The organism is Streptomyces sp. CA-106110, assembly GCF_050936285.1.
GTDB lineage: Bacteria > Actinomycetota > Actinomycetes > Streptomycetales > Streptomycetaceae > Streptomyces.
This window is the reverse complement of sequence record NZ_JBNJNB010000001.1, coordinates 2,967,852-3,082,870: the sequence shown is the minus strand read 5'-3', so window position 1 is coordinate 3,082,870 and position 115,019 is coordinate 2,967,852. Positions and strand designations below refer to the sequence as shown.

At 70.6% G+C, this 115,019-nt stretch carries 94 protein-coding genes, 1 tRNA gene and 6 pseudogenes (2 of these 101 cut by a window edge); 63 read left to right on the top strand and 38 right to left on the bottom strand.

What is annotated here, in order from left to right; genetic code table 11:
- The 6 genes from ACQEXA_RS14130 to ACQEXA_RS14105 form a co-directional block, all read left to right on the top strand.
- Positions 1-1,773, top strand: partial view of a transketolase gene (locus ACQEXA_RS14130; protein ID WP_433130131.1) — the 3' portion only. 75 nt of this gene lie to the left of the window's left edge; the window shows 1,773 of its 1,848 coding nt (coding positions 76-1,848); its start codon lies beyond the left edge, outside the window; it ends in the stop codon at positions 1,771-1,773.
- Positions 1,774-1,786: 13 nt separating this feature from the next.
- Positions 1,787-2,725 (top strand): non-homologous end-joining DNA ligase, encoded by a 939-nt coding sequence (gene ligD, locus ACQEXA_RS14125; RefSeq protein WP_432934560.1) that lies wholly within the window; start codon positions 1,787-1,789, stop codon positions 2,723-2,725.
- 157 nt (positions 2,726-2,882) lie between these two features.
- A complete protein-coding gene (locus ACQEXA_RS14120) occupies positions 2,883-3,230 on the top strand; it encodes a gas vesicle protein (protein WP_432934562.1) in 348 nt (115 codons plus the stop codon).
- Between the two features lie 166 nt (positions 3,231-3,396).
- Positions 3,397-4,197 carry a GvpL/GvpF family gas vesicle protein gene (locus tag ACQEXA_RS14115; protein WP_432934564.1) on the top strand — a complete coding sequence of 267 codons (801 nt, stop codon included), beginning with the start codon at positions 3,397-3,399 and terminating at the stop codon, positions 4,195-4,197.
- Positions 4,194-4,388 (top strand): gas vesicle protein, encoded by a 195-nt coding sequence (locus ACQEXA_RS14110; protein ID WP_359410249.1) that lies wholly within the window; start codon positions 4,194-4,196, stop codon positions 4,386-4,388. Before ACQEXA_RS14115 ends, ACQEXA_RS14110 begins: the two co-directional genes overlap by 4 nt.
- Entirely contained in the window at positions 4,385-4,684 is a 300-nt protein-coding gene (locus ACQEXA_RS14105; RefSeq protein ID WP_432934566.1) for a gas vesicle protein K, read from the top strand. Before ACQEXA_RS14110 ends, ACQEXA_RS14105 begins: the two co-directional genes overlap by 4 nt.
- 16 nt (positions 4,685-4,700) lie before the next feature.
- Here the strand turns inward: ACQEXA_RS14105 and ACQEXA_RS14100 are convergent, their stop codons facing one another.
- The gene (locus ACQEXA_RS14100; protein ID WP_432939679.1) at positions 4,701-5,516 is read right to left on the bottom strand and encodes a methyltransferase domain-containing protein; all 816 of its coding nucleotides are present in this window, start codon (positions 5,514-5,516) and stop codon (positions 4,701-4,703) included.
- 124 nt (positions 5,517-5,640) lie between these two features.
- Positions 5,641-7,134 carry a bifunctional phosphatase PAP2/diacylglycerol kinase family protein gene (locus ACQEXA_RS14095; RefSeq protein ID WP_433130129.1) on the bottom strand — a complete coding sequence of 498 codons (1,494 nt, stop codon included), beginning with the start codon at positions 7,132-7,134 and terminating at the stop codon, positions 5,641-5,643.
- 98 nt (positions 7,135-7,232) lie between these two features.
- On the opposite strand from ACQEXA_RS14095, the gene ACQEXA_RS14090 reads away from it, so the two are divergent.
- Positions 7,233-8,852: an ABC-F family ATP-binding cassette domain-containing protein gene (locus tag ACQEXA_RS14090; RefSeq protein WP_433130127.1), complete on the top strand. Its 1,620-nt coding sequence runs from the start codon at positions 7,233-7,235 to the stop codon at positions 8,850-8,852.
- A gap of 325 nt (positions 8,853-9,177) precedes the next feature.
- Here ACQEXA_RS14090 and ACQEXA_RS14085 read toward each other — a convergent pair whose 3' ends face one another.
- Positions 9,178-10,725, bottom strand: a complete 1,548-nt coding sequence (locus ACQEXA_RS14085; protein ID WP_432934570.1) for a peptidoglycan-binding protein — start codon at positions 10,723-10,725, stop codon at positions 9,178-9,180.
- Between the two features lie 573 nt (positions 10,726-11,298).
- On the opposite strand from ACQEXA_RS14085, the gene ACQEXA_RS14080 reads away from it, so the two are divergent.
- Both ACQEXA_RS14080 and ACQEXA_RS14075 read left to right on the top strand, forming a co-directional pair.
- Positions 11,299-11,697, top strand: coding sequence for a hypothetical protein (locus ACQEXA_RS14080; RefSeq protein ID WP_433130125.1), 399 nt, complete (start codon positions 11,299-11,301; stop codon positions 11,695-11,697).
- Positions 11,685-11,864 (top strand): hypothetical protein, encoded by a 180-nt coding sequence (locus ACQEXA_RS14075; RefSeq protein ID WP_433130123.1) that lies wholly within the window; start codon positions 11,685-11,687, stop codon positions 11,862-11,864. The genes ACQEXA_RS14080 and ACQEXA_RS14075 overlap by 13 nt, the downstream gene beginning before the upstream one ends.
- Positions 11,865-11,967: 103 nt before the next feature.
- Here the strand turns inward: ACQEXA_RS14075 and ACQEXA_RS14070 are convergent, their stop codons facing one another.
- Complete coding sequence (locus ACQEXA_RS14070) at positions 11,968-13,557, bottom strand: hypothetical protein (RefSeq protein ID WP_433130121.1); 1,590 nt, start codon at positions 13,555-13,557, stop codon at positions 11,968-11,970.
- Between the two features lie 254 nt (positions 13,558-13,811).
- Between ACQEXA_RS14070 and ACQEXA_RS14065 the strand changes: the two are divergent.
- Positions 13,812-14,958, top strand: a pseudogene (locus ACQEXA_RS14065) (IS1182 family transposase); the annotation flags it as partial.
- Between the two features lie 565 nt (positions 14,959-15,523).
- Here the strand turns inward: ACQEXA_RS14065 and ACQEXA_RS14060 are convergent.
- Positions 15,524-17,155 (bottom strand): IS200/IS605 family accessory protein TnpB-related protein, encoded by a 1,632-nt coding sequence (locus ACQEXA_RS14060; protein WP_433130119.1) that lies wholly within the window; start codon positions 17,153-17,155, stop codon positions 15,524-15,526.
- Between the two features lie 364 nt (positions 17,156-17,519).
- Here ACQEXA_RS14060 and ACQEXA_RS14055 point away from each other — a divergent pair, with 364 nt between their 5' ends.
- Entirely contained in the window at positions 17,520-18,938 is a 1,419-nt protein-coding gene (locus ACQEXA_RS14055; RefSeq protein WP_433130117.1) for an IS110 family transposase, read from the top strand.
- Positions 18,939-19,506: 568 nt separating this feature from the next.
- On the opposite strand, the gene ACQEXA_RS14050 is transcribed toward ACQEXA_RS14055, so the two are convergent.
- Positions 19,507-20,613 carry a Vms1/Ankzf1 family peptidyl-tRNA hydrolase gene (locus tag ACQEXA_RS14050; RefSeq protein ID WP_433130115.1) on the bottom strand — a complete coding sequence of 369 codons (1,107 nt, stop codon included), beginning with the start codon at positions 20,611-20,613 and terminating at the stop codon, positions 19,507-19,509.
- A gap of 13 nt (positions 20,614-20,626) precedes the next feature.
- Here ACQEXA_RS14050 and ACQEXA_RS14045 point away from each other — a divergent pair, with 13 nt between their 5' ends.
- On the top strand, positions 20,627-20,983 hold the full coding sequence (locus tag ACQEXA_RS14045; RefSeq protein WP_432939681.1) for a DUF6158 family protein: 357 nt from the start codon (positions 20,627-20,629) through the stop codon (positions 20,981-20,983).
- Positions 20,984-21,127: 144 nt separating this feature from the next.
- Here the strand turns inward: ACQEXA_RS14045 and ACQEXA_RS14040 are convergent, their stop codons facing one another.
- The 3 genes from ACQEXA_RS14040 to ACQEXA_RS14030 all read right to left on the bottom strand — a co-directional run bounded on the left by ACQEXA_RS14040 (position 21,128) and on the right by ACQEXA_RS14030 (position 24,279).
- Positions 21,128-21,658, bottom strand: a complete 531-nt coding sequence (locus ACQEXA_RS14040; RefSeq protein WP_432939684.1) for a type 1 glutamine amidotransferase domain-containing protein — start codon at positions 21,656-21,658, stop codon at positions 21,128-21,130.
- A gap of 369 nt (positions 21,659-22,027) precedes the next feature.
- Entirely contained in the window at positions 22,028-22,402 is a 375-nt protein-coding gene (locus tag ACQEXA_RS14035) for a DUF2795 domain-containing protein (protein WP_432939686.1), read from the bottom strand.
- Positions 22,403-22,485: 83 nt separating this feature from the next.
- Entirely contained in the window at positions 22,486-24,279 is a 1,794-nt protein-coding gene (locus tag ACQEXA_RS14030) for a thiamine pyrophosphate-requiring protein (RefSeq protein ID WP_433130113.1), read from the bottom strand.
- 374 nt (positions 24,280-24,653) lie between these two features.
- Here ACQEXA_RS14030 and ACQEXA_RS14025 point away from each other — a divergent pair, with 374 nt between their 5' ends.
- On the top strand, positions 24,654-25,448 hold the full coding sequence (locus ACQEXA_RS14025; protein WP_359409376.1) for an RNA polymerase sigma factor SigF: 795 nt from the start codon (positions 24,654-24,656) through the stop codon (positions 25,446-25,448).
- Between the two features lie 99 nt (positions 25,449-25,547).
- Here the strand turns inward: ACQEXA_RS14025 and ACQEXA_RS14020 are convergent, their stop codons facing one another.
- Positions 25,548-27,422, bottom strand: coding sequence for a hypothetical protein (locus ACQEXA_RS14020; RefSeq protein WP_433130111.1), 1,875 nt, complete (start codon positions 27,420-27,422; stop codon positions 25,548-25,550).
- A gap of 210 nt (positions 27,423-27,632) precedes the next feature.
- Between ACQEXA_RS14020 and ACQEXA_RS14015 the strand changes: the two genes are divergently transcribed.
- Both ACQEXA_RS14015 and ACQEXA_RS14010 read left to right on the top strand, forming a co-directional pair.
- Complete coding sequence (locus tag ACQEXA_RS14015; RefSeq protein WP_433130109.1) at positions 27,633-28,880, top strand: aminotransferase class I/II-fold pyridoxal phosphate-dependent enzyme; 1,248 nt, start codon at positions 27,633-27,635, stop codon at positions 28,878-28,880.
- Positions 28,877-29,965 (top strand): MBL fold metallo-hydrolase, encoded by a 1,089-nt coding sequence (locus ACQEXA_RS14010; protein WP_432934593.1) that lies wholly within the window; start codon positions 28,877-28,879, stop codon positions 29,963-29,965. Before ACQEXA_RS14015 ends, ACQEXA_RS14010 begins: the two co-directional genes overlap by 4 nt.
- Positions 29,966-29,978: 13 nt before the next feature.
- Here the strand turns inward: ACQEXA_RS14010 and ACQEXA_RS14005 are convergent, their stop codons facing one another.
- Together ACQEXA_RS14005 and ACQEXA_RS14000 are read right to left on the bottom strand one after the other, a co-directional pair.
- Positions 29,979-30,605 (bottom strand): DedA family protein, encoded by a 627-nt coding sequence (locus ACQEXA_RS14005; protein WP_432934595.1) that lies wholly within the window; start codon positions 30,603-30,605, stop codon positions 29,979-29,981.
- Positions 30,602-31,375: an MBL fold metallo-hydrolase gene (locus tag ACQEXA_RS14000; RefSeq protein WP_432934597.1), complete on the bottom strand. Its 774-nt coding sequence runs from the start codon at positions 31,373-31,375 to the stop codon at positions 30,602-30,604. Before ACQEXA_RS14000 ends, ACQEXA_RS14005 begins: the two co-directional genes overlap by 4 nt.
- Before the next feature lie 84 nt (positions 31,376-31,459).
- Here ACQEXA_RS14000 and ACQEXA_RS13995 point away from each other — a divergent pair, with 84 nt between their 5' ends.
- From ACQEXA_RS13995 to dnaK, 6 genes are all read left to right on the top strand, one after another.
- Positions 31,460-31,912, top strand: a complete 453-nt coding sequence (locus ACQEXA_RS13995) for a hypothetical protein (RefSeq protein ID WP_433130106.1) — start codon at positions 31,460-31,462, stop codon at positions 31,910-31,912.
- Positions 31,913-32,026: 114 nt separating this feature from the next.
- Positions 32,027-34,108: an alkaline phosphatase family protein gene (locus ACQEXA_RS13990; protein WP_433130104.1), complete on the top strand. Its 2,082-nt coding sequence runs from the start codon at positions 32,027-32,029 to the stop codon at positions 34,106-34,108.
- 133 nt (positions 34,109-34,241) lie between these two features.
- Positions 34,242-35,303: an ATP-binding protein gene (locus ACQEXA_RS13985; RefSeq protein ID WP_359409401.1), complete on the top strand. Its 1,062-nt coding sequence runs from the start codon at positions 34,242-34,244 to the stop codon at positions 35,301-35,303.
- Entirely contained in the window at positions 35,300-37,093 is a 1,794-nt protein-coding gene (locus ACQEXA_RS13980; protein ID WP_433130102.1) for a vWA domain-containing protein, read from the top strand. The genes ACQEXA_RS13985 and ACQEXA_RS13980 overlap by 4 nt, the downstream gene beginning before the upstream one ends.
- A gap of 114 nt (positions 37,094-37,207) precedes the next feature.
- Positions 37,208-37,633: an OsmC family protein gene (locus ACQEXA_RS13975; RefSeq protein WP_359409394.1), complete on the top strand. Its 426-nt coding sequence runs from the start codon at positions 37,208-37,210 to the stop codon at positions 37,631-37,633.
- A 166-nt stretch (positions 37,634-37,799) separates the two neighbouring features.
- The gene (gene dnaK, locus ACQEXA_RS13970; RefSeq protein WP_432934606.1) at positions 37,800-39,692 is read left to right on the top strand and encodes a molecular chaperone DnaK; all 1,893 of its coding nucleotides are present in this window, start codon (positions 37,800-37,802) and stop codon (positions 39,690-39,692) included.
- An 84-nt stretch (positions 39,693-39,776) separates the two neighbouring features.
- Here dnaK and ACQEXA_RS13965 read toward each other — a convergent pair whose 3' ends face one another.
- From ACQEXA_RS13965 to ACQEXA_RS13955, 3 genes are all read right to left on the bottom strand, one after another.
- Positions 39,777-40,580, bottom strand: coding sequence for an SAM-dependent methyltransferase (locus tag ACQEXA_RS13965; RefSeq protein WP_433130100.1), 804 nt, complete (start codon positions 40,578-40,580; stop codon positions 39,777-39,779).
- A gap of 39 nt (positions 40,581-40,619) precedes the next feature.
- Positions 40,620-41,483 (bottom strand): helix-turn-helix domain-containing protein, encoded by an 864-nt coding sequence (locus ACQEXA_RS13960; RefSeq protein ID WP_432934610.1) that lies wholly within the window; start codon positions 41,481-41,483, stop codon positions 40,620-40,622.
- A gap of 92 nt (positions 41,484-41,575) precedes the next feature.
- Entirely contained in the window at positions 41,576-42,403 is an 828-nt protein-coding gene (locus ACQEXA_RS13955) for a helix-turn-helix domain-containing protein (protein WP_433130098.1), read from the bottom strand.
- 27 nt (positions 42,404-42,430) lie between these two features.
- Here ACQEXA_RS13955 and ACQEXA_RS13950 point away from each other — a divergent pair, with 27 nt between their 5' ends.
- The 6 genes from ACQEXA_RS13950 to ACQEXA_RS13925 all read left to right on the top strand — a co-directional run bounded on the left by ACQEXA_RS13950 (position 42,431) and on the right by ACQEXA_RS13925 (position 46,762).
- Complete coding sequence (locus ACQEXA_RS13950) at positions 42,431-43,495, top strand: ADP-ribosylglycohydrolase family protein (RefSeq protein WP_433130096.1); 1,065 nt, start codon at positions 42,431-42,433, stop codon at positions 43,493-43,495.
- 75 nt (positions 43,496-43,570) lie between these two features.
- A complete protein-coding gene (locus tag ACQEXA_RS13945; RefSeq protein WP_432934615.1) occupies positions 43,571-44,146 on the top strand; it encodes an IS607 family transposase in 576 nt (191 codons plus the stop codon).
- Entirely contained in the window at positions 44,143-44,280 is a 138-nt protein-coding gene (locus ACQEXA_RS13940; protein WP_433130094.1) for a helix-turn-helix domain-containing protein, read from the top strand. The genes ACQEXA_RS13945 and ACQEXA_RS13940 overlap by 4 nt, the downstream gene beginning before the upstream one ends.
- Positions 44,281-45,591, top strand: coding sequence for an IS607 family element RNA-guided endonuclease TnpB (gene tnpB, locus ACQEXA_RS13935; RefSeq protein ID WP_433130092.1), 1,311 nt, complete (start codon positions 44,281-44,283; stop codon positions 45,589-45,591). It begins immediately after the preceding gene.
- Positions 45,592-45,702: 111 nt separating this feature from the next.
- A complete protein-coding gene (locus ACQEXA_RS13930) occupies positions 45,703-46,008 on the top strand; it encodes a 4a-hydroxytetrahydrobiopterin dehydratase (protein ID WP_359410744.1) in 306 nt (101 codons plus the stop codon).
- Positions 46,009-46,021: 13 nt separating this feature from the next.
- Positions 46,022-46,762, top strand: coding sequence for a class I SAM-dependent methyltransferase (locus ACQEXA_RS13925; RefSeq protein ID WP_432934621.1), 741 nt, complete (start codon positions 46,022-46,024; stop codon positions 46,760-46,762).
- A gap of 155 nt (positions 46,763-46,917) precedes the next feature.
- Here the strand turns inward: ACQEXA_RS13925 and ACQEXA_RS13920 are convergent, their stop codons facing one another.
- From ACQEXA_RS13920 to ACQEXA_RS13900, 5 genes and pseudogenes are all read right to left on the bottom strand, one after another.
- Positions 46,918-48,057: an ABC transporter substrate-binding protein gene (locus ACQEXA_RS13920; RefSeq protein ID WP_433130090.1), complete on the bottom strand. Its 1,140-nt coding sequence runs from the start codon at positions 48,055-48,057 to the stop codon at positions 46,918-46,920.
- A 412-nt stretch (positions 48,058-48,469) separates the two neighbouring features.
- Positions 48,470-51,274, bottom strand: a complete 2,805-nt coding sequence (locus ACQEXA_RS13915) for a SpoIIE family protein phosphatase (protein ID WP_433130088.1) — start codon at positions 51,272-51,274, stop codon at positions 48,470-48,472.
- A gap of 328 nt (positions 51,275-51,602) precedes the next feature.
- Positions 51,603-51,836: pseudogene (locus ACQEXA_RS13910) on the bottom strand (phytanoyl-CoA dioxygenase); the annotation flags it as partial.
- Positions 51,788-53,014 carry an RNA-guided endonuclease InsQ/TnpB family protein gene (locus ACQEXA_RS13905; RefSeq protein ID WP_433130086.1) on the bottom strand — a complete coding sequence of 409 codons (1,227 nt, stop codon included), beginning with the start codon at positions 53,012-53,014 and terminating at the stop codon, positions 51,788-51,790. The pseudogene ACQEXA_RS13910 and the gene ACQEXA_RS13905, both read right to left, overlap by 49 nt.
- Positions 53,015-53,111: 97 nt before the next feature.
- Positions 53,112-53,255, bottom strand: a pseudogene (locus ACQEXA_RS13900) (phytanoyl-CoA dioxygenase); the annotation flags it as partial.
- 129 nt (positions 53,256-53,384) lie between these two features.
- On the opposite strand from ACQEXA_RS13900, the gene ACQEXA_RS13895 reads away from it, so the two are divergent.
- Complete coding sequence (locus ACQEXA_RS13895) at positions 53,385-54,251, top strand: class I SAM-dependent methyltransferase (RefSeq protein WP_433130084.1); 867 nt, start codon at positions 53,385-53,387, stop codon at positions 54,249-54,251.
- Positions 54,252-54,329: 78 nt separating this feature from the next.
- Here the strand turns inward: ACQEXA_RS13895 and ACQEXA_RS13890 are convergent, their stop codons facing one another.
- From ACQEXA_RS13890 to ACQEXA_RS13875, 4 genes are all read right to left on the bottom strand, one after another.
- Positions 54,330-55,025 (bottom strand): glycoside hydrolase family 75 protein, encoded by a 696-nt coding sequence (locus ACQEXA_RS13890; RefSeq protein ID WP_433130082.1) that lies wholly within the window; start codon positions 55,023-55,025, stop codon positions 54,330-54,332.
- Between the two features lie 524 nt (positions 55,026-55,549).
- On the bottom strand, positions 55,550-56,386 hold the full coding sequence (locus ACQEXA_RS13885) for an aldo/keto reductase (RefSeq protein ID WP_432934632.1): 837 nt from the start codon (positions 56,384-56,386) through the stop codon (positions 55,550-55,552).
- 637 nt (positions 56,387-57,023) lie between these two features.
- Positions 57,024-58,850 (bottom strand): AMP-dependent synthetase/ligase, encoded by a 1,827-nt coding sequence (locus ACQEXA_RS13880; protein ID WP_359402250.1) that lies wholly within the window; start codon positions 58,848-58,850, stop codon positions 57,024-57,026.
- A gap of 280 nt (positions 58,851-59,130) precedes the next feature.
- Positions 59,131-60,615, bottom strand: coding sequence for an MFS transporter (locus ACQEXA_RS13875; protein WP_432934635.1), 1,485 nt, complete (start codon positions 60,613-60,615; stop codon positions 59,131-59,133).
- 117 nt (positions 60,616-60,732) lie between these two features.
- Here ACQEXA_RS13875 and ACQEXA_RS13870 point away from each other — a divergent pair, with 117 nt between their 5' ends.
- From ACQEXA_RS13870 to ACQEXA_RS13850, 5 genes are all read left to right on the top strand, one after another.
- On the top strand, positions 60,733-61,707 hold the full coding sequence (locus tag ACQEXA_RS13870) for an Lrp/AsnC family transcriptional regulator (RefSeq protein ID WP_432934637.1): 975 nt from the start codon (positions 60,733-60,735) through the stop codon (positions 61,705-61,707).
- A 311-nt stretch (positions 61,708-62,018) separates the two neighbouring features.
- Complete coding sequence (locus ACQEXA_RS13865) at positions 62,019-62,537, top strand: toxin-antitoxin system HicB family antitoxin (protein ID WP_432934639.1); 519 nt, start codon at positions 62,019-62,021, stop codon at positions 62,535-62,537.
- Positions 62,538-62,613: 76 nt separating this feature from the next.
- Positions 62,614-63,456 (top strand): DUF4097 family beta strand repeat-containing protein, encoded by an 843-nt coding sequence (locus tag ACQEXA_RS13860; RefSeq protein ID WP_433130080.1) that lies wholly within the window; start codon positions 62,614-62,616, stop codon positions 63,454-63,456.
- Positions 63,457-63,519: 63 nt separating this feature from the next.
- Positions 63,520-64,539, top strand: a complete 1,020-nt coding sequence (locus ACQEXA_RS13855; RefSeq protein WP_433130077.1) for an ATP-binding cassette domain-containing protein — start codon at positions 63,520-63,522, stop codon at positions 64,537-64,539.
- Positions 64,536-65,318, top strand: a complete 783-nt coding sequence (locus tag ACQEXA_RS13850; RefSeq protein ID WP_432934645.1) for an ABC transporter permease — start codon at positions 64,536-64,538, stop codon at positions 65,316-65,318. Before ACQEXA_RS13855 ends, ACQEXA_RS13850 begins: the two co-directional genes overlap by 4 nt.
- Before the next feature lie 9 nt (positions 65,319-65,327).
- Here ACQEXA_RS13850 and ACQEXA_RS13845 read toward each other — a convergent pair.
- Positions 65,328-65,711, bottom strand: a pseudogene (locus tag ACQEXA_RS13845) (NF041680 family putative transposase); the annotation flags it as partial.
- A gap of 301 nt (positions 65,712-66,012) precedes the next feature.
- Between ACQEXA_RS13845 and ACQEXA_RS13840 the strand changes: the two are divergent.
- The gene (locus ACQEXA_RS13840) at positions 66,013-68,205 is read left to right on the top strand and encodes a recombinase family protein (RefSeq protein WP_433134553.1); all 2,193 of its coding nucleotides are present in this window, start codon (positions 66,013-66,015) and stop codon (positions 68,203-68,205) included.
- A 20-nt stretch (positions 68,206-68,225) separates the two neighbouring features.
- On the opposite strand, the pseudogene ACQEXA_RS13835 reads toward ACQEXA_RS13840, so the two are convergent.
- A pseudogene (locus ACQEXA_RS13835) lies at positions 68,226-69,287 on the bottom strand (transposase); the annotation flags it as partial.
- Positions 69,288-69,565: 278 nt separating this feature from the next.
- Positions 69,566-70,120 carry a TetR/AcrR family transcriptional regulator gene (locus ACQEXA_RS13830; RefSeq protein WP_359402268.1) on the bottom strand — a complete coding sequence of 185 codons (555 nt, stop codon included), beginning with the start codon at positions 70,118-70,120 and terminating at the stop codon, positions 69,566-69,568.
- A 446-nt stretch (positions 70,121-70,566) separates the two neighbouring features.
- Between ACQEXA_RS13830 and ACQEXA_RS13825 the strand changes: the two genes are divergently transcribed.
- On the top strand, positions 70,567-71,700 hold the full coding sequence (locus ACQEXA_RS13825) for an ABC transporter permease (protein WP_432934647.1): 1,134 nt from the start codon (positions 70,567-70,569) through the stop codon (positions 71,698-71,700).
- A 25-nt stretch (positions 71,701-71,725) separates the two neighbouring features.
- Here ACQEXA_RS13825 and ACQEXA_RS13820 read toward each other — a convergent pair whose 3' ends face one another.
- Both ACQEXA_RS13820 and ACQEXA_RS13815 read right to left on the bottom strand, forming a co-directional pair.
- A complete protein-coding gene (locus ACQEXA_RS13820; protein ID WP_433130075.1) occupies positions 71,726-72,334 on the bottom strand; it encodes a flavin reductase family protein in 609 nt (202 codons plus the stop codon).
- Positions 72,335-72,399: 65 nt separating this feature from the next.
- The gene (locus ACQEXA_RS13815; protein WP_433130073.1) at positions 72,400-73,263 is read right to left on the bottom strand and encodes a LysR substrate-binding domain-containing protein; all 864 of its coding nucleotides are present in this window, start codon (positions 73,261-73,263) and stop codon (positions 72,400-72,402) included.
- Positions 73,264-73,405: 142 nt separating this feature from the next.
- Here ACQEXA_RS13815 and ACQEXA_RS13810 point away from each other — a divergent pair, with 142 nt between their 5' ends.
- Together ACQEXA_RS13810 and ACQEXA_RS13805 are read left to right on the top strand one after the other, a co-directional pair.
- Positions 73,406-74,446, top strand: coding sequence for a bile acid:sodium symporter family protein (locus tag ACQEXA_RS13810; protein ID WP_432934653.1), 1,041 nt, complete (start codon positions 73,406-73,408; stop codon positions 74,444-74,446).
- A gap of 81 nt (positions 74,447-74,527) precedes the next feature.
- Positions 74,528-75,055 (top strand): isochorismatase family protein, encoded by a 528-nt coding sequence (locus ACQEXA_RS13805; RefSeq protein WP_359402284.1) that lies wholly within the window; start codon positions 74,528-74,530, stop codon positions 75,053-75,055.
- A 3-nt stretch (positions 75,056-75,058) separates the two neighbouring features.
- Here ACQEXA_RS13805 and ACQEXA_RS13800 read toward each other — a convergent pair whose 3' ends face one another.
- Positions 75,059-75,778 carry an SDR family oxidoreductase gene (locus ACQEXA_RS13800; RefSeq protein ID WP_433130071.1) on the bottom strand — a complete coding sequence of 240 codons (720 nt, stop codon included), beginning with the start codon at positions 75,776-75,778 and terminating at the stop codon, positions 75,059-75,061.
- A 145-nt stretch (positions 75,779-75,923) separates the two neighbouring features.
- Here ACQEXA_RS13800 and ACQEXA_RS13795 point away from each other — a divergent pair, with 145 nt between their 5' ends.
- Positions 75,924-76,739 (top strand): LysR family transcriptional regulator, encoded by an 816-nt coding sequence (locus ACQEXA_RS13795; protein ID WP_432934657.1) that lies wholly within the window; start codon positions 75,924-75,926, stop codon positions 76,737-76,739.
- Between the two features lie 70 nt (positions 76,740-76,809).
- Here the strand turns inward: ACQEXA_RS13795 and fdhD are convergent, their stop codons facing one another.
- Complete coding sequence (gene fdhD / locus ACQEXA_RS13790) at positions 76,810-77,658, bottom strand: formate dehydrogenase accessory sulfurtransferase FdhD (protein ID WP_432934659.1); 849 nt, start codon at positions 77,656-77,658, stop codon at positions 76,810-76,812.
- 7 nt (positions 77,659-77,665) lie between these two features.
- Positions 77,666-77,877 (bottom strand): annotated as a pseudogene (locus ACQEXA_RS13785) (2Fe-2S iron-sulfur cluster-binding protein); the annotation flags it as partial.
- Positions 77,878-78,106: 229 nt separating this feature from the next.
- On the opposite strand from ACQEXA_RS13785, the gene ACQEXA_RS13780 reads away from it, so the two are divergent.
- The 20 genes from ACQEXA_RS13780 to ACQEXA_RS13685 all read left to right on the top strand — a co-directional run bounded on the left by ACQEXA_RS13780 (position 78,107) and on the right by ACQEXA_RS13685 (position 101,135).
- Positions 78,107-79,432 (top strand): OFA family MFS transporter, encoded by a 1,326-nt coding sequence (locus ACQEXA_RS13780; RefSeq protein WP_433130069.1) that lies wholly within the window; start codon positions 78,107-78,109, stop codon positions 79,430-79,432.
- Entirely contained in the window at positions 79,407-79,571 is a 165-nt protein-coding gene (locus ACQEXA_RS13775) for an MFS transporter small subunit (protein ID WP_432934661.1), read from the top strand. The genes ACQEXA_RS13780 and ACQEXA_RS13775 overlap by 26 nt, the downstream gene beginning before the upstream one ends.
- Before the next feature lie 159 nt (positions 79,572-79,730).
- Positions 79,731-80,678 (top strand): beta-ketoacyl-ACP synthase III, encoded by a 948-nt coding sequence (locus tag ACQEXA_RS13770; protein ID WP_432934663.1) that lies wholly within the window; start codon positions 79,731-79,733, stop codon positions 80,676-80,678.
- 127 nt (positions 80,679-80,805) lie between these two features.
- Positions 80,806-81,483: a GntR family transcriptional regulator gene (locus ACQEXA_RS13765; protein ID WP_432934665.1), complete on the top strand. Its 678-nt coding sequence runs from the start codon at positions 80,806-80,808 to the stop codon at positions 81,481-81,483.
- 174 nt (positions 81,484-81,657) lie between these two features.
- The gene (locus ACQEXA_RS13760) at positions 81,658-82,839 is read left to right on the top strand and encodes an ROK family protein (protein ID WP_432939689.1); all 1,182 of its coding nucleotides are present in this window, start codon (positions 81,658-81,660) and stop codon (positions 82,837-82,839) included.
- 129 nt (positions 82,840-82,968) lie between these two features.
- A complete protein-coding gene (locus ACQEXA_RS13755; RefSeq protein ID WP_433130067.1) occupies positions 82,969-84,486 on the top strand; it encodes a sugar ABC transporter ATP-binding protein in 1,518 nt (505 codons plus the stop codon).
- Positions 84,483-85,502, top strand: coding sequence for an ABC transporter permease (locus ACQEXA_RS13750; protein WP_432934668.1), 1,020 nt, complete (start codon positions 84,483-84,485; stop codon positions 85,500-85,502). Before ACQEXA_RS13755 ends, ACQEXA_RS13750 begins: the two co-directional genes overlap by 4 nt.
- A 17-nt stretch (positions 85,503-85,519) precedes the next feature.
- Complete coding sequence (locus ACQEXA_RS13745; protein WP_432934670.1) at positions 85,520-86,566, top strand: substrate-binding domain-containing protein; 1,047 nt, start codon at positions 85,520-85,522, stop codon at positions 86,564-86,566.
- Positions 86,567-86,625: 59 nt separating this feature from the next.
- Positions 86,626-87,834, top strand: coding sequence for a Gfo/Idh/MocA family protein (locus tag ACQEXA_RS13740; protein ID WP_432934672.1), 1,209 nt, complete (start codon positions 86,626-86,628; stop codon positions 87,832-87,834).
- Positions 87,835-87,847: 13 nt separating this feature from the next.
- The gene (locus ACQEXA_RS13735; RefSeq protein WP_433130065.1) at positions 87,848-88,846 is read left to right on the top strand and encodes a sugar phosphate isomerase/epimerase family protein; all 999 of its coding nucleotides are present in this window, start codon (positions 87,848-87,850) and stop codon (positions 88,844-88,846) included.
- Between the two features lie 81 nt (positions 88,847-88,927).
- Positions 88,928-91,441: a PQQ-dependent sugar dehydrogenase gene (locus ACQEXA_RS13730; protein WP_433130063.1), complete on the top strand. Its 2,514-nt coding sequence runs from the start codon at positions 88,928-88,930 to the stop codon at positions 91,439-91,441.
- A 12-nt stretch (positions 91,442-91,453) separates the two neighbouring features.
- Positions 91,454-92,788, top strand: a complete 1,335-nt coding sequence (locus ACQEXA_RS13725; protein WP_433130061.1) for a ThuA domain-containing protein — start codon at positions 91,454-91,456, stop codon at positions 92,786-92,788.
- Between the two features lie 85 nt (positions 92,789-92,873).
- A complete protein-coding gene (locus tag ACQEXA_RS13720) occupies positions 92,874-94,022 on the top strand; it encodes an inositol-3-phosphate synthase (RefSeq protein WP_433130059.1) in 1,149 nt (382 codons plus the stop codon).
- The gene (locus ACQEXA_RS13715) at positions 94,019-94,882 is read left to right on the top strand and encodes an SCO3242 family prenyltransferase (RefSeq protein WP_433130057.1); all 864 of its coding nucleotides are present in this window, start codon (positions 94,019-94,021) and stop codon (positions 94,880-94,882) included. Before ACQEXA_RS13720 ends, ACQEXA_RS13715 begins: the two co-directional genes overlap by 4 nt.
- Positions 94,879-95,856, top strand: coding sequence for a sugar phosphate isomerase/epimerase family protein (locus ACQEXA_RS13710; protein ID WP_433130055.1), 978 nt, complete (start codon positions 94,879-94,881; stop codon positions 95,854-95,856). The genes ACQEXA_RS13715 and ACQEXA_RS13710 overlap by 4 nt, the downstream gene beginning before the upstream one ends.
- The gene (locus ACQEXA_RS13705) at positions 95,853-96,533 is read left to right on the top strand and encodes an EboA domain-containing protein (protein WP_433130053.1); all 681 of its coding nucleotides are present in this window, start codon (positions 95,853-95,855) and stop codon (positions 96,531-96,533) included. Before ACQEXA_RS13710 ends, ACQEXA_RS13705 begins: the two co-directional genes overlap by 4 nt.
- Positions 96,533-97,381 (top strand): TatD family hydrolase, encoded by an 849-nt coding sequence (locus ACQEXA_RS13700; protein ID WP_433130051.1) that lies wholly within the window; start codon positions 96,533-96,535, stop codon positions 97,379-97,381. The genes ACQEXA_RS13705 and ACQEXA_RS13700 overlap by 1 nt, the downstream gene beginning before the upstream one ends.
- Before the next feature lie 3 nt (positions 97,382-97,384).
- A complete protein-coding gene (eboE, locus tag ACQEXA_RS13695) occupies positions 97,385-98,557 on the top strand; it encodes a metabolite traffic protein EboE (protein WP_433130048.1) in 1,173 nt (390 codons plus the stop codon).
- A complete protein-coding gene (locus ACQEXA_RS13690; RefSeq protein WP_433130045.1) occupies positions 98,554-99,978 on the top strand; it encodes an alkaline phosphatase family protein in 1,425 nt (474 codons plus the stop codon). Before eboE ends, ACQEXA_RS13690 begins: the two co-directional genes overlap by 4 nt.
- The gene (locus tag ACQEXA_RS13685; protein ID WP_433130043.1) at positions 99,975-101,135 is read left to right on the top strand and encodes a sugar phosphate isomerase/epimerase family protein; all 1,161 of its coding nucleotides are present in this window, start codon (positions 99,975-99,977) and stop codon (positions 101,133-101,135) included. The genes ACQEXA_RS13690 and ACQEXA_RS13685 overlap by 4 nt, the downstream gene beginning before the upstream one ends.
- 67 nt (positions 101,136-101,202) lie before the next feature.
- On the opposite strand, the gene ACQEXA_RS13680 is transcribed toward ACQEXA_RS13685, so the two are convergent.
- From ACQEXA_RS13680 to frc, 4 genes are all read right to left on the bottom strand, one after another.
- Positions 101,203-102,609, bottom strand: coding sequence for an OFA family MFS transporter (locus ACQEXA_RS13680; protein ID WP_432934696.1), 1,407 nt, complete (start codon positions 102,607-102,609; stop codon positions 101,203-101,205).
- Position 102,610: 1 nt separating this feature from the next.
- Positions 102,611-103,999: an OFA family MFS transporter gene (locus tag ACQEXA_RS13675; RefSeq protein WP_432934698.1), complete on the bottom strand. Its 1,389-nt coding sequence runs from the start codon at positions 103,997-103,999 to the stop codon at positions 102,611-102,613.
- 120 nt (positions 104,000-104,119) lie between these two features.
- Positions 104,120-106,315 carry an acetate--CoA ligase family protein gene (locus ACQEXA_RS13670; RefSeq protein WP_433130041.1) on the bottom strand — a complete coding sequence of 732 codons (2,196 nt, stop codon included), beginning with the start codon at positions 106,313-106,315 and terminating at the stop codon, positions 104,120-104,122.
- Positions 106,316-106,319: 4 nt separating this feature from the next.
- The gene (gene frc, locus ACQEXA_RS13665) at positions 106,320-107,549 is read right to left on the bottom strand and encodes a formyl-CoA transferase (RefSeq protein ID WP_359402364.1); all 1,230 of its coding nucleotides are present in this window, start codon (positions 107,547-107,549) and stop codon (positions 106,320-106,322) included.
- A 248-nt stretch (positions 107,550-107,797) separates the two neighbouring features.
- On the opposite strand from frc, the gene sucC reads away from it, so the two are divergent.
- From sucC to ACQEXA_RS13645, 4 genes are all read left to right on the top strand, one after another.
- Positions 107,798-108,928 (top strand): ADP-forming succinate--CoA ligase subunit beta, encoded by a 1,131-nt coding sequence (gene sucC, locus ACQEXA_RS13660; RefSeq protein WP_433130039.1) that lies wholly within the window; start codon positions 107,798-107,800, stop codon positions 108,926-108,928.
- Between the two features lie 11 nt (positions 108,929-108,939).
- Complete coding sequence (sucD, locus tag ACQEXA_RS13655) at positions 108,940-109,839, top strand: succinate--CoA ligase subunit alpha (RefSeq protein ID WP_433130037.1); 900 nt, start codon at positions 108,940-108,942, stop codon at positions 109,837-109,839.
- A 144-nt stretch (positions 109,840-109,983) separates the two neighbouring features.
- On the top strand, positions 109,984-111,525 hold the full coding sequence (locus ACQEXA_RS13650; RefSeq protein ID WP_432934708.1) for an aldehyde dehydrogenase family protein: 1,542 nt from the start codon (positions 109,984-109,986) through the stop codon (positions 111,523-111,525).
- Positions 111,526-111,743: 218 nt separating this feature from the next.
- Positions 111,744-111,828 (top strand) — tRNA-Leu (locus ACQEXA_RS13645).
- A 248-nt stretch (positions 111,829-112,076) separates the two neighbouring features.
- Here ACQEXA_RS13645 and ACQEXA_RS13640 read toward each other — a convergent pair.
- Together ACQEXA_RS13640 and ACQEXA_RS13635 are read right to left on the bottom strand one after the other, a co-directional pair.
- Positions 112,077-113,879 carry a hypothetical protein gene (locus tag ACQEXA_RS13640; protein WP_433130035.1) on the bottom strand — a complete coding sequence of 601 codons (1,803 nt, stop codon included), beginning with the start codon at positions 113,877-113,879 and terminating at the stop codon, positions 112,077-112,079.
- Between the two features lie 95 nt (positions 113,880-113,974).
- Positions 113,975-114,910: a hypothetical protein gene (locus tag ACQEXA_RS13635; RefSeq protein ID WP_433130033.1), complete on the bottom strand. Its 936-nt coding sequence runs from the start codon at positions 114,908-114,910 to the stop codon at positions 113,975-113,977.
- 90 nt (positions 114,911-115,000) lie between these two features.
- On the opposite strand from ACQEXA_RS13635, the gene ACQEXA_RS13630 reads away from it, so the two are divergent.
- Positions 115,001-115,019, top strand: partial view of a helix-turn-helix domain-containing protein gene (locus ACQEXA_RS13630; protein WP_433130031.1) — the beginning only. The gene runs 302 nt beyond the window's last position; the window shows 19 of its 321 coding nt (coding positions 1-19); it begins with the start codon at positions 115,001-115,003; its stop codon lies off the right edge, out of view.

Here is a 115,019-nt window from a genome sequence, read left to right as displayed (position 1 = left end):
TCCGGGCACCCGACCTCTTCGATGTCCGCCGCGGACCTGATGGCCGTCCTGCTGGCGAACCACCTCCACTACGACTTCGAACGCCCCGCGCAACCGGCCAACGACCGGTTCGTCCTGTCCAAGGGCCACGCCTCGCCGCTGCTCTACGCCGCCTACAAGGCCGCGGGAGCGATCAACGAGACCGAGCTGCTCACCTTCCGCAAGCTCGGCAGCCGCCTCGAAGGACACCCCACGCCCCGCCGGCTGCCCTGGGTGGAGACGGCGACCGGCTCGCTCGGCCAGGGCCTGCCCGTCGGCGTCGGCATCGCCCTGGCCGGGAAGCGGCTCGACCGCACCGGATACCGGGTCTGGGTGATGTGCGGGGACAGCGAGCTGGCCGAGGGGTCCGTGTGGGAGGCCGCCGAGCACGCCGGGTACGAGCACCTCGACAACCTGATCACGATCGTCGACGTCAACCGCCTCGGCCAGCGCGGCCCCACCCGCCACGGCCACGACCTCGACGCCTACGCGCGCCGCTTCAAGGCCTTCGACTGGCACACCATCGAGGTCGACGGGCACGACGTGGATGCCGTCGACCGCGCGTACGCCGAGGCCGAGTCCACCACCGGCCAGCCCACCGTGATCCTCGCCCGCACCCTCAAGGGCAAGGGCGTCCCGTCCGTCGAGGGCCGCGAGGGCATGCACGGCAAGCCGCTGCCCGACGCCGACGAGGCGATCGCCGAGCTGGGCGGCGTGCGGCACCTGCGCGTCGAGGTGCAGCAGCCGCCCGCGGCCCGGGTGCTGCACGCCGTGCAGGGCGGCCATCTCGATCTGCCGCGCTACGACGTCGGCGACGAGGTCCCCACCCGTGACGCCTTCGGCCAGGCGCTCGCCGCGCTCGGCCACGCCCGAGGCGACGTCGTCGCCATCGACGGCGAGGTCGGCGACTCCACGCGCGCCGAGTACTTCCACAAGGAGCATCCCGAGCGGTACTTCGAGTGCTACATCGCCGAGCAGCTGATGCTCGGGGTCGCGGTGGGCATGGCGGCGCGCGGCTGGGTGCCGTACGCCTCGACGTTCGCCGCGTTCCTCACCCGCGCCCACGACTTCATTCGCATGGCCTCCATCAGCGGTTCCGGTGTCAACCTGGTCGGGTCGCACGCGGGCTGCTCCATCGGCGAGGACGGAGCCTCGCAGATGGGCCTCGAGGACCTGGCCATGATGCGCTCGGTGTACGGGTCGACCGTGCTGTACCCGTGCGACGCCAACCAGACCGCCAAGCTCGTCGGTTCCATGGCCGGCCTGGAGGGCATCCGCTATCTGCGCACCTCGCGCGGGAAGACACCGGTCATCTACGGCCCGACCGAGGAGTTCCCGGTCGGCGGCAGCAAGGTGCTGCGCACCTCCCCCGAGGACCGGCTCACCGTCGTCGCCGCCGGCGTCACCGTCCACGAGGCGCTGAAGGCCGCCGACCACCTGGCCGAGCAGGACATACCGGTCCGGGTCATCGACCTCTACTCGGTCAAGCCGGTCGACCGGGCCACCCTGCGTGAGGCCGCCGAGCACACCGGCTGCCTGCTCACCGTCGAGGACCACCGCGCGGAGGGCGGCCTCGGCGACGCGGTCCTCGACGCCTTCTCCGACGGGCGCCCGGTGCCCCGTCTGGTGCGCCTCGCCGTCCGTACGATGCCGGGCTCGGCGACCCCCGCCGAGCAGCTCCACGCCGCGGGCATCGACGCCGAGTCCATCGCCGCCGCCGTGCGGCTGCTGGTGGAACACGCCGTCGTGCGGTGACGGAGGGAGCGCCATGACCGGCACGAGCGCCGTGCGGGTGGGCCGTCGTGAGGTGGAGATCCACCGGCCGGACAAGGTGCTGTTCCCGGGCGACGGTGACGGCAAGGAGTACACGAAGGCGGACCTTGTCGCCTACTACCGCGCCGTCGCCCGCTTCATGCTGCCCCATCTGCGCGGCCGCCCCCTGATGCTGGAGCGGCACCCCGACGGTGTCGGCGGACCGCGCTTCATGCAGAAGAACACCCCGGAGCACTACCCGGACTGGATCCACCGCGTCGAGGTGCCCAAGGAGGGCGGCACGGTCTGCCACACCGTGTGCGACGACACGGCCACCCTCGTCTACCTCGCCGACCAGGCCTGTCTGACCCTGCACCGCTGGCTCTCCCGCGTCGGCAGGCCGGAGCGGCCGGACCGGATCGTCTTCGACCTCGACCCCTCCGTGCCCGAAAGGCACGAGGGGACCCGAGGCGACGACTTCGGCCAAGTACGGCGCGCCGCACAGCTGCTGGAGGAACTCCTCGGCGAACTCCGGCTGCCGTCCGGTCTGATGACCACCGGTTCGCGGGGGCTGCACGTCGTCGTGCCGGTCAGCGGCGACCACGACTTCGACGAGGCACGCGAGTTCGCCAAGGACGTGGCCGAGACGCTCGCCGACGCCCACCCCGACCTGCTCACCACGGCCGCCCGCAAGAAGGACCGCGGCGACCGGCTCTACCTGGACGTGCAGCGCAACGCCTACGCGCAGACCGCGGTCGCCCCCTTCAGCGTCCGGGCCCTGCCGGGCGCCCCGGTGGCCATGCCCCTGTCCTGGGACCAACTGGACGACCCGGGGCTGGACGCCCGCCGCTGGACCGTCGCTGACGCGCTGGACCAGGCCCGTACCGAGCCCTGGGACGGGCTGAGGGCGCGCGCGATCGGTCCGGCGCGCAGGCGCCTCGAAGCGCTCCGCTGACGACACCCCGCAGTCGCTCTCTCGCACACGGTGAACAGCTCTTTCCTGCCCCGGTCAGCCGCCGGCCGACCATGCCGGAGCCGTATGGCGTACGGCCGAAAACCAACTTCACAGGTTTGTGCGGAAGACACTGGGCACTCGGCTTAACGAGGTCGCCATGTCAAACACATCAAGCGCATCGAATTCACGGGATTCGCCCAAAAGCTCAGGGGGCGGTTCGGCCAAGGGCCGGCTGCGCCCCACAGAAGTGGTGCACGAGGCACGTGCCCAGTTCGCGGAGCTGACCGGCATGACCCCCGAGTCCGTGTCGTCCTTCGAGCGTACGGAGGACGGCTGGGAACTGCAGATCGAGGTCCTGGAGCTCGCCCGGGTCCCCGACACCATGAGCCTTCTGGCGAGCTACGAGGTGGAGCTCACCGCCGACGGTGAGCTCACCGGATACCGGCGCGTTCGCCGTTACGAGCGCGGGAGGGCCGACGCACATCGGCCTGGCGGTCGCCAGTAGACCGCGGTCCCGCGCACATTCCGACAGACCCGACAGACAAGGAGGACCGGTCGGTATGACCGTTGTCCCGGCACAGCAGACCGGCGGAGGTCGAGGGCGCTCGCACTCGCCGCAGAGAACCGCAGCAGGTCGAGGGCACTCGCACTCGCCGTAGAAAGGAGTCGTCGTGACCGCGCTGCGCTACGTCTACGCGGTCTGCCGCCCCCTCAGCGCCCCTCTCCAGGCCCAGCTGACGGGGGTGGCGGGCGTTCCGGCCCGGCAGCTGGAACACCACGGGCTCATCGCCGTGCTCAGCCAGGTCGCCGAGGAGGACTTCGCCGAGGAGCCGCTCAAGGAGCATCTGGAGGACCTGGAGTGGCTCACCGCCACGGCCCGCGCCCACCAGAACGTCATCGACGCGCTCACCGGCGTGACCACTGCGCTGCCGCTGCGGCTGGGCACCGTGTTCCGTGACGACAGCGGCGTCCGCGTGATGATCGAGGAACGCGAGGAGGACTTCCGGCGGGCTCTGGAGCGGCTGGAGGGGCGCGTCGAATGGGGCGTCAAGGTCTACGTCGAGGAGGAGACGAAGGACGAGACGGGCGAGGCGGCCGATGAGGAGGCGCGGGCGGACGTCCGCCCCGCGGAGCGGGCCGCCTCGGGACGGGACTACCTCCGCCGGCGCCGTATGCAGACCATGGCCCACGAGGAGAAGTGGCAGAAAGCGGAGGAATTCGCGCGCCGGCTCCATGAAAGGCTTTCGGCGCAGGCCGAGGACTCCCGGCTGCACGCTCCTCAGAACCCGACGCTCTCTGGGGCTTCGGGGCGCAATGTACTCAACGCCTCCTATCTGGTGCCCCGGTCCCATTCCGAGGAATTCGTGGAATGGGTGGACCGCACCGAGGACGACACTCCCGGAATCCGGGTGGAACTCACCGGCCCATGGGCTGCCTATTCCTTCACGGGACTTTCGGAAGGTGCGCCGTGACCGCCGTCGAGCACCGGGAGATCGCCCTGGTCGACCTGCTCGACCGGCTGCTCGCGGGCGGGGTCGTGATCACCGGCGACATCACCTTGCGCATCGCGGACGTCGATCTGGTCCGCATCGATCTGAACGCCTTGATCAGCTCTGTCAACGCACAAGTCCCCTCGCCCTGGCCGGAGGCCGAAGCACCATGACCGACAGGACGCCCGGCAAGCGGCGCAACCGGCTGGACCTGGAGCCCGACACCGTGGAGCGTGACCTGGTCAAGCTGGTCCTCACCGTCGTGGAACTGCTCCGCCAGCTGATGGAGCGGCAGGCACTGCGCCGGTTCGACACGGGGGAGCTGACCGAGGACCAGGAGGAACGGATCGGGCTGACGCTGATGCTGCTCGAGGACCGTATGGCCGAACTGCGGCTCCGCTACGGCCTGCGGCCCGAGGACCTGAATCTGGACCTCGGGCCGCTCGGGCCGTTGCTTCCGCGCGACTGATCGCCGACCGTGCGGATCAGGCCTCTTTCCGGCCCAGGATTTCGCCGTGCAGGACCGAGAACCAGCCGTCCTCCCGCCGCCCCCATTCCCGCCAGGCCGCCGCAACGGCCCGCAGTTCCACCGGGGTTGAGTGCCCCCCTTCCACCGCCCGGTCCGCGTACGCCGAGTCGACGGTCCGGTCCGCCCACAGCCCGCTCCACCAGTCACGCTCCTCGGCCGTGGCGAAGGTCCAGGTGCTGGAGGTCGCGGTGACCTCCCGGAGGCCGGCACTCAGCGCCCACGCCTTCAGCCTCCGCCCGGCGTCCGGCTCACCGCCGTTGGACCGAGCGACCCGGCGGTACAGGTCCAGCCAGTCGTCCAGGCCCTCGGAGGCCGGATACCAGGTCATCGCCGCGTAGTCGGCGTCGCGGACGGCGACGAAGCCGCCCGGCCTGGTCACCCGGACCATCTCGCGCAGCGCCTGCACCGGGTCGCCCACGTGCTGGAGCACCTGATGGGCGTGGACCACGCAGAAGGTGTCGTCCGGGTACTCCAGTGCGTGCACGTCGGCGACCGCGAAGTCCACATTGGTCAGCCCGCGCCCGGCGGCCGTGGCCCTGGCCTGCTCCAGAATCCCGGGCGCGCGGTCCACGCCGGTGACCCGGCCGTCGGGGACCAGTTCGGCCAGGTCCGCGGTAATGGTGCCGGGGCCGCAGCCGATGTCCAGGATCCGCATGTGCGGTTTGAGGGAGCCGAGGAGGTACGCCGCCGAGTTGGCGGCGGTCCGCCAGGTGTGCGAGCGCAGCACGGACTCATGGTGGCCGTGCGTGTAGACGGCCGTCTCCTTCGGCATGGGTGTCCCCTCTCGTCGTACGACCCCGGGCCCGGCCGCGGGGCGCTGCACACCACGGTAGGCGCTCATGCCGCATATTGAGACCGGCGTATTGCCATGTGGACACAGCGGAAGGGTCCGGTGGTCAGCGGCGGGGGAGCGGACGGTAGACGGTCAGCGCCTCGGAGAGCTTTTCGAGCGTCACCTCGCCATGGACCTCGGTGACCTCGCCGTCGTACGCGAGCGGGGTGCCCGGAGCCACTCCGTCCAGGCGCAGTCGCCTGACCCGGACGGCCGCGTGTGCCGGGGAGCGGGACAGGGGACCCGCGAAGGCGGCGGCCAGCAGGCGGGCGGCCGGCCCGCGGCCGCCGTGCACGACCCGTACGTCGAGCCGCCCGTCCGCCAGGTCGTGGCGCCGGGCCGGGGCGAGGCCCATGCGGTGGTAGGTGCCGTTGCCGGCGAAGAGCAGCCACAACGGGCGGGTGCGCCCGGAGAGTCGCACGCGCAGCGGATGACGGTCGGCGCGCAGGACGCGCAGGGCGGCGACGACCCCGGCGGGCCAGCCGCCGATCCGGCCGGACCAGTGCTCCCGCTCGCGCACCAGCTCCGGATACACGCCCAGGCTGCACGTGTTCACGAAGCAGCCGCTGGCCGTCTTCGAGGAGAAGCGGCCCACGTCGACCCTGACCGCGTCGCCCCGCTGGAGGGCGCGCACGGTGTCACGTATGTTCTCGATGCCGAGGTCGAGGGCGAAGTGGTTGAGGGTCCCGCCCGGCAGGACCGCCAGCGGGAGGCCGTGCCGCAGGGCGACGTCGGCGGCGGCGTTCACCGTGCCGTCGCCGCCGCACACGCCGAGGACGAGGGCGCGGGCGGCGGCCTTCTCCAACTCGGTGCGGACCTCGGACGGTTCGCACTCCACCGTCTCGGCGCCCGGAAGGGCCTCCTCGAGTGCGCGGACCCGCTCGGCGGTCCCCGAGCCCCGGTTCGCCACGACCACGAGCCCGGTCCCGTCGGGCAGCGCGGGTACGTTCGCATGCCGGTTCCCGGGCGGCGGCACCAGATCGCGGGTCGGCACGAGGCCCCGTACGGCATAGGCGGCACCCACGCCCAGGGCCGCACCCGCGAGGACGTCGCTCGGGAAGTGGACGCCGGTGTAGACGCGGGAGACGGCCACGGCGGCGGCTAGCGGCGCGACCACCGCGCCCCAGCCACGCGACTCCAGGGCGACACCCGCCGCGAAGGCGGCGGCCGAGGCCGAGTGCCCCGAGGGGAACGACGTGGTGATGGGCCGGCGCTTGAGCCTGTGGACGGCGGGCACCGGGTCGAGGACCGGCCGGGGACGGCGGACCGTCCGCTTGCCGATAGTGTTGATGGTGGCGGAGGCCAGCGCCAGCGAGGCGACACCGCGGGTGGCCGCCCTGCGGGCACGGGGCGTCCGGGCGGCGGCCACGGCGGCGGCCGTCGCGAACCACAGGACACCGTGGTTGGCGACCCGGCTGAGCCCGGGAAGCAGCGGGTCGGCCCCCGGCCAGTGCCGGGCGGCGACGGACTCGAACAGGCGGCAGTCGGCGGCGAGCAGACGGTCGCGCAGCGGATGCGGGCCCGGCGGACGCAGGGTGAGGTCGACATCTGGGGTCATGCAAGGCGGCTACCCCGAGATGCCCGAACCCTGCCCGGGCTCCCGCCCCGGCGATAAACGATTGCCCAGGCCGGGTGCGTCTGCCCACAATGCGCCGCATGGGACACCTTGAAGCCGCGCACCTCGAGTACTACCTCCCGGACGGGAGGGCGCTCCTCGGCGATGTGTCCTTCCGGGTCGGCGAAGGCGCGGTCGTCGCGCTCGTCGGACCCAACGGCGCCGGGAAGACGACACTGTTGCGGCTGCTGTCGGGAGAGCTGAAACCGCACGGCGGATCGGTCACCACAAGCGGCGGGCTCGGGGTCATGCGGCAGTTCGTGGGTTCGGTACGAGACGAGACGACCGTACGGGAGCTCCTGGTCTCCGTCGCCCCGCCCCGTATCCGCGAGGCCGCCCGCGCCGTGGACGCCGCCGAGCACGCCGTCATGACGGTCGACGACGAGGCCTCCCAGCTCAAGTACGCACAGGCGCTCGCCGACTGGGCCGAGGCCCGGGGATACGAGGCCGAGACGCTGTGGGACATGTGCACCACGGCGGCGCTCGGCATTCCCTACGACCGGGCCCAGTGGCGCCAGGTCCGCACCCTCTCCGGCGGCGAGCAGAAGCGGCTGGTCCTCGAGGCGCTGCTGCGCGGCACCGACGAGGTCCTGCTGCTGGACGAGCCCGACAACTACCTCGACGTGCCCGGAAAGCGGTGGCTGGAGGAGCGGCTGGAGGAGACCCGCAAGACCGTGCTGTTCGTCTCCCACGACCGGGAACTGCTGGCCCGCGCAGCACGGCGGATCGTCTCCCTGGAGCCGAGCCCCACGGGTGCCGACGCCTGGGTGCACGGCGGCGGATTCGCCACGTACGGCGAGGCCCGCCGCGAACGCTTCGCGCGCTTCGAGGAGTTGCGCCGGCGCTGGGACGAGAAGCACGCCCAGCTGAAGAAGCTGGTGCTGAGCCTGCGCCAGGCCGCCACCGTCAGCCATGAGCTGGCCTCCCGCTACCAGGCGGCCCAGACCCGGCTGCGCAAGTTCGAGGAAGCCGGGCCGCCGCCCGAGCCGCCGCGCGAGCAGGACATCAGGATGCGGCTCAAGGGCGGCCGTACCGGGGTCAGGGCCGTCACCTGCGAGGAACTCGAGCTGACCGGCCTGATGAAACCCTTCGACCTGGAGGTCTTCTACGGCGAGCGGGTCGGCGTCCTCGGCTCGAACGGCTCCGGCAAGTCGCACTTCCTGCGGCTGCTCGCGGGCGGCGACGTGGCGCACACGGGGCTGTGGCGGCTCGGTGCGCGCGTGGTGCCCGGGCACTTCGCCCAGACCCATGCGCATCCCGAACTGGAGGGCCGTACGCTCCTGGACATCCTCTGGAAGGAGCACGCGCAGGACCGGGGTGCGGCGATGTCCCGGCTGCGGCGCTACGAGCTGACCGCGCAGGCCGAACAGCACTTCGACCGGCTGTCCGGCGGTCAGCAGGCACGTTTCCAGATCCTTCTGCTCGAGTTGCAGGGCGTCACCGCCCTGCTGCTCGACGAGCCGACCGACAACCTGGACCTGGAGTCCGCGGAGGCGCTCCAGAAGGGCCTGGAGGCGTTCGAGGGCACGGTCCTCGCGGTCACCCACGACCGGTGGTTCGCCCGTTCCTTCGACCGCTATCTGGTCTTCGGCAGCGACGGACGGATCCGTGAGACCCCAGAACCGGTCTGGGACGAGCGGCGGGTGGAGCGGGCGCGCTAGCCGTTGAGGGACCGCGCACGACTGATGCCGGGCGGGCCCTGCCGCGGTGCTGGGACGAAGACCAAGTGAACGCCCTGAAGGGGTGGAAGGCGGCAGTCCCGCCGCCTTCCACCCCGTCAGACAGGTTCCGACGCAGCGGACGTCGCAGCACCATGCGAACCGGATCCCGGTCCCGCCCGGCGTTTGCGTGGCTCGGCCCGTGGTCCCTGGACCGACGCGTGCCGCGGCGGCTGTCGGCGACGGCCTCCGGCGGGTGGGCCGCCGCACCCGGGCTTGCGGGTGCGGCGGCCGGTCGGCTTTTCCCGGTCCTTGGTCCGGTGCCCGATCAGCGGACCCGGATGAAGACCACGTCGTACCCCGAGTTCTTACTGCGGTTCTTGACGTAGACGCCGTCTTTCCCGCCCTTGGGGTTGCCGGTGTTGCCTTCGACGGTGGTGAAGGTGGAGCCGCTCACCGTTCTCACGATGCCGATGTGCTCGTTCCCGTCGTTGAAATTGCTGCCGCCGTTCCAGTCGAAGGCCACGATGTCGCCAGGCTGCGGGTTGGTCGTCACCGAAAGGTGGTAGCGACCGGCCCGTGCCTGATTGACCCAACCCACGACGTAGGTGTTGCGGTAGGGGGTGGCCCCTGTCTGCTTGGCCACCCAGCTCACGAAGGTCGCGCACCAGGCGTAGTTGTTGGTGGACAGGGAAAGGCCCACGGCCGCCCCGTAGCTGTTCGCCCGGGCGCTGCCCTCAACCGTGCCGACCTCGGCTGCGGCCACAGCGAGGATCTTGCTGTACCCGCCGCCGGGCGGGGGCGACGACGGCGGGGTGACCGCGCCGTACAGAGCCGCCTTGGTGTTCGGCCCGACCTGGCCGTCGACCGCGAGGCCCTTCTCGGCCTGGAAAGCCCGCACCGCGCCGTCGGTCAGCGGCCCGAAGTCGCCGTCAACGGCAAGATCGGCCCCGTGCTGGTTGAGCAGGCTCTGCAGTTCGGTGACACAGCCGCTGCGCTGGCCCTTCACGATCACGCTCGGGCACGAGCTGGACTTCAGGTTGATCGGCGCCGGTGCGCCGCTGCCGCCGCCACCGCTGATGTTCGAGTACAGGGCGCCCTTGGTCTGTGGCCCGACCTTGCCGTCGACTGCCAGGCCGCGCGCGGACTGGAACGACTTCACGGCCGCCAGAGTCAGGGGGCCGAACCCGCCGTCAACGGCGAGGTGCTGGCCCTTGCCGTTGAGCAGGGCCTGCAGCGTCGCGACGCAGCCGCCGCTCTGCCCCTCCACGATCACCGACGGGCAGGACGTCGACCGCAGGTCCAAACCTGTCGCCGGCGACTCGTCGGTATCGTAGAGCTTCCGTTTGGTGTTCGGTCCGACCTGGCCGTCGACTGCCAGGCCGAACGCGGACTGGAAGCTTCGGACCGCGCTGTACGTCTGCGACCCGAAATTGCCGTCCACGTTGATCGCGTAACCGTGGTGGCGGAGCAGCCGCTGCAGTTCGGTGACGCATCCGCCCTTATAGCCCCTGACGATGTTCGCCGGGCACGACGAGGACATGAGGTTGACCGGCGCGGGCGCCGTGCCCCCGGTCGCGTACAGCTTGGCCTTGGTCTGGGGGCCCACCAGCCCGTCCACGGCGATCGCGGTGGCGGACTGGTACGCGCGTACCGCGTAGAGCGTCTTCGACCCGAACGAGCCGTCCACCACCAGGCCGGCACCGTGGGCGTTGAGCAGCTTCTGCAGCTCCGTGACGCAGCCGCTCACCTGGCCTCGCTGGATCACCTTGGGGCAGGACGAGGAGGTCAGGTTGATCGGTGCCGGCGCCGCCACCGCCGGGCCGGCGCCGAACAGGGTGCCTGCCGCGAAGATCGCTGCGGTCGTCGCGGACACCACTATTCGGGCACGCCAAGCCGGTCTCGCGCCCATGGTGCCCCGACGCTGGACGCGTGTTTTGCCGGCAGGAACGTGGAATGCGTTTCTCATGACTGCGGAATGTCTCCTTCGTCGGATAGGTCACTGGGGTAAGGCTTTCGCTGGCTCACGGCACAGCGTTGGCACGGACGAGCCGGAGGGTTCCGTTCCGCTACCCGTTGGACGTGTCCATGGCTTTTTCAAACCGGACGAACCCCAGGGTCCGGAGGGTTCCATTCCGTTATTCGTGGGCGTTTCTGCAACTTTCCAGACCAGACGAATCCCGGGGCGCAGAAGCGGGCAAAACGGACAGTCGGGTTCACGGCCCAAGATGGGGCAAAGGTTTCCTATCGGTTAACGCCACGAATAGGGGCAATGCCAAAAGTCACTTACCGAAACAGAGCTGCATGAACGGGGCTAACTCCCGCCAGCAGTCCGCGACGCCCTCGCCCGGGCCTGACCCCGGCGCACCGATCCCGACAGGAGGCCTCTATCTCACCGCGACCCCACTCTTTCGCTGCCCGTCCGCTACACAGCCTCGCTCTGCGGCCCATGCCGCCCGGAGTGCGCGGCGCACTCGTCCACCTCGTCTCCGCCCTTCCCATCGGGCCGCTCAACATCTCCTGGCTCCCGGCCGACGCCCCCAGGCTCCCTCTCGGCCGCATCCGCCTGCACTGGGAGCCCGTGTCCCTGTCGGGCTGGAACGTCACCGCCTACCTCGGGTTGACCAACGCCGACGTCCATCTCGCTTCCCGGCTCGCCGCGCCCGACGACTGGCCGCACCTGGTCCGCCTGACCATCCACGAGGTACGCGGCCCTCGCGGTGGCCACCGCCGCCCCCGACCTCTCCCATTCGACTCGCCGAGGTCTGACCGCAACCGCAAAGGCCGCCCCGTGCCGATCAGGCAGGGGCGGCCTTGCCAGGTCCAGGCAGCGCCGTGCTCCGGCTGATTGTCGGCAACGCCATCGCATCGGTCCGCAGCGACGAAGCCTCGGCGGAGGAGGCGATCCTCAACGCGGCTGTCCACGGCTGGTACGAGGGCGATGTCCAGGGCGAGGACGACTGCCCTGGCTGCGACTTCCGGGGCCAGCTTCCCAAGCCCAGCAACCGCAGTTGAGCGCGGCTAGGTCTCCTTGGTGGTCAGAACACGTGCACTTTGCTTGAGTTTCATCCGGCTTTGAGTCGGGCGGTGCGGGTGTAGTGCGCGACGGACTTGTCGATCACGGCGAGGGCGTCGCGCAGCGGTGGGGGTGCGGGTGGGGTGTTGGCTGCCAGCAGGGTCGTAACAGCCGGTCGTGGACCTTGGTGTAGAAGATCGCGACTCGTTGGCCGTCGTCGGTCAGCACGTAGGTGTTGGTGTGCTCCAGGCGGCGGATCAGTCCGTTGCGGCGTAGCCGGGCAAGGTCGTAGCCCATCTGATTGGTCGAGTATGGGGTGCCCAGCAGGGCGCTCACCTGGGCGCGAAGGCTCCGGTTGGTGAACCCGACGACGGTGGTTAGCAGGATGGACAGGGCGCCGGCCAGGGCCATGACCCGGGGGTCGCCGAACCGCAGGGCCGGGGCCCTCCTGCCGTCGGTGGTCACCGAGGGCAGCGCGACCCGCTCAAAGGCTGGGCTCGCAAGGACGCAGCCCTGGCCGACGCGTTCAGCGTGCAGCAGTCGGGCGTTGACGGCACGGGCTTTGGTCTGAAGTTCCTCGAGGTGGTCCAGGCGGCGCAGGACTGCGAGGTCCTTCGGGGAGTTGACGACGGTCTCGATGCGCAGTGCCCGGCCTTCTTTGAGGTACTGCTTGATCCTGGAGTGCTTGTAGAACAGGTTGACCGTGACGTCGACGCCACGGGTGACCACCTTGGTGGCGAACCCGGTCTGGGTGTCCGAGCGGATGCGTCGGTCGAAGATGTAGGAGATCTCGTCCGGGCGGCCCAGTCCGAGGTTGTCGCTGACCAGGGCGTCGAAGAACGTTCGAGCGTTGCGGGGTGCGTCGAAGACCAGGGTGCGCGAGACCTCGATCTGGCGCATGGACAGCTCCCACCAGTAGCCGCCGTCGCGTTCGCGTGGACCGAAGGGCAGGGGCAGTTGGGCCATCCAGCGCTCGAAGAACACGGCGATGGCGCCGGAGTCCAGCCGGTCGCAGATCGCCTGTAGTCCGGGCGTATCGCCGCAGGAGGCGAACCCGTTGGACAGGGCCGTGAACGCGATCCCGGCTTGGGCGGCCTGCTGTTTGGCCCACTCGTGGCCGTTGACCCACACCTTGATCGGGTAAGGGAAGTAGGAGCAGATCTTGATGAACGCCGGGCCGAAGTCGGAGTCCCACAGGTAGAAGTAGAAGCAGGTCACCCGCCGGTCAGCCTTGTCGAAACCGAAGCACACGGCTCCGGGTGTGGTAGCCCGGTCGTAGCCGGTGAACACCCGTTGGAACTCTTGGGCCACGCCGATCGCGACCACCTGTGGGCGACCGGACGCCTGCGCGGCGGCCAGGTACGGCTTCATCACGTCGGCCTTGCGGGCGTCCTTCGCGAAGCGGACCACCGGGATGTGCTCGTCGCGGGCAAAGCGGGCCACTGCCGCGCGGAAGCGGTCGCCGATCTGCCCCAGCAGTGCCGGCGAGGGGGCCGGGTGACCCAAGTGCCCGGTGAGGAACGTCACCACCTGGCCGCCGACTTGAAGGTTCGGCACATAGCCGTTGAGGTAGATCCGGTCCAGGCACTCCAGATCGAGCGCGACATGTCCGTCGAGTACGTCGTGGACGGTGACTGCTCCGGCTGCGTTGCCCGCTGCGATCGCCCTGCGCGCCTGTGCACCAGCCGTCACCCTGACCACCGCCCAACCGAGCACACGAACCAGCTGCTCGCAGCGTCCACCCACCCACCGCGGCTGTCATTCGAACGCCCGGACACCCACCTCGGCGGTCCGAGGCTGGCCTCACTGGGAGCGCGGGTCAGTAACGGCAACCCGCCTGCGGTTCGTGGTTATTCATGCGGGATGATCACGGTATGCATGGTGGCGATGGGCTGTTCGAGGTCGAGCCAGTCGAGCCGAAGAGGACGCTGGGTCGTCCGGCGGCGGTGGACAAGACGTTCCGGGCGTTCGATCCGCACCAGGTCCTGCTGCTGCCGCCGTCGCTGGACGACTGGCTGCCCGAGGACCACCTCGCCCGGTTCGTCGCCGACCTGGTCGACGAGGTCCTCGACCTCGGGCCGGTCCTGGCGGATTACACCGAAAAGCGCGGTTACCCGCCCTACGATCCCCGGCTGATGGTGCGGCTGCTGATCTACGGATACACCACTGGCGTCCGCTCTTCCCGGGCGATCGAGCGCCGCCTGGCCGACGACATCGCGTCCGGTTCCTGGCCGCTGACCAGGAACCGGACTTCCGCTCGATCGCCCGGATCCGTCGCCGTCACCTGGACGCACTGGCCGGTCTGTTCACCCAGTCCCTGCGCCTCGCGACCAAGCTCGGCATGGTCACGATGGGCCGCGTCGCGCTGGACGGCACCAAGCTGGAAGCCAGTGCCTCCAAGCACAAAGCGATGAGCTACGGCCGCCTGACCGACAAGGAAGTGCGGATCGAGGCCGAGATCGCCCAGCTGGAAGCGAAGGCCCAGGCACTGCTGGCCGACGCGGAGGCCGCCGACGAAGCCGAGGACCAGATATTCGGCGCGGACGGCAAGGAGGTGGACCTGCCCGCCGAGCTGGACCGGCGTGAGAAGCGCCCGGCGAAGCTGCAGGCCGCCCGCGCGCAGATCGAGGCCGAGGCCGCCGACAAGGCCCGCAAGCATGCCGAGGACAAGGAACGCCGCCGTCAGGAGCGCGCCGGCACCAGCGATGAGCAGGCCGTCACCGACGCCGGCCAGAAGGCCGCCGCGACAGCGCGGCCAAGCCCAAGGCGCAGGCCAACTTCACCGATCTCGACTCACGGATCATGAAGAACAGCGACGGCGCCTATGTCCTGGCATACAACGCGCAGGCCGTCGTTGACGAGGAACACCAGGTCATCACCGGCGCCGACGTGACGTGCAACCCCTCGGACGCACTGAACTGCACCCCGATGCTCCACCAGTCCGCCCAGAACACCGGCGTCCACCCACGGCAGGCCCTCGTCGACGCCGGATACTGCTCCGAGACCAACCTCGAAGCCGCCAAGGACCGCCAACTGACCTGCGGAACAGACACGTTCATGCTCACGGGCCGACTCGCCCACGACGAGCAGGTTCTCACCGATGCAGAGCTCGCCGCGCTGGCGAAGGCCCAGCGTAAGGAACGGGGTGGGAAACGGGCCCTGGACCGCTCCCGCCGGGCGACCAACCTCAACCAGTACGGGATGTCGGCGAGGCAGCAGGCCCGCGCCGAACGGCGCGAAGCCTCCGGCCTGCCCGCGCGTCACGTCGAGGTTCCCGGCGGTGCCCGGGCGGTGGACAAGGCCGGAGTTCCGAAGCAGGCCTACCGGCGTGACGACCTGTCGGCTGGCTACCGCCTCAATCGGGCTCGTCTCGTGTAGGCCGCGGCGACCGCAGCCGCGGCGAAAGACCACCGCGCCCGGCGTATCGCCGAACGGATCACCACCGAGCACGGCGCCAACCTCACGGTCGAAGACTGCGACATCCGCACCTGGTACCGGCTGTGGGGCAAAGCCCTGCAGGCCACCACACCCGGCCGGCTCATTACCGCCATCGGCCGTGAGTGCGAGAAAATCGGCGGCCGCATGCTGCGTGCGTCGACGTTCGCCACAAAACTGTCCCAGAGGTGCCTGTGCGGCGCGCAAGTCAACAAGACCGTTCTTAATCAGTGAGCAGGAGTGAGTCTTGTACCCAGTCCTGGTCAACTGGCGCATCCCGAACGGTGGTGGATGCACTGGTCGCCCGCGTTCGCGCCGCGTCCGGCGACACGGATCGTGTCCGTGATCCGGGGATGCGGGGGCGGGTTCCCTCACGCCCTGGGGTGCCGTGTCCGGCCTGGGCGGTCCGATGCCCCACATGATCGCTCTGGTCGTGTGGGGGCGGTGCCGTCCGTCGCCGGATGCGGTGCCCGAGGGCGCGCCTGCCGATCGCGATGCTCGCGGCATCGTGACGGGTGGTTTTCCTGGTCGTGTGGGTGAGGGGTTTTTGCCAGTGCTGGGCGCCCCATCTGCTGGTGTAGGCGGGGTCGACGGCGATGATGGTGATGCCGAGTTCGGCTGCCATGCTGACGAGCCGGGCCCGCAGTTTGGAGACGGGCATGCCGGAGATCACCTGCCGGAACCGCTTCCTGCGGCCGTGTTTCTCCCGGGTTTTCTCCGTGCCGAAGTCGAGGTCTTCGATCGCGATCGACAGGTCGTGGCGTTGGGCCCAGTGCAGGAGCCGGATCAGTGCATGCCGTACCTGGGCGTCACGGTGGTCCGCGCTCCCGGACAGGTCGTAGAAGAACTGGCGCGGCTCGCCGCACGGGTTGCCGTGGGCGTCCAGCCGCCAGGCGGCCAGGTGGTCGGCGTTGGTGTCGACACCGATCAGACCGCCTGTGCGGGCCTGGGACAGGGGGACGGCCTTGACCGGCGGGATCGTCCAGGAGGCGGTGAGGTACCAGCGGGAGCGGCCTGTGTCGTAGTGGATGCGGTAGGCCACGGCCCGGTTCGTGGTGATGCGGTCGGCCCACTCGTCGCCGCGGTGGTGGAAGACCACAGCGCCGGTGAACACATACCGGCCATGCGGGGCGTTGGCCAGGTGGGCGAGCGGAGCAGGCAGTTTCAGTGACACCTCGCCCTCAGGCGTGACGCGGATGGTCTCATTCCCGAACCGCTTGCCCGATTCCCCGTCCGCCTGGAGGAACCAGCGTGATGCTTCCCACCGTTGCCGCCACTGGGCCTGCGTGAGCTGGGCGGCCTTGAGGTTATGCCGGTTGCGCGCGAGCCGCTTCCCGCCGCGCACCACCCGGACGCGGCCCACGGCGTGGTCGGCCTGCTCGGCACTCAGCCGGTCTTCAAGGACCCGCAGGCGCCGGGTCTTGGCGAACCACTCCTTGGCGCTGCGGTAGCCGCCCGGTGCCCGCCTGCTTCCCTTCTCCCCGATCGGGAGGGACAGGCGGTGCGCGATCGTCCGCACGCCCGCCTGAAGGTTTTGAATGTGCGCGAGTTGGGCACGCCTGGACAGCGCCCACTGATCGTGCGTGGCCTTGGTGATGCTCCCGGCCCAACGCGACGAAGACTCCTCCGTCAGGGCCCGCTTGCGCTCCGCCCACCTCTCCGCGGAGTGCTCCAGACCGTCGGCGCACCGGCGTTTGAGGTCCTTCGAGGCCAGCGAGCCCAGATGCGCGCCCACCAGGCGCAACACCTGCTCGTCGGCGGCGCTCAGGTGCTTTAGGCGGGTGCGGATCGCCACGCCGGACGGGCCGACGGCCACGAAGGGAGCAGCGATCGTGCGCAGCGACTCATCACGCATCGATGTACTCCCCTCCACCACGCTTGATCAGCAATAGGTAGAACGGTACGGGCGGGCACTGACATTTAGCTTTGTCCTTGGCCCTCCGGGATCTTCGGGGGCTGCGGGGTGCGTCGGGTCCGGTTCCTCCGGCATGGCTGGATCACTGACCGAAGCGTCTGCTCACAGGCGACTTCTCCACGGTGATTGTTGAGCAGGTCGAACCGCCCGACGCACGTGCGTCCCTGTTGGGAACCCGTGGCCACGCCCGGCGTGGACCACTGCTACCGAATGTCCGGTCAGCACAACCCTGCGGAACACGCGCTCAGGGGCCGTGGCGGATGTCCCGGGCAGCAACAGCACTGCGCTAGAGGGGATACGGCCGTTGAGAATCCACCTGGGCATCGATGTGGCCTGCCGGGCCTCGCACCGTGCCACATGCACCGACGCCACCGGACAAGTCCTCATCTCCGGGCGGCGTTTCACCACCACCGCCGAAGATCTCGAACGGTTATGGGCGATCCTGCCGGCCACCGACGACGTCCTCGTGGTCATGGAACCCACCCGCAACGCCTGGGTCCCGCTGGCAGCCTGGTTCCAGGACCGCGGGGCCACGGTCGTGCTGGTGCCGCCGGAACAGTCCGCCGACCTGCGCGACTACTACAACAAGCACACCAAGAACGACCGCCTGGACTCCCGCGTCCTGGCCCGGCTGCCGCTCCTGCACCCCGAGGGCCTGCGCCCGCTGTCCGACACCGGCCCCGCTCACCCCCTGCGCCGCGCAGTGCGCCGGCGCAGCTCGCTGGTCGAACGCCGCACCGCATCGTTCTACCGCCTCGACGCCCTGCTGGAACTGATGGGCCCCGGCTGGGGCGACGCCCTGGGCACCGGTGCCTACTGCAAAGCCGCCCTCGCGGTGCTCCAGCGCACCGGCGCCGACCCTCACGCCCTCCGCCGCCTGGGCCCCAAACGACTGGCGGCCCTGCTGATCCGCCACAGCCGCGGACAATGGCGCGAAGACCGCGCCGAGAAGATCATGGAAGCGGCCCGCGAAACCCTCCGGCTCTGGCCCGACGGCCTGCTCGACTACGCCGAGCTGGCCGAGGACATCGCCGCCGAGGCCCAACTCGCCGACCATCTGAACACACAGATCACCGCGCTGGAGGACCGGATCACCGTCCTCTACGAAGAAGCAGACCCCGGTCAGATCATGGCCTCCGGGCCGGGCCTGGGCGTCATCACCGCGGCCGGCATCCTCGGCCGCCTAGGCGACCCCAACCGGTTCACCAGCCTCGCGGCCATCCGCTCCTTCACCGGACTGGTCCCCCGCATCAGCCAGTCCGGCCTGACCGGCCACCACGGACCACCCACCCGGGCCGGTGACCCGGGACTGCCCGAATCCGTGTTCAAGGCCGCCGACCTGGCCCGCCACGTCGACCCCACCCTGGCCAGCCGCTACCACGACCTGGTGGTCAACAAGGGCAAACACCACAACTCCGCCCTCTGCACCCTCGCCGCGATGCTGATCACACGACTCGCCGCGTGCTGGCGCAACGGCACCCTCTACGAACTCCGGGACACCGACGGCCACGAGATCACCGAAGCCGAAGGCCGGACCATCTGCGCCACCCGATACAAGATCGACAAGACCGACCGCGCCAAGACGATCATCCGCAGGCGCAGCCAACGCCTCAAGGACACCACGACGAGCCGACGCGATCAGGAGTCGCTCAGCGCTCCAGCAGCCGGCTCGTCTGCCAACCACTCTACGAACACCACCCCAAGAACACCACAACGGACTTGACGTCCGTTAGGAACTCATCAGTGCTCGCCATGCAACGTGTGCGCGCTGCAACACCGCGAACCAGAACATGCTCCTGCACACCCACGCACGCTCCTGCACATCCGAAAACGAACAGTTCCCCACCCTCGCCGACCGAGTCCACCGATGTGCCGTCTGCGGACTCGTCGCCGACCGGGACATGGTCTCCGCAGCCCTCGCCGCCCACACCAGCCTCACCAATCCCGACGATCCCAGCACCGCACGCCTGGACAGTGTCCAGGCGTGCACCACACAGATTTTGTACTCACAAGGGCTGCAAGGAGCCCTGTCGAGTCAACCGCAGCGCGGTGCCCGCCCCCGCAGGGACCGCACCCACGCGGCAGTCCGCCGTCCGGGAGTTCCCGGTCAGCGGGCCTCTGCTCGACGAAATGCCACCGACCGGTACCGGCCGACCCCGAATGAGACCCGACCCGCGCGCGAGCGGCACAAGGCCCACGTCGGAACAGCCGCCCCTGTAGGGAACGCCCCACCAAACGGTGCGACACCCGAACAGGAACTGGTCGGTTGGCATCCCATCACGGGATGACTCTTAGGCCCAGCGCAGCAGTGCCCCCACTCCGCCCACCGGCGCCTCGCTCTCCGGTGCGGACGGCACCGAGACGGCCGCCGCCCCGTTCTCCACCACGGCCCGCACCAGCGCGTCGTCGGCGCGAGCCTGCGCGGGATGCCGCTCACCCAGTGCGGTGAGGTCGCCGCGGCGGACCGCCACCTGGTCGGCGGCCTCACCGATCCACACCTCACGGCGTGTGTCGGGACCACCCGAATGGATCAGAAGTTCGTCGATACGGTGTTCGCGTGCCGCCTCGACCACGGCGGGCACGCCCTCGACCGCCCTGGTGCGTCCCTCCTCGTCCGGGGCCCGGGCCGCCAGGAAGAGTTCCAGCTCCTCGGCCGCCCGGCCGCGTAGATGCTCGGCCCGGATCCGCTCCACGTCGTCGTCCAGCAACCGGCTGCCCGGGCCGTGCCGCGCCTCGGCCACCCGGTCCTGGAGCCGGCGCGGCAGCCGCTCGTGCACGGAGCGCCGCTCGCGCTGTTCCCCGACGAGAATCACCAGGTCGGCGCCCGTCTCCTCCTGGCAGACCGCGAGCGCGTCCGCGATCTCCGCCGCGTTGTGCTCCCAGACGTTCTCGACCCGCAGCTGGAAGTGGCGCACCGACCAGTCCGAGGTGGCCGTACGGTGCAGCGGCCACTGCTTCCCGGTCACCTCCCCGGCCTCCTCGCTGCCCAGCGCACCCCGCAGCTCGAATTCGGCGCCCTTGCGGTCGATGTAGGCCACGACGCACACGGGTTCCTGGTTGGCCAGGTCGAGCAGGGGCGCCGTGTGCGGCAGCGTCGCCCATACCGCGGAGGAGCCGCCCGGCGGGGCGGCCAGCGGCGGATCCAGGACCACCTCGCGCGCACGGGCGAACAGCGCCCTGCCGTGCGGCTCGGGGGAGTGGGCCAGCTCCTCGATCGCCGTCCGGACCGCATGGCACGTCGCCTTGTCCGCCCCCTGCCCGGCCAGGTCACCGGCGAGCCACTGAGCGGTCAGCTTGCGCTCGCGTGCTGTGGACTCCGTGTGCCGGGAGGTGTCGACGTATACGGAGGCCCAGGGACCGGGATGTTCGTACAGTGGATGGAGAAAGGCGAGATCCATGGCTCCCTCCCGGATGCCGCTCGGGGTATTGCTTTTTCCGGGCGGGTACCCGGACCGCACTGAGGAACACGACGAGCGGGGTACCACCATGACCGGAGTCGACCCGGGCCGGCTGACCGACCACCAGCTCATGAAAGAGCTGGAAGCGATCCACCGCACACGCCACGACACGCTGCTGTACGGCTCGAACGACGCACTGCGTACGCACAACCACCGTATGGCGCAGCTGGAGGGCGAGTACCTGCGCCGCCATCCACGCCGGGGGGTCGCGGCGAGCCGCACCCGGGACGGGGCCCGGAACCGGGAACCGGGCACGCCCCTGACGGAACTGGGCAGCGCTCGCCGAGAAGGGGTGGGGCCCGCCCGCTGACACCGGCCGCACGCGTCCGGCCTCCCGGGCGTGCGAGGGCCCGGGGCACGCAGAACCGGACGGCGCGGCCCCTCACCATGGGGCCGCGCCGTCCGGTCGTCAGGCGTCACACGGTGAGCGCCGTCCGCGGGCCGGAAACCGCGGCTACGCGGCGAACTCCGTCAGGATCGCCTCGTCGAACGCCTTCAGATCACCCGGCTTGCGGCTGGTGACCAGTGTGTTCTGCCCGTGGTCGACGCGTACCTGCTCGTCCACCCAGGTGCCGCCGGCGTTGCCGATGTCGGTGCGCAGGCTCGGCCACGACGTCAGGGTGCGGCCCCGTACGACGTCTGCCTCGACCAGCGTCCACGGCGCATGGCAGATCGCGGCGACCGGACGGCCCTGACCGAAGAAGTCCCGGACGAACTTGACGGCCCGCTCGTCCATCCGCAGGAAATCAGGGTTGGCCACGCCTCCCGGCAGGACCAGCCCGTCGAAGGAATTGGCCTCTACCTGGCCGACGACCGCGTCCACCGGGAACGTGTCCGCCTTGTCCAGGTGTTTGAACGCCTGGATGTGGCCCGGCTTCGTCGACACCAGGACCGGCTCGTGGCCGGCGTCGACGAGGGCCTGCCAGGGGTCGGTCAGTTCCACCTGCTCGACGCCTTCCGGCGCCGTCAGGAACGCGATGCGCATGATGTCCCACTGTCCTTTCTGTGCCTGTGCCTGTGCTTGTGCCTGCCGGGCGGCCTCGTCATATGCCGCCTCATTCCCGTCGCGTGCCGGGCGTCGTCCCGCGTGGACGCGGCGCGGCAACTCCTCGCCGTACGGCAGCAGTACGCATATGCGGATCCCCGCGGCCGTGCCGGTGGGACGGTCGCGGGACGAGACGCCGAGCCCGGGGGTGTGGATGCCATCCGGCGGCTCGGCGTCCCGGTCGCCGTTCACGGCGGTGCGCACGTTCCGAGGCGCGGCCGCCTTGTGCACGTGGGGGGTCACCGGGGGGTCGGTGGAACGACGCCCTCAGTACCCCCGGCCGTGCCCCCCGTGCGCGGTGCGCGGCCCTCACGCACCGACGGTGGCTTCGGCGAGCTGCTCCTGGTTGGCGAAGCGTGTCGAACGCCGGAGCCGCTCCACGGTCTCGACCAGGGGGTCGGGCGCGTTCTTGTCGCGCAGGACGCGGACCAGATCGCCCGCGCTCGCCGGGAAGTCGCTGCGCCCGAGATATCGGGCCAGCTCCAGACGGGCGGCCTCCAGGGCCACCCGGGGGGTGCCGGGCACGACCGCTCCGCGCCAGACCGCCGGGTCGTCGTCGGCCGTCGGCTCGGGGTCGTGCCACTCCTCGGTGCGGGTCGGGTGGCCCGACCGCAGCAGACCCTGCAGTTCGTGCTTCATTTCGTCGTCCCTGTGGACGTTCAGCCGGTCACTGCCTCGCTGCATGACTCCCTCCAGATCTTCGGGGGTGGCCCTCGCGTACCCGGTGGGCCGCGTTCGACACGGCGACCGGGGGGTGCGGTCGGTGGCTATTGGTGGCCGCGTCCGGGCAGGAACTCCTGCACCTTCGCCTTGAAGCCCTGGCGAACCATCGGACCGCGGTCCGCGTCGCCCTTCAGGATCGAGGCGGCCGTGGCCTCCATCTGCTCCCAGGTGGCGTGCGGCGGGATCGGCGGTACGGCCGGGTCCGTGAGGAACTCGATGACCGCCGGGCCGTCCGCCTCCAGGCCCGCGCGCCAGCCCGCCTCGACGTCCCCCGGCTTCTCCACCCGGACGCCGGTCAGCCCGAGGGAGCGGGCGAACGCGGCGTACTGGACGTCGGGCAGTTCCTGGGAGGGCAGGAACGACGGGGAGCCCTCCATGGCCCGCATCTCCCAGGTCACCTGGTTGAGGTCGTGGTTGTTCCAGACGCCGACCACCAGACGCGGGTCCGACCAGCGGTCCTGGTACTTCGCCGCGGTGATCAGCTCCGCAAGTCCGTTCATCTGCATCGCCCCGTCACCGACCAGGGCGATCACGGGCCGGTCCGGGTGGGCGAACTTCGCGCCGATCGCGTACGGGACCCCGCAGCCCATCGTGGCCAGCGTGCCCGACAGCGACCCGCGCATCCCCGGCCGCATCGTGAGGTGCCGGGCGTACCAGTTCGCCACCGAACCCGAGTCCGACGTCACGATCGCGTCTCCGGGCACCAGCGGGTCCAGCGCCCAGGCCACGTACTCCGGGTTGATCGGGTCCGCCGAAAGCTGCGACCGCCTCTCCATCACCTCGTGCCAGCGCCGCACATTCGCGCAGACGGTGTCGTACCACTCCCGCCCGCGGTGCGCGTCCAGCAGCGGGATGAGCTGCTCCAGGGTCGCCTTCGCGTCGCCGACGAGGTTCACCTCGTACGGATAGCGCATCCCGACCATGTGCGGGTCGATGTCGATCTGCACGCCACGTGCCTTGCCGAATTCCGGCAGGAACTGGGTGTAGGGGAACGAGGAGCCGATCGTGAGCAGCGTGTCGCAGTCGCGCATCAGCTCGTACGAGGGCCGGGTGCCCAGCAGGCCGATGGAGCCGGTGACGTAGGGCAGCTCGTCGCTCAGCGCGTCCTTGCCGAGCAGCGCCTTCGCCACGCCCGCGCCGAGCAGTTCGGCGACCCGCTGCACCTGAGTGCGGGCCCCGGCGGCGCCCTGGCCGATCAGGATGGCGGGCTTGTCGCCGGAGTTGAGAACCTCGGCGGCCCGCTCCAGCGAGTCCTGGGAGGGCATCGCGGTCCAGCCGCTGCGGTCCAGGCTGGAGGGGACCATTTTGAACTCGTGCGTCGGCGGCGAGTAGTCCAGTTCCTGCACGTCACCGGGGATGATCACGGCGGTGGGGGCGCGGCGCGCGTAGGCGGTGCGGATCGCGCGGTCGAGGACGTTCGGCAGCTGCTCGGGGACGTTCACCGTCTCCACGAAGTCGGAGGCGACGTCCTTGAACAGGGTGTGCAGGTCGACCTCCTGCTGGTACGAGCCGCCCATCGCCGTCCGGTGCGTCTGACCGACGATCGCGAGGACGGGGACATGGTCGAGCTTGGCGTCGTACAGGCCGTTGAGCAGGTGGATCGCGCCGGGACCCGATGTCGCCGCGCACACTCCGAGACGGCCGCCGAACTTCGCGTAGCCCACCGCCTGGAACGCGGCCATCTCCTCGTGGCGTGCCTGGACGAAACGCGGATGGTCCTCGGCCCGGCCCCAGGCGGCGAGCAGGCCGTTGATGCCGTCGCCGGGATACCCGAAGACCTGCTCGACACCCCATTCGCGCAGGCGCTGAAGAATGTGGTCGGCGACCTTGGGGCTCATCGGTGGACCTCCCATGGGAAGAGGGGTGTACGGATCGCACCTGTCGAGTCACCCGGGCGGTGCCGGGAAAACCTGGTGAAGGCGCGCGGCGGACCCGGGGTCCGGGCAGGACCGCCGCCGAGCGCGGGCCGTCTCCGGCCGTGTGCGGGGCGTGTGCGGGGCGCCGCGCGCCCCCTCGCGACGCTCCGTGGTCCCTTCGCGCATTCGCGTGTTTGTCGTGCACGGCCCGGGGCAGGCGCAGCCTCAGTGCTTCGGACAGGAGGCACGTCCGTGGGAGCGGTGGAAACCCGCCACGGGTGTGCCCGTCCGGCTCGGGTTCCCCTCCCACGGTGACCGTCCACCCAAGGCACCAGCAAAGGGAGTTGCGACCCACCATGCAGAATCGAGCGAGCGTGAAGCACCACCCCCATGACGACGCCCCCGAGACGGCGGAGGCCTTCCGCAGGCTCGCCACGCTCCCGCAGGGCCCCGAGCGCGACGCGCTCCGCGACGAGATCGTCGAGGCCTGGCTTCCCATGGCCGAGCGGCTCGCGGGCCGTTTCCGCAGCCGGGGCGAGAGCTTCGAGGACCTCCGTCAGGTGGCGGCGCTCGGTCTGGTCAAGGCAGTCGACCGGTACGACCCCGAGCGCGGCCACGCGTTCGAGAGCTATGCGGTCCCCACCGTCACCGGGGAGATCAAGCGGCATTTCCGCGACCACATGTGGACCCTGCACGTGCCGCGCCGGGTCCAGGACCTGCGCAACCGGGTGAGGTTCGCCTATCAGGACCTGTCGCAGACCGTCTCCGGCCGCAGGCCCACCGTCGCCGAGATCGCCGAGCACGCCGGGATGAGCGAGGAGGACGTCCTCGTGGGCCTCGAGGCCCTGGAGAGTTTCACGGCGCTCTCGCTGGACGCCGAAGTACCGGGTAGCGAGGACGGCTACTCCCTCGGGGACTCCCTCGGTTCGCCCGACCCGGCCCTCGACACCGTCATCGACCGCGAGGCCGTCAAGCCCCGGCTGCACGCCCTGCCGGAACGCGAACGCGCCATCCTCTACATGCGGTTCTTCGACGACATGACCCAGAGCAGCATCGCCGAGCGGCTCGGCATCTCCCAGATGCACGTCTCCCGTCTGATCAGCCGCTGCTGCAACCGGCTCCGGGACCAGGTGATGCGGGACGCCGCGTAGGCGCTGCGCGGTGAGGGGCCGAAGCGGCCACTGACCGGGAGGGCCGGGCCCCTCACGGGGCACGCGTGACCAGGGCGATGTGACGGGAGGTCAGGTCCGTCACGCTGCCCCGCCGACGAGGAGGCCGGGCGTGCGACGCCGCGGACCGGTGTGAGATCTGCCCCCAGAGGCCAGGCGGTGAGTGCTGCGCGGATCGGAGAGGTCCCGTCCGCGCGCACCGCCGGTCACCCGCCCGGCGGTGCCGGTGGCACGAATGGGGCCCGGCCGCGCGCGGGTCGTGGCCGGGCGGGCTGTCATGGGCTCTTGGGGCACCACCGGCGTGCCCCGGAGGAACCCGTCGAAGGAGTCACCCGCATGCGCCGCAGTGCCCGTGTCCTGTCCGCCGCCGCTCTGGCCGGTTCCGCCGTGGGTTTCATGGCCGCGCCGGCCTCCGCCGAACCCTCCGCGGAGATCACCCCGCACTCCGCGGTGCCCGGTGGCGCGGTCACCGTCACGGTCTCCTGTGCCATGTCGGGCGGCGCCCCACCCGACTTCATCGAGGCCACTTCCCAGGGCTTCGAGGACGGCAGGGTCCGGCTCTACCGGGTCGACGGCGATGCCATCAGGGCCCGTGACTCCTCCTCCGTCCTGTACAGCGGTGTGGCCCGGATCCCGGACGGTGGCGCCGTCGGCGACATTGCCGCCCTGGCGGGCCGCGACGCGGAGTGGGGCGTCGACGGGCGGTGTCCGGTGAGGCCCGGCGGCCACGTCAAGCCATGGAGCGCGTCGTTCAGCGTGAGCCGGGACCGCACCGATGGCCGGCGAGGTGAGGAGCAGGGGACGGTGCCCGGGAGCCAGCAGGCAGAAGGCCAGGCCCGGACGCAGGGAAGCCAGGAGGCGATGACCAAGCCACAGGCCCAGGGCGGACAGCAGGGCTACGGGCAGTCGCAGCAAGGGGGGATCGGGCAGGCCGAGGGCCGGGTTCAGCAGCCGGGGACGCAACTGGGTGACGGGTCGCTTCAGCAGCCTGGCGATGGGTCGGTTCAGCAGCCAGGTGGGCAGCAGGGCTACGGGCAGTCGCAGCAAGGGGGGACCGGGCAGGGCGAGGGCCGGGTTCAGCAGCCGGGGACACAGCAGGGCGACGGGTCGGTCCAGCAGCCTGGCGATGGGTCGGTTCAGCAGCCAGGTGGGCAGCAGGGCTACGGGCAGTCGCAGCAAGGGGGGACCGGGCAGGGCGAGGGCCGGGTTCAGCAGCCGGGGACACAGCAGGGCGACGGGTCGGTCCAGCAGCCTGGCGATGGGTCGGTTCAGCAGCCAGGTGGGCAGCAGGGCTACGGGCAGTCGCAGCAAGGGGGGACCGGGCAGGGCGAGGGCCGGGTTCAGCAGCCGGGGACACAGCAGGGCGACGGGTCGGTCCAGCAGCCTGGCGATGGGTCGGTTCAGCAGCCAGGTGGGCAGCAGGGCTACGGGCAGCTGCAGCAGCCTGGCGACGGGTCGGTTCAGCAGCAGCCTGGGACGGAACAGGGATACGGTCAGATGCAGCCCGGGACGCAGCTGGGCAACGGGTCGGCTCAGCAGCCGGGGATGGAGCAGGGGTACGGCCAGCTCCAGCAGCCGGGGACCCAGCCGGGGAACGGGTCGGTTCAGCAGCCCGGGACCCAGCTGGGCAACGGGGCGCAGCCGGGGAAGGAGCAGGGATACGGCCAGCTCCCGCAGCCCGGGACGCAGCAGGGCAACGGGTCGGTTCAGCAGCAGCCCGGGAAGGAGCAGCCCGGGAAGGAGCAGCCCGGGAAGGAGCCGGGCGACGGCGCGGGTGGTTCGCAGGGCCGGAAGCAGGGGGGCCAGGACCACAGGACGCGGCCTCCGGTCGATCCCCAGCACGGCGTGCACGCGGGCGAAGGGGGCGCCTTCGCCGGGTCCGAGCCGACACTGGTCGCGGGCGGCGTGCTGATCGGGGGCGCGCTCGCCGCCGCCGCCCACCGCGGCTACCTCCACCTGGCGACCGGCAGGGGCTGACCCTGTGACCGGGCAAGTCGGGCGGAGCCCATGAGCGGCCGGATCCCGGGGTACTCAGAACCCGAGAGCACCATCGGCACCACAAGGGAACAGAAGTACGAGGACGAACCGCGGCCATGGGCCGAGGGCCCTGTATGAGCCGCAGCCCGGGGGACCGTCCACCGCACCACGGACTGCGCGGAGGCATGCATGCGGCGCACGGATCCGGAAGGGCACGGCCCCGTCCGTTACGGCCCGCCCTTTCCCGACCAGGGATTGCCCCTGTTGCCGAGTCTGTCCGCCGCCCTCGCCGAGGCCGCCGACTCCGGGGGCCCCGGATCCTTCGCCCGCACACCGCCCCTGCTGGAAGCCGCCGGCGGCTACTACGCGCGGCGCGGGCTGCCCGCGGAGCCCGACACGGTGGCCGCCGCCCCGGGTGCGCCCATCCTGTTCGCCGCCGTGACCGCCGCGCTGGGCGGGGACGTGCTGGTGCCGCGGCCGTGTCCCGCCTGGTGGGCACCGCAGATCCGGGCGCTTCGGCGGTCCGTGTTCCATGTCCCGACCCCCGCCGAATGCGGCGGTGTGCCGGACCCGTACGCCCTCCTGGAGACTGTCCGCAGGATCCGCGCAGAGGGCGGCGACCCTCGGCTGCTCGTGCTCGCGGTCGCCGACGACCCGACCGCCACCGTCGCCCCGCCCGAGCTGGTGCACGAGACGGTCGAGGCCGCCACCGCGGAGGGCCTCCACATGGTGAGCGACGAGACCTGGCGCGACACCGTGCACCGGCCGGACGACACCGTGCTGCTCAGCCCCGCCGAGATGGTCCCCGACCGGGTCACCGTCGTCACCGACCTCGCCGGGCCCTTTCTGCCCCCCGGCTGGCCGGCGGCCGTCGCCCGGTTCCCGGCGACCGCCGACGGCGCCGGGCTGCGCGCCCGCGTCCTGGACGTGCTCACCGCGCTCGGTGCCCGTATCGCCGATCCGGTCGCCGCGGCGGCCACATACGCCCTGGACGAGTCCGCCGACGTCGACCAGCGCCTGACCAGGGGCACCGCGCTGCACGCGCGCGTGGCCGCCGCCGCGTACCGAGCCGTCGTCACCGCGGGAGCCGTTGCCCGGCCCCCGCAGGCCGGGCGCCACTTCTACGCCGACCTCGACCCGCTGCGCTCCGCGCTCGGCGCGCACGGCGTCGGCGACGCCCAGGAACTGGAGGACTTCCTCAGCGCCCGGCTCGGTATGCCCACGCCCGGCGGCCACCGGTTCGGAGACGACCTGGCGGCCCTCCGCGTCCGGCTCTCCACCGGGCCGTTCCTCGGCACCACCGCCGAGGAACGGGCCCAATGCCTCATCTCACCCGAGCCGTTGGAACTGCCACATGTGCAACGCGCGTTGAACCTCCTGGGATCGGTCTTCGACGATCTACGCGACGACGCTCAGCGATGGGAGCCTCCTCGATGACGCAGCAGTCCGAGCCGACCGAGCCGATGACGAGTCCCGCTCCGGCGTACCGGAGCGCCGCCGAGCCCTCGTCAACGTCCCTGCTCAGCCCGGTGTCCGGGCTGCCGGCTCCGCTACCGCCACTGGCCGAGCCCCGTCCGCTCGGCGAGCGCCGCATCTGGCCGCGCTCCTTCTTGGACCGGCTGACCGCGCCCCTGCCCGGAATCAAGTCCCTCGCCCGCTTCGCCCGCGAAGGTGCGATGCGGCCACGGCCCGAGGCCCTCACGGACATCCCGCTGCTGCCCTACGACCCGGCCCCGTTGCCCCGCGTCGATTCGCGCACGGTGGCCGTCTCCTGGGCGGGGCACGCCAGTTGGGTGGTGCGGATCGGCGGGCTGACCGTGCTCACCGACCCGGTCTGGTCGCGTCGCATCCTGGGCACACCGGCCCGGATCACCCCCGTCGGAGTCGCCTGGAGCGACCTGCCGCGCGTGGACGCCGTCGTCGTCAGCCACAACCACTACGACCATCTGGACGCTCCGACCCTGTGCCGACTGCCGCCCGACACACCGGTCTTCGCCCCAGCCGTGCTCGCTCCCTGGTTCCGGCGGCGCGGGTTCACATGCGTCACCGAGCTGGACTGGTGGGAGGGCGCCGAACTCTGCGGTGTCCGCTTCGACTTCGTGCCGGCCCACCACTGGTCCAAGCGCACCCTGACCGACACATGCCGTTCCCTGTGGGGTGGCTGGGTGCTGACGGCACCCGACGGACAGCGGGTCTACTTCGCGGGCGACACGGGCTACGGCCGCTGGTTCCAGCGGATCGGACAGCGCTACCCGGGCATCGATCTGGCGCTCATGCCGATCGGCGCCTACGACCCGCGGTGGTGGCTCAGCGACGTCCACTGCGACCCCGAGGAGGCCGTGCGCGCCGTGCGTGACCTCGGCGCACGGAGGATGGCGCCCATGCACTGGGGCACGTTCGTGCTGTCCGCGGAGCCCGTCCTGGAACCGCTGACCCGGGTGCGGGCGGCCTGGGAGCAGGCGGGACTGGCCCGCGAAGACCTCTGGGACCTGCCCGTCGGGGGTTCACAGGTGCTGGGCTGAACCCCGCCCCGTCTCAGGAGGTCGCGGCCCGGCGCATCCGGCGCCACATGCCGGGCGCGGCGCTGATCACCACCGTCAGTATCACCGCCGCCGCCACGCCCTCCCAGGGCTTGGGGAACAGCGATCCGCCGACTATGCCGATCAGCGCGTACGTCGCGGCCCAGGCGAGGCAGGCGGGCGCGTCGCCCCGGGCGAAGTCGCGCAGCGGCATCCGGGCCAGCAGGCAGGCGAGCATCACCGGGATGCGGCCCGCGGGGACGAGCCGGGAGAGGGTCAGCACCGCGATGCCGTGGTCGTTCAGCTTCTCCTGTGCCTGGGCCAGCCGCTCCTCCGGGGCGCGGTCGCGGATCGTCTCCAGCCACCGTGAACCGTTCTTCGACCGCATACCGCGCCGCCCGAGCCAGTACAGCGCGAGGTCCCCCAGGAAGGCCGCGACCGCGGCGACGACGAACACCAGCGCGAGCGAGAAGGGCGCGGTCTGGTGGAAGGCCACGACCGCGGCCGAACTGACCAGCGCGCCCGTCGGCACGACCGGCACCAGAGCGCCGATCAGCACCAGCAGGAACAGCGACGGATAGCCCACCGCCTGCTGCGCCGACTCGGGGGTCACGCCCGTACCGGTGGCCGAGAGGAATATCACCGCGCGACCTCCGGGCGGACGCTCTCGCCGTGCGCCAGCAGATGCACCGCCACCTCCGGCGCGCGTTGCGCGGCAAGGCGCACGAACTCCTGTCCGGGCGCGTGGAATTCATGAGGGCGCACCGCATCCATGCCGATCGGCCAGTACGTGCCGTAGTGCACCGGCACGGCACTGCGCGGCATCAGCCGGGCCAGCGCCTCCGCCGCGCGCCCCGCGTCCAGATGCCCCGGCCCGAGATACGGTCCCCAGCCGCCGACCGGAAGCAGCGCCACATCGACGGGACCGACGGCCTCGGCCATCGTGTCGAACAGAGCGGTGTCCCCGGCGAAGTACGTCCGTGCGGCGCCCTCGATGACGAACCCGAGGGCGGGGGAGCGATGCGGCCCGACCGGCAGCCGGCGCCCGTCGTGTCGCGCAGGCACCACCCGTACGACCAGGTCACCGACCGGCACCCGGTCGCCGGGCACGACCTCGGTGAGCCGCAGACGACCGAGCCTGCGCAGACCCGGCACCTGGGCCAGGGCACCGCGCGGCAGGAGCAGGCGGGTGCCCGGGGCGAGGCGGGCCAGCGACGGCACATGCAGATGGTCGGCGTGCAGATGGGAGACCAGCACCACGTCCGCGACGGCGGCCTCGGCCGGCGGCACCGCGCTGCGCCGCCGCCGCAGGTGCGCGAAACGGCGTGCGAACAGGGGATCGGTCAGCACACGTGTTCCGGAGTCCTCGACCGTGCAGGTGGCGTGACCCCACCACGTGATCTCCACCGGCACTTCATTGCCTCCTTCGTGCGACTCCCCTCGAGCCTACGGGCAGGAGTAGGGTCGGCGGCGAAACCCTGAGGTGAGGGGGACATCATGGGAGATGCGCACGAAGCCTCCGGCACGCGTGGCGCCTTGGGCGGGGGCGCCCCGATCCGGGTGACGGCGATCGCCAGTCTGACGCCGCTGGAGGAACTGGACGCGGACCCCTTCCTCGTCGACTCCCGCAGCCAGCACGCCATGTGCGCGCGCTGGGCGGCGGAGCGGGGGTACGTGGTCACGCGCGAACTGCTCGTCCGGGGCCTGCGCCACGACCACAGCGCCCTGTGGGCCGATGTGGAGGCGGGCCTCGTCGACCTGTTCGTCGCCCCGAGCCGCCGGGTGCTGGAGCGGGCCCTGTCGTCCGTGGACGACTTCACCGCGGAGTGCGCCCGCCGCGGCGTCCGGATCGAGACCGTCGGCCGCGCGGAACCGTCGTACGACGCGCAGATGAAGGCCTGTGTCCACCGCCGTCTGTCCATGCCGACGGCGGGCTACGACGGCCGCTGACCAGCCGCCGCCCGGCTCTGTGCTCCAGGCCCGTTTCGGCGGCCTGCGGCCGTTGTGACAAAGTGGGGCGGATCCCCTGGGATCGCATCGGCCGGGACGTGAGGTGAGCGAGGCGTGGGTCAGGAGCGCTGGCGGAGACTGATCAGCGGAGTGGGGCGGAGCGCCACCGTATGGGCCGTGTCCACCGCCACGATGCTCGTCCTCGCAGGACTGCTGCCCGACTTTCGGCTCCAGTCCGCCGCCGGTGACAGCGTCACCCGCATCGCCCTCACCGCCGCGGCCGGCGCCGGTGTCTTCGGTCTGCTGTCCTCTCTCGTGTGGCCGCTGCTCGTCCGCCTGCTGCTGCTCGTACCCGCCCTCGTCCTCGGGCTGCTGGTCTTCTTCCTCAACGGATCGCTGCTGCTGCTCGCGCTGCGGCTCACCCCCTCGGGCCAGGGCGAGGCCGCCCCCGAGACCGCCGTCGTGGTCGCGGCGGTGATGTCGGCCGTCGCCTCGGCGACCGGGGGCGCCCTCGCGGTGCGGGACGACGCCGCCTACGGCAGGCGGCTGTACCGGCTCGCCGCCCGCCGGCGCAGACGCGGCGACGACCGGGCCGGACGCCGCACCCCGGCCGTCCTGTTCATCCAGCTCGACGGTGTCGGGCACGACGTGCTGCGGGCGGCCGTCGACAAGGGGCTCATGCCGGCCGTGGCCTCCTGGCTCGGGCCCCGCGACGGCCAAGGGCCCAGCCACCGGCTCACCTGCTGGCGCACCGACTGGTCCAGCCAGACCGGCGCCAGCCAGCTCGGTATCCTGCACGGCTCCAACCACGACGTTCCGGCGTTCCGGTGGTACGAGAAGGAGCACCGGGAGGTCATGGTCTGCAACCGGCCCGCCAGCGCCGCCGAACTCCAGCGCCGGGCCATCGAACGCACCGGTGACGGCGGACTGCTCGCCGGCGACGGGGCCAGCCGCGGCAACCTGTTCAGCGGCGGCGCCGACGAGGTCGCCCTCGTGCTGTCCGTCGTCGTCAGAAGGGGACGGGAGAACCGCTCCCGGGCGGGCTACTTCGCCTACTTCAGCGATCCGGCGAACGCCGTCCGCACCGCCCTGTCGTTCCTCGCCGAGGTCTTCCGCGAGATCGCCGAGTCCACCCGGGCCCGCCTCACCCGGCAGCGGCCCCGGGTCAAGCGCGGCGGCCTCTACCCCTTGGTCCGCGCCTTCGCCACCGTCGTCGAACGCGACGTCGTCGTCGCGGCGGTGATCGGCGACATGCTCGCCGGACGCAACGCGGTCTACGCGGACCTGGTGGCCTACGACGAAGTGGCCCACCACTCCGGCCCGCACAGCCGCGACGCCGAGAAGGTTCTGCGGCGGCTGGACCGCTGCCTCGCGCTGCTGGCACAGGTCGCCGAGCACACGCCGCGCCCCTACCGGATCGTCGTGCTGTCCGATCACGGCCAGAGCCCCGGCGAGACCTTCCGCACGCGCTACGGGCTCAGCCTCGCCAATCTGGTGCGGGCGGGCTGCGGACTGCCCGTACCGCGCAGGGTCGAGCGCACCCACAGCGGGACCGAGGCACGCGCGGCGGTGCGGGCCGCGCTGCGCCGACCGGTCGAGGCGGGCGGCGAGGAGCGCCGGCCCGCCCGGCGCCACGACGAGCCGGTCGTGCTCGCCTCCGGCAACCTCGGACTGGTGTCGTTTCCCGATGTGCCGCACCGGATGACCAAGGAGGAGATAGACCGCCGGCACCCCGCGCTGCTGTCGACGCTCGCCAACCACCCCGGTGTCGGCTTCGTCCTCGTGCGCAGCGAGGAGCACGACGGGGTGGTGCTGGGGGCGTTCGACGCCGAGGTCCCGGTCGGCCGGCTCGCCGACGGGAGCGGCCCGCTCGCCGGATTCGGCCCGGGCGCCGCCGACGCCGTGCGCCGCACCCACTCCTTCCCGCACACCGCCGACATCATGGTCAACTCCTGGTACGACCCCGTCGAGGGCGAAGTCCTCGCGTTCGAGGAGCAGATCGGCTCGCACGGCGGACTCGGCGGTGCCCAGGCGCGGCCGTTCCTGCTGTCGCCGGTGACGCTGTCCGCCCCCGAAGAAGAGGGGGCCGAGCTCGTCGGAGCCGAGCAGGTCCACCGGCTCTTCCGCCGCTGGCTACGCGAGTGCGACGGCCCTCAGGTGCCGCTGTCCGCGACCGAGGACGAACGCGTCGCCTGAGCCGGGAGGAATCCGGTGCCGGCACCCGCACGAAAATGACATGACGGCCGCGTCCGGTCATTGAGAACCTCGACGGTGAGCAACCGCGTCCGCGAGGCGGCGCCGGTTCGGACCCGAAGAGGAGAGCCGCTGCGTGCAGGCAGCCGTCACCGTCACCCCCGCCCGCATCCCGGAACTGCTGCTCGGTCTCGCGACCGTGCGGCCGGTGTTCATCTGGGGTGCCCCCGGTATCGGAAAGTCGTCCCTGGTGCGCGCGTTCGCCGAGTCGCTGGGGCTGGAGTGCGTGAGTCTGCTGGGCACCCAGCTCGCCCCCGAGGACCTGATCGGCGTCCCGCAGATCCGGGACGGACGCTCGGTGTTCTGCCCGCCCGAGGCGATCGCCCGCGACGAGCCGTACTGCCTGTTCCTGGACGAGCTGAACGCGGCGACCCCGGATGTGCAGAAGGCGTTCTACTCGCTGATCCTCGACCGCCGCATCGGCAGCTACGAGCTGCCGAAGGGCTCCATCGTCATCGGCGCGGGCAACCGCTCCACCGACAACGCCCTCGCCCGGCCGATCGCCTCGGCGCTGGTCAACCGTCTCGCCCACGTCCACCTGGAGGCCTCCGCGAAGGACTGGCTCGTCTGGGCGGCGGCGAACGCCATCCACCCGTGGATCCTCGACCACCTCACCGACCGGCCCGACCACCTGTGGTCCAAGCCGCCCAAGACCGAGGAGCCGTTCTCCACGCCCCGCTCCTGGCACATGCTCTCCGACGCGCTGCATTCCTTCGGCCGCGACCTCGACGAGGAGACGCTGAAGGTGCTCGCCCACGGCACCCTGACCCCGGCACACGCCACCGCCTTCTGCGGGTACGTCAAGATCGTGCGCAGCCAGTACGGCATCGAGGCCATCATCAAGGGCGACGCCCACTGGCCGCACCGCATGCAGGACCGCGACCTGCTGTACTACCTCGCCGAGTCCTTCCGGGGCCGGCTCGTCAAGGAGCTGCCCGCGAGCAAGGAGCACATGTCGGCGAACGGACGCCAGACCGCGTACCGCGCCAAGTCGCTGCTCGTGCAGCTCGCCGAGATCTCCGTCGAGATAGCCCAGAGCGTCATCGCCTCCGACGCGGACGGCAACCCCGTCCTGCCGGCCTGGTTCCTGGTGGAGGCGGCCCGGGACATGCCGCGGCTGGTGGAGGCGCGGCGATGAGCCGCACCCGCTCCAAGAAGAAACGGGACTTCGCGGCGGAGGCCTTCGCCGAAGGCATGCGGCTGATGCGGGCCAACCCGGCGCTGGCCGCCGTCGAGTTCAGCGTCTGCCGCGCGGAGGAGTGCACCACCGCGCCCCGGGACGGGCTGGTCCGCGTCGACTCCGACGGCGTGCTGCACGCCCACCCGGACCGGCTCGCCGACCCCGCCGACTGGGCCTGGGCACTGGCGCACGCGGTGCTGCACCTCGGCTTCGGGCACGTCCCGGCGGTCAAGGGCACCCGTGTCCAGCCCGACCGCCACGACATCGCGGCGCGCTGCGTGGTCGTCAACCGGTTCCTGCTCGGCTTTCCCGTCGGCAGGTTCCCCGAGGACCTGCCGGTCTCCTACCCCGACGGCGACGAGGAGCAGCTCGCCGCGCGCTGGCGCCGGGACGGTCTCCCCGCCGTGTACGAGCGCTGCGGGACGGCGGGCGGGGAGCCCGACCAGCTGCTCGTGGACGGGAAGGGCTGGTGGGGGCCGGCCCCCGACTGGCAGCTGGCCTTCGCCACCGCGCTGACCCGGACCGTGTCCGCGGCGATGGACATGGCGGGCGGCCGCCGTGACTCCCTGGACGGCGAGGCGACCCGGCCGCGCCCTTGGGAGCAGGCGCTGAGCTGGTTCATCTCCTCCTACCCGCTGCTCGGTGGCGTGGCGGCCGGGATCAAGCTGGTCGCCGACGCCGAACTCGCCCGCGCGCACGGCATCTCCGTGGCCGCGGTGAACGCCGAGGCGGGCGAGATCTACATCAATCCGCTGCGGCAGTTCGAGGACGAGGAGTGGCGCTTCATCCTGGCCCACGAGATGCTGCACGCCGCCCTGCGCCACGGCGACCGCTGCGGCACTCGCGACCCGTACCTGTTCAACATCGCCTGCGACTACGTCATCAACGGCTGGCTGCGTGAGATGCAGGTCGGCACGATGCCCGAGGGGCTGCTGTACGACCCGGACCTCGCGAGCCTGTCCGCGGAGCAGGTCTACGACCGCATCGCCGGCGATCTGCGCAGGATGCGGCGGCTGGCCACGCTGCGCGGCAGGGGCGTCGGCGACGTGCTGGGCGCGCCGCTGCGACCGCCCGGCGACTACGTCGACCTCGACGAGTTCTACCGCCGGGGCCTCGCGAACGGCCTGGACCTGCACCAGCAGCAGGAGCGCGGTTTCCTGCCCGGCGGTCTGGTCGAGGAGATCCGTGCGCTCAGCCATCCGCCACTGCCGTGGGACGCCCGACTCGCCCGCTGGTTCGACGAGTTCGTTCCGCGCCCGGAACCCGTACGGTCGTATGCGCGCCGCTCGCGCCGCCAGAGCTCCACGCCCGACATCCCGCGTGCGGGGCGCTACTTCCCGCCCGAGGAGGTGGCCCGCTGCACCTTCGGCGTCGTCCTGGACACCTCGGGCTCCATGGACCGCGTCCTGCTCGGCAAGGCGCTCGGGGCGATCGCCTCGTACGCCGAGGCCCGTGACGTCCCCGCGGCCCGGGTCGTCTTCTGCGACGCCGCGCCGCACGACGCCGGCTATCTGCCGGTCACCGACATCGCGGGCCGGGTACGGGTCCACGGCCGCGGCGGTACGGTCCTGCAGCCGGGGATCGATCTGCTGAACCGGGCACAGGACTTCCCGCCCGCGGCCCCGGTCCTGGTGATCACGGACGGCTGGTGCGACGTGCTGCGGGTACGGCGGGAGCACGCGTATCTCATACCCCAGGGCGCACGGCTGCCGTTCACGCCCCAGGGGCCGGTGTTCCGGGTGCGCTGAACCCGGCGCCCGGGGACCGGTTCGTCGCCATGTCCGGTGCGTGCGCCGCGTGCCGATGTGATCGGATGGTGCCTACGGAACCCGGCAACGGGCCCACACGTGAAAGGAAGAACCGTGGCAACCACGCGCACCGCACACACCGTCTGGGACGGCAATCTGCTCGAGGGCAACGGCGTCGTGACCTTCGACTCCTCCGGCATCGCTCAGCAGCCGGTGACGTGGGCTTCGCGCGCCCAGGACGCGAATGGGAAGACCAGCCCCGAGGAGCTGATCGCCGCCGCCCACTCCAGCTGCTTCTCCATGGCGCTGTCGCACGGCCTGGCCGGCGCCGGCACCCCGCCCACCAAGCTCGAGACCAAGGCCGACGTCACCTTCCAGCCGGGTGAGGGCATCACCGGCATCCACCTCACCGTCGAGGGCACGGTCCCCGGGCTGGACAACGACGCCTTCGTCGCGGCCGCCGAGGACGCCAAGAAGAACTGCCCCGTCAGCCAGGCCCTCGCCGGTACGACGATCACCTTGGACGCCAAGCTCGCCTGACGCACGGACGTCCGCAGTGCCGCGCCCGCCACGAGGGGGCGCGGCATCGCCGTTTCCTGGGTAGGTGCAAGAGGGGCCGGTCTGTCCGGCCGGCAAGGGGATTGACAGGGAGCCACTCAAGTTTTGTGATGGAGTGCGTAAAGCGCCCTGGCGGAAGGGGACGGCGATGGCACGGGCGGTGGGGATCGACCTCGGTACGACGAACTCGGTGGTGGCCGTCCTGGAGGGCGGTGAGCCCACGGTTGTCGCCAACGCGGAGGGGGCGCGGACCACTCCGTCCGTCGTGGCCTTCGCCAAGAACGGCGAGGTGCTCGTCGGCGAGGTCGCCAAGCGGCAGGCCGTGACGAACGTCGAGCGCACCGCGCGCTCGGTCAAGCGGCACATGGGGGACACGAACTGGCGCTTCCCGGAGAAGGGATCCGTCGACGGCACCCGCTACCGGGCGCAGGAACTGTCCGCCCGCGTGCTGCAGAAGCTCAAGCGGGACACGGAGGCGTATCTCGGCGAGGACGTCACCGACGCCGTGATCACCGTGCCCGCCTACTTCGACGACTCCCAGCGGCAGGCCACCAAGGAGGCCGGGGAGATCGCGGGACTCAAGGTCCTGCGGATCATCAACGAGCCGACGGCCGCGGCCCTCGCCTACGGACTCGACCGCGGCGAGGAGCAGACGGTCCTCGTCTTCGACCTCGGCGGCGGCACCTTCGACGTCTCCCTGCTGGAGATCGGGGACGGCGTGATCGAGGTGAAGGCCACCAACGGCGACACCCGTCTCGGCGGCGACGACTGGGACCAGCGGGTCGTCGAACACCTCGTCAAACGCTTCAAGGGGCAGTACGGCATCGATCTCGGCGTCGACAAGATGGCGCTGCAACGGCTGCGCGAAGGTGCCGAGAAGGCCAAGATCGAGCTGTCCAGCTCCACCGAGACGAGCATCAACCTGCCCTACATCACCGCCTCCGCGGAGGGGCCGCTGCACCTCGAGGAGAAGCTGACGCGCGCCCAGTTCCAGGAGCTCACCGCCGATCTGCTCGATCGCTGCCGGACCCCCTTCCACCAGGCGGTCAAGGACGCCGGCGTGAAACTGTCCGCGATCGACCATGTCATCCTCGTCGGCGGCTCCACCCGTATGCCGGCCGTCACCGACCTGGTCAGGGAGCTCACCGGCAAGGACCCGCACAAGGGCGTCAACCCCGACGAGGTGGTGGCCGTCGGCGCCGCGCTCCAGGCCGGCGTCATCCGCGGCGACGTCAAGGACGTCCTGCTGCTCGACGTCACCCCGCTGTCCCTCGGTATCGAGACCAAGGGCGGCATCATGACCAAGCTCATCGAACGCAACACGACCATTCCCACCCGGCGTTCGGAGATCTTCACCACCGCGGAGGACAATCAGCCGTCCGTCGGCATCCAGGTCTACCAGGGTGAACGCGAGATCGCCGCGTACAACAAGAAGCTCGGCGTCTTCGACCTGACCGGGCTGCCGCCCGCACCACGCGGGGTGCCGCAGATCGAGGTGGCCTTCGACATCGACGCCAACGGGATCATGCACGTGTCCGCGAAGGACCTGGCGACGGGCCAGGAGCAGAAGATGACGGTGACCGGCGGCTCCGCGCTCGCCAAGGACGAGATCAACCGGATGATGCGGGACGCGGAGCAGTACGCCGAGGAGGACCGGGGGCGCCGGGAGGCCGCGGAGACCCGCAACCAGGCCGAGCAACTCGTCTACCAGACCGAGAAGTTCGTCCGGGAGAACGAGGAGCGCATCCCGGCCGGCACGAAGGACGAGGTGACGGCCGCGACCACCGGTCTGAAGGACCTGCTGAAGGACGGGGCCGACACGGCGGCGCTGCGGGCCGGCATCGAGAAACTCGCCACCGTCAGCCAGAAGATGGGGCAGGCCATGTACGCGCAGTCCCAGCAGTCCGCGTCCGATGGTTCGGGAGCTTCCGGCGACGGACACGGCGCCCCCGGCGACGAACACGGGGCTCCCGACGACGAGTCGGTGGTGGACGCGGAGATCGTCGAGGACGACAAGGACGCCAAGGGAGGGGCGGTCTAGTCGCGGAGCCCAGGCGGGCGGCGACCCGGGGCGGCCGGGCAGAGACGGGGTGCGGCGTCGCGCGCGGCGGTCGCCGAAGCCGGGTCAGGGCTTGCGCGCGACCCCCGCGTACACCGGCACGATGCCCTCCGCCTGGGCTGCCACGTCCTCGGGTTCCGGCCGCCAGCCGGAGACGGGGATCACTCCGGGGCCGAGGAGTTCCAGACCGTCGAAGAAGCGCGAGAACTCGGCGAGCGGGCGCGGGAAGAAGGGCGTGCCGCTCTGCTGGAACAGGCCCGCGGCCCGCTCGACGGACTCGCGGTTCAGGTCGGAGGTGACCTGCGACAGGACCAGATGGCTGCCCGGGGCCAGCGCCTCGGTGTACCGCGCCAGCAGCCCGTGGACCTCGTCGTCGAGATAGTGGGTGAGAGCGATCAGCGACAGGGCGACCGGCTTGCCGAAGTCCAGGGACTCGGCGGCGTGGGCGAGGATGACGTCCGGGTCGCGCACGTCCGCGTGGACGTAGTCCGTGCTGCCCTCCTCGGTGCCGTGCAGCAGTGCCTGCGCGTGCCGCAGCACGATCGGGTCGTTGTCGGCGTACACCACCCGGGCCTCGGCGACGACCTGCTGCGCGACCTGGTGGAGGTTGGGCTCGGTGGGGATGCCGGTGCCGATGTCGAGGAACTGGCGCACACCCGCCTGCGCCAGCGTCCGCGTCGCCCGGTGCATGAACCGGCGGTTGGCGCGCGCCCCGCGCCGCACGGTCGGATCCGCGGCGAGGATCTTCCGGCCCAGTTCCTCGTCCACCGGGTAGTTGTCCTTGCCGCCCAGCCACCAGTCGTACACCCGCGCGGGGTGCGGCCGGCTCGTGTCGAGGTGGGCGGTCGCTGCGTCGCGTCCGGTCGTCATGCGGATGCTCCTGGGGGGTGAGGAACGGGCCGGCATCGGTCAGAAGGTGTCCCGGTACTCCTGGAGGATCTTCCGCGTGCGCTGTACCGAGGCCGCCTTCGCGGACATGTGGTCCAGGACCTCCAGGTGCATGGCCACCTCGGGGCGCGAGTCGAGATACAGGGCGCCGGTCAGGTACTCGCTGTAGACCATGTCGGGCAACTCCGGCTCGGCGAACCGGAACAGCACGAACGGGGTGTACGTCCCCGGGTGCGGTCCGGACGCGTACTCGGCGATCTGCAGCGTGATCCGAGGGTTCTCGGTGACGTCGATGAGCCGGTCGAACTGCTCGCGCATCACCCGGGAATGGATGCTGACGGGGCGCCGGAGCACCGTCTCGTCCATGATCACCCAGAAGTGCGGCGGGTCCTGGGAGGTGAGCAGCTTCTGCCGGGCCAGGCGCAGCGCCACATGCCGCTCGATGTCCTGAGGGCGGACCTGTCCCACGGTCCCGGCCTCCAGCACGGCACGCGCGTAGTCCTCGGTCTGCAGGAGTCCGGGCACGAAGTGCGGCTCGTAGGAACGGATGATGCGGGCGGCACCCTCCAGGCTGACGTGCATGCTGAACCACTCGGGCAGCACGTCGTGGTAACGCTGCCACCAGCCGGGCTGGTTGGCCTCCTCGGCCAGCCGGACGAAGGCGGTGACCTCCTCGTCGGGCACACCGTACGTGGCCAACAGCACCTGCAGATACGGGATCTTCAGCGCGACGTCGGCGGTCTCCATGCGCCGCACGGTGGCGGCCGTGACGCGCAGGACCCGCGCCGCCTCCTCCCGCTTCAGCCCGGAGGCCTCCCGTAACTCCTGCAGCCGCCGCCCGAGCACCACCTGCCCCACGGTGGGCGCAGCCCGCCGTTCACTCACGCCACGCCTCCCCTGCCTGATGAAGGATGCGAGCAGTGTGTCACGTTCGAGTGAAAGTCTCACGGGTACCGGTGAACCGGCTTGATGAGAAGTCAAATCCCCTCTGAATGAAGGTACTTAACCGTCGCCGGGTCCGCGGGCAGAAACGTCTCGATGGCCAGTTCCGCGACCGTGATGTCCATCGGGGTGTTGAAGGTGGAGATGGACGAGACGAAGGACAGCACCCGCCCGTCGTGCTCGATCCGCAACGGGAGCGCGAACCGGGGAACGGACTGCTCCGGCTCGAACCCGGCCTGCTCCGGAACCGGATACGCCGCCACCTCCTCGTACAGGGCCCGCAGTGACGTCGAACGCTGCAAGGCGATCTGACGGCCCATCTGGGCCAGCAGATGACCCCGCCATTCGCGCAGGTTCCGGATGCGCGGCGCCAGGCCCTCGGGATGAAGAGTGAGACGCATCGCGTTCGGCGACGGCGTGAGCAGCCACTCCGGGACACCCTCCAGGAGCATCGCGATGCCCCGGTTCGCCGCCACCACGTCGTAGTGCCCGTCCACCACCAGCGCGGGGTAGGGCTCATACCCCTGGATCAGCTGCTCCACCCCCGCGCGCAGCGCGTCCATCGACGGGTCGTCCAGCGGCGTCCGGGGGTAGTGCGGGGCGTATCCGGCGGCCAGCAGCAGGGCGTTGCGGTCGCGTACCGGGACGTCCAGATGCTCGGCGAGCCGCAGGACCATCTCCTCGCTGGGCCGCGACCGGCCCGTCTCGATGAAGCTGATGTGCCGCGCCGACGACCCGGCCCGCAGCGCCAACTCCAGTTGGGTCACCCGTCGTTGCTCCCTCCAGCCACGCAGCAGTGGGCCGACGCCCTGCTCCACAGGGGCCGGTGAGGAGGCGGCGGAGGCGGACGCGACAATGGTCATAAGAGGACCGTAGTCGAGGAGTGGTGCATGTACGACCGGCTCAACCCGTCCTGGGAGGCCACCGCCGTCTACCGCACCAGGGTGCGCGGCTGTCTCCTCGGGGGCGCGATAGGCGACGCCCTCGGGTACCCGATCGAGTTCGCCTCCCTGGACCGCATCCGTGCGATGCACGGCGCGCGGGGCGTCACCGGTCTCGTCCCCGGCGGCGAGGGCGTCATCGGCCGTGTCACCGACGACACCCAGATGACCCTGTTCACGGTGGAGGGGCTCCGGCAGGCGCACGACCGCGAGCGGCACAAGGGCATCGGAGGCGGCTGGTCCCGGCTGGTGCGCGAGGCGCACGGCCGCTGGTTCGACACCCAGCGCCTGCCCAGCCCACCCGAGGGAGCGACCGGGCTCGCCGCGCAGCCCTGGCTGTACACGCGCCGCGCCCCCGGCAACGCCTGCCTCTCCGGCCTGGCCCAGGACTTCGTCCCCGACCCCATGGCCGAGCTGGGCCGCCCCGGCCCGGTCAACTCCGACTCCAAGGGCTGCGGCGCCGTCATGCGCTCGGCGCCCTTCGGACTGAGCCGGGTGCCCGCCGAGACCGCCTTCGACATGGCCGCCCAGTCCGCCCAGACCACCCACGGCCATCCCACCGGCTACTACTCCTCGGGCGCCTTCGCCGCGATCGTCGCCCACCTCGTCGAGGGTGACTCCCTGGAGGGCGCCGTGCTGCGCGCCCTGCGCCTGCTCGCCCGGTACCCCGGCCACGAGGAGACGACGGCCGCCCTGCGCGGCGCCCTCGACCTGGCCGCCGAAGGGTCACCGACCGCGGAAAAGGTCGAGACGCTGGGCGCGGGCTGGATCGCCGAGGAGGCGCTCGCCATCGCCGTGTACTGCGCGCTCGTCGAGCCGGAGATCCGGCACGCGCTCCTGCTGTCCGTCAACCACTCCGGCGACAGCGACTCCACAGGCGCCATCTGCGGCAATCTGCTCGGCGCCCACCACGGCGACCACCGGCTGCCGCACGAGTGGCTGGAGCGCGTCGAGGGGCGTGCCGAGATCACCGTGGTGGCAGACGACTTCGCCGCGGAGTGCGTACGACGTTGAGGGCCCGGACCGTACGGGACCGAGGGCACGGGCGTGCGTACGGTGCCGTACGGGGGTGACAGATATCTTGGCCGGGTGAAGCTTTCGGAGTGGGCGCGTCAGCAGGGCGTGAGCTACCAGACGGCTTGGCGTTGGGTGAAGGACGGGAAGATGCCCGTTCCTGTCCGTCAGGCGCCGTCGGGGACGTGGCTGGTCGACGAGCCCGCTGCCCGGCCGTCCGGGCGTGTAGTGGCGTACTGCCGCGTGTCGTCCGCCGACCAGGAGGCCGATCTGGATCGGCAGGCTGCCCGCGTCGTGGCCGGTGCGAACCAGCAGGGTCTGGCCGTGGCCGAGGTCGTGAGGGAGGTGGGGTCCGGGCTGGACGGGCGGCGCCGCAAGCTGCACCGGCTCCTGGCGGATACCAGCGCGGCCGTGATCGTGGTCGAGCATCGCGACCGCCTCGCTCGGTTCGGCGTCGAGCACCTGGAAGCCGCCCTGTCGGCGTCCGGCCGGCAGCTACTCGTCCTCGAGGCTCCCGAGACCACCGACGACCTGGTGCGCGACATCACCGAGGTGCTGACCTGGATGTGCGCGCCCCTGTACGGGCGCCGGGCGGCGAAGAACCGTGCCGAACGCGCGGTGGCCGTGGCGGTGGGCGAGGCCGGCGAGTGAAGAAGTTCCAGCCGCAGCCCGGTTTCGTGGTGCAGGCGTTCCGATTCGCGCTGGATGCGAACGCCGCCCAACAGGCCGCGCTGGTCTCGCACTGCGGCGCGGCGAGGGCGGCCTACAACTGGGCGGTGGGCTGAGTGACCGCCTCGTGGTGGCAGCGCAAGGCCGAGGAGACCTACGGCGTGCCCGAGGCCGGGCTGACGCAGTGGCGGCCCTGGTCGCTTCCCGCCCTGCGGAAGGCGTTCAACACCGCCAAGCACACCGACCCTAAGTTCGCCGGGTGGTGGGAGGAGAACTCCAAAGAGGCGTACAACACCGGCCTGGCGAATGCCGCCGCCGCGTTCGACAACTACGCGAAGTCGAAGCAGGGCAAGCGGCGCGGCAAGAAGGTCCAGATGCCCCGGTTCAAGTCGAAGCGGAAGGCGCGTCTGGCGTGCCGGTTCACCACCGGCACGATCCGTGTCGAGGGCGATGGCAGGCATGTGACGCTGCCGCGGCTGGGCACGATCCGCACCCACGAGCCCACGCACAAGCTCCTGACTCGCGTGCAGGCCGGGACCGCCCGGATCCTGTCCGCGACCGTCCGGCACGAGCGTGGCCGGTGGTTCGTCGCCTTCCAGGTGGAGGTGAAGCGGGACATCCAGCGCGTGGCCCGCCCGGACGCGGCAGCCGGTGTCGATCTTGGAGTGAAGACGCTCGCCGTGATGGCCGACAGCCACGGAGAGATCCGCACCGTCCCCAACCCCCGGCACCTCGATGCCGCGCTGAAGCGGCTGCGCCGGGCATCCCGCGTCGTCTCCCGCCGCCGCGGCCCTGACCGCCGCACCGGACAGAAGGCGTCCAGGCGGTGGGAGAAGGCCAACGCGGCCCGCAACCGGGTACACCACCGGGTGGCAAACCTCCGTGCCGACGCCCTGCACAAGCTCACCACCGCCGTGGCCGCCGAGTACGGCACCGTCGTGGTCGAAGACCTCAACGTCGCCGGCATGCTCCGCAACCGGCACCTCGCCCGCCACATCGCCGACGCCGGATTCGGCGAGATCCGACGCCAGCTCACCTACAAAACCCGCCGGGACGGCTGCCGCATCGTGGCCGCCGACCACTGGTTCCCCTCTTCCAAGACCTGTTCCGGCTGCGGCGCGGTGAAAGCCAAGCTGCCGCTGCACGTCCGGACCTACCAATGCGATGTCTGCGGCCTGGTCCTCGACCGGGACGAGAACGCGGCCCGCAATCTCGCCGCCCTCGCGGCAGCAGCAACTGGTACCGGAGTGGCCGGAGACCAGGACGCCCCTCGGGTGTCGAAGCCTCGTGGAGCCGACCACAAGACCCGCACCACCCGCCGCAGCCGCAAGGCCGGGGCGGGCAGGTGGCGCACCCCTGCCGCACCAGCGGCAGAAGGAAGCGAGAGACCGTACTCACGCCGAAGCTCTCACGCTTTGGTGATGTGACGGACCTTCCGGGCCGGAATGCCCGGAATGCTGAGATCTGACTACGGTCTCGGCAACGGATGTGACAGGGTGGGGCCCACCCACCCGCCCGGGTACGGAAGGAGCCAGGTCATGCCCGTCGAACCGTTGTCGCACAAGGAGATCGAGGACCGGCTTGCGGAGTTGCCCGGCTGGTCCCTGGACGGCGACCGGATCGCCCGCTCGTACCGGCTCGGCTCGCACTTCGCGGCGACCGCGATGGTCGTCCACATCGCCCAGGTGCAGGAGGAGCTCGACCACCACTCCGACCTCACCCTCGGCTACAACACCGTCTCCGTCACGGTGAACACGCACAGCGCGGGCGGCGCGGTCACCGAGCTCGACTTCGAACTGGCCCGCCGCATCGAGGAGCTGGCGCCCGGTCACAGGGCGCAGTGAACGGATGGCACCCATGCTCGACTACGAGCGGGAGGCCGCGGAGTACGACGCCACACGGGGCGGCGAGCCCCGGGCCGCGGCGGCCGCCGACGCACTGCTCGGACTGATACCCGACGGCGGGGGCCGGCTGCTCGACGTGGCCTGCGGCACCGGGATCGTGACCAGGCGACTGGCGGCCGGGCGCCCCGGGCTGCGGGTGACGGGCGTGGACCTGGCCCACGGGATGGCGCTCCGGGCCGCCTCCCGGCTGCCCGGCGCCGTCGTCCTCGCCGACAGCCGCCGGCTCCCGTTCCGCGACGGGACGTTCGACGCGGTCACGAGTGTCTGGCTGCTGCACTTGATCGAGGATCCCGAGGACGTCCGGGCCGTCTGCGCGGAAGTCGCCCGGGTGCTGCGGCCCGGCGGCGTGTACATCACCACCGTCGACAAGGCCGCCGCCCATGAGGTGGGCAGCGACATCGACGCCGTTCTCGCGCCACGCCCGCGCCGCCCGGCCCGCGATGACGTTGAAGCGGTCGCGGCGCACGCTGCCGCATACGGTCTGGTACCGGTCGGTCGGGCCCGTTTCCCCGGCGTCGGCCAGGGCCGCAGCCCCCGAGGCACGGCCGAGGACCTGCGGCGCGGCTGGTTCACGACGCTCGCGCCCGGGGATCCGCTCGGGGATCGGATCGCCGAGCGCCTTGCGGCCCTGCCGGACCAGGACCGTCCGCGCCCCGACCCGGTGTTCACCCTATGGGCGTTCCGCAAGCTCTGAAGGGCCTCGCACGGGCGGGCGGGACGCCGCGATCCAGATCCGGCCGCCGGACGTCTCCCGACGTTCACCCGGAGCGCCTGTGGCAGTCAACCCCAGTAGGGGAGGGCGTTGGACGCTGGCCCCGGCCGTTCTCCCGGCCTTGGCGGGACGGCTCCTCAGCGTGAGACCGCCTTCGCCCAGCCCCGGTCGACCGTATCCTGCGCCTTCGCCAGTTGATCGTCCGTCGGGAACTGAGGCGTCCCCTCGACCGTCGGCAGCCGGGCGGCGCCGGCCTTGTCGAGGGTGCCGTCCTTCTTCATGACGTCCATGAGCACCGGGCGGGCATAGCCGTAGAGCCGGAGGTTCTGGCCCCGCACGCTGAACAGGTACTCCTCCCACAGGCGGGCAGCCGCCGGATGCCGTGCGTGCTTGTTGATGGCCTGCGCGTAGTACTGGGCGAAGCTGCCGTCGAGGGGGATCGACACATGCCAGTCCATGCCCTTACTGCGCAGTCGATCGGCGTAGCCGAGGTTGAGGAAGTCCCAGTTGATGCTGACGGGTGTCCGGCCGTTCGCGACCGCCGAGGAGGTGGACTCGACGGGGTCGAAGTTGCCGCGCCTGCTGAGTTCGGCGAAGAAGTCGAGACCGGGCTGGATGTCGTCGAACGAGCCGCCGTTGGCCAGCGCGGCCGCATAGACGCTCGAGAAGGCGGAATTCGCCTCGGTGGGAGAGCCCTCGAGCGCGATCTTGCCCTTGTAGCCGGGTTTCAGTAGATCCGCGAAGGTCTCCGGACAGGGCTTGACCCGGTTGGCGTCGCAGCCGATGGAGACGTAGCCCCCGTAGTTGTTGTACCAGTGGCCGTGCGGGGACTTCTGGTAGTCGGGGATCGAGTCGTACACGGCGACCTTGTACGGCGCGAGCAGGTGCTTCACCTCGGCCATCCGCGCGAACGTGTCGCCCAGGTCGATCACGTCGGGAGTCGTCGCCCGGCCGCCTCCCTTCTCCAGGGCGTCGACCTCCTCCTCGCTGTGGGCGTCGGGGGAGTCCACCGTCACCTCGATTCCGTACTTCTTCTCGAAGTCGTTGATGAGGGCGCCGTAGTTGGCCCAGTCACGTGGCAGGGCGATCGCCCGGAGCGCGCCCTCCCGCCGGGCGGCGGCGATCAGCGCGTTCATGCCGCCGACCTCGGCGGCGGATGTCGCTACCGACGGCTTCTGCGGCCCGGCGGGCGGAGGACTCCCGCAGGCGGTCAGGCCCAGTGTCACCACGGCGAGGCAGCCGATCGCGCCCGCTGCCCGGGCACGGAGTGCGGTCACGACGGCTCCAGGGGGTCGGAGGCGGGAAGCGCTGGCACGTCTGGTCGTCGCGGGGGGTGCCCGGTCCGCCGGAGTGACCGGCCGGTGCCGCCCGACGCGCCGCCGCCGTTGCCGCCGCGCGGCGGTCGTGGAGTCCGCAGGCCTGAGCCCGCGCGTGCTCGGTCCGGCGGGCGCCCGGCACCCTCTCGCGGTCCCGGTGCCAAGGGCCCTCGGCGGTGTCTCCCGGCCTCGTGGGAGACGGTCTTGGGAGCCGGTGTACCCGGTCGTCCCGACGGCGGGTCCCCGGCGAAGAAACCTGTCATCGGCGTCCTCCACGTCTCCCGTGCGGGATGGGTGGCCTGCGGGCGCCGCGGGCTGCGATGGTGCCCGTGCGTGGTGCCGTGCGGCCGTGCGGGCCTTTCGGAATGCGCTTTCACAATGCAGTGTCGTCCCACTGGGAGAGCAAAATGTCGCCGAGATCCTCCGCCTCCGGCGTGGCGCCGTCCAGCAGGGGCTGTTCGGCCCAGATGACCTTTCCGGTGGGCGTGTAGCGGGTGCCCCATCGTTCGGTCAGCTGCGCGACCAGGAAGAGTCCCCGGCCGCCCTCGTCGGTGACGGTCGCCCGGCGCAGCCGGGGAGAGGTGCTGCTGCCGTCGGAGACCTCGAAGATCAGGGCGCGGTCGCGGATCAGCCGGACCCCGATGGGTTCGCTGCCGTAGCGGACCGCGTTGGTGATCAGCTCGCTGAGGACGAGTTCGGCGGTGAACGCCATGTGCTCCAGGCCCCACTCCGTCAGCCGGCGGACGCAGTCGTTGCGTACGGAGGCCACCGCCGCCGGGTCACGCGGCACCCGCCAGTCGGCGATCCGCGAGGGGTCCAGCCGGCGGGTGCGGGCCACCAGCAGTGCGATGTCGTCCCTGGGCTGAGCGGGCAGCACGGCCTCCATCACCGCCGCACACGTGGCCTCCGGGGTGCGATCAGGGCCGGTGAGAGCACGGCGCAGGGCCCCCAGACCGGCGTCCGGGTCACGGTCGTGGCCCTCGATCAGCCCATCGGTGTAGAGCACCAGCCGGGAGCGTTCGGGCACCCTCAGCTCGGTGCTCTCGAAGGGCAGGCCGAGGCCAAGACCCAGGGGTGTGGAGACGGGTACCCGGGGGAATTCGACGCTTCCGTCGGGATGGACCACCGCCGGTCCCGGGTGGCCCGCGGTGGCGATGGCCAGGTTCCCGGAGGTGGGGTCGTAGACCGCGTACTGGCAGGTCGCGCCGGTGATGCCCTGTGCGTCGCCCTCCTGTGCGTCGAGCTGGGCCACCAGCTCGTCCAGTCGGCTCAGCAGTTCCTCCGGAGGCATGTCGAGTCCGGAGAAGTTGTGCACGGCGGTGCGCAGCCGGCCCATGGTCGCCGCGGCGTGCAGTCCGTGGCCGACGACGTCGCCGACGACCAGCGCGACCCGGGTGCCGGACAGCGGGATCACGTCGAACCAGTCCCCGCCGACCCCGGCGCCTCCCGCTCCGCGGCCCCCGGCCGGCAGATAGCGGTAGGCCACCTCGAGCGCGGACTGCTCCGGCAGTCCGCGTGGCAGCAGGCTGTGCTGGAGGGTGACGGCCATGGTGTGTTCGCGCGTGTAGCGGCGGGCGTTGTCGATGGACACCGCGGCCCGGACGGCGAGTTCCTCGGCGAAGCTCACGTCGTCGTCCTCGAACCGCGGGGAGCTGTGCGACCGCCAGAAGTCCGCGGTTCCGAGTACCGCCCCGCGGGCCCGCAGCGGGACCACGAGCAGGGAGCGCAGACCGCTGCCGAGGATGTGGCGGGCGCGTTCGGGGTCCTCGGCCCGCCACCCTTCGCATGTGCCCAGGTCGCGGACCAGGATCGTCCGGTTCTCGGTCATGGCGGCCGCGACGGGATGGCTGCCGGGGAACCGGATCAGCGCGCCGACGGGATGGAGGAGTTGGTCCTCGTCCAGGCCCGCGACCGCGACACGGCGCAGCTCCCTGCTCGCCTCGGGGGACTCCTCGCCGTGCAGCACGGAATCCAGAAGCTCGATGGTGACGCCGTCGGCGAACCGGGGCGCGGCCACCTTCGCGAGCTCCTCGGCGGTGCGTCGCACATCGAGTGTGGTGCCGATTCGCGCCCCCGCGTCGTAGAGCAGTCGCAGCCGTTCCCGCGCTCCTTCGGCCCTGCCGTACAGGGCCCGCAGCTCGGTGGTGTCCCGCAACGTCACCACGTTGCCGAGCGGTCCGCGCGGCGCGGTGGGCCGTTTGTTGACGGCCAGCAGCCGGTCGCCCGCCAGGTACACCTCGTCGGTGGCCGGCCGCTCCGAGGCCAGCAACTCGGCGAGGTCCCCCTCCAGACCCAGATCGCTCACGAGGCGCCCCTCCGCGTCGACGGGCAGGTCCAGCAGACGCCGTGCCTCGTCGTTGGCCAGCAGCAGCCGGCCGTCACCGCCGAGGATCAGCACCCCCTCCCGTACGGCGTGCAGGACCGCGTCATGGTGCTCGTACATCCGGGTCATCTCGGCCGGGCCGAGGCCATGGGTCACCCGTCGCAGCCGGCGGCTCACGAGTCCCGCCCCCGCCGCGGCGATGACCATGGCCCCGGCGGCACCGCCGAAGAGGACCGGCAGCTGGCGGTCCATCCGGTCCCGTACCTTGTCGACCGTGACGGGGACGGCGACAACGGCGATCACCGAGCCGTCCGGAGCCTGGACGGGCGCCGCCGAGACCACGGAAAGCCCCAGGGAGCCCTGGAAGGTCCTGGTGAACGCCTTGCCCATCGCGGCCGGCGCGTAGGGGCCGATGACATGCTTGCCGATCTGGCTCGGATCACTGTGGGTGAGGGTGACGCCGTCCAGCCCGTAGACGATGACGGCGTCCACGCCCGCGGTCTTCCTGGTGGCCTCGGCGTACGGCTGCAGGTGTGCGGTGGGGTCGGGGCTCTTCAGCGCCGCCGCGATCCCGGGCGAGTGGGCGAACGTCTCGGCCGTCGCGAGCGTCCGGCGCTCGGCCTCGCCCATGATGTCGCGTCGGGCCTGTACCACGACAGCCACCAGTGCGGCGACGACGAGGAGCACCACGACCGCCAGCTGCAGGAGGAAGACCTGGCCGGCGAGGCTGCGCACGCTCAGCCGCCGCACCAGGCGACGCGGCCAACGCGCCCTCGGACGCTCAGGCAGACCGGGCCCGTCGGACCGGGACGTACCAGGCGTCCCAGGACCGTCCTGACCCGAAATTTCACGCATATACCTTTTCTATCGCTTCTCGGGCGCTGACCTCGGACTGCCATGACGACCGGACGTGCGGCGATGGCGGCGAGTGAGCCGCGCCCGGCAGTCGCCGGCGCGGTCGGCCACGCGCAACCGGTGGGTTCCACGGGGAAGCCCGACATCTGATGACCGCCTGCCCCGGGGGGACGGATGGCGCCGGGGCGGCGGTCATGGCGTCGGGGGTGATGGCGTCAAACGGGTGGTCGGTCACGGGCCTGTACTGCACCGGTGGGGGCGAGGCGATCGCCACGAGGGCGGTCCGCAGCCCCAGGGACCCTCCCGTGGTCAGGGGCGACGCGCCGCGTCAGCCCTCCCGGGCCAGGCCCCGGCGGATCGCGTACTCCACGGGGGAGTGGTTCCCGTCCGCCCGTTCCAACTCGTACGGCACCGCCGGGTACAGCGGCGGCTGGGCCATGAAGCGGGGGCGTGTGCCGTGGTGGGGCTGGGCGGCGTGGAGGAAGGGGTGGCAGAGTTGACTTTTTCGCCCGCCTAAAGGAGGGCGATTCCGGCTTGCCGCGCCGTTGTCGGGTGCGGGTTCGGGTGGGTTCCTGTTTCATCGCGCTGTGCCGGGACGAGTCCCGGTCTTACCTGCGCTCCGCAGGCTGTCACCGCCAGTCCGGCGGCCTTGGCGACGTTGACCGCCGCGTTGATGTCTCGATCGAGGACGGTCTGGCAGGCCCCGCACTCCCACACGCGGACGTGCAAGGGCTTGGGTCCGTCCTTGACGCCGCAGGCGGAGCATACCTGCGAAGTCGGCTCGAACCGGCCGATGCGCACAAGGGTGCGCCCGTAGCGGCTGGCCTTGTACTCCAGCATGGCCAGGAACTGCGACCATCCGGCGTCGTGGACGGACTTGGCCAGGCGCGTTCGGGCAAGTCCCTTGACCGCCAGGTCTTCCACCGCGATGGCTTGGTTTTCGCGGATCAGCTTGGTGGAGAGCTGGTGGTGGAACTCCCGCCGCGCATCGGCCACCCGTGCGTGAGCGCGGGCGAGGCGGAGCCGGGCCTTGTTCCGGTTGGCGCTTTTCTTGGCCTTGCGGGACAGCGAGCGCTGGGCCTTCTTGAGCTGTTTCTCGGCCCGACGCAGGAAACGCGGGCTGTCGATCTTGCGGCCGTCGGAGAGGACGGCGAAGTGCCCCAGGCCCAGGTCGATGCCGACCTGGGGTGTGACCTCGGGCAGGACTTCGGCTGGTTCGGTCTCCACCACGAAGGAGGCGAAGTACCTGCCGGCACTGTCCTTGATCACGGTCACCGTGGACGGGGTGGAAGGCAGGGTGCGCGACCACTTCACGCTCACGTCGCCGACCTTGGGCAGGCGGAGCTTGCCGCCGGGGGTGATCCTCCATCCGGCGTTCGCGGTGAACCGGATCGCCTGGCGGCTGTCGCGTTTGGACTTGAAGCAAGGCGGCCCCGTCTTGGGTCGCTTGCCCTTCAGGCCATCGAAGAAGTTGCGGTACGCGGCGTCCAGGTCCCTGAGGGACTGCTGAAGGATCACTGAGGAAACCTCGGCGAGCCATGCCCGCTGGGGCGTCCTCTTCGCTGAGGTGAGCTGTTTGGACAGCTCGGCCGACGTGACAAACGGCAACCCGGCGGCGCGGGCGTCCTCACGGACGCGAAGCGCGTCGTTGAAGACTACCCGCGCACACCCGAATGCCCGGGCCAGAGCGGACTGCTGAGGACCGTTCGGGTACAGGCGGAACCCATACCTGAGCTGCATGTGATCACCCTATATGCGTGGTTCATGTCACCGCGCTGGAATTCGCATCCCGATGTCAGGAGCGAGGCGCACCCTTCGCCGTGCGGCTCCAGGACCGGGGCGCGTCGTCCTGGGTGACTTCCGTGAACAGGAAGTGCATGAGCAGCGCGCGGCCCTTCGACCACAGGTTCGTGTGCCACAGGGTGGCTGCCTCGGGCAAATTGCTCCCCTCGATGTGCCAGCCCGCGTCGTCCGGTGCGGCGGCCCCACGCCGTGCGGCAGAGGACGCCGTGCCGTTTCCGCGTACGCGTTTGCCGTTCCTGCAACAGAAGTGGCCATTTATCGGTGCGTCGGCGCAGGCTGGGGTCCTCCGGACGAGAGGCTCACCACCATGGCGCACCACCACGACGATCACACCGATATCGACTGGGCCGTCATGGCTCCCCTGCTCGAGGCACAGGCAGAGCTGTTCACTCCCCTGTACGAGCGGGTCATGGCCTGGCTGGCCGAGGAGGTGGGCGCGCCCGGCCTGGTCGTCGACACGGGCAGTGGACCCGGTGTCGTCTCCTGTCTGTTCGCCGAGGCGTTCCCGGGCGCGCGGGTCGTCGCGGTGGACGGCTCCGAGCCCCTCCTCGAGCGGGCGCGCGCCCGGGCCGCACGCCTGGGCCTCGCCGATCGCTTCGCCACCATCGCGGGAGAACTCCCCGACGCACTGGGTCACTTGGACTACCCCGCCGATCTGCTGTGGGCGAGCAACAGCCTGCACCACCTCGGTGACCAGCGGGCCGCTCTTGCCGCGTTCGCCGAGCGGCTGGCCCCCGGCGGCACTCTGGCCCTGCTGGAGGGCGGACTGCCCGCGCGGTTCCTGCCCCGGGACATCGGTATCGGCCGTCCCGGTCTGCAGGCACGGGTCGACGCCGTGGAGACGGAGTGGTTCGCACAGATGCGGGAATCGCTGCCCGGTGCCGTGACCGAGACCGAGGACTGGCCGGCTCTGCTGACCGCCGCGGGTCTGAAGCACTCCGGCACGCGCAGCTTCCTGCTGGACCTTCCCGCACCCGTCACGGACCGGGCGCGTGCTTATGTGGCCGGCTCTCTGGCCCGGCTCAGGGATGCGCTCACGGACGGCCTCGACGCCGAGGACCGCGCCATCCTCGACCGGCTCCTCGACCCGGAGGACGAGGCGAGCGTGCACCGCAGGCGCGATGTGTTCGTGCTGAAGGCGCACACGGTGTACACGGCCGTCCGGGCCTCCTGAGCCCTGCCGCCCGGCCGTTGGGTGCCGGCGCCCGGTGCCGCGCGTGCCCGCGGTACCGGGCCTGCCGGCCCTGTCCGTTCAGTTGTTCTGGATGAACTGCTTGGCCAGCGACTGGCCGAGGGACACCGCAGCGCTGTGGCTCTCGATCGGCGACACCTGCGAGTTCTTGAACAGGATGTACGTCACGCCGGAGTCGGCGCCGCCGGTCTCCGGGTTGGGGTCGATGCCAAGCGCGTTGGCCGTGGCGTACGAGGCCTCGCCGATGATCTTCGTGGGGCCGGTGTCGCCGACGACGGCGTACTCGACCTTGTTGTTGTAGATGACGGCGACCACGCCGCCGCCCTTGATGCCGGAGCTGGAGTACTTCCAGATGCTGCTCGCGCTCGGCACGACGACGTACGGGAGGGAGTCGGCGCGCAGGGGCTTGCCGTCGGACTGGTGGAAGGCGGTGTCGTCCTGGAACCAGGGGTCGGTGTCGCCGTTGCACTTGCCGGTGACCTGGCCGTCGCAGTCGATGTCCATGTCGGCCTTCCAGAACACCGCGCCGTTCTTGCCGCACACGGGGACGGTGGCGGAGGTCTCGTCGTCGGTCTTGTACTTGCCGTTCGATATCTGCGAACAGGACGTCACCTTCGCGAGCAGGTCCGCGGCGCTGACCGTGCCCTCTTGAGGGGACTTGGGAGCGGCCGCTCCGGAGGCGCTGGTGGGGAGCACGGCGGTGGCGAGGAGCGCGGCGCCTGAGGCCGCGGCGAGGGTCAGTGTTCGAGTGCGCACTGTGGGGGGACCCTTCTGTTAGGAAAGTTTCCTTACCGGGTGCCGTACAAGGTGGACCCGTCGGCGTGGCCGCGTCAAGTCCCAACGAGGCCACAGATACCGTCAGTTGGGAGCCGACGGGAAACGGGCCGCCCGTGTGCGCGGTGGGGTGGAGCGACTCCCGACGCCTCTTGAGGCGCGAGGACCCGAGGCTCACCAGTTGGATTAGCGAACCGTAGTGAACCTGTGGCAGAGTGCTACGCGCACGCCCGGCGCCCAGGCGACGTTGGGCACCCTCCTCGGTCGGGTCTTGCGGCCCGGTCGACCAGCGTCCGGAGGGACGTGCCACGCGGGCTGGCGGCTCCTGTCGTTCAGTACCAGGGCACGAAGGCGATTGGCTCCCAAGGCTGAGCAACGCTCAGGCTCGCTAAGCCAGTCAGAGACGCTCTCCGGTCCTGGTCGGCGACTGCCCCCGGAACGCACGGCGACGCCCCTCGGAGCCGCCGGGCAAGCGGTCCGCGGGGCGTCGCCGGGATGTCGTCCCGTCAGCCCATGTCGAACGTCTCCGGGTCCGGGCCGAGACGCCGGTCCTCGTTCAGCGCACTGATCGCCCCCATGTCCTCGGCGTCCAGCGAGAAGTCGAAGACCTCGATGTTCTCCCTGATCCTGGCCGGAGTCACCGACTTCGGGATCACGATGTTCCCGAGCTGGAGGTGCCAGCGCAGCACGACCTGGGCCGGCGTGCGGTTGTGCTTCTGCGCGATGGCGACGATCGCCGGGATCTCCAGAAGGCCCCTGCCCTGCCCCAGCGGGGACCAACCCTCGGTCGCGACGCCCTGCTCGGCGTGGTACTCGCGCGCCGCGTGCTGCTGCAGGCGCGGGTGCAGCTCGATCTGGTTGACCGCCGGGATGACCGAGGTCTCGGCGATCAGCGTCCGGAGGTGTTCCGGGAGGAAGTTGGAGACACCGATCGCCTTCGCGCGGCCGTCGCCGTAGATCTTCTCGAAAGCCCTGTACGTGTCGACGAACTTGCCCCGCGAGGGCAGCGGCCAGTGGATCAGATAGAGGTCGACGTACTCCAGGCCGAGCTTCTCCAGCGACACGTCGAAGGCGCGCAGCGTGGCGTCGTACCCCTGGTCGCTGTTCCAGAGCTTGGTGGTGATGAAGAGGTCCTGGCGCGGGATCCCGGAGGCGGCCACCGCCTGGCCCACACCCTCTTCGTTGCCGTAGATCGCTGCTGTGTCGATGCTGCGGTACCCGGCCTCCAGGGCGGTGGCCACGGCGGTCTCCGCCTCGTCGTCCGGCACCTGCCAGACGCCGAAGCCCAGCTGGGGCATCTCGACGCCATTGTTCAGGATGATCGGGGGGACCTTGCTGCTCACGAACTCTCGATCCTTCAGTCGTCGGGTGGTACGCCCATCGTCAACGATCACAGCCCGCCGCGCATTCCTGGCCGGTCGTTCCCGCTCCGTATCCCGGCCGAGAGCAGCAGATCCGCCGGACATGGATCCGACCTTCTCGGTCCAGGCCATTGACCGGGCTCCGTCATCCCGTAACTCTGTATCGCGACCGAACGCGTCGTTGAACGCGGCGCACGCATGTGAACATGCCGCCTGCCTGGGCCTTTCCGGGCTCATCCACCCCCACCCATCCGGAAGCAGGTACGCGCACATGAACGAGATGGTGTCCGTGGTGCGCCGACCGGAACCGCTCATTCGGAAGACATCGGAGGACAGGGTCCAGGAGAACCTTGACTCTTCGACAGTGCAAACTGATCAGCCGGTCAGTAGTCCTGACCGGCGAACAGCACACCGACACCTTGGGGCAAGCCGTCGAACCGGGCGTCGTCCGCGTCCCGTCCGCCCGGCGCAGAACCACCGCCGGGCAGCACGGCGCCCCTGCATTCGCCCGCCCGCGCCCATCGAACGATCGAGAGGAACAGAGGTGCGGGGGACGGGTCCGACAAGATCTTCCGGGTGACCATCGACTACCCGTCGCCGCCGGGGCGGCGTGCCGGGCTCAGGCCCGGTACAACGCCTCCACCTCGGTCGCGTACGCGTTCTCGATCGCCTTGCGCTTCAGCTTCAGCGACGGGGTGAGCAGGCCGTGCTCCTCGGTGAACTGGTGCGCGAGGATGCGGAAGGTGCGGATCGACTCGGCCTGCGAGACCAGGGTGTTCGCGGCGACCACGGCACGTCGCACCTCGGTCTCCAGATCGGGGTCGCGCACGAGCTGGGACGGGGACATCCTGGGCTTGCCCCGCATCTGCAGCCAGTGCTCCACGGCCTCCCCGTCGAGCGTGACCAGCGCGGCGATATAGGGGCGGTCGTTGCCGACCACGATGCACTGGGCGACCAGCGGATGGTCCCGCACCCGCTCCTCGAGCACCCCGGGCGAGACGCTCTTGCCGCCCGAGGTCACCAGGATCTCCTTCTTGCGCCCGGTGATGGTGAGAAAGCCGTCCTCGTCGAGCGAGCCCAGGTCTCCGGTGGCGAGCCAGCCGTCGTGCAGGGACTCGTCGGTGGCCTTCGGGTTGTTGAGGTAGCCCTGGAAGACATGGCCGCCGTGCAGCCAGACCTCTCCGTCGTCGGCTATGTGCACGGTCGTGCCCGGGATGGCCTGGCCGACCGTGCCGTAGCGGGTGCGCTCGGGCGGGTTCGCGGTCGCCGCGGCCGTCGACTCCGTCAGCCCGTACCCCTCGTAGATGTGTACGCCGGCGCCCGCGAAGAACAGGCCGAGCCGGCGGTCCATCCCGGAGCCTCCGGACATCGCGTGCCGCACCCGGCCACCCATCGCGGCACGGATCTTGGTGTACACCACCTTGTCGAAGAACTGGTGCTGCATGCGAAGGCCCGCCGACGGGCCGGGGCCGATGCCCCAGGCTTTCGCCTCGACCGCGTCCGCGTACTTGACGGCGACCTCGACCGCCTTCTCGAAGGGGCCGGAGCGGCCCTCCTTCTCGGCCTTGCGGCGGGCCGCGTTGAAGACCTTCTCGAAGATGTAGGGCACGGCGAGGAAGAACGTCGGCCTGAACGCGGCCAGGTCGGGCAGCAGCGCGGCCGCGTTCAGCTGCGGCTGGTGGCCGATCTTGACCCGGCCGCGGATGCAGGCGACCTCGACCATCCGGCCGAAGACATGGGCCAGCGGCAGGAAGAGCAGCGTGGAGGCCTCGTCGCCCCTCTTGGAGTGGAAGACCGGCTCCCAGCGTTCGATGACCGTGTCGCCCTCGAACATGAAGTTGCTGTGCGTGAGGACACAGCCCTTGGGGCGGCCGGTGGTGCCGGAGGTGTAGATGACCGTCGCCGTCGAGTCGGGGGTGACCGCCTGCCGGTGCCGGTGGACCACCTCGTCCTCGATGTGCGCGCCCGCGTCGTAGAGCTCCTGCACGGCGCCGACGTCCAGTTGCCACAGCCGGTGCAGCTGCGGCAGCCGGTCGATGACCGTGGCGATCGTCATCGCGTGGTCCTCGTGCTCCACCATCGCGGCCGTCACCTGGGCGTCGTGGAGCATCCAGAAGACCTGCTCGGCCGAGGAGGTGGGATAGATGGGCACCACCTGGGCGCCGATCGTCCACAGCGCGAAGTCGAAGAGCGTCCACTCGTACCGCGTACGGCACATGATCGCGACCCGGTCCCCGAACCGGACGCCCTGGGCCAGCAGACCCTTGGCGAGGGCGAGGACCTCGTCGCGGAACTCGGCGGCGGTCACATCGCGCCACTGGCCCTCGTCGTCCTTGCGGCCGAGTGCGACACGGAGCGGATCTTCCTGGGCATAGTCGAAGACGACGTCGGCCAGACCGCCCACCGGCGGCGCCGACGCCAGCTGAGGGTTGGTGAACTCGTGCAATCCCCGCTCCTTGTGGCGCTCCGCACAGCGCCGTGAAAGCTACCCCACCGAAGGGCCGGGCGGGAGAGGGGCGAAATCCCGGGCACTCGTGGCAAACGCACAGGCCAGCCGGGAAGATAACCGCACAAGGGGGAAGGAGCGGACAGAATTCCTTACGGCCGCGTAGGTTCCGGGCCCGCAATCTCCACGGAATCTGTACGGCGCGCTTACCGCACGCTGCACTCTACCGGCCAGTAGCGACGGGGCGGTGGCCGGGGTCGCACGGACCACCGCCCCGTGTTCAGCCCCGCGGCGCCGACTCCTTCAGCGGCTGGGGCGCCGTTTGTGTCACCGCGTTCTCCGGCTGCCGCACCAGCACGAGGACCAGCGTGCCTGCGATCACGCCCGCCACACCCGCGACCAGCAGAGCCGCGTCGAGACCGGAGGCGAACGCGGTGCGCAGCACATGCTCGGAGAATCCGCGGCGCAAGGCCCCGGCACCTCCACTCGCCAGGGTGTGCGCCGCATCGCGTGGCAACGTGTCCCGCATCCGGGAGGTCAGTACGGTGCCGAAGGCGGCGACCCCCAGCGCGTACCCCAACTGGCGGACCGTGTTCACCGCGCCGCCCGCCATGCCCGCCCGCTCCGGTGGCACCGAGGCGAGCGCCGCTCCGGCGACCGAGGGCGACACGAAGCCGGTGCCGATGCCCACCACGACGAGCCCCGGGATGAGCGCGGTCCAGCCGCTGCCCGCATCCAGCACCCTCTGGCAGAGGGCGCCCGTGCCGATCAGCAGCAGCCCGCCGCCGACGGTCAGCCGGGCCGGCGCCCCGTGCAGCAGGCGCCCGCCCAGGATCGCGACCACCATGGCGGCGACCGTCAGCGGCAGCAGCGTCAGTCCGCCCCGCACCGGGCTCATGCCCAGCACCGTCTGCGTCCAGATCGCGAGGTACGGCGTCACCCCGAAGGCCACGCCGCTGAAGGCGAACGCGCCCGCGAGCACGCCCACGAACGCGGGCTTGCCCAGCAGGGAGAGGTCCAGCAGCGGATGCGTCGACCGCAGCTCCACCAGCACGAAGCACACCAGAGCCAGCGCGGCGACCGTGAACGAGCCCAGCGTCACCGGCGCGGTCCAGCCGTTCTCCCCGGCGCGCACCACCGCGTAGGTCGTCCCGCCTGCGAACCCCGCGATCATGACCGTGCCCGCCCAGTCGATCCGCCTGCCGTGGGCTCCCCGCGACTCCGGGACCGCCCGCAGCGTCATCCACACCGCGGCCACACTGACCGGTAGATTCACGAAGAAGATCCACCGCCAGCCCGGCCCCTCGGTGAGCAGTCCGCCGAGCGCGGGGCCCACTGCCGCGGCCACGCCGCTGACCGCGCCCCACACACCGAGCGCCGCCGAGCGCTGCCGCCCTTGATATACCGAGCCGAGCAACGGCAGCGTCGTCGCGAACATCCCGGCCGCGCCCATGCCCTGCACCGCCCGCGCGGCCACCAGAGTCCCGGGCCCGGACGTGAGCCCGCACATCAGCGACGCCACCGCGAACACCACCACGCCCGCGACGTGCACCCGGCGCCGCCCGAGCACATCCGCCGCGGCCCCGGCCGCCAGCAGCAACGCCGCCAGCGCGAGCGCGTATCCGTCGACCACCCACTGCAGATCACTGAGCGACGCGTGCAGCGACCGCGCCATGTCCGGCAGCGCGACGACCACGATCGTCACGTCCACCAGCAACATGAATGTGCTCAGGCACACCGCCGTGAGCGGCTTCCATGCCCGCATGTCCCAACTCCTCGTGCGATGTATGCGTATGGCTCCCTACGATGAGCGGACGGCGGCCGATCTCAGCGGAAGCGGATACATGAACGCCGGAACCCGACAGAGAAGGGGCCGACGGAGATGGAATCCCACACCCTCGACAGACTCGATCTGCAACTGCTCTCGGCCCTGGAGATCGACGGCCGGGCCTCCTTCAGCCGGATCGGCGGGGTGCTCGGCGTCTCCGACCAGACCGTCGCGCGCCGCTTCCGCAGGCTGCGTGCCGACGGCGGGCTGCGGGTCGTGGGTGTCCGTGACGCCCACCGGCTGGGCCAGGAGCAGTGGATGCTGCGGGTGCGCTGCGCCCCGGACATCGCGCTGACCATCGCGGACGCGCTCGCCAAACGCCCCGACACCAACTGGATCGGGCTCGCCTCCGGCGGCACCGAGGTCCTGTGCCTGACCCGGCCGCGCACTCGCGGCGACCACGACGACCTGCTGCTCGGCAAACTGCCGCGCACGCCCAGCGTGGTGGAGATCCGCGCCCACCAGCTGCTCCACCGCTTCTACGGCGGGGCCCACGGCTGGATCCGCAAGTTCGCCGCGCTCACGGACGATCAGATCGACGCACTGCGCCCCCATCCGGCTCCCGGTCCCGAGCAGGTGGGCCTCGACCCGGAGGACGAGCCGCTGCTGGCCGTACTGGAGCGGGACGGACGCGCCGGCTACCCCGAACTCCGGCGCGCCACCGGCCGTTCCGAGTCGGCGGTCAAACGCCGCCTGAACGCGCTGCTCGCCTCCGGTGCCCTGTACATCGACACGGAGTGCAACCCGGACCTCCTGGGCCATCCGGTCGCGGCTGTCCTGTGGATCACCGCCGCCCCGGCCGCCCTGCGATCCGTCGGTGAAGCCCTCGCCGCCCACGACGAGATCGCCCACGCCTCCGCGACCGCCGGCCCCTCGAACATCGTCGCGACCGCACTGGCCAGGAACACACGGGCGCTGTACGCCTATCTGAGCGGCCCGCTCGGCTGCCTGGAGGGGGTCCAGCAGGTGGAGACGACACCGGTCCTGCGCCGCGTCAAACAACTCACCTACCAGCCCCTGCCCCGCTGACCACAGCCCCGACCGGGCCGGGGCCGACCGGTGCGCGGTCCCCTCGGCGCCCGGACTGTGAGGGGGCACGCACACCACCCCTTGCGACCCGCATGGCGCCGCATGGCGCCGCATGGTGCCACTTGGTGCCATCCAGTGCCGTCCTGGTGCCATTCCATGTTCTAGAGAGCACGCAAGCGTGCGTGGTGCCACAGTGACTCAGGCTGGTCCCATTATGTTTCCGCAGGTCGGAGCGATGACTCTCGGGTTTGCCTGGCGTGCGGTGCCATTCGGGGTTGCGTGTGGCGCCATAGTGGTGCCATGATGACGTCATGGACCTCACCCCGTATGTCGACACCCTCCGCCGCGAACTTGCGGTGGCCGCCGAAGCCGGCGGGGAAGATGCCCGCGAGCTGGCCGAGCGGCTCACCGCTCCCCTGGAGTCGGCGACCCGTCTGACCATGCTCAATGTGCTCTCCGCCGCGATGGACGAGATCACCCGCGAGCTCGCCCCCGGCTCGGTCGACGTACGGCTGCGCGGGCTCGACCCCGACTTCGTGGTGACGCCGCCGCCCGCCTACAGCGGCCCCACGGAAGCGACGGTCGCGCCCGTCGAACCGCTCAACGTGCAGGCACCCGCCGAAGGCGACGAAGGCGGCACCGCCCGCGTCAATCTGCGTCTGCCGGCCCACCTCAAGGCGCGCGCCGAGGAGGCCGCGAGCCGCGAGGGCCTGTCGGTCAACGCGTGGCTGGTGCGGGCCGTGTCGGCCGCGGTCGACGGCGGCACGCGGCCGCGTACGCCGGAGAAGACCCGAACCATCGGACAGAACTTCACGGGCTGGGTGCGCTAGCCGCGCCCGCCCCACTTCACCCACACCACGTCCCACCAGCGGGGACACCCCAAAGACTCAAGAGGACGGTACAGCCATGCCTTCTTTCGACACTCCCGAACCGATTTCGGTCACCGCCCACGTGGGCGCCGGGTCCATCCGGTTCACCGCGAGCGACCGCCTCGACACGGTCGCCGAGGTCCGGCCTCTCAATCCGAAGAGGGACAAGGACGTGCGGGCCGCCGAGCAGACCGACGTCGCCTACGTGAGCGGCGTCCTGACCGTCAGGACGAAGGAGCGCCGCCTCATCGGGCCCAGCGGCGCCGTCGACGTGACGGTGGACCTGCCCACGGGCTCGCGCATCGACATGAACGGCTCCTGGACCCAGGTGCTCGGCGAGGGCCGGCTCGGCGAGGTCCGGGTGAAGGCCTCGGGCGGTGACGTCCGCCTGGACTCGACCGGGCCGCTCCAGCTGACGGTCTCCCACGGCTCGATCACCGTCGACCGGGTCGAGGGCATGGCCGAGATCGTCACCAGCTTCGGCAGCCTGCGGGTCGGCACCGTCGACGGCCCCGCCGTCCTGAAGAACTCGCACGGCACCACGACCGTCGGGGCCGCGATCGGCGACCTGCAGGTGAGCGGTGCCCACGGCAACATCGACATCGCGCGCGCCGAGGGCTCGGTCACCGCCACCACCGCCCACGGCACCCTGCGCGTCGATGAAGTCGCCCGCGGAACCGTCCAGTTGGAGACTGCCTACGGGGCCATCGAGGTCGGCATCCGCGAGGGCACTGCCGCCTGGCTCGACGTCAGCTCAGAGCGAGGTCAGGTGCGCAACACGCTCGCCGCCTCCGAGGCCCCGGAGGAGACGGAGGACACCGTCGAGGTCCGCGCCCGGACCCGCTGGGGCAACATCGACGTGCGCCGCGCCCGGGCCTGAGCGCCGGCCCCGCCAACTCGCCCACTTCTCCCCGTCACTCCACCCTTCGAACGGGAGGGCTCCATGCCTTCATCTGTCATGCCCACGTCCAGGCGAGGCGACGGTTCACAGTCGCCCGCCGCCGTCTCCACCATCGGCCTGCGCAAGTCATACGGCGACAAGACCGTCCTGGACGGCATCGATCTGCGTATCCCGGCCGGGACCGTGTTCGCACTGCTCGGGCCGAACGGCGCCGGCAAGACCACCACCGTGCAGATCCTGTCCACGCTCATCGCCGCCGACGGCGGGCAGGCCCAGGTCGCGGGCCACGACATCGCCACATCACCGGACGGGGTGCGCGCCGCGATCGGCGTCACCGGGCAGTTCTCCGCGCTCGACGACCTGCTCACCGCCGAGGAGAACCTGCTCCTCATGGCCGACCTGCTGCGCCTCGGCAAGCGTGAAGGACGATTCCGTGCCCGGGAGTTGCTTCAGCGATTCGACATCGCGGACGTCGCGCACAAACGGGCCGCGACCTTCTCCGGCGGTATGCGGCGCCGGCTCGACCTCGCCATGACACTGGTCGGCGACCCCCAGGTGATCTTCCTGGACGAGCCGACGACCGGGCTCGATCCGCGCAGCCGGCGCACCATGTGGGACACGGTGCGCTCGCTGGTCGCGGGCGGCACCACCGTCTTCCTCACCACTCAATACCTGGACGAGGCCGACCAGTTGGCCGACCGGATCGCCGTGCTCGACGGCGGCCGGATCGTCGCCGAGGGCACCGCCGACGAGCTCAAGGCGCAGATCCCCGGCAGCCACGTACGGCTGCGGTTCACCGACTCCGCCGAGTTGGAGCGCGCGGCGGCCGCCTTCCCCGGCGCGGCCCGGGACGACGAGAACCTCGCCCTGCGCGTGGCGGGCAACGGCGGCCTCGACGCGCTGCGCGTCCTGATCGACCGGCTCGACGCCGCCGGCATCCGATCCGTCGACTTCTCCGTGCACACCCCCGACCTCGACGACGTGTTCCTCGCCCTGACCGGCCGCGGCACCACCGAAACCGGCATCAGCACCTCGCTTCACGTCAAGGAGACCCTTCGATGAGCACTCTCACCTACGCCGTGCACGACTCCATGACGATGCTGCGGCGCAACCTGAAGCACGCGATCCGCTATCCGTCCGTGGGGCTCGGCAGCGCCCTGATGCCGATTCTGATGCTCCTGCTGTTCGTCTACGCCTTCGGTGACTCGATCGGCGCCGGCATGGGCGGCGGCCGGGGCACGTACGTGAACTACCTCACCCCCGGCATCATCATCATGGGGGTGGCCGCCGGTTCGATGTCGACCTCGATCGCGGTCTGCTCCGACATGACCGAGGGCATCATCAACCGCTTCCGCACCATGAACATCACGCGCTCGTCGTTCATGACGGGCCATGTCATCGGCAGCGTCATCCAGACGATGGTGTGCATGGTCCCGGTCGTGGGCGTCGCGCTCGCCGTCGGCTTCCGGTCCGGGGCGACCCCGCTGGAGTGGCTGGCCGCGGCCGGCCTCCTCACGGCCATCGCCTTCGCGGTGACCTGGCTGTCGGTGGCGCTCGGGCTGATCTCCAAGACCGTCGAGTCCGCGAGCAACAAGCCACTGCTGATCCAGTTCCTGCCGTTCCTCGGCTCGGCGTTCGTACCGGCCGACTCGATGTCGCCGGGCCTGCGCTGGTTCGCCGAGTACCAGCCGTTCACGCCGATGACCGAGACCCTGCGCGGCCTGCTCTCCGGCTCGGAGATCGGCAACAACGGCTGGATCTCGCTCGCCTGGTGCGCCGGCATCGCCCTGATCGGCTATGTCTGGTCGCGTTCGCTGTTCAACAGCACCACCAAGCGCTGAGCTTGATCTTTAACCTGCACGGTTCTTGTGTTCCGCGATGCTGAGATCGCGTTTCACGGTTTTACCGACGTCGTGGTTGGGTGCCCGGCGGCGGTTCTTCGAGCCGGTCGGGCGTCCGGGGCCGGGCCGGGAAGGTTTGGGTGCGGCCGCCGGACGGGCCGTCTTCGCTCGGAGGTTCCGAAACCCCCGCCGCACCCGCGCGGGCGTGAGCCGCCCCGGCTCGGCGGGCTTCTCCCAGGGGCGGCGAAGATCCTCGGCGAGTGGGCGGGCGAGCCGGAGCTGCGTGTGGGCGATGATGACCAGCCAGGTCCAGCGGTCCGCCGTATCGGGCTCACGGACCTTCGGACGGGTCCAGCCGAGCGTCTGCTTGATCATCCTGAAGGTGTGTTCGAGCAGCAAGCCGTACTGCACACGTAGGTGTGTCTGGCTCGGGGAATGCCCCGGTCGTAGGGATTGAGGGCCTGGTCGCTGCCGCTGCTGCCGTTCGGCGGTTGCGTGAGCGGCAGGCTGGTGCAGAAGAGGGTGGTGAGTCGCAGTGGACGAGCGTGTCGTCGCTGAGCTCCCCAGATCCCGTGGTGGGGAGCCGTTCCGGAGCTGAATCGGCAGCTGGTGGCGCGGTTGCTGGGGGTGCTGGCCGTGCGGATGGTGATCGCTGCGGATGTGGCCGGACGGGACGAGGGTGAGTGCGGTGAGCATGACGGTTGCCGCCCCGTGGGCACGGGTTGAGGGCAAGGTCCGGCCGTGGCATCGCGACCGCCTCGCGGTGATCTATGTCCGCCAGTCGACCCCGCAGCAGGTTCTCGGTCATGCAGAGTCCACCCGGCTGCAGTACGGGCTCACGCAGCGGGCCGTCGACCTGGGCTGGGCCCCGTCCCGGGTGCTGGTGATCGATGAGGACCTGGGGCATTCGGCGTCCGGCCTTCAGGACCGTCCCGGCTTCCGGCGGCTGGTGGCCGAGGTCGGCCTCGATCATGTGGGCCTGGTGCTGGGCAGCGAGATGTCCCGGCTGGCCCGCTGCGGGCGCGAATGGCACCAACTGCTGGAGCTGTGTGCGCTGGCCGGGGCCCTGCTGGCAGACCCGGACGGGATCTACGATCCGGCCGAGTACAACGACCGGATGCTGCTGGGGCTGAAGGGAACGATCAGCGAGGCCGAACTACACCTGATCAAGCAGCGAATGTGGAACGGACGCCTGAACAAGGCCCGCCGCGGTGAGCTGGCCGTGCCGCTGCCGGTGGGCTATGCGCGGCTCCCGGACGGCGAGGTCGTCTTCGATCCGGACGAGCAGGTGCAGACCGTGGTCCGCCTGGTCTTCGATCTGTTCGATGAACTGGCCACCATCAACGCGGTGTTGCGGTTCCTGGTCGACCACGGCATCCAGATGGGGATCCGGGTGCGGGAAGGCCCTGAGCGGGGCGAGCTGGCCTGGCGCCGCCCGAGCAGGATCGCGGTGCAGAACATGCTCCGCCACCCGGCTTATGCCGGCGTCTATGTCTATGGCCGCAGCCGGACCGATCCGCGCCGGCGCCAGGCAGGGCGTCCCTTCACCGGCCGGGTGCGGCGGCCGCGGGAGGACTGGCTGGTCTACCTGCCCGGTGTCTGGCCCGCCTATATCAGCACCGAGCGGCATGAACGCAACCTCGAGCGCATCGAGGCGAACCGGGCTCATGCTCAGAGTATGGGCGTGGTGCGAGGCGGGTCGGCCCTGCTGCCGGGACTGATCTTCTGTGATCGGTGCGGCAAACGCATGGTCGTGCGCTATCAGCGCGGCGCGGGCGGAGAGCTGCGAGGAGTCTACGAGTGCAGCCGTGCCAAAACCGACTACGGCGGCGCGTTGTGCCAGCAGCTGTCCGGAGCATGCGTCGACCGGTATGTGACCAGCCTGCTGCTGGCGGCGATGGCCCCCGCCGCGCTGGAAGTCTCGCTTCAGGCCGCCGAGCAGGCTCAGCAGCGCCGGGCCCAGATGGACGGGATCTGGCGTCAGCGCCTGGAACGCGCCGACTACGCAGTCGACCGGGCCCGGCGTCAGTACCAACTGGCCGAGCCCGAGAACCGCCTGGTGGTGCGGGAACTGGAGAAGAACTGGGAGCACGCGCTGGCCGAACGACAGCAGCTGAGCGAGGAGTACGACCGCTTCACCGCGGCCCGGCCTCGCACCCTCACCGCCGCCGAACGCGAGCAGATCCGGGCCCTTGCCAGTGATCTGCCCGCGATCTGGCGGGCGCCGACCACCATGGACACCGACCGCAAGCAGCTGGTGCGGCATTTGATCGAGAAGGTCGACCTGGCGGTGATCGGCGACAGTGAACGTGTCACCGTCCGCATCACCTGGGCCGGCGGGCATCGCACCACGGGCGAACTCGTCCGCCCGGTCGCTCGTCTTGATCAGCTCAGCTACTTCCCTCGCCTGGCCGCCCGGGCCCGCGAACTCGCCGACGACGGACACCCGGCGCCGCAGATCGCGAAGATGCTCAACGCGGAAGGCTTCCGGCCGCCCAAACGCCGCGAACGTTTCGGCACCGAGGGCGTGCGCAAACTGCTGCAGGACCTGGGCTGTGTCAGCCACCAGGAACAATCCAGTCGGCGGTCCGCACCAGCACTCGGCGAGCACGAATGGTGGCTCACCGACCTCGCCCGCGCCATCGGCATGCCCCGCGTCACCCTCTTCGGATGGATCACACGCGGCTGGGTCACCGCCCGCCAACTCAGCAACCCGCGCCGATCCTGGGTGATCCACGCCGACCCCGCAGAAGTCGAACGACTTTGCCGACGCCACCAGCAGTCCCGCGGCCACCAGCCTCGACAAGCCTGGCTCGACCACCAACAGACGACGATAATCCCGAACAGGAAAGGAACCCGAGGCGATGACGTCGAACCGCGACTTTGACAGCACTGCGGCTTGCTCATCTCAAGATCGAACCTTCGCAGGAAGGCCTGCCAGAACACATCGACCAGTCCAGCGCTCGCACCGGTGACCGACGACCACAGCCAGACCGGCTTGGGGTCACGGTCACCGGGCAGGTACTCGACCCTGAGGCGGATCAACGTGCCATGCAGAACGGGGAGTTCGCCCTCGTGGTCCAGCCAGGGCCCGCGGTGGGTGAGCCGGGGATGCATCCGGTCCCATGCCATCGCCTCGGCTTTCCCATAGCGGGTGGTGTCGGTGACGGTCGCCACCTCCGGCTCGTGCCAGGTGTCGGACTTGGCCAGGGTGAAGGTTCCGCCGTGCTTGCGGGGCCGGCCCCCCTTGGGGCTGTAACGGTGCGGTGGTGCGGGTCGAAGCAGCACCCGGTCGGAGCGGAGACGGCCCACCAGCTCGACCGGCAGGTCCGTGAGGACGAAAGCGAGGCGGGTGACGTCGTAGCCGGCGTCCATCACAATCAGGATGTCCGGGTCACCGTCGCTCCAGTGCCCTGCAGCGATGATCCGGTCGACAACTTCGCGGAGCTGGGCGGCGGTCACCGCAGTGGCGTCGTCGGCCGGGCCCAGCCGCACCGCGTCCAGCAGCGCGGTCCAGGATGTGCGTCCGGTCTCCAAGGCAGCGACGAAAGAGTAGGGCCAGCCCGGGATGAACTGCGAGTTGCTCTTGGCCCGCCCGTAGACATGACAGAACAGCCGCTCCGCGCTGGTCGGCGCATCGGGCCGCAGCCACGGCGAGACATCGACCGCCAGCACGATCCTCCCATCGGCCGCCCTGGGTAGCGGCAGGGACGCCAACGACCGGCGCAGACGTTCCACCTGGAGGCGCCCGCAGTTCAGCGCGTCGTACATCGCGCCGTGTCCCCGCTGGTGCTCCGCCACCAGCGTCAGGTCGACCAGCGAGGTGACCGGGCCGTCGGCACACAGAACCGCATCCGTCAGCTCGAACAGTGCATCCGCTCGCCGGGACAGGCAGGCATGGAAGTCCTCACGGAAGCAGGACAACACGGACAGCGACTCGACGCGGGCGGCGTCATCCAGAACACTCATCACAGCGGCCGTTTCTTGGTGCTTCGTTGCTCGACACTCCGAAGCCTCAAGGACGGCCGCGCCCTCTGTCCGGCGAATCAAGAACCCCGACAAGAAACGATCTTGCCGAGGTTAAAGATCAAGCTGAGAGCCCGTCTCTCAACCCTGCACGCAAGGCCCTCTGCCCGCGGTGTCGGGCAGAGGGCCTGTTCACGTCGCCCCCATACATCACCACAGCCGGCTCGACGCTGATCGCGATCTGATTCTGGTCGCCGCGGCAACACCGACGTCAACGCCGTTCACGGGCCGAGCAACTGCTCCACCAAGGGGACCAGTTCCTCAGGGTCGGCCGCCGCCAGCGAGTCGAACGCACCGGCGCTGCGCCCGAGCAGCACCCCGAGGAACGCCGCCGTCGCCAGTTCGGCCCGCAACCGCGGCCGGTCCAGTCCCTGAGCGGCGAAGCGCTCCCGCAGGGGGTCGACCAACCGGCGCTGCAGTTCCTCCCGCGCGGCGTTCTGGACCGCCGCATCCCGGGGCCGCTGGACCGCGGCCTGGAAGACGGGGCCCGGACCGCGCTGCTGGACGCGGTCGAGGAGATCGAGCACGCGTCCGGGGTGGAGCAGGTCCTGCGGGGCCTGGTCGCCCATTTCGGCATGGAGCGCGGCGATGTAGAGCTGGGTCTTGCCCCCGAAATACCGGGCGATCAAGGCCTGGTCCACTCCCGCCCGTTCGCCGATGTCCCGCACGGTGGTGCGTTCGAACCCACGTTCAGCGAGCAACTCGGCCGCGGCCTGTAGCAGTCGCTCTTTGCTGCGTGCCGAATCCCTTCGGCGAGCGGGCTTCTCGGCACTCATCGACGGAACGCGACCGTCCGAGCCGGCTCCGGGATCTGCCGCGGTTCCTGGACGGGGTGTGCCATGGGTCCTCTTTCTGCCGTCGGTCGCCTCCGGTGACTCTGCCACGGAGGGGCCGCCCTTGGCGCGCAGGGCGGCGTGCTCACCCATGCGATGCACACCGCCACTGTGCGTACGGGGGGCGGCGCCCGGGAACGTGAGTCGCGTCACGTAGACCGCAGATGCTACGAGGCGAGGTAGTAGATGCCCCTGCAGTTTCACGGCTTTATTGCCCGGTGTGATCGGCGTCGGGAGCAGTTCGCTACTAGGCGTCTTCGTATATGCCGACCGGCCGTGGACACTCTCGGTTCTCTACAGTCCGCATGTCAGCGGTTGCTGACTTGTTGGGGCCGGAGCGATGCCCGCCGTCTCCCGTCGGCCGTCGCGACTCACCAGGAGATGTACTCGTGCACGAAGATGACTTCTGGTCCGTGACGGCGGATGCCGCTGTCGTCCCGCCCGCCGCGGGGCCTGAGGACACGAGCCCGGATGTGGGCCGGCCCCGCCATCGCGCGCGCACCGACGCCGCTCCCGTCCGGCCGGGTCTGACCGGCCCCAAGGCGGTGCTCGCGCCGGTCGTCACCGTGCTCACGATCGGGCTGGTGTTCGTCTCCGTCTTTCTCGCCGCCTTCCACACGCCCAAGGCGCACCGACTGCCGATCGCGGTCGCCGCCTCGGACCGGTCGGCGGCGCTCTTCGACGTGCGGCTTCAGCGCATGGCGCCCGACGCCTTCCAGGTCGAGCGCTACCAGGACGAGTCCGCCGCCAGGTCGGCGGTCGAGCACCGCGCCGCGTACGCGGCCTACCTGGACATCACCGGCTCGCCCCGTCTCGTGTACGCGGGCGCCAACGGACTCGCGGTCACGGCCATGGTCACGCCGCTCGGCCATGCCGCGATGCCCGGTTCCGGCAAGATCAAGGTGCAGGACATCCTTCCCCTGTCGCAGGGGGACAGCCGCGGCCTGTCGACCTTCTACGCGTCCTTCGGCCTCGTCCTGGCGGGCTTCCTGTTCGGCCAGATGACATACCAACTGGCGCCGCGGCTGTCCTTCCGGCAACGCATGCTCAGTCTCGTGATCTTCGCGGTCGTGGGAGGGCTGGCCACCGCGCTCATCGCGAGCACGATCTTCGACGCCATCCCGGGGTCGTTCATGGCGCTCGCGGGCGTCGTCACCCTCATGGCGGGAGCCGTGGCGGCCGGAACCGTGCTGCTCATCCGGATCTTCGGCCCGATCGGTGTCCCGCTGGGCTCGATCTTCATGCTGGTGATGGGCAACGCGACGAGCGGTGGTGTGCTGCCCCCGTCCTTCCTGCCGGGCTGGCTGCAACCGCTGGCCTCGGTGATGCCCGCGGGCGTCGGGGTGCGGGCCATCAACGGGCTCGCCTACTTCCACAACGACGGGGTCGCGGACGGAGTGACGATCCTGTCGGCCTGGGTGGTGTTCTGCTTCGCAGCCGTCTTCAGCCTCGACCGGATCGCCGCCTCGACGGCCATCGTGCACGTCGCCCACCGCGGAAAGCCCTCGGGGGCGAGCTCCTGAACGCCGGTCGGCGTGCCGCCCGGGATCAGTCGGCGGACGGCTCCTCGTACGGGATGCGCCTCAGGTGCAGGACCTCGCCCAGGGTGCCCCATTCGTCGCCGCCGAGCTTGGTGAGCGGGCGCAGCAGAGCGCTGCTGGGACGGCCGCCGACGAGGTAGTCCTCGTCGACGGCGGCGTGGACCACGCGTCCGAAGACCAGGGTGGAGTTGCCCATCCGCAGGGTGGTGTGCGAACGGCACTCCAGGATCACATGGGAGACGGCCACCCTCGGTGGGCGCACGCGCCTGCTGGCTTCGCGCTCGATGCCGGCGGTGTCGAACTCGCTGACCGACCGGGGGTAGTCGATGGCGGTGGCGTTGATCAGATCCAGATGCGGCTCGGAGGAGAAGTTGACGACGAACTCCCCGGTGTCCTCGACGTTGCGCAGCGTGTCCTTCCGGCCGATCGAGGTGAACTGCACGATCGGCGGGTCGGTGCTGGCGATGCTGAAGAAGGAGTGCGGGGCGAGGTTCTCGCTGCTGCCGTCCGCAGTGACCGTGGAGACCCAGGCGATCGGCCGGGGAATCACGGCCGATGTCAGGAACCGGTAGAAGTCCGCGCTGCTCATCGTCTCGGGGTCGCGTTCGATGCGCATGCGCTCAGTATCGATGCGAACACACTGCGCGATGAGCGCGACGCGGCCTCTCTTGGGGGCGAGTGTCAACGACCGTGCAGCCGGTCCCCGCCGGCCAGGATCGCCGACGACAGTGCCTCGGCCGCGTGGCGTGCCGGGCCCGGGCGCTCTCCGTGTACCAGGACGAAGTCGACCTCGCCCAGGTCGGGCAGGCCCGCGCGCTCGGGGACGCGCACCAGGCCCGGTGGCACCAGCCCCCGGGAGTGCGCCATCACGCCGAGACCGGCTTGCGCCGCCGCGATCAGGCCGTTGAGGCTGCCGCTCGTGCAGACGATGCGCCAGGCGCGGCCCTGTTCCTCCAGTGCCGCGAGAGCCCGGGCGCGGGTGATGCCCGGCGGTGGATAGACGATCAGCGGAACCGGGCGGTCGGGGTCCAGACGCAGCCGCTCCGCACCGATCCACACCAGTCTGTCGTGCCGGATCAGCTCACCGCGTGGGTCCTGGGGCCGCCGCTTGGCGAGCACCAGGTCGAGCCGGCCGGCCGCGAGCTGTTCGTGCAGCGTGCCCGAGAGCTCGACCGTCAGCTCCAGGTCCACCTCGGGGTGGTCGTACCGGAAGCGCTCCAGGATCTCGGGCAGACGGGTCAGCACGAAGTCCTCCGAGGCCCCGAACCGCAGCCGCCCGCGCGGCCGGGTCCCGGTGAAGAAGGCGGTCGCCTGCTCGTGGACCTCGAGGATGCGCCGGGCGAAGCCGAGCATCGCCTCGCCGTCCTCGGTCAGCTCCACGGAGTGGGTGTCCCGGGAGAACAGCTGCCGGCCGGCCGCCTCCTCCAGCCGCCGTACGTGCTGGCTCACCGTCGACTGGCGCACGCCGAGCCGCCGAGCCGCCTGCGTGAAGCTGAGCGTCTGGGAGACGGCCAGGAAGGTACGCAGTTGGGAGGGGTCGTACATGCCTCAAGGTTATCGGGGAACGTGATGACAGTCAGAGCGGTATGCGGGATTCCCGATCGCGGGCCGGAGGAGGAACATGGGGAGGTCACGTCCGTGCCTGGCACGGACGAACAGCGAACGCACAGCGAAGCAATGGAGCACAGTGAAACGCCTGCACTGGCCGCGTTGGATGCCCGTCGACCCGTACATCCTCCTGTTGCTGGGGACCGTGGGTGTAGCGGCCCTGTTCCCGGCGCGGGGCACGATGGCCGATGTCGCGTCGGGCGCCTCCACCACGGCGATCGCGTTCCTCTTCTTCCTGTACGGGGCCCGGCTCTCCACCCATGAGGCCCTGGCGGGACTGCGGCACTGGCGGCTCCACACCACCGTGCTGGTCTGCACCTTCGTGATCTTCCCGTTGCTGGGTCTCGCCGCACGCGGTCTGGTGCCCGTGCTCCTGACGGACAACCTCTACACCGGGCTGCTCTTCCTCACCCTCGTCCCGTCGACCATCCAGTCGTCGATCGCCTTCACCTCGATCGCGCGCGGCAATGTGCCCGCCGCCATCTGCGCGGGCTCCTTCTCCTCCCTCGCCGGCATCGTCATCACCCCGCTGCTCGCGGCGGCGCTGCTCGGCAACAGCGGCGGCGGCTTCTCCGCGGACTCGCTCGTCAAGATCGTGCTCCAGCTGCTGGTGCCGTTCCTCGCGGGCCAGGTGCTCAGGCGCTGGATCGGCGGCTTCATCACCCGGCACAAGAAGGTCCTCGGCCTCGTCGACCGCGGCTCGATCCTGCTGGTCGTCTACACCGCCTTCAGCGAAGGCGTGGTCCAGGGCGTCTGGCACCAGGTGAGCCCGCTGCGGCTGGGCGGCCTGCTCGTCGTGGAGGGTGCGGTGCTCGCCGCGATGCTCGCCCTGACCTGGTACGGCGGCCGGGCGCTGGGCTTCGGCCGCGAGGACCGCATCGCCATCCAGTTCGCCGGGTCCAAGAAGTCCCTAGCCTCGGGCCTGCCCATGGCGAGCGTCCTCTTCGGCGCGCACGCCTCACTGGCCGTCCTGCCGCTGATGCTCTTCCACCAGATGCAGCTCATGGTCTGCGCGGTCATCGCCAAGCGCCGCTCCCGCGACCCCCAGCTTCGGGAGGCCGGCACCCGGACCGTCCCGGTGTCACGTACGGCGGTCGGTACGGGGACGCGCTCCGGCTGAGGGCTCCGTTCGCGACCCGTTCACAGGCCCGTCGATCCGGATTTCCGGTACGAACGGGTGATGGGGGTTTAACGTTCCGTCATGACCGCACCCCACGCACTTGATCCCGCGCGCAGCGCCCTCGTGCTCGTCGATCTGATGGACCGCATCGTCGCCCTGCCGCTGGAGCCCCGCAAGGGCACCGAAGTCCTCGCCACGGCCGAGGAACTGGCGGCCGCGTTCCGCTCGGCCGGCGCTCTTGTCGTCCTGATCCGGGTCGAGCGTCCCTCGGTCGCCGAACAGCCGCCCGGCAGCGGACTGGTGCCCGGCCTGCTTCGGGAGGGCGACCTGGAGGTGGTGAAGCGGACCATCGGCGGCTTCCAGGGCACGGGCCTGGACGAAAGACTGCGCGAGCGGGGCATCACCACCGTGGTGCTCGGCGGTATCGCCACCAACCTGGGCGTCGAGTCCACCGCCCGCGCCGCCGCGGACCTCGGGTACGACCTCGTCTTCGTTCAGGACGCCATGAGCGCGTTCACCGCCGCTGAGCACGATGCGTCCGTCAGGCTCGACTTCCCGCGGCTGGGATCGGTCGTGACCGCCGCCCAACTGCGCCTCACCCGCGGCTGACCCTCACACCAGCACCCCGCCGCCGTCCACGACCACCACGGACCCGGTGCTGTAGCCGCCGCGCATCAAGTACAGGTACGCCTCGGCGATGTCGGCGGGCTCGCCCACCCGGCCGACGGGGAGTGACGCCGCGGAGGACTCGAACAGCCCGCTCTGTTCGTCCTGCGGCAGCTCCCGCCACACGTCGGTGCGGACCACGCCGGGTGACACCGCGTTGACCCGGATCGGGGCCAGCTCCAGGGCCAGTGCCCGGATGAGCGACTCCATCGCGCCGCACAGGCTCGCCGCGACGGTGAAGCTGGGCAGCGGCCGGCGCCCCGCGGTCCCGGTGGTGAGCACCACGGAACCGCCCTTGCGGAGGAACGACACGCCATGCTTGACGGCCGTGTAGGCGCCCCACAGCCGGGTGCCGAGAAAGCCCTTGGCCCGTGCCAGTTCGGAGTCCGCGAGGCTCTCCAGCAGCAGCGACTCACCGGCGGTGTAGACCAGGTGGTCGAATGCGCCGATTTCCTGGAAGAAGTCGCGCACCGCGTCCTCGTCGCTCGCGTCGAGCAGCCGTCCCGTGGCGCCCTGCGGCAGCCGCTGCAGAGCCGCGTCCACGCTCTGCTGCCGGCGCGAGGCGACCACCACCTCCGCACCCTCCCGCGCGGCCCCCTCCGCGACCGCCAGTCCGATGCCGGACGTACCGCCGATCACGATGATCCGCTGTCCTTGCAGGCTCATACCGATGTCCCTTTCACGCTGGTGCGGCGCCACTCCGGCGCCACGTGATCCAGCCTGCGGCCGCGGCCCCCCGGCCGTCCAAGACCTCTTTCGGCTGCGGCGATACCCTGAAGGCATCGCCACCCGTACGACGGAAGGGGCGGCCATGGATCTCGACCTGCGGAAGGTCCGCTACTTCACGGCGGTCGCCGAACAGCTGCACTTCGGGCGCGCGGCCGAGAGCCTGCACATCGCGCAGCCCGTGCTGAGCCGTCAGATCAGGGCCCTGGAGAAAGACTTGGACGCCTGCCTCTTCGAACGGGACAGCCACGGGGTGACGTTGACGTCGGCGGGCTGGCAACTCCTCGACGACGCACGCCCTCTGCTGGCGACCGCGGATGCCACCCGGCGCCGGGTGCTCAGGGCGGCCCGGGGACCGCGCCGCCTCGTCGTCGGGTTCCGGGCGGGCGTCGTCGTCACCGGCGCACTGCGCGCCTTCGGTGCCGCGCACCCGGACGTCGAGGTCAAGGCGCGCCGCATCGAGTGGGACGACCAGGAGCAGCTGGTCCTGGACGGGACGGTGGACCTCGCGTACGTCCGACGGCCCATCCGCGAGCAGGGCCTGACGCTCGTTCCGCTGTTCAGCGAGAGTCGTGTGGCGATGCTGCCAGCCGACCACCGGCTCGCCGGCAAGCGGGAGCTGGTCCTGGCCGATCTGGAGGGCGAGCAGTGGCTGCGCTACTCCGACCCGGGGCCGGACGATCTGCCGATCCGGACCATCGAGGAGAAGTTCGAGTGCGTGGCGGCGGGTACCGGCATCACGCTCGTACCGCAGTCGGTCGCCGAACAGTACTCCCGCCCGGACATCGCGTACGTGCCGGTGCTCGACGCCGAGCCCGACCAGGTGTTCCTCGCCTGGGAGGCGGGGCGTGGAGCACCGCTGATCTCGCACTTCGCCCGGATCGCACAGGAACAGGGCTGAGGCGGGGCCCCTGCGGCGCAGGGGGCGCTCCCCGCCGTTCGGGGCCCCGCCGCCGTGACGCGGGAACCGGTCAGCCCTGCGTGGCCACGGCCCGCAGGGCGATGCGGTCCTCGCCCGCGTACACGTTCATGGAGCTGCCCCGCAGGAAGCCCACCAGGGTCAGGCCCGTCTCCGCGGCCAGGTCGACCGCCAGGGAGGAGGGCGCCGAGACCGCCGCCAGCACCGGAATGCCGGCCATCACCGCCTTCTGCGCCAGTTCGAAGGAGGCCCGGCCCGAGACCAGGAGGACGGCGCGGGACAGCGGCAGGTCCCCGTTCTGCAGGGCGCGGCCGACCAGTTTGTCGACGGCGTTGTGCCGCCCGACGTCCTCGCGGATGTCGAGCAGTTCGCCGTTCTCGGTGAACAGGGCCGCCGCGTGCAGACCCCCGGTCCGGTCGAAGACCCGCTGGGCGGCCCGAAGCCGGTCGGGGAGGCTGGCGAGCAATTCGGGATCCAGCCGGACCGGGGGAGTGTCGGCGATGGGCCAGCGCGCCGTCGTACGGACCGCGTCCAGGCTCGCCTTGCCGCACAGCCCGCAGGACGAGGTGGTGTAGACGTTGCGCTCCAGGGTGATGTCGGGGATCACCACGCCGGGGGCGGTCCTCACGTCCACCACGTTGTACGTGTTCGAACCGTCCGCGGTGGCCCCCGCGCAGTAGACGATGTTCAGCAGCTCCGACGCGGTCGCGAGGACGCCTTCGCTCACCAGGAAGCCGGCGGCGAGCGCGAAGTCGTCGCCGGGCGTGCGCATGGTGATCGCGAGCGGCTTGCCGTTCAGCCGGATCTCCAGCGGTTCCTCGGCCACGAGGGTGTCCGGGCGGGAGGACACGGCTCCGTCCCGGATGCGGATCACCTTGCGTCGTTCCGTGACTCGTCCCATGTCCTGATCAGCCCCGGTTCTGTAGGTGCTGGTGGCCTAATCGGCCCTTGCTGCCGAGGTCGCCGCCGGTCACGGGTTGTTGTGCCCCGGGGTGACCTCGACGACCTCATTGTCCTGCACGTACGGCGAGAGGTCGCGGCCCACTCCGCACGCGGCGCACACCGTGGTGGTCTGCGTCCCAGCCGGCTCGTCCCAGGTACCCGCCGCACAGATGTCGAACGTCCACCGGGGGAACAGTCCGTTCGGTCGTGCGGGTGCCGCGGAGATATGGAGTGCCGAACCTTGTCGGCGCAATACTGTCTACAGTATGGAACTTGCGGCGGCAAGAGTCCGCGAAGCATCCGGGAGCCGGCGGCAACGACCGTTCGGCGCACACTGGATACCGCTCACCGCATACGGTCGACGCGAAGGTTCTCAACTCCGCCTCGTCTGCGTACCGTTCGGGATCATGAGTCCTCCGGTCGCTCCCCCGGGATGGAGCCGTTGGCTGGTCCCGCCCGCCGCTCTGTCCGTCCATCTCTCCATCGGCCAGGCCTACGCCTGGAGTGTGTTCAAGCCGCCTCTCGAATCCGCGCTCCACCTCGACGGCACCGAGAGCGCGCTGCCCTTCCAGCTCGCCATCGTGATGCTCGGTCTGTCGGCCGCGTTCGGTGGCACGCTCGTCGAGCTCAAAGGGCCGCGCTGGGCGATGACCGTGGCCCTGATCTGCTTCTCGTCGGGCTTCCTGATCTCGGCGCTCGGCGCGCGGACCGAGCAGTACTGGCTGATCGTCCTCGGCTACGGCTTCGTCGGCGGCATCGGTCTCGGCATCGGCTACATCTCGCCCGTCTCCACGCTGATCAAGTGGTTCCCGGACCGGCCCGGCATGGCCACGGGCATCGCCATCATGGGCTTCGGCGGCGGCGCGCTGATCGCCTCGCCCTGGTCGGCGCAGATGCTGGAGTCGTTCGGCACCGGCCACTCCGGGATCGCGCTCGCCTTCCTCGTGCACGGGCTGTCGTACGCCGTCTTCATGCTGCTCGGCGTCCTGCTGGTGCGAGTGCCGCGCACCGAGCGGCCGGTCGAGTCCGGGCCGAGCGCCGTCGAGGGCGTGCAGGTCTCCGCGCGTAGCGCCGTGCGCACCCCGCAGTTCTGGTGTCTGTGGATCGTGCTCTGCATGAACGTGACCGCCGGGATCGGCATCCTGGAGAAGGCCGCTCCGATGATCACGGACTTCTTCGCGGACACCTCCACCCCCGTGTCGGTCTCCGCGGCCGCCGGCTTCGTCGCCCTGCTGTCGGCGGCCAACATGGCGGGCCGTATCGGCTGGTCCTCGACCTCCGACCTGATCGGACGCAAGAATATCTACCGCGTCTACCTGGGGGTCGGCGCGCTCATGTACCTGGTCATCGCCTCGTTCGGCGACTCGTCGAAGCCGCTGTTCATCCTGTGCGCACTGGTGATCCTCTCCTTCTACGGCGGTGGCTTCGCGACGATCCCCGCGTATCTGAAGGACCTCTTCGGGACCTACCAGGTCGGCGCGATCCACGGCCGTCTGCTCACCGCCTGGTCCACCGCCGGTGTCCTCGGCCCGCTGATCGTGAACTGGATCGCCGACCACCAGGAGGCGGCGGGCAAGCACGGATCGGCCCTCTACGGCCTGTCGTTCATGATCATGATCGGGCTGCTCGTCATCGGCTTCGTCGCCAACGAGCTGGTCCGGCCCGTCCACCCCCGCCACCACATCCCCGCACCGAAGGAGGCCGCCGATGGCCGGCGAGAGCAGCCCGCCTGAGACGCCCCCCGCCGGGCCTCACCCGGGCGGGGGCGGCCGCACCGCATTGATCCTCTTCTCCTGGCTGTGGGTGGGCGCGCCCCTGTGCTACGGCCTCTACGAGCTCGTCCTGAAGGCCAGGCAGCTGTTCACAGGATGAGTTCCGTACGGCAGGACGGGCGATGCCCGGGCGTCCAGGGGTCTGCGGGAAGTCGACAACGCGGGCGCCCCATTCCTGTTGCTTTGCATGCCGTCGTACTCGTCGGTCACTGATCAGACTGGTGGATCCCGCTAAGCACGGCAACGAGGGGATCCGCCCATGAACGGCTCGCGCATTGCCGCCGTCGGTCATTACCAGCCCGCCAAGGTGCTCACCAACGAGGACCTGGCGGGCATGGTCGACACGAGCGACGAGTGGATCAGGACCCGGGTGGGCATCCGGACCCGCCACATCGCGGGGGCCGACGAGCCCGTCGACGAACTCGCCGGGCGCGCCGCCGCCAAGGCGCTCGCCGCCGCGGGGCTGGCACCGGGCGACATCGACCTGGTCGTGGTCGCCACCTCCACCGCCGTCGACCGCTCGCCGAACACCGCCGCCCGCGTCGCGGCCCGGCTCGGCATTCCGTCCCCCGCGGCCATGGACGTCAACGTCGTCTGCGCCGGCTTCACCCATGCGCTGGCCACCGCCGACCACGCCGTGCGCGCGGGCGCGGCCACCCGGGCGTTGGTCGTCGGCGCCGACAAGATGTCCGACGTGGCGGACTGGACCGACCGTACGACGTGTGTGCTGGTCGGGGACGGTGCCGGGGCCGCCGTCGTCGAGACCTGCCCTCCGGGTGAGGGGCCGGGGATCGGCCCGGTGCTGTGGGGCTCGGTGCCCGAGATGGGGCACGCGGTGCGGATCGAGGGCACGCCTCCGCGGTTCGCGCAGGAGGGGCAGAGCGTCTACCGGTGGGCGACCAACCAGCTGCCGCCCATCGCGCGCCAGGTCTGCGAGCGGTCCGGGATCGCGCCGGAGGACCTCGCCGCGGTCGTGCTGCACCAGGCCAACCTGCGCATCATCGAGCCGCTCGCCGAGAAGCTCGGCGCCGTCAACGCGGTCGTGGCGCGCGATGTGTCCGAGTCCGGCAACACGTCGGCGGCGAGCATCCCGCTCGCGCTGTCCAAGCTCATGGAGCGCGGTCAGATCTCGACGGGCGACCAGGTGCTGCTGTTCGGCTTCGGCGGGAACCTGTCGTACGCGGGGCAGGTCGTCCGCTGCCCGTGAGCAGCCCGAAAGGGCGGTGTGAGAAGTCCAACTCGCCCAGCCCCTGGCCATGGTGCGCCGTAGACTGTAGACGAAAGACGCTGGCAGTCAGGCTACTGCGCTGCCGTTGCCCTGGAGGGGGACCGCGATGTTGTCGACAGGACTGCCGCACGGGTCGGTGCCCAAACTCGAGCGGCCCGGCCCGCTGCGCGACCGGGTCTACGAGGCGCTGCTCGAACTCATCACCACCCGCGCCCTTCAGCCTGGCCAGCACCTCGTCGAGAGCGAACTGGCCGGGCATCTCGGCGTCTCCCGGCAGCCGGTGCGCGAGGCCCTGCAGCGGCTGAACACGGAAGGGTGGGTCGATCTGCGGCCGGCCCAGGGCGCGTTCGTCCATGAGCCCACGGAGGAGGAAGCCGACCAGCTCCTGACCGTGCGCACGCTGCTGGAGGCCGAGGCCGCCCGGCTCGCCGCCGCCGACGCGGGCAGCGCCGGGATCTCGGCCCTCGAAGAGCTGTGTGCGGAGGGCGAGCATGCCGTCGCCGCCGACGACGTCGACAGGGCCGTCGCGATGAACGCCCGTTTCCACACGAAGGTGATGGAGCTGGCGGGCAACGCGGTGCTCGCCGAACTCGCCGCGCAAGTCGACCGCCGGGTGCGGTGGTACTACACGCCGATCGCCCGTCAGCGCGGACAGCAGTCCTGGGTCGAGCACCGCGCACTGATAGCGGCGATCGCGGACCGCGACGAGCAGCTCGCCACCCAGCTGATGCGCGAGCACACCGAGCACACGCGGCGGTCGTACCACGCGCGGCCGAAGTCCTGAATTCCGGTCTCTCCAGGCCAGGGCGGCGCTGTCGGTTCTTCTTTGTCCTGTGAGTGGAGAAAGTTGGCGGCGATCGCTGCACAACTTCTTCCCAGTCCCGGCAGCCGCTGCTACGTTCCTCTCGAAAGCCCGACGCTGGCGGCCAATTGAGGCGGGGAGGGGCGCGTGAGACGTATGACTGCACGACCCGCGAACGGGCACCAGGCCCGGCTGCTCAGGCTGTTGCGCGACGGGGGGCCCAACTCCCGGGCCCGGCTGGGCGACGAGATCGACCTCTCGCGCTCCAAGCTCGCCGTGGAGGTGGACCGGCTCCTGGAGACGGGACTGGTCGTCGCGGACGGGCTCGCCGCCTCACGCGGCGGCCGGCGCTCGCACAACATCCGGCTCACCCCGGGCCTGCGCTTCCTCGGTGTCGACATCGGCGCGACCTCGGTCGACGTCGCGGTCACCAACCCCGAACTGGAAGTGCTGGGCCACCTCAACCAGCCCATGGACGTGCGCGAGGGCCCCGTCGCGGTGTTCGAGCAAGTCCTGGCCATGGCTGCGAAGTTGAAGGACTCCGGGCTTGCGGAGGGCTTCGACGGCGCCGGTATCGGGGTTCCGGGCCCGGTCCGCTTCCCCGAAGGCGTCCCGGTGGCGCCGCCGATCATGCCGGGCTGGGACGGCTTCCCGGTGCGGGAGGCGCTCAGCCAGGAACTCGGCTGCCCGGTCATGGTCGACAACGACGTGAACCTGATGGCGCTGGGGGAGCAGCACGCGGGCGTCGCACGCTCCGTGGGCGACTTCCTCTGCATCAAGATCGGTACCGGCATCGGCTGCGGCATCGTCGTCGGCGGTGAGGTCCACCGCGGGGTGACGGGCAGCGCGGGCGACATCGGGCACATCCAGGCCGTGCCCGACGGACGCCCATGCGCCTGCGGCAACCGGGGCTGCCTGGAGGCCCACTTCAGCGGCGCGGCCCTCGCCCGTGACGCGCTGGAGGCGGCCCACCAGGGACTCTCGGCGGAACTCGCCTCGCGGCTGGAGACGAACGGCGGTCTGAGCGCCGTCGATGTCGCCGCCGCGGCAGCGGCGGGAGACGCCACCGCGCTCGACCTCATCCGGGAGGGCGGCACCCGCACCGGCCAGGTGATCGCCGGCCTGGTCAGCTTCTTCAACCCCGGCCTGGTGGTGATCGGCGGCGGAGTGACCGGCCTCGGCCACACCCTGCTCGCCGCGATCCGCACCCAGGTCTACCGCCAGTCGCTCCCGCTGGCGACCGGCAACCTGCCCATCGTCCTCGGGGAACTGGGCCAGAACGCCGGTGTCATCGGCGCGGCCCGGCTCATCAGCGACCACCTGTTCTCACCCGCGTAAGCACTCGTCCACCGCACCCGCACCGCGGGACCACCCGCACAGCGCCCTGCTCTGCCCTGCCCTGAAAACGCCTGCCCGGCACGCGTTCCGCCCTGAAACCGGCTCGCACGCCCGCCAAGGGGAACCCACATGGCACCAGAAACACCGCTGCTCAGCATGTCCGGCATCACCAAGTCGTTCCCCGGAGTCCGGGCCCTCGACGGCGTCGACCTCGACGTCCGGGCCGGTGAAGTGCACTGCTTGCTCGGCCAGAACGGGGCCGGGAAGTCCACCCTGATCAAGGTGCTGGCCGGTGCGCACCAGCCCGACACCGGCACCATCCAATGGCGGGGCGAATCCGTCACGCTCCGCTCGCCCATCGCCGCCATGCGCCTCGGTATCGCGACCATCTATCAGGAACTCGACCTGGTGGAGCATCTGTCGGTGGCCGAGAACGTCCACCTCGGCCACGAGCCCACGGCCGCCGGCTTCGTCGTACGGGCCAGGACCGCGAGGGCGTCGACGGCCGCGCTGCTGCGGCGGCTCGGGCACCCCGAGATCGACCCGGCCCGGCTCGTCGGAGAACTCTCGGCGGCCCAGCAGCAGATCGTGTCCATGGCCCGGGCGCTCTCCCACGACGTACGGCTCATCGTGATGGACGAGCCGTCCGCCGCGCTCGACCCGGACGAGGTCGACAACCTGTTCCGCATCGTCGGCGACCTCACCGCCGCCGACGTCGCCGTCGTCTACATCTCGCACCGCCTGGAGGAGATCCGCCGCATCGGCGACCGGGTCACCGTCCTCAAGGACGGGCGGGCGGTGGCCCGTGGACTTCCGGCGAAGACGACGCCGACCCGCGAGGTCGTGGCGCTGATGACGGGACGGAACGTCGAGTACGTCTTCCCGGAGCGGCCGTCCTCGGCTCCCACGGGCGCTCCTGTCCTTCAGGTGCAAGGGCTGGCGAGGGAAGGGGAGTTCGCGCCCCTCGACCTCGTCGTCCGTCCCGGCGAGATCGTCGGCCTCGCCGGCCTCGTCGGCTCCGGGCGCTCCGAGATCCTCGAGACGATCTACGGTGCCCGCAAGCCCACGACCGGTCAGGTCCTCGTCGACGGACGCCCGTTGCGTCCCGGGAGCGTCCGCGCCGCGGTCCGCGCCGGCCTCGGGCTCGCCCCCGAGGAACGCAAGGCGCAGGCACTGCTCATGCTGGAGTCCGTCACCCGCAATGTGTCGGTCTCCTCCCTGTCCCGGTTCTCGCGCGGGGGCTGGATCGACCGGGGCGCCGAACGGGGCGCCGCACGCGCCGCGACCCGTGAGCTCTCGCTCCGCCCCGACAACCCCTCCGCACCGGTCCGCACGCTCTCCGGCGGCAACCAGCAGAAGGCCGTCCTGGCCCGCTGGCTGCTGCGCGGCTGCCGCGTGCTGCTGCTCGACGAGCCGACGCGCGGCGTCGACGTCGGCGCCCGCGCCGAGTTGTACGCGGTCGTCCGCCGCCTCGCCGACGAGGGCCTCGCGGTCCTGCTGGTCTCCAGTGAGGTACCCGAGGTGCTCGGCCTCGCCGACCGCGTCCTGGTGCTGCGCGAGGGGCACGTCGTGCACACGGCGCCCGCGCGCGAACTCGATGAGCACCGCGTCCTCGACCTCGTCATGGAAGGAAGTCCGGCGTCATGACGCAGCCCGTTTCCCCGCCGCGGGACAGCACCGGCAAGATGCCGTCGTTCGGCCCGCTCCCCGCCTGGCGCGCCCTCGTCGCCCGCGCGGACGTCCGCACCCTCTCCCTGCTCGGCGTGCTCGCCGCGTTGGTCGTCATCGGCGGGATCACCAAGCCCGACGAGTTCCTCGACACCCGCAACCTCCAACTCGTCCTCACCCAGGCCTCGGTGATCGGGGTCGTCACCGTCGGTATGACCTTCGTCATCACCTCAGGCGGCATCGATCTGTCGGTGGGTGCGATCGTCGCTCTGGCCTCGGTGTGGGCCACCACCGTCGCCACCCAGGAGTACGGCTTCTGGGGCATCCTCTTCACCGCGGTCGTCGTCGGAGTGGGCTGCGGTCTGGTCAACGGCGTGCTCATCGCGTACGGCGGGATGGTCCCGTTCATCGCCACGCTCGCCATGCTGGCCTCGGCACGCGGACTGGCCCTGCAGATCACCGACGGCAGGACGCAGATCGTCACGGTCGACGGGATCCTCAAGCTCGGTGAACGCGACTCCTATGTGCTCGGCATCCCGCCGCTCGTGCTGGTCTTCGCCCTCGTCACGGTCATCGGCTGGCTGGTGCTCAACCGCACCACCTTCGGGCGCCGCACGGTCGCCGTCGGCGGCAATGCGGAGGCGGCGCGGCTCGCCGGCATCGACGTACGCCGCCAGCGCCTCTACCTCTACCTGCTGTCCGGCCTGTGCTGCGGTATCGCGGCCTTCCTGCTGATCATCCTGTCCGGCTCGGGCCAGAACACCAACGGCAACCTGTACGAACTGGACGCCATTGCGGCCGCGATCATCGGCGGCACCCTGCTCAGCGGGGGCCGCGGCACCATCACCGGCTCCGTCCTCGGCGTCCTGATCTTCACCACGATCACCAACATTTTCGCCCTGAACAACCTGCAGAGCGACGTCCAGCAGATCGCCAAGGGCGCGATCATCGTCGCCGCCGTGCTGGTCCAGCGCCGTACCGCAAGCACGACCTGAGGAAAGGGTTCACCGCCATGCCACAGCTGCCTGTCACAAGCCGCAGAGGACTGCTCTTCGGGACCGCCGCCGTCTCGGCCGGTGCCTTCCTCGCAGGTTGCACGAGTAACGAGACCAAGTCCGACAAGCCCGCCGCGAACGACAAGCCGGCCGCCGAAGACAAGGCCGGCAAGCACGTCACCATCGGCTTCGCCGGCCCGCAGGCCGACCACGGCTGGCTCAACGCCATCAACGACAACGCCAAGAGCCGCGCCCAGAAGTACTCGGACGTCACGCTGGAGATCACCGAGGGCTCCAACGACACCGCGGCGCAGATCGGCCAGATCGAGACCCTCATCAACAAGAAGGTCGACGTACTGGTGGTGCTGCCCGCCGACGGCAAGGCCCTCACCCAGGTGGGACTGAAGGCGATGCGCGCGGGCATCCCGGTCATCAACCTCGACCGCATCTTCAACACCCCGCAGGCCTACCGGTGCTGGATCGGCGGCGACAACTACGGCATGGGCCTGAACGCCGGTCACTACATCGGCGAGAAGCTCAAGGGGAAATCGGACGCCCGCGTCATCGAGCTGGCCGGCATCGACAACCTGGAACTGACCAAGCAGCGCACCCAGGGCTTCGACGACGCGCTGAAGAACTACCCGAACATCAAGAAGGTGGCCCGCCAGGCCGCCGAGTTCACGGTCGAGTCCGGACAGGCCAAGATGGCCCAGCTCCTCCAGGCACAGCCCAAGTTCGACGCGCTGTGGAACCACGACGACGACCAGGGCGTGGGCGCGCTGCGCGCCATCGAGCAGGCCGGTCGCGACGACTTCCTGATGGTCGGCGGGGCCGGGGCGCTGTCCGCCTTCCAGGCCATCAAGCAGGACAACGGCGTCCTCAAGGCGACCGTCCTCTACCCGCCGACCATGGCCGCATCCGCCATCGACCTCGCGCGCGCACTCGGCCAGGGCAAGGGCGTCGGCGGCCTCGCCGAGTACGAGATCCCGGCCTCGATCACCCTCTACTCGGCCGTCGTCGACAAGGACAACGTCGACCAGTACATGCCCACCGGCTTCCGCTGACAGGTTCCGCCCCGCACCCCCCACGGCGTAATCACGACGAGGACGAGGAGGACATCCGTATGGGACAGCCGCAGCAGGCAGAAGGGGCCGAGGCCGGAACACCGCCGCTGCGCGTCGGCATGGTGGGGTACGCGTTCATGGGTGCCGCCCACTCGCAGGGCTGGCGCACCGTGGGCCATGTCTTCGACCTGCCCCGACGCCCGGTGCTCGGCGCGATATGCGGCCGGAACGCGGCGGCGGTGCGTGCCGCGGCCGACCGGCACGGCTGGGCGGCGGTCGAGACCGACTGGCGGACGCTGATCGACCGGGACGACATCGACCTCGTCGACATCTGCACCCCGGGCGACAGCCACGCCGAGATCGCCCTCGCCGCCCTGGCGGCCGGCAAGCACGTGCTGTGCGAGAAGCCCCTCGCGAACACCGTCGAGGAGGCCGAGGCCATGGCGGTGGCGGCCGAAGCGGCGGCCGGACGGGGCCAGGTGGCGATGGTCGGCTTCAACTACCGCCGCCTCCCGGCCACCGCACTGGCCCGCCACATGGTCGCGGACGGCCGGCTCGGGACACTGCGCCATGTGCGGGTGACCTACCTTCAGGACTGGCTGGTGGACCCGCAGTTCCCCCTCACCTGGCGGCTGCAAAGGGAACACGCCGGCTCGGGGTCGCTGGGCGACCTCGGTGCCCATGCCATCGACCTCGCCCAGTACCTCGCCGGCGAGGAGCTGGCCGGGGTCTCCGCCCTCACCGAGACCTTCGTACGGGAGCGGCCGCTGCCCGCCGGCGGGAGCAGCGGCCTGTCCGCGGTGTCCGCCGCCGGCATCGGACCGGTCACCGTGGACGACGCCGCCCTGTTCACCGGGCGCTTCGCCTCCGGCGCCCTCGCCTCGTTCGAGGCCACCCGGTACGCCACCGGACGGAAGAACGCCCTGCGCATCGAACTCAACGGGGAGCGCGGCTCACTCGCCTTCGACCTGGAGCGGCTCAACGAGCTGGAGTACCACGACGGTACCGAGCCGGGCACGCTCGCCGGCTTCCGCCGCATCCTCGTCACCGAACCCGACCACCCCTATCTGGACGCCTGGTGGCCGCCGGGCCACGGCCTCGGCTATGAGCACACCTTCGTCCACCAGGCCCGCGACCTCGTGTACGCCGTCGCGGAAGGCCGCAGACCCGAACCCTCGTTCCGCGACGGACTCCAGGTCCAGCGTGTGCTCGCGGCGGTGGAGGAGAGCGCCCAGAAGAACTCCGTCTACACCCCCATAGCGGTCTGAGGAGGCCTTGCGCATGCCGCGTACCTTCACACTCTTCACCGGCCAGTGGGCCGACCTCCCGCTGGAGGAGGTCTGCCGCCTGGCCCGCGACTTCGGTTACGACGGACTCGAACTCGCCTGCTGGGGCGACCACTTCGAGGTCGACAAGGCGCTCGCGGACCCGTCCTACATCGCCTCGCGCCACCAACTGCTCGACAAGTACGGACTCAAGTGCTGGGCGATCTCCAACCACCTGGTCGGCCAGGCGGTGTGCGACGCCATCATCGACGAGCGCCACGAGGCCATCCTCCCGGCCCGTATCTGGGAAGACGGGGACCCGGAGGGCGTACGCCGGCGCGCCGCCGCCGAGATCGCCGACACCGCCCGGGCGGCGGCCGCGTTCGGCGTCGACACCGTCATCGGCTTCACCGGCTCCGCCATCTGGCACCTGGTCGCCATGTTCCCGCCCGCCCCCGAGGCGATGATCGAGCGCGGCTACGACGACTTCGCCGAGCGCTGGAACCCGATCCTCGACGTCTTCGACGCCGAGGGCGTGCGGTTCGCGCACGAGGTCCACCCGAGCGAGATCGCCTACGACTACTGGACGACACAGCGCGCTCTGGCCGCCGTCGACCACCGCCCCGCCTTCGGGCTGAACTTCGACCCCTCGCACTTCGTCTGGCAGGACCTCGACCCGGTCGGCTTCCTGTGGGACTTCCGCGACCGCATCTACCACGTCGACTGCAAGGAGGCCCGCAAGCGTCTCGACGGCCGCAACGGCCGCCTCGGCTCCCATCTGCCCTGGGGCGACCCGCGCCGCGGCTGGGACTTCGTGTCGGCCGGGCACGGCGACGTGCCCTGGGAGGACGTCTTCCGGATGCTGCGCTCCATCGACTACCAGGGCCCGATCTCCGTCGAGTGGGAGGACGCCGGCATGGACCGGCTCCAGGGCGCACCCGAAGCCCTGACCCGGCTGGAGGCGTACGACTTCGAGCCCCCGTCGGCCTCCTTCGACGCGGCGTTCGGCAACTGACTTTCTCCGACTCGCCGGGATGACGGCGCATCCCGGCGTTCGCAACCGCCCGTACAACCGGCCCCTTTTCTGGAGGCATTCGTGCACGGGAACCACCGCACCACAGGCAACGACAGAATCGAGACCCACATACCAGGGCGATTCCGCAAGGCCCTGGCCCTGTTCAGCGGGGCGCTGCTCGCCGGCGCCACCCTCACCCTCACCTCCCCCCAGGCCGGCGCAGCCGTCGCCGACCAGGGAGCCGCCCCGGCGGCCTCCGCCGCCGAGGACTTCCAGCAGGTCACTCTCGCCAAGGGCGAGGCGGAGGTCGGCGAGCCCATGTCGCTCGCCGTCCTCCCCGACCGCTCGGTCCTGCACACCTCCCGCGACGGTGAACTCCGCCTCACCGACGCGGCGGGCAACACCAAGCTCGCAGGCAAGCTCGACGTGTACTCCCACGACGAGGAAGGCCTCCAAGGCGTCGGTGTCGACCCGGACTTCACCGACAACCGCTTCATCTACCTCTACTACGCGCCCCCGCTGAACACCCCGGCGGGCGACGCCCCGGAGAACGGCACCGCCGCCGACTTCGCCCCCTTCGACGGAGTGAACCGCCTCTCCCGCTTCGTCCTGAAGGCGGACGGCACCCTCGACGCCGCGAGCGAGAAGAACATCCTCGAGGTCAAGACCTCGCGCGGCATCTGCTGCCACGTCGGCGGTGACATCGACTTCGACGCGGCGGGCAACCTGTATCTGTCGACGGGCGACGACAGCAACCCCTTCCAGTCGGACGGGTACGCCCCCATCGACGAACGCTCCGACCGCAACCCGGCCTTCGACGCCCAGCGCAGCGCCGGGAACACCAACGACCTGCGTGGCAAGATCCTGCGCATCAAGGTGAACGCCGACGGCTCCTACTCCATCCCCGACGGCAACCTCTTCCCGCCGGGCACCGCCAAGACGCGGCCCGAGATCTACGCCATGGGCTTCCGCAACCCGTTCCGCTTCAGCGTCGACAAGAAGACCGGCATCCTCTACGTCGGCGACTACGGCCCCGACGCCGGCACCGCGGACCCGAAGCGCGGGCCCGCCGGGCAGGTCGAGTTCGCCCGGGTCACCAGCCCCGGCAACTTCGGCTGGCCGTACTGCACCGGCAAGAACGACGCCTACGTGGACTACGATTTCGCCACCAAGGCCTCCGGAGCGTCCTTCGACTGCAACGCCCCGAAGAACACCTCGCCCCACAACACCGGCCTGACCGACCTGCCGCCGGCCCAGCCCGCCTGGATCCCGTACGACGGCCCGTCCGTGCCCGAGTTCGGCGACGGCTCCGAGTCCCCCATGGGCGGACCTGTCTACCACTACGACCCGGCGCTCAACTCGCCGGTGAAGTTCCCGCAGGCGTACGACGGGAACTTCTTCGCCGGTGAGTTCGGCCGCCGCTGGATCAAGCGGATCGTCAGCGACTCCAGCGGCAGCGTGCAGTCGATCAACGCGTTCCCGTGGACCGGCACGCAGGTGATGGACATGGCCTTCGGGCCCGACGGCGCGCTGTACGTCCTCGACTACGGCACCGCCTGGTTCGGCGGGGACGACAACTCGGCCCTGTACCGCATCGAGAACGCGACCGACGGCCACTCGCCGGTGGCTCAGGCGGCGGCGAGCAAGACCTCAGGGCAGGCGCCTGTGAAGGTGCAGTTCTCCTCCCAGGGCACGAGCGACCAGGACGGCGACGCCCTCACCTACAGCTGGGACTTCGGGGACGGCGGCACGTCGACCGCCGCGAACCCGACGTACAAGTACAAGAAGAACGGCACCTACACCGCGACCCTGACCGCCAAGGACACCTCCGGCCGGACCGGCAGTGCCAGCGTGCAGATCGTGGTCGGCAACACCGCGCCGAAGGTGACGCTCGAACTCCTCCAGGACGGGCAGCTGTTCAGCTTCGGAGACGCCGTCCCGTACAAGGTGAAGGTCACCGACCCCGAGGACGGCACGACCGTCGACTGCTCGAAGGTCAAGGTCACCTTCATTCTCGGCCACGACACCCACGGCCACCCGATCACCTCGGCGAACGGCTGCTCGGGCACCATCCAGACCACCGCCGACGGCGGTCACGACGAGGACGAGAACATCTTCGGGGTCTTCAACGCCGAGTACACCGACGGCGGAGGCGGCGGGCAGGCGCCGCTCACCTCGCACGACCAGAGCGTGACCCAGCCGCGGCACCGCCAGGCCGAGCACTTCGGCAACTCCTCCGGTGTCTCGGTCGTCACCAAGGCGAGTGCGCACGGCAGCAGGACGGTCGGCGACATCGACAACGGCGACTGGATCTCCTTCACGCCGTACGTCCTGAGCAACGCCAAGAAGATCACGGCGCGCATCGCCTCCGGCGGTGCGGGCGGCACCCTCGAGGTCCGCGCGGGCTCGGCCTCCGGGACCCTGCTGGGCAAGGCGACCGTGCCGGTGACAGGCGGCTGGGAGAACTACCAGGACGTCAGCGCCGACCTGTCCCACGCGCCCAAGGGCACGACCACGCTCTTCCTGGTCTTCAAGGGGAGCAGCGGCTCCGGCGCCCTGTTCGACGTCGACGACTTCACCTTCACCACGGGCTGAGAGGAGGCAGGCATGCGCTCGACCGGCAGACTGACGACCGCCGTCGTGGGAGCGGCCCTGCTCCTCGGCTGCGTCACGGGACCCGCCGTCTCGCATCCCGCCGAGGCCAAGAGGGTGCTGGTGTTCTCCAAGACGGCCGGATTCCGGCACGACTCGATCCCCGAGGGCATCGCGGCGGTGAAGCAACTCGGCGAGGGCGCCGGCTTCGCGGTCGACGCGACGGAGGACGCAGGCGCCTTCACCTCGGCGAACCTGCGCCGCTACGACGCGGTCGTGTTCCTGTCGACGACCGGAGACGTGCTCGACGCGGCGCAGCAGAGCGCCTTCGAGGGCTACATCCGGCACGGCGGCGGGTACGTCGGCATCCACGCGGCGGCCGACACCGAGTACGACTGGGCGTTCTACGGCGGTGTCGCCGGCGCGTACTTCCAGAACCACCCGGCGATCCAGCCGGCGACGGTGGACGTCGAGGACCGCGCCCATCCGGCGACCTCGGACCTGGCACGGGCCTGGGACCGGACCGACGAGTGGTACAACTACCGCTCCAACCCCCGGGAGAGGGCCCATGTCCTCGCCTCGCTCGACGAGTCCTCGTACACCGGCGGCACCATGCACGGCGACCATCCGATCGCCTGGTGCCAGAACTACCAGGGCGGCCGCGCCTTCTACACCGGGGGCGGCCACACCAAGGAGTCGTACAGCGAACCGGCCTTCCGGCAGCACCTGCTGGGCGGAATCCGGTGGGCGATCGGTGACGCCCAGGCCGACTGCCGCCCGGAGAACGGCTACCGCCCGCTCTTCGACGGTACGGCCGGCTCACTGTCCGGCTGGAAGCAGGCGGGCCCCGGCTCCTTCACCCTCGACGCCGACGGCACCCTGACGTCGACCGGCGGCATGGGCCTGCTCTGGTACGCCACGTCGGGCTTCTCCGCGTACTCGCTGAAGCTCGACTGGAAGACGGCCGGCGACGACAACTCCGGTGTGTTCGTGGGCTTCCCGCCCTCGGACGACCCGTGGGCGGCCGTGAACAACGGCTACGAGATCCAGATCGACGCCACGGACGTGCCCGACAAGACCACCGGGTCCGTCTACGGCTTCCAGTCCGCCGACCTGAAGAAGCGCGACCGCGCGCTGAATCCGCCGGGGGAGTGGAACACGTACGAGATCCGCGTGGAGGGCGAGCGCCTCCGCCTCTGGCTCAACGGCGTGAAGATCAACGATTTCACCAACACCGATCCGGCCCGGAGCCTGCGCGACGGACACCTCGGCATCCAGAACCACGGATCCGGTGACCAGGTGTCCTTCCGCGACATCCGGATCAAGGAACTGCCCGTCAAGGGCAACTGAGCGACGGCGGGCGGGGGACGCCGGACTCCCGCCCGCCGTCTTCCTCCCGTCTCTGCCGTTTCTCGCACGACCAGGAGGCTGACCCATGCCCGCGTCCCTTTCCCGAACCCGTGCCGGGGTGTGGCTGATCGGCGCCCGCGGCTCCGTCGCCACGACCGTCGTCGCCGGGTGCGCCGCCGTCAGCGCGGGCCTGCACCCGCCCACGGGCATGGTCACCGAGACGCCCGTGTTCGCCGGATCGGGCCTTCCGGCGTTGTCGTCCCTCGTCTTCGGCGGTCACGACACGGTGGACTGCCCCCTGCCCAAACGCGCCGAGGCACTGGCGGCGGGCGGTGTGCTGCCGCCGGGACTCCCCTCGGCGGTCCTGACCGAACTCGGCGCCGCGGACCGTGAGATCAGGCCGGGCGGCCCCGTCCCGGCGGACACGCGGAGCGAGGAGGAGCTGATCGCCGCCTTCGCCGCGGACATCCAAGACTTCGTGGAACGGCGCGGGCTCGCCCGGACGGTGGTGGTGAACGTGGCGTCCACCGAGCCCCCGGGCAGCGGTGACGCGCTGCCGCCGAGCTCGCTGTACGCGGCGGCGGCACTCCGGGCGGGCTGCCCCTACGTGAACTTCACCCCGTCGACGGGTCTGCACCACCCGGCGCTGGCGTCCGCCGCGGCAGCGAGCGGGCTGCCGTACGCGGGCCGTGACGGCAAGACCGGCCAGACGCTGCTCCGCTCCGTGCTGGGACCGATGTTCGCCCAGCGTGCGCTCGCCGTGCGGGCCTGGTCCGGGACCAACCTGCTGGGCGGCGGCGACGGCGCGTCGCTGGCCGACCCGGCCGCGGCGGCCGCCAAGAACGCGGGCAAGGAGCGGGTCCTCGCCGACACCCTCGGCACGGCCCCCGAGGGCGAGGTGCACATCGACGACGTCCCCGCCCTCGGCGACTGGAAGACCGCCTGGGACCACGTCGCCTTCGACGGCTTTCTCGGGACACGCATGGTGTTGCAGACCACCTGGCAGGGGTGCGACTCGGCGTTGGCGGCACCGTTGGTGCTCGACCTGGCCCGGCTGGTGCTGCGCGCGCACGAAGCCGGACTGTCCGGCCCGCTGGGAGAGCTGGGTTTCTACTTCAAGGACCCGGTGGGCGACGGGCCCGCGGCACTGGGGGAGCAGTACGCGGAGCTGGCCGGATTCGCGGGTAGGCTGCGCGGAGCCCGAACGGCAGAGCACCCCGGGGTACCGCGATGACCCGGCCCGGTGCGGCGGACGTGCGGGCCTGGGCCGAACTGCTCCGCGTCCCCGCCCTGCTCACCGTCCCCGGCGACACCATCGCCGGCGCGGCGGCGGTCTCGGCGCGGCCCACCCCCCGCGCCCTCCTGGCCATCGGCTCCTCACTCTGCCTGTACGAGGCCGGTATGGCCCTCAACGACTGGGCCGACCGCGACGAGGACGCCGCGGAGCGCCCCCACCGCCCCCTTCCCTCCGGCCGTGTCCGTCCCGCCGCCGCCTTCACGGCCGCCTGTGCCCTCACCGCGGCGGGCCTCGCCCTCGCCGGGCGCGCCGGACGTCCCGCACTCTCCGTCGCCGCACCTCTCGCGGCCACCGTCTGGGCCTACGACCTCGGCCTGAAGCGGACCTGGGCGGGACCTGTCGCGATGGCGGCGGCACGAGGCCTGGACCTGCTCCTGGGGGCGGCGGCCACCGCGGGCCGCTTTCGCCCCGCCCTCGCTCCGGCCCTCCTTCTCGGCACCCACACCCTGGCGGTCACGACCGTCTCCCGCGGGGAGACCCGGGGCGGCTCAGCCCTGCCTCCGCTGGCAGCGCTCGCCGCCACGGGCGTACTGACCCGCCTGCTGACACAGGGACGTACCCCCCTGAGCGGGGCCCTCGCCGCGAGCTACCTCGCGACCGCGGCCCGCCCCTACCTCCACGCCAGCCTCAACCCGTCACCCCCGCTCACCCAACGCGCCGTCGGCGGCGGCATCCGCGCCACGATCCCGCTCCAGGCAGCCCTGTCCGCCCGTTCCGGTGCTCCCGTAGCAGCGCTGCTCACCGTGGCGCTGGCCCCGCTCGCAGGCCGACTCGCCAGGAAGGTGAGCGTCACATGACCCCGCAGCCCCGTGTCGCCCCCATCGCCCCGGCGCCCGAGCAGGCCCCCGGCAGCAATCCGCTCCGCTTCGGATACGGCACCAACGGCCTCGCCGACCTCCGCCTCGACGACGCCCTCTCCCTGCTCGCGGACCTCGGCTACGACGGCGTCGGCCTGACCCTCGACCACATGCACCTCGACCCGCTCGCCCCCGACCTCGCCCACCGCACCCGCCGGCTCGCGCGCCGCCTGCAGTGGCTCGGCCTGGAGGTCACCGTCGAGACGGGCGCCCGCTATGTCCTCGACCCACGCCGCAAACACGCTCCATCCCTGCTCGACCCCGACCCGGACGACCGCGCCCGCCGTGTCGACCTGCTGCTCCGGGCCGTCCGGGTCGCCGCCGAACTCGGCGCCCACGCGGTGCACTGCTTCAGCGGCACCACCCCGGCGGGAGGCGACGAGGACACGGCGTGGCAACGGCTGGCCGAGAGCCTCACCCCCGTCCTGGACGTCGCCACCGCCGCCGGCATCCCCCTCGCCGTCGAACCCGAACCCGGCCACCTCCTCGCCACCCTCGCCGACTTCCATCGCCTGCGGCACGCCCTCGGGAACCCCGCAGGCCTCGGCCTCACCCTCGACATCGGCCACTGCCAGTGCCTCGAACCCCTCCCGCCCGCCGACTGCGTACGCGGCGCCGCCCCCTGGCTGCGCCACGTCCAGATCGAGGACATGCGCCGCGGCGTCCACGAGCACCTCCCTTTCGGAGAGGGCGACATCGACTTCCCCGCCGTCCTCGCGGCCCTGTCCACCGCCGGCTACCGAGGCCTGACCGTCGTCGAACTGCCCCGCCACTCCCACGCCGGGTCTCACCACGCACAACAGTCCCTGCCGTTCCTCCGCAAGGCGGCGGCGACCGCCACCGCCCGGCACGCGCCGGCCCCCGCCGCCGCCCACGGCGAGCCCTCCGCCACCCCCGAAGGGAGCACCGCATGACGCACCCGCACGCCGCGCCGGACACCCCGGCGGCCGGCACCCCGCTGGGCGAGTTGCATGCTCACGTCGAAGCCGCCCTCGCGGGAGCCGCACGGGCCTGGCTCGACCAGGCACTCGACGAGGCAGCCGCCCTCCCGTCCACCCAAGGGACCATTTTCGTCTGGGAGTTGCGCCTGGCCGAGGCCGGACGTCGCTGCGGCCCCGCGTACGCCGACGCCGTCCGTGTCCTCATCCTCCACGCGGCCCGCGCCGACACCGCCGCGCTCACCCGGGTCTACCGCCAGGGCACCGCCGACGAACGCCGTGCGGTCCTGCACGCCCTGCCCCACCTCGTACCGGGCCCCGAGGCCGTCCCGCTCCTCGAGGACGCGCTCCGCACCAACGACACCCGGCTCCTCGCCGCCGCCGTCGGCCCGTACGCCGCACGCCACCTCGCCGCCCATGTCTGGCGGCACGCGGTCCTCAAATGCCTGTTCACCGGCGTTCCCGTCGACATCGTCGTGGAGCTGGCAGGGCGCGCCCGCGGTGACGCCGAACTCGCCCGCATGCTCCGCGACTACGCCGCCGAACGCACCGCTGCGGGCCGTTCCGTACCGGAAGACCTGTACCGCGTCCTGGCACTGGCCGAGTTTGCCCCTCCGCACACCACGGACGCCCCCCACGGCAAGGAGTCCTGATGCGCATCTTCGACCCGCACATCCATATGACGTCACGGACCACCGACGACTACGAGGCCATGTATGCCGCGGGTGTCCGTGCCGTGGTCGAGCCCTCCTTCTGGCTCGGGCAGCCCCGCACGTCCCCCGCCTCCTTCCTCGACTACTTCGACTCCCTGCTGGGCTGGGAACCCTTCCGCGCTGCCCAGTACGGCATCGCCCACCACTGCACCCTCGCCCTCAACCCCAAGGAAGCGGGCGACCCCCGCTGCGTCCCCGTCCTCGACGAACTGCCCCGCTATCTCGTCAAGGACCAGGTCGTGGCCGTCGGCGAGATCGGCTACGACTCCATGACCCCCGCCGAGGACACCGCCCTCGCGGCCCAGCTCCAGCTCGCCGCCGACCACGGGCTGCCCGCCCTCGTCCACACCCCGCACCGCGACAAGCTCGCCGGGCTGCGCCGGACCCTCGACGCGGTCCGTGAGTCCGCACTGCCCGCGGAACGCGTCCTGGTCGACCACCTCAACGAGACCACCGTCAAGGAGGCCAAGGACAGCGGCTGCTGGCTGGGCTTCTCCGTCTATCCCGACACCAAGATGGACGAGCGGCGGATGGTCGCGATCCTGCGCGCCTACGGACCCGAGCAGGTGCTGGTGAACTCGGCCGCCGACTGGGGGAGGAGCGACCCGCTGAAGACCCGCGCGGTCGCCGACGCGATGCTCGCCGACGGCTTCACCGAGGACGACGTGGACCGGGTGCTGTGGCGCAACCCCGTCGCCTTCTACGGGCTCAGTGGCCGTCTGAACCTCACCCCCGACGGCACGACGGCCACGCATGAGGGCAACTCCGTTCTGCGTGGCGGGGAGTGACCGATGCGTTTCCGCCACCCCGACGGCACCACCGTCCACCTCGCCTACTGCACCAACGTGCACCCGGCGGAAACCCTCGACGGCGTCCTCGCCCAGCTCCGCGACCACTGCGAGGCGGTTCGACGCCGCCTTGGCCGTGACCGCCTGGGGATCGGCCTCTGGCTAGCCGCCGACGCCGCGCAGGCCCTCGTCACCGATCCGTCCGCGCTGCGCCGTCTGCGCACCGAACTCGACCATCGCGGCCTCGAGGTCGTCACCCTCAACGGCTTCCCGTACGAGGGCTTCGGCGCCGAGCAAGTCAAGTACCGTGTCTACAGGCCGGACTGGGGCGACCTGGTACGCCTCGAGCACACCACCGCCCTCGCCCATGTCCTCGCGGCCCTGCTTCCCGGCGACGTGACCGAGGGCAGCATCTCCACCCTGCCGCTCTTCTGGCGCACCGCCGACGACGACGGACGGCGCGCGCAGACGGCCCACGCGGCCCTGCGCACTCTCGGCCGACGCCTCGACGCCCTGGCGGAGCTGACCGGCCGTTCGATCCGTGTCGGCCTGGAGCCGGAACCGGGCTGCACCGTCGAGACCACCGGCGACGCCATCGCCCCGCTGACCGCGATCGGCCACGACCGCATCGGCATCTGCGTGGACACGTGCCACCTCGCCACCTCCTTCGAAGATCCGCACACGGCTCTGGACGCGATCGGCCGGGCCCGTATCCCCGTCGTGAAATCCCAGCTGTCCGCCGCCCTGCACGCCGAACACCCCCACCTCCCCGATGTCCGGGCGGCCCTCGCCGCCTTCGACGAACCCCGTTTCCTGCACCAGACCCGCGCCGCCACAACCGCCGGCCTGCGCGGCACCGACGACCTCGGCGAGGCCCTGCGGGGAGGCGCCCTGCCGGACGGCACTCCATGGCGAGCCCACTTCCACGTCCCGCTGCACGCGGCCCCCGCCGCACCCCTGACCTCCACACTCCACGTCCTGAAGGCCGCACTGGCCCACCTCGTCGGCGGCCCGCATCCCCTCACCCGCCACCTCGAGGTCGAGACCTACACCTGGCAGGCCCTCCCGCCCGAGCTGCGGCCCCACACCAGCGCCCGGCTAGCCGACGGCATCGCCGCCGAACTCACCCTCGCCCGCGACCTGTTGACCGACCTCGGCCTGAAGGAACTCCCATGAGCGCCCGACGGACCACCACCGGCCCCACCCCGCTGCTCGTGCTGGACGTCGTCGGGCTCACCCCTCGCCTCCTCGACCACATGCCCCACCTTCAGGCGCTCGCCCGGTCCGGCTCCCACGCGCCGCTCGGCACCGTCCTGCCCGCCGTCACCTGCGCCGCCCAGTCCACCTTCCTGACCGGCGCTCTGCCCTCCGAGCACGGCATCGTCGGCAACGGCTGGTACTTCCGCGAACTCGGCGACGTACTCCTGTGGCGGCAGCACAACGGTCTCGTCGCGGGAGACAAGCTGTGGGACGCGGCCCGCCGCGCCCAGCCCGGCTACACGGTCGCCAACATCTGCTGGTGGTACGCCATGGGCGCCGACACCGACATCACCGTCACTCCGCGCCCGGTCTACTACTCCGACGGCCGCAAGGAACCCGACTGCTACACCAGGCCCCCGGCCCTCCACGACGAACTCACCGAGCAATTGGGCACGTTCCCCCTCTTCCACTTCTGGGGGCCCGGCGCCGACCTGGTCTCCAGCCGCTGGATCATCGACGCCACCCGCCACATCCTGCGCACCCGCCACCCCGACCTGGCCCTGTGCTACATCCCTCACCTCGACTACGACCTGCAGCGCTTCGGCCCCGACGACCCGCGCTCCCTGAACGCGGCCACGGAACTGGACGCCGCCATGGCCCCCCTCCTGGACGACGCACGTGCCGAGGGCCGTACCGTCGTCGCGCTGTCCGAGTACGGCATCACCCGCGTGGACCGCCCGGTCGACATCAACCGCGCGCTGCGCCGCGCAGGCCTGCTCGAGGTGCACACGCAGGACGGCATGGAATACCTCGACCCGATGGCCTCCCGGGCCTTCGCGGTCGCGGACCACCAGATCGCCCATGTCTACGTGCGGCGCCCCGAGGACCTCGACGCCACCCGGGCCGCACTCGCCGGCCTGCCCGGCATCGCGGAACTCCTCGACGACGAGGGCAAGAAGGCCCGTCACCTCGACCATCCGCGCTCCGGTGAACTCGTCGCTGTCGCGGAGCCGGACGCCTGGTTCACGTACTACTACTGGCTCGACGACGACCATGCGCCCGACTTCGCGCGACTCGTCGAGATCCACCGCAAACCCGGCTACGACCCGGTCGAGCTCTTCATGGATCCGCTCGACCCCTACGTCAAGGTCAAGGCGGCCACCGCCCTGGCCCGCAAGAAACTCGGCATGCGCTACCGCATGGCGGTCGTGCCCCTCGACCCGTCCCCCCTGCGCGGCAGCCACGGCCGCCTTCCCATGAGCGACGACGACGGTCCGCTCATCATCTGCTCCATCCCCCGCGCTGTCGGTGACCGCGTCGCGGCCACCGACGTGAAGTCACTCCTGCTCGCCCTGGCGGGCCTACCGGACCACCAGACAAGAGAGAGGCACCCGTGAACGACTTCCACACCACCGTCAACGGCACCGACGAACCCCTGCGCCGCAGCCTCGGCATCGACCGCCGCCGCTTCCTGGGCACGTGTACCGCCGTCGCGGCGGGGGCGATCGCCGCTCCCGTGTTCGGCGCGGGCCCGGCGCAGGCCACGCCGGCGGCCCCGGCCGACGAGCAGGCCAAGGGGCAGCTGCTCGTCCCCGCGGACAAGCGCGGCATCATCCTCTACACGGTCCGCGACGCCACCGGCCGCGACCCGCTCTCCACCGACCTGCCCTCCGGGTTCCGCGAGGTGTTCAAGCAGCTCAGCCGCTTCGGCTACCGCCAGGTCGAGTTCGCGGGCTACGGGCAGCACGCCAACGCGCCCGGCGGCGCCAGCCTGGAGTCCGTCGAGGGCGCCCGGCTGCTGCGCGGCTGGCTGGACGAGTACGGACTGCGGGCACAGGGCAACCACGGCTTCATCCCCGGCTCCTGGCCCTTGACCACCGCGGACCTGGACACCTTCAAGAAGCACCTCGAGATCGCGAACATCCTCGGCATGGACCACATGGGCACCGGCGGTGACCCCACCAGCAGCTCCTACAAGGCCGACTGGGACGTGGCCGCCGACAAGTGGCACGCCCTCGGCGAGATCGCCCGCAAGGCCGGGATCAAGCTCTACACCCACAACCACGACACGGCGTACGACTTCCTGATCGACGGCGGACCGCTCGACGCCCAGGGCCGCCCGACCCGCAGCTCCGGCATCCGCAAGCTGGAGTACTTCCTGTCCATCACCGACCCGAAGGTGATCTGGCTGGAGATGGACATCTTCTGGGCGCACGTGGCCCAGTACAAGTTCCACACGTACACCGCCCACGACGGCTCCACCCAGGAGAACGTCTTCGACCCGGCGGGCCTGGTCGTCCGCCACAACAAGCGCTACCCGCTGTTCCACGCGAAGGACGGCGTCGTCAACACCACCAACGGGATGGGCTACGACATGGTCCCGTTCGGTACCGGTGTCATCGACTACACGACGTTCTTCTCCCGTGTCGGGCACCCCAACTACCACAACCCGATGGTGGAGCAGGACAACGCGCCCAGTTCCACCAACCCGGCCCAGTCGCTGGAACACGCACGGATCGGCTACGGCAACCTGGCCGCCCTGCGCCGGAAGTAGCGGGCCCCAGAGGAACACGAGGAGGCCCTCCCCGAGTCGGGGAGGGCCTCCTCGCCTACACGGTGGATCAGGCCGTCGGCTGCGGCTGTGGCTGCGGAGCCGTTGTGGCCCTCAGGTCCCGCCCCGGCTGGCGCAGCAGCAGCGCGATCGCCGCCGCCACCATGGAGACGCCGCCCGCCAGGGCGTACGCGCCGTTGTAGCCCCAGGCCGCGACCACCATCGAGCCGAGACCGCCGCCGAACAGGCCGCTGATCAGCTTGCCGCTGTACACCAGGCCGTAGTTGGTGGCGTTGAAGTTCTCGCCGAAGTAGTCCGGGGTGAGGGCCGCGAACATCGGGTAGAACGCGCCGCCGCCGAAGCCGGAGAGAAAGGCGAAGAAGAGGAACAGCCATTCGCTCTTGATGTCACCGGCCCAGATCACCCCGAACTGGGCGAGGCCCAGGACGACGATGACGAACACCAGGGTCAGCTTGCGGCCCCAGATGTCGGACAGCCAGCCCACGACACCGCGGCCGATGCCGTTGATGACGGCCATGACGCCCATCGACGAGGCCGCCACCAGCGGACCGAAGCCCACTTCCTTGGCGAAGTCGACCTGGAAGGAGATTCCGAAGATCGACACGCCGGCGGTCAGCACGATGGACACCCACATGAGCGGCAGCATGCCCGTCCTGATGGCCTCCATCGGCGTGTACTGCTTCGCCGCCGGCGGGTTCTTGGCCAGGCTCACCGCGTTCTTCTGGTTGCCGGAGAAGGACAGCGGGTCGATGTCGCCGGGCCACCAGTTCTTCGGCGGGTCCTTGAAGAAGAAGGCGCAGGCGAAGACGACGACCAGGATGTAGCAGCCGATCAGGTCCAGCACCCGGTGGTAGTTCGCGGTGTCGAACGCGTAGTTGAAGATGAAGATGAACGGCAGCGAGCCGTACGCGAAGCCGCCGTTGACGAACCCGGTCCGCGCGCCGCGCCGTTCCGGGAACCACTTGCCGACCATGTTGATGCAGGTCGCGTAGATCAGTCCGGCACCGAGGCCGCCGACGACACCGAAGCCCAAGATCGCCAGCAGTACGTTGTCCAGGTGCGACAAGGCGAGGAAGCCCACGACGCACATCCCGGAGCCGACGAACATGGCCTTGCGCGCGGTCAGGATGCCCTTCTCCCGCAGCCAGCCGGCCGGGAAGGCGACACCCGCCTGGAAGAAGACCCAGACGCTGAGGATCCAGAAGGTGTTGCTCTGCGTCCAGCCGTGGGCGTGGGAGAGGGTGTCCTCCGCGGAGCCGTAGGCGTATTCGAAGACGCTGATGGCCATCATGGCGATCCACGGCAGATACACCATGAGTTTGCGGGAGTGGCCGAGGATGTCCCGGTCGGTCTCGCCGATGCGGTAGACGCGGCCGTGGGAGTCGGTCACCTCCCGGTAGGGACGGTTCGCGGCGTCGGCCGACGAGCTGTTGGTTGCTATGGGGTCTGCCGTCATGTCAGGCCATCTCCTCGCCGAGCGGCTGCGGGTTGGGGAGGATGCGCCGGGCCTTGGGCCTGCCCGGAGCCTTGAGGAAGAGCGCCAGCACTGCGGAGGCCAGTCCGATGGATCCCGCCAGGACGAACGCGCCGTCGTAGTCCCACTCACCGACGACGACCGCGCCCAGGCCGGAGCCGACGAGCCCGGAGATCAGCTTCGAGCTGTAGACGATTCCGTAGTTGGAGGCGTTGTGGTTCTCACCGAAGTAGTCCGCGGTCATGGCTGCGAACAGCGGGAAGATCGCGCCGCCGCCGAAGCCCGAGACCATGGAGCAGAACAGGAAGAACGGCATGCTGCCCATCTGGCCGGAGACCAGCACGCCGAACTGCGCCGTGCCGAGCACGATGCAGACGATGATCAGTGTGTTCCGGCGGCCGTAGCGGTCGGAGATCCAGCCGATGACGCCGCGTCCGGTGCCGTTGACGATCGCCTTCAGGGACATCGCCGTGGCGACGATGCCGCCCGCGAAGCCCATGTCCTTGCCGAACGGGACCTGCATGGCGATCCCGAAGATGTTGATGCCGGCCGTGCACAGCAGACAGAACCACATCATCCACAGCACGGGCGTGCGCGCGGCCTCCCTGGGGGTGTACTGCTTGACCGCCGGAGGGTTCTTCTGCAGCGCCCGGCGGATCTTCGGGTCGTCGGCGGCCGTCAGCGGGTCGACGTGCGCGGGCCACCAGTTCCTCGGGGGGTCTCTGAAGAAGACGCCCGCCGTGGCCACCACCAGGCACAGCCCGATGCCGACCGCGGTCAGTACGGCCTTGTAGTTGCTCAGGTCCAGCACGGAGGTGAAGAGGAAGACGAAGGGCACGGACCCGTAGGCGAAACCGCCGTTGACGAAGCCGGTCTTGCCGCCCTTTCGCTCCGGGTACCACTTGCCGACCATGTTCACGCAGGTCGCGTAGACGAGGCCGGCGCCTATACCGCTGCACATGCCGAAGCCGAGGTAGGCGACGAGCACGTTCGGCGCGTAGGCCAGTGACAGATAGCCCAGCAGGGTGCCGAGCGCGCCGATCATCATGGCCGTACGGGCGGGCAGTCTCCCGCTCTCCCGCAACTGACCGGCGGGGAAGGCCACGGCCGCCTGGAAGAACACCCAGACGCCCATGAGCCAGAAGATGTGGCCACTGCTCCACAGGTGAGCCTCGTGAAGCGTGTCCTCCGCCGACGTGAACGCATACTCGGCGGAGCTGATGCCCATCATGCCCACCCAGGGCAGGATGACCATCCATTTCCGTGGTCGGCCCATGATGTCGACGTCTGATTCGCCGACCCGGTACACGCGGCCGTTCCGGTCCGTCACCTCCCTGAACGGGACGGAGGTCGAATAGTCGGTGGTTGCCATTGCTCAGTACCCCTAGCGTCGAAAGATCTGGCCAGCGCCCCCTGTCCAATGCCTTTCGTGCGCGCACGGGTCCCGGGCGCGGCCGACGCGCACCGTCGGCCGGGCCCGCTTCCGCTCAGGTCATGACCCGCCCCCCAACATCCCGCCGTCTCCCGCCACCGCCCTGACGGAAGGGCCTTCGGCCCCCAGCCGTCCGGCGGCCCGTGCCCACCGGTACTTCGCACCGAGCACGGCCACCGGCTTCTCGGTGGTGTAGGGGTACGCCACGACCCCTCGCTCGTAGAGGTACTGGCTGGCTTCCTCGACCTCGACATCACCGGCGAGCGACGCCACCACCGGCTTCTCGACGCCGCGTTCGCGGTACTCGGCCACCACGCGCGCGGTCAGCTCGGCGAACACCATGGGAGGAGTCACGATGGTGTGCCAGTAGCCGAGGACGAGCGCGTGGATCCGCGGGTCCTCAAGACCCAGCCGGATCGTGGCCTCGTACGTCGACGGCGGCTCACCGCCGGTGATGTCCACCGGGTTGCCCGCGGCCCCGAAGGGCGGGATGAACTTCCTGAAGGACGCGTCCAGGTCGGGTGGGATCTCCATCAGGGACAGGCCGTTGTCGCTGACCGCGTCGGACAGCAGGACGCCGCTGCCGCCGGCGCCCGTGATGATCACGACGTTGCCGCCCTTGGGGGTGGGCAGCACCGGCAAGGCGCGCGCGTACTCCAGCATGTCGTTCAGCCCGGGCGCCCTGATGACACCGGCCTGGCGCAGGATGTCGTCGTACACGGCGTCGTCGCCCGCGAGCGCCCCGGTGTGCGAACCTGCGGCCTTCGCGCCCGCGGCCGTACGCCCCGCCTTCAGCACCACGACCGGCTTCTTCGGCACGGTCGCGCGTGCCGCCTCCACGAAGGCACGCCCGTCCTTGAGGTCCTCCAGGTGCATGGCGATGCACTCGGTGTGCGGGTCCTCGCCGAACCACGTCAGCAGGTCGTCCTCGTCGAGGTCCGACTTGTTGCCGAGCCCGACGATCGCGGACACGCCCGTCTTCGTCGTCCGAGCGAAGCCCAGGATGGCCATCCCGATCCCGCCGGACTGCGAGGTCAGTGCGACGCCGCCCTTGACGTCGTACGGCGTGCAGAACGTGGCGCACAGGTCCTGCCAGGTGGAGTAGTAGCCGTAGATGTTCGGCCCGAGCAGCCGGATGCCGCACCGCTCGCCGATCGCCACGACCTGCTCCTGCAGTTCGTGCTCGCCGGTCTCGGCGAACCCGGAGGGGATGAGGACGGCGTTGGGGATCTTCTTGCGTCCGACCTCCTCCAGCGCCGCGGCCACGAACTGGGCGGGAATAGCGAAGACCGCCACATCCACCTCACCGGGAACGTCCGTGACACTCTTGTACGCCTTGCGGCCCAGAATGTCATCGGCCTTGGGATTCACCGGATGGATCTCTCCGGGGAAGCCGCCGTCGACGAGGTTGCGCATCACCGAATTGCCGATCTTGCCCTGCTCGTTGGAGGCGCCGATCACTGCTACCGACGACGGCTGCATCAACCGGCGCATGGACGTGAGGATCTCGTCGCGCGTGTAGCGCCTGCGCTCCTTGGCGGGGGTGTCGGAGAGGATGACGCGGATGTCGGCCGCGACCGCGCCCTCAGGGGTGGCAATCACCGGGTTGAGGTCCACCTCGGCGATCTCCGAGAAGTCGGCGACGAGTTGGGAGACCCGGCGGATCTGCTCGGCCACCGCCCACCGGTCCACTCCCGCCCGGCCGCGCACTCCGCGCAGGATCTCCGCCGAGCGGATGGAGTCCAGCATGGACAGCGCCTCGTCGGCGTCCACGGGCGCGAGCCGGAACGTGACGTCCTTGAGGACCTCGACGAGCACGCCGCCGAGACCGAAGGCCACGACCTTGCCGAAGGTGGGGTCGGTCACCGCGCCGACGATGACTTCCTGGCCCTGCGGCAGCAACTCCTGTACCTGCACGCCCTCGATACGGGCGTCGGCTTTGTGATTGCGCGCGTTCTCGATGATCGTGTGGAACGCGGCACGCACGTCCTCGGCGCCCTCCACGCCGACGATCACACCGCCGGCGTCGGTCTTGTGCAGGATGTCGGGGGAGACGATCTTCATCACGACGGGTCCGCCGAATCGTGCGGCGTACGCCACCGCCTCTTCGACGTCCGTCGCCAACTCCTCGCCCGGTACGGCGATCCCGTACGCGTCGGCGATCACCTTGCCCTCGGGCGCGGTGAGCGCGGTCCGCCCCTCGGCCCGCACCGCGTCAAGGACGGACCTGACCGTCAGCTCCCGGTCTTCGGCCATCACGTCAGATCACTCCGTTCGACTTGAGCAGGCGCAACTCCTCGTCCCCGAGGCCGAGTTCGCCGATGTAGATCTCCTCGTTGTGCTCGCCGAGCAGCGGCGAGCCGGTCACCTCGACCGGGGAGTCGGAGAGCTTGAGCGGGCTGCCGACGGTCACGAACTCGCCGCGCTCCGGGTGCGGTACGCGCACCACCATCTCGTTGGCGGCCAGTGACTCGTCCTCGATGATCTCCTTGGTGGACAGGATCGGCCCGCACGGGATGTTGTGGGCGTTGAGTCGCTCGAGGACCTCCCACTTGGGAAGCGTGGAGGACCACTCCTCGATCATCTGGAACATCTTGGCGAGCTTCGGCAGCCTGGACCGGGGCGTCGCCCACTCGGGGTCGTCCGCGAGTTCGGGCCGGCCGATGAGCTGGGTGATCGGCTTCCAGCCGACGGGCTGGACGATGACGTACACGTAGTCGTTCGGGCCGCCCGGTGCGCACTTGACCGCCCAGCCGGGCTGGCCGCCGCCGGACGCGTTGCCCGAGCGGGGGACTTCGTCGCCGAAGTCCTCGTTGGGGTATTCGGCGAGCCGCCCGTGTGCCAGGCGTTGCTGATCGCGCAGCTTCACCCGGCACAGGTTGAGTACGGCGTGCTGCATGGCCACGTTGACCCGCTGCCCGCGCCCGGTGTTCTCCCGCTGGAACAGCGCCGCGAGAATCCCCGCCACGGCGTGCACTCCCGTGCCCGAGTCCCCGATCTGGGCCCCGGTCGCGAGTGGTGGCCCGTCCTCGAAGCCGGTGGTCGACATCGACCCGCCCATGGCCTGCGCGACGACCTCGTACGCCTTGAAGTTGGTGTACGGGCCGTCGCCGAACCCCTTGATGGAGGCATAGACGATACGCGGATTGATCTCCTGGATGCGGTCCCAGGTGAAGCCCATGCGGTCGATGGCGCCCGGTCCGAAGTTCTCGACCATGACGTCGGAGCGGCGGATCAGCTCGGTGAGGAGCTCCTTGCCGCGTTCGGTCTTGGTGTTGAGCGTGATGCTCCGCTTGTTGCAGTTGAGCATCGTGAAGTAAAGGGAGTCGACGTCCGGGAGGTCGCGCAGCTGCCCACGCGTGATGTCCCCGGTCGGCGCCTCCAGTTTGACGACATCGGCACCGAGCCAGGCGAGCAGCTGGGTTGCGGAAGGACCGGACTGCACATGGGTCATGTCCAGGACGCGGATGCCGTCGAGGGCTTTGGTCATGACAGCGCTCCTCACTCGTACGTGGTCTGGTTCGCCCTTGCGGGGCCGTGCGCGTCCGGGTGTGCCCGGACGTCAAGCAATGAGGGCTTCCCAGGAGGTCGGGACGCCCTCGGGTACATTGCATACAGTCGACGAATACTGTATGAAGCTTGTTTATCCCGCATCCAGTGAGTGGTGTCCAGGGGGCGTGCGGCACTTTTCAGTCGTCGGAGGCCGGCCTCTCGGCGACATCGCAGACAGGAGCCGAGATGGACCTGTACGAACATCAGGCAAGAGAGCTGTTCGAGGAACACGGCATCGTGGTGCCGAGGGCCGAGGTCACCGACTCGCCCAAGGAGGCCCGTGACATCGCCCGCAGGCTCGGCGGCCAGGTCGTCGTCAAGGCACAGGTGAAGACGGGCGGCCGCGGCAAGGCGGGCGGCGTCAAGCTTGCCGCCGACCCGGCGGCCGCCGAACTGACGGCGCGCCAGATCCTGGGCATGGACATCAAAGGGCACACGGTCGGCAAGGTGATGCTCGCCGAACCCGTCGCCATCGAGCGCGAGTTCTACGTGAGTTATGTGCTCGACCGCGCCGCGGGCCGCTTCCTCGCCATTGCCTCGGCCGAGGGAGGCATGGAGATCGAGGAGGTCGCCGCGAGCCGTCCGGAAGCGGTGGCGCGCGTACACATCGACCCGGCCGAGGGCGTCACCTCCTCGAAGGCGGGCGAGATCGCGGCGGCGGCCGGCCTGCCGGCCCGGACCGTCGACGTGCTCGTACGGCTGTGGCAGGTGCTCGTCCGCGAGGACGCCGTACTCGTCGAGGTCAACCCGCTCGTGCAGACGCGGCAGGGCCACATCCTCGCCCTGGACGGCAAGGTCACCCTCGACGACAACGCCCGTTTCCGGCAGACCCGCTGGGGCGCCGAGGACGCGGAGCACGACGACCCGCTCGAGGCACGGGCCGCCGCCAAGGGCCTCAACTACGTCAAGCTGGACGGCGAGGTCGGCATCATCGGCAACGGCGCAGGCCTCGTCATGTCGACGCTCGACGTGGTCGCGGGCTGCGGCGCCCGACCCGCCAACTTCCTCGACATCGGCGGTGGGGCCTCCGCCCGCGTCATGGCCGACGGCCTGTCGGTCATCCTCTCCGACCCGGCCGTCAAGTCGGTCTTCGTCAATGTCTTCGGCGGCATCACCGCCTGCGACGCGGTCGCCGACGGCATCGTGCAGGCGCTGGACTCCGTCCGGCTCACCAAGCCGCTGGTCGTCCGCCTGGACGGCAACAACGCGGCGCGGGGACGCGCGATCCTCGACGGCCGCGCGCATCCCCTGATCGAGCAGGCCACCACCATGGACGGCGCCGCGCGCCGGGCCGCCCAACTCGCAGGCGCCGTCTGAAGGAGCACGCCATGGCCATCCACCTCACCAAGGAGAGCAAGGTCCTCGTCCAGGGCATGACCGGTGGCGAGGGCATGAAGCACACCCGCCGCATGCTCGCGGCCGGTACGGACGTCGTCGGCGGCGTCAACCCGCGCAAGGCAGGCCGCACCGTCGACTTCGACGACCGTACGGTCCCCGTCTTCGGCTCGGTGCGCGAGGGCAAGGAGGCGACCGGCGCCGACGTCACCGTCGTCTTCGTGCCACCCGCCTTCGCCAAGGCCGCGGTGATGGAAGCCGCCGAGGCGGGCATCGGCCTCGCCGTCGTCATCACGGAGGGCATCCCGGTCCACGACTCGGTCGCCTTCATCTCGTACGCCAAGGCGAAGGGCACCCGGATCATCGGCCCGAACTGCCCGGGCCTGATCACCCCCGGCCAGTCGAACGCCGGCATCATCCCCTCCGACATCACCAAGCCGGGCCACATCGGCCTGGTGTCGAAGTCCGGCACGCTCACGTACCAGCTCATGTACGAGCTGCGGGACATCGGCTTCTCCACCTGTGTCGGCATCGGCGGCGACCCCGTCGTCGGCACCACCCACATCGACTGCCTGGCCGCCTTCGAGGCCGACCCCGACACCGAACTGATCGTGATGATCGGCGAGATCGGCGGCGACGCGGAGGAACGGGCGGCCGACTACATCCGCGAGCACGTCACCAAGCCCGTCGTCGGCTATATCGCGGGCTTCACCGCACCCGAAGGGAAGACCATGGGCCACGCCGGCGCCATCGTCTCCGGCTCCTCCGGCACCGCACAGGCGAAGAAAGCGGCGCTGGAGGGGGTAGGGGTAACGGTGGGCGGAACGCCGACCGAGACGGCGCGCCTGGTGCTCGCTCAGCTGGAAGCGAGGCGTGACGTCACTCATAGTTGACGTGAGGTCACTTACAGGTGCTTCGGCGCCTCGCTAGCGTCCCTGTACGACGTCCGCGTACGGCCAACGCGATCACACGATCACGTACGTGGACGGGCCATGCACCCCCCGCCCCCGACTGTGCACCGAGAGCGGAGCTATCCGATGGCACCCACCCTCACCCTCAAGTCCGGAACGTCCTGGACCGACGCCTGGCAGCGCTGCCTGACCGTCGCTCCCGAGGCCTTCCGGGACGACCGTGTCCTCAACCTCTGGAACTCGTCCTGGCAGCTGGACGGCCGGGCACTGCCCGCCACCAGCCCGGTGGACGGCAGCCCCATCGCGGGCCCACCGCGCCTGGACCGGGCGGCCGCCCGGCGCGCCGTGCAGGCCTCGCTCGACCAGCACCGCGCCTGGCGCCACGTGCCCCTGCCCGAACGCCGGGCCCGCGTCGCCGCGACCCTGGACGCGCTCACCGAGCACCGCGAACTGCTCGCCCTGCTCCTCGTCTGGGAGATCGGCAAGCCCTGGCGGCTCGCCCAGGCCGACGTGGACCGGGCGATCGACGGCGTGCGCTGGTACGTCGACGGAATCGAACCGATGATCGGTGACCGGGTCCCGCTGGACGGCCCGGTCTCGAACATCGCGAGCTGGAACTACCCCATGAGCGTCCTGGTCCACGCCATGCTGGTCCAGGCCCTGGCAGGCAACGCGGTCATCGCCAAGACCCCGACCGACGGCGGTCTCGCCTGCCTCACCCTGGCCTGCGCGCTCGCCGCACGCGAGGGCATACCGGTCACCCTCGTCAGCGGCAGCGGCGGCGAGCTGTCGGAGTCACTCGTACGGGCGCCCGAGATCGGCTGCGTCTCGTTCGTCGGCGGCCGCGACACGGGCGCCGCGGTGGCCACGGCCGTCGCCGACCTCGGCAAGCGGCACATCCTCGAACAAGAGGGCCTGAACACCTGGGGCATCTGGAACTACACGGACTGGGAGTCGCTGACGGCGGTCATCCCGAAGCTCTTCGACTACGGCAAGCAGCGCTGCACCGCATATCCGCGCTACGTCGTCCAGCGCGAGCTGTTCGACGAGTTCCTGGCGGCGTACCTGCCGGCGGTCCGCACCCTCAAGGTGGGCCACCCGCTGGCGGTGGAGAAGCAGGACGACCCCTACCCGGCCCTGGACTTCGGCCCGCTGATCAACGCGGCCAAGGCGAAGGAGCTGACCGACCAGGTCACCGAGGCGATCGACCGCGGCGCGATCCCGCTGCACCGCGGCAACGCGGAAGACGCGCGCTTCCTGCCCGGCCAGGACACATCGGCGTACGTCCACCCGGTGACGCTCCTGAACCCGCCCCCGTCCTCTCCGCTCCACCACGCGGAACCGTTCGGCCCGGTCGACACGATCGTCCTGGTCGACACGGAGGCGGAGCTGCTGGCGGCGATGAACGCGTCCAACGGCGCGCTGGTCGCCACGCTGTCCACGGACGACAGGACGACGTACGACCGCCTGGCCCCGCAGATCCGCGCCTTCAAGGTCGGCCACGGCAAGCCGCGCTCCCGCGGCGACCGCGACGAACTGTTCGGCGGCTTCGGCGCATCCTGGCGCGGCGCGTTCGTGGGCGGCGACCTGCTGGTCCGCGCGGTGACCCAGGGCCCGGAGGGGGAGCGGCTGCCGGGCAACTTCCCGGAGTACCAGCTGATGCCATGACGCCCGGCCGGGCGGTGCGCACGCGATGTGGGCACCGCCCGGCTGTACCCCTGCTGACCAGGCCTTTCACGCGGTGGTGTAGGGGCTCGCTCACCGAAGGTGAGAGGGCGCTCGAACGCCCCCGGGCCAGGAATATGCAGGTGAATGCCACTCCGAAACCTTGGTATTGTTGTCCCTGTCGCCGCGGGGAAGACCTCCGGCCAGGCGGCAGACACCTAGTCCGGGTGGCGGAATGGCAGACGCGCTAGCTTGAGGTGCTAGTGCCCTTTATCGGGCGTGGGGGTTCAAGTCCCCCCTCGGACACTCGCTATGGGACGTTCACGAGATCGTCCTGAAGCGTTCACGAATTACCGGCCGAGTCATGTTACTCGCCGGTATTTCGTCGTTCCTGGGGCCTTCGAGCCTCGTGATCGGCCCGGTGAGGGGGTGGGGCGGTGGCGGTCCAGGTACTGCGCCTCTCACCTGCGGAAACAGGACATGCCTGCGCGACGGCTGATAGCCGTGGCGCAGGCATGCAGGGTTTTCAGGGGGCGGAGCGCGGCGGAGGTGTGTCACTCGCGTGGCGGAGGCTCGACCTGCTCGGTCGGAAGCCGTCGCGCTGGGGGTGGATCGGAGGGCTCGCCGAGTGGGGTTGCGGCGCTCTGCGAGCTGGCTTTGCGGGGCAGGATGCCCTGGTCGCGGAGGAACCGTCGGATGGCTCTGAGGTTCGCCACAAAGATGATGACGGCATTGAGCAGGGTTTGTGCGACCCGTCCGTGCGGCAGGCGGAGCTGGGGATTGTCGATGCTGTCGAGGGCGGACTTCTTGAGGTTGCCGTTGCCACCCTCGTTCTGACTGCGCAGTCCGGACCAGGCTTCCTGCCACAGAGGGGTGAACAGGGCGTATTTCTGCCGCCACTTGGCCAACACGGTGCCTGGGACGGTGATGCTCTTCCCCCTGCAGATGTCGGGGTAGACGCGGCTGTCCCGCTTGGGCCTGGGGATAGTGGGCAGGGCTGCCGGAGCACGGACAGTGGGGGCGTCGAGGTCGACGACGGTGGACGGGCGTGGCTGGGGCCGGCGGTAGCAGGTGACCGTGGCGTGCGACCCGAGGGCGGGGCACTGCCGACGCTGGTCCCCTGCGGGCCCGTACTCCTTGACCTTGGTCTGGTAGTCCTTCCGGGACTGGATCAAGTTGAGTGCATGGGCGCGATCCTCGTCCGTGCGGCTGTCGATGTATGTGGCGCCCGCAGTGATGAGCGGGGTGGGCATCAGCGGGCAGTAGAACTCGCCGCCGACCAGCTGCATGCCTCGGAACTCTCCCTGCAGGTCGACCTTGTCGTCGTTGTAGTGCTTCACCGCGTTGAGGCCGAGTTTGAGCAGCTGCAGATGCAGGTTGTGAGGCTTGGCCTGGGTGATGCCCCGGTCGGCGCAGAACAGGTCTTTGACCAGGCCTCGTTCGAAGGCCGGCTGGATGGCGCGCAGGGCGGCCGGGCCGGGTTCGGTGCCCGGGGTGTGAAGGATCATGCCGAGGCAGACCGCCGGGTAGGCGCCAGCGAGGTCACCATGGCCATGGCCCGGGAACGCGGCCATCATCGCGTAGCGGAACTCCCTCTTCTCCGGCGCTTTGGCCTTCTTCTCCTGTGCCGACTTGGCCTTGCGAGTCGCTGGCTTGTTCGCCGTGCCGCGCCGGGTGCCAGTGTTCGTGGAGGACGCAGCTTTGCCGCTGGCCCCCGACTTCTTCTGCGTTCCTCCCTTCACGTACATCCCGGCGGTGATCTCAAGCGAGGCCCGGTCCTGGTGGTAGTCCGGCTCTTTGCCCCAGACCGGAACCGGAGTGTCGTCGACCGCGATGTGGCCAGGCCACCGAGCGAAGTCGCCACGCTGGTAGGAAGCCATCACCGGAGCGAGAATCAGATCCTGGGCCATGGCCTCCAGATTGCGCACGGTGTCTTGGTTGGCGTGGGCATTCCACTTCCGCCGGATCTTCTTGGCCTCGCTGAGCGACAGCCGCTTGCGGCGGTCGTGTGGTGCCGGGTCGAGGCGCCGGGTCATCGAGGCCCAGGACCGGTAGACGCGCTTCGACGTCGCGTACTGGTGGTGCGCGACGCGGTCGATCTCTTCTCGGGTTGCGCCCTCGGGGATGTGCAGGTCGACGTCGGGGACGTCAAGGAGGGCTTTGGACCCTGGAGACAGTGCGAAGAAGAGTGTCTCCCACGCGTCGTCGATGTTCGCGCTCTTGCCCATGTACTGCGACAGGATCAGGCCGATCAGCACTGTCCGGAACGGGAAGCCCTTCGGACCTGGCCGGTGCTCGTTGGAGGGAAGACGTTCCAGTGCTCCGCTGTGGCGCACGAGGTCGAAGACCTGGCTCACAACGCGGTCGCTGAGGGTACGGCCGGGGGCCTGTGGTGCAGGGCGTAGGGCGAGGCCAGTACGCCGGCAGGGTTTGTCCTCCGGATTCTTCCTGCTCATGCCGCCGCCCCCCGCAACAGATCGGATGCCTCCGCTTCGGGCACGTCGTGGAGGAAGACGAGGTAGCGCGAGAGGCTGTGCAGGGTCCCGAGTCCCGACGCTTTGAGGATCACCTTCAGCGGAATACCTGCATTCAGCAGATCGACGAGCCAGGTCGTACGCAGCCGCTGGGTCTGCAGCACTGCACCGTCACAACGGCCGATGATCCGCGGGTACTTGGCCAGCCAGTCCGATGCGATGTGCTTGCTGGTGCGGTCCTGCCAGTCCGGCCGGAAGGCGTACGCGTCTGCCGCGATGTGGGCGGCTTCCGCCAGCAGCAGTTCCTCGTAGGCGTACCGGCAGACGACAGTGCGCGGACGGCGCCCGTGCACCTTGACCAGTGCCCGGCCGGTGGGGCCCGCGAGGATATCCCGCCCCTGAACGTACACAAGATCCTCAACGGCGAGTCCGCAGCCGACGCCGAGACAGAACAGCAGGCAGGCGTTGCGCCGCTGGGCTGGCGTGGGCAGGCTCTGCGCCCAGATCAGCCAGTGGGCGACTTCCGCCGGCGGGTAGGGGGCTACCGGGGTCGCGGTGGCCTTCAGCCGGATCGGCGCATGCTGTCCGAGCTGGTCCAGCAGGAGCGCTTCGGAGGCCCGGCGCAGCTGGCTGCTGCAGGTTCGGCGGCTGTTGGCGGCCATGTCGCGGCAGCCGACGAGGATGAACCGTTCGACGGTGCACTGGTCAAGGATCACCGAGGGTTCGAGCGGGAGGCCCTGGGCCTCGACCCAGGCGACCAGCCGTGTGAGCGGCGTCATGATCACGTCTGGGCCGTAGGGTCCCGCTGCGACGGCCAGGAATCCCAGCGAGCGGACGACCGGCGCGATGCGGCGCCACTGGGCGGGCGGCACCGTCTCCGCCTTCGGTGCGTAGGCCAGCAGGCGATTCGACACAGAAACCTCCAGGCGCAAGGTCCATGACAGGTGGCCGGTTAACCGGCCACTGGCGTCAGTGTCGATCACGATCTGAAGGAACGCATCTTTATGACCGGAGGCCGAGCGC

What these genes read in the sequence shown, in the direction of transcription:
- ACQEXA_RS13930 (WP_359410744.1), top strand. Translation starts at nt 45,703, where the DNA reads ATGCCCGTCGAACCGTTGTCGCACAAGGAGATCGAGGACCGGCTTGCG.
- ACQEXA_RS13915 (WP_433130088.1), bottom strand. Translation starts at nt 51,274, where the DNA reads ATGCGTGAAATTTCGGGTCAGGACGGTCCTGGGACGCCTGGTACGTCC.
- ACQEXA_RS13950 (WP_433130096.1), top strand. Translation starts at nt 42,431, where the DNA reads ATGTACGACCGGCTCAACCCGTCCTGGGAGGCCACCGCCGTCTACCGC.
- ACQEXA_RS14080 (WP_433130125.1), top strand. Translation starts at nt 11,299, where the DNA reads ATGCCGCCCGGAGTGCGCGGCGCACTCGTCCACCTCGTCTCCGCCCTT.
- ACQEXA_RS13855 (WP_433130077.1), top strand. Translation starts at nt 63,520, where the DNA reads ATGCCTTCATCTGTCATGCCCACGTCCAGGCGAGGCGACGGTTCACAG.
- ACQEXA_RS13650 (WP_432934708.1), top strand. Translation starts at nt 109,984, where the DNA reads ATGGCACCCACCCTCACCCTCAAGTCCGGAACGTCCTGGACCGACGCC.
- ACQEXA_RS13700 (WP_433130051.1), top strand. Translation starts at nt 96,533, where the DNA reads ATGCGCATCTTCGACCCGCACATCCATATGACGTCACGGACCACCGAC.
- ACQEXA_RS14050 (WP_433130115.1), bottom strand. Translation starts at nt 20,613, where the DNA reads ATGGATCTCGCCTTTCTCCATCCACTGTACGAACATCCCGGTCCCTGG.
- ACQEXA_RS13750 (WP_432934668.1), top strand. Translation starts at nt 84,483, where the DNA reads ATGACGCAGCCCGTTTCCCCGCCGCGGGACAGCACCGGCAAGATGCCG.
- ACQEXA_RS13995 (WP_433130106.1), top strand. Translation starts at nt 31,460, where the DNA reads ATGGGAGATGCGCACGAAGCCTCCGGCACGCGTGGCGCCTTGGGCGGG.
- ligD (WP_432934560.1), top strand. Translation starts at nt 1,787, where the DNA reads ATGACCGGCACGAGCGCCGTGCGGGTGGGCCGTCGTGAGGTGGAGATC.
- ACQEXA_RS14105 (WP_432934566.1), top strand. Translation starts at nt 4,385, where the DNA reads ATGACCGACAGGACGCCCGGCAAGCGGCGCAACCGGCTGGACCTGGAG.
- ACQEXA_RS14120 (WP_432934562.1), top strand. Translation starts at nt 2,883, where the DNA reads ATGTCAAACACATCAAGCGCATCGAATTCACGGGATTCGCCCAAAAGC.
- ACQEXA_RS14090 (WP_433130127.1), top strand. Translation starts at nt 7,233, where the DNA reads ATGGGACACCTTGAAGCCGCGCACCTCGAGTACTACCTCCCGGACGGG.
- fdhD (WP_432934659.1), bottom strand. Translation starts at nt 77,658, where the DNA reads ATGGGACGAGTCACGGAACGACGCAAGGTGATCCGCATCCGGGACGGA.
- sucC (WP_433130039.1), top strand. Translation starts at nt 107,798, where the DNA reads ATGGACCTGTACGAACATCAGGCAAGAGAGCTGTTCGAGGAACACGGC.
- ACQEXA_RS13725 (WP_433130061.1), top strand. Translation starts at nt 91,454, where the DNA reads ATGCGCTCGACCGGCAGACTGACGACCGCCGTCGTGGGAGCGGCCCTG.
- ACQEXA_RS13715 (WP_433130057.1), top strand. Translation starts at nt 94,019, where the DNA reads ATGACCCGGCCCGGTGCGGCGGACGTGCGGGCCTGGGCCGAACTGCTC.
- ACQEXA_RS13675 (WP_432934698.1), bottom strand. Translation starts at nt 103,999, where the DNA reads ATGGCAACCACCGACTATTCGACCTCCGTCCCGTTCAGGGAGGTGACG.
- ACQEXA_RS13720 (WP_433130059.1), top strand. Translation starts at nt 92,874, where the DNA reads ATGCCCGCGTCCCTTTCCCGAACCCGTGCCGGGGTGTGGCTGATCGGC.
- eboE (WP_433130048.1), top strand. Translation starts at nt 97,385, where the DNA reads ATGCGTTTCCGCCACCCCGACGGCACCACCGTCCACCTCGCCTACTGC.
- ACQEXA_RS13905 (WP_433130086.1), bottom strand. Translation starts at nt 53,014, where the DNA reads ATGCAGCTCAGGTATGGGTTCCGCCTGTACCCGAACGGTCCTCAGCAG.
- ACQEXA_RS13850 (WP_432934645.1), top strand. Translation starts at nt 64,536, where the DNA reads ATGAGCACTCTCACCTACGCCGTGCACGACTCCATGACGATGCTGCGG.
- ACQEXA_RS13765 (WP_432934665.1), top strand. Translation starts at nt 80,806, where the DNA reads ATGTTGTCGACAGGACTGCCGCACGGGTCGGTGCCCAAACTCGAGCGG.
- ACQEXA_RS13680 (WP_432934696.1), bottom strand. Translation starts at nt 102,609, where the DNA reads ATGACGGCAGACCCCATAGCAACCAACAGCTCGTCGGCCGACGCCGCG.
- ACQEXA_RS14045 (WP_432939681.1), top strand. Translation starts at nt 20,627, where the DNA reads ATGCCGCTCGGGGTATTGCTTTTTCCGGGCGGGTACCCGGACCGCACT.
- ACQEXA_RS14060 (WP_433130119.1), bottom strand. Translation starts at nt 17,155, where the DNA reads ATGCGTGATGAGTCGCTGCGCACGATCGCTGCTCCCTTCGTGGCCGTC.
- ACQEXA_RS13795 (WP_432934657.1), top strand. Translation starts at nt 75,924, where the DNA reads ATGGATCTCGACCTGCGGAAGGTCCGCTACTTCACGGCGGTCGCCGAA.
- ACQEXA_RS14095 (WP_433130129.1), bottom strand. Translation starts at nt 7,134, where the DNA reads ATGACCCCAGATGTCGACCTCACCCTGCGTCCGCCGGGCCCGCATCCG.
- ACQEXA_RS14015 (WP_433130109.1), top strand. Translation starts at nt 27,633, where the DNA reads ATGCGGCGCACGGATCCGGAAGGGCACGGCCCCGTCCGTTACGGCCCG.
- ACQEXA_RS14040 (WP_432939684.1), bottom strand. Translation starts at nt 21,658, where the DNA reads ATGCGCATCGCGTTCCTGACGGCGCCGGAAGGCGTCGAGCAGGTGGAA.
- ACQEXA_RS13830 (WP_359402268.1), bottom strand. Translation starts at nt 70,120, where the DNA reads ATGAGTGCCGAGAAGCCCGCTCGCCGAAGGGATTCGGCACGCAGCAAA.
- ACQEXA_RS13760 (WP_432939689.1), top strand. Translation starts at nt 81,658, where the DNA reads ATGACTGCACGACCCGCGAACGGGCACCAGGCCCGGCTGCTCAGGCTG.
- ACQEXA_RS13670 (WP_433130041.1), bottom strand. Translation starts at nt 106,315, where the DNA reads ATGGCCGAAGACCGGGAGCTGACGGTCAGGTCCGTCCTTGACGCGGTG.
- ACQEXA_RS13925 (WP_432934621.1), top strand. Translation starts at nt 46,022, where the DNA reads ATGCTCGACTACGAGCGGGAGGCCGCGGAGTACGACGCCACACGGGGC.
- ACQEXA_RS13840 (WP_433134553.1), top strand. Translation starts at nt 66,013, where the DNA reads ATGACGGTTGCCGCCCCGTGGGCACGGGTTGAGGGCAAGGTCCGGCCG.
- ACQEXA_RS13820 (WP_433130075.1), bottom strand. Translation starts at nt 72,334, where the DNA reads ATGCGCATCGAACGCGACCCCGAGACGATGAGCAGCGCGGACTTCTAC.
- ACQEXA_RS14025 (WP_359409376.1), top strand. Translation starts at nt 24,654, where the DNA reads ATGCAGAATCGAGCGAGCGTGAAGCACCACCCCCATGACGACGCCCCC.
- ACQEXA_RS14100 (WP_432939679.1), bottom strand. Translation starts at nt 5,516, where the DNA reads ATGCCGAAGGAGACGGCCGTCTACACGCACGGCCACCATGAGTCCGTG.
- ACQEXA_RS13780 (WP_433130069.1), top strand. Translation starts at nt 78,107, where the DNA reads ATGAGTCCTCCGGTCGCTCCCCCGGGATGGAGCCGTTGGCTGGTCCCG.
- ACQEXA_RS13705 (WP_433130053.1), top strand. Translation starts at nt 95,853, where the DNA reads ATGACGCACCCGCACGCCGCGCCGGACACCCCGGCGGCCGGCACCCCG.
- ACQEXA_RS14010 (WP_432934593.1), top strand. Translation starts at nt 28,877, where the DNA reads ATGACGCAGCAGTCCGAGCCGACCGAGCCGATGACGAGTCCCGCTCCG.
- ACQEXA_RS13775 (WP_432934661.1), top strand. Translation starts at nt 79,407, where the DNA reads ATGGCCGGCGAGAGCAGCCCGCCTGAGACGCCCCCCGCCGGGCCTCAC.
- ACQEXA_RS14035 (WP_432939686.1), bottom strand. Translation starts at nt 22,402, where the DNA reads ATGCAGCGAGGCAGTGACCGGCTGAACGTCCACAGGGACGACGAAATG.
- ACQEXA_RS14030 (WP_433130113.1), bottom strand. Translation starts at nt 24,279, where the DNA reads ATGAGCCCCAAGGTCGCCGACCACATTCTTCAGCGCCTGCGCGAATGG.
- ACQEXA_RS13770 (WP_432934663.1), top strand. Translation starts at nt 79,731, where the DNA reads ATGAACGGCTCGCGCATTGCCGCCGTCGGTCATTACCAGCCCGCCAAG.
- ACQEXA_RS13745 (WP_432934670.1), top strand. Translation starts at nt 85,520, where the DNA reads ATGCCACAGCTGCCTGTCACAAGCCGCAGAGGACTGCTCTTCGGGACC.
- dnaK (WP_432934606.1), top strand. Translation starts at nt 37,800, where the DNA reads ATGGCACGGGCGGTGGGGATCGACCTCGGTACGACGAACTCGGTGGTG.
- ACQEXA_RS13875 (WP_432934635.1), bottom strand. Translation starts at nt 60,615, where the DNA reads ATGCGGGCATGGAAGCCGCTCACGGCGGTGTGCCTGAGCACATTCATG.
- ACQEXA_RS13955 (WP_433130098.1), bottom strand. Translation starts at nt 42,403, where the DNA reads ATGACCATTGTCGCGTCCGCCTCCGCCGCCTCCTCACCGGCCCCTGTG.
- ACQEXA_RS13710 (WP_433130055.1), top strand. Translation starts at nt 94,879, where the DNA reads ATGACCCCGCAGCCCCGTGTCGCCCCCATCGCCCCGGCGCCCGAGCAG.
- ACQEXA_RS13735 (WP_433130065.1), top strand. Translation starts at nt 87,848, where the DNA reads ATGCCGCGTACCTTCACACTCTTCACCGGCCAGTGGGCCGACCTCCCG.
- ACQEXA_RS13865 (WP_432934639.1), top strand. Translation starts at nt 62,019, where the DNA reads ATGGACCTCACCCCGTATGTCGACACCCTCCGCCGCGAACTTGCGGTG.
- ACQEXA_RS13870 (WP_432934637.1), top strand. Translation starts at nt 60,733, where the DNA reads ATGGAATCCCACACCCTCGACAGACTCGATCTGCAACTGCTCTCGGCC.
- sucD (WP_433130037.1), top strand. Translation starts at nt 108,940, where the DNA reads ATGGCCATCCACCTCACCAAGGAGAGCAAGGTCCTCGTCCAGGGCATG.
- ACQEXA_RS13895 (WP_433130084.1), top strand. Translation starts at nt 53,385, where the DNA reads ATGGCGCACCACCACGACGATCACACCGATATCGACTGGGCCGTCATG.
- ACQEXA_RS13740 (WP_432934672.1), top strand. Translation starts at nt 86,626, where the DNA reads ATGGGACAGCCGCAGCAGGCAGAAGGGGCCGAGGCCGGAACACCGCCG.
- ACQEXA_RS13980 (WP_433130102.1), top strand. Translation starts at nt 35,300, where the DNA reads ATGAGCCGCACCCGCTCCAAGAAGAAACGGGACTTCGCGGCGGAGGCC.
- ACQEXA_RS13860 (WP_433130080.1), top strand. Translation starts at nt 62,614, where the DNA reads ATGCCTTCTTTCGACACTCCCGAACCGATTTCGGTCACCGCCCACGTG.
- frc (WP_359402364.1), bottom strand. Translation starts at nt 107,549, where the DNA reads ATGACCAAAGCCCTCGACGGCATCCGCGTCCTGGACATGACCCATGTG.
- ACQEXA_RS13800 (WP_433130071.1), bottom strand. Translation starts at nt 75,778, where the DNA reads ATGAGCCTGCAAGGACAGCGGATCATCGTGATCGGCGGTACGTCCGGC.
- ACQEXA_RS13815 (WP_433130073.1), bottom strand. Translation starts at nt 73,263, where the DNA reads ATGTACGACCCCTCCCAACTGCGTACCTTCCTGGCCGTCTCCCAGACG.
- ACQEXA_RS13755 (WP_433130067.1), top strand. Translation starts at nt 82,969, where the DNA reads ATGGCACCAGAAACACCGCTGCTCAGCATGTCCGGCATCACCAAGTCG.
- ACQEXA_RS13690 (WP_433130045.1), top strand. Translation starts at nt 98,554, where the DNA reads ATGAGCGCCCGACGGACCACCACCGGCCCCACCCCGCTGCTCGTGCTG.
- ACQEXA_RS13805 (WP_359402284.1), top strand. Translation starts at nt 74,528, where the DNA reads ATGACCGCACCCCACGCACTTGATCCCGCGCGCAGCGCCCTCGTGCTC.
- ACQEXA_RS13965 (WP_433130100.1), bottom strand. Translation starts at nt 40,580, where the DNA reads ATGACGACCGGACGCGACGCAGCGACCGCCCACCTCGACACGAGCCGG.